General features: G+C 63.3%; 88 protein-coding genes, 3 tRNA genes and 1 pseudogene. 47 read left to right on the plus strand and 45 right to left on the minus strand.

Annotated features, from left to right (window positions below; translation table 11 throughout):
• On the plus strand, positions 1-671 hold a 671-nt coding region (locus QZZ02_RS04195), incomplete at its 5' end, for a metal-dependent hydrolase (RefSeq protein WP_291842598.1).
• Positions 672-752: 81 nt separating this feature from the next.
• On the opposite strand, the gene QZZ02_RS04200 is transcribed toward QZZ02_RS04195, so the two are convergent.
• Together QZZ02_RS04200 and QZZ02_RS04205 are read right to left on the minus strand one after the other, a co-directional pair.
• A tRNA-Asp gene (locus QZZ02_RS04200) sits at positions 753-829 on the minus strand.
• 109 nt (positions 830-938) lie between these two features.
• On the minus strand, positions 939-2225 hold the full coding sequence (locus QZZ02_RS04205) for an adenosylmethionine--8-amino-7-oxononanoate transaminase (RefSeq protein ID WP_291842599.1): 1287 nt from the start codon (positions 2223-2225) through the stop codon (positions 939-941).
• Positions 2226-2268: 43 nt separating this feature from the next.
• Here QZZ02_RS04205 and bioF point away from each other — a divergent pair, with 43 nt between their 5' ends.
• The gene (bioF, locus tag QZZ02_RS04210) at positions 2269-3447 is read left to right on the plus strand and encodes an 8-amino-7-oxononanoate synthase (RefSeq protein WP_291842600.1); all 1179 of its coding nucleotides are present in this window, start codon (positions 2269-2271) and stop codon (positions 3445-3447) included.
• On the plus strand, positions 3447-4112 hold the full coding sequence (bioD, locus tag QZZ02_RS04215) for a dethiobiotin synthase (protein WP_291842601.1): 666 nt from the start codon (positions 3447-3449) through the stop codon (positions 4110-4112). Before bioF ends, bioD begins: the two co-directional genes overlap by 1 nt.
• Positions 4113-4131: 19 nt before the next feature.
• Here the strand turns inward: bioD and QZZ02_RS04220 are convergent.
• The 8 genes from QZZ02_RS04220 to QZZ02_RS04255 all read right to left on the minus strand — a co-directional run bounded on the left by QZZ02_RS04220 (position 4132) and on the right by QZZ02_RS04255 (position 13121).
• Positions 4132-4207, minus strand: a tRNA-Val gene (locus tag QZZ02_RS04220).
• A gap of 70 nt (positions 4208-4277) precedes the next feature.
• On the minus strand, positions 4278-4919 hold the full coding sequence (locus tag QZZ02_RS04225) for a TetR/AcrR family transcriptional regulator (RefSeq protein WP_291842603.1): 642 nt from the start codon (positions 4917-4919) through the stop codon (positions 4278-4280).
• 107 nt (positions 4920-5026) lie between these two features.
• A complete protein-coding gene (pheA, locus tag QZZ02_RS04230) occupies positions 5027-6181 on the minus strand; it encodes a prephenate dehydratase (RefSeq protein ID WP_291842604.1) in 1155 nt (384 codons plus the stop codon).
• Positions 6182-6460: 279 nt separating this feature from the next.
• The gene (gene lon, locus QZZ02_RS04235) at positions 6461-8866 is read right to left on the minus strand and encodes an endopeptidase La (protein ID WP_291842605.1); all 2406 of its coding nucleotides are present in this window, start codon (positions 8864-8866) and stop codon (positions 6461-6463) included.
• 146 nt (positions 8867-9012) lie between these two features.
• Entirely contained in the window at positions 9013-10284 is a 1272-nt protein-coding gene (gene clpX / locus QZZ02_RS04240) for an ATP-dependent Clp protease ATP-binding subunit ClpX (RefSeq protein WP_291842606.1), read from the minus strand.
• Positions 10285-10446: 162 nt separating this feature from the next.
• Positions 10447-11082: an ATP-dependent Clp protease proteolytic subunit gene (locus QZZ02_RS04245; protein WP_291842607.1), complete on the minus strand. Its 636-nt coding sequence runs from the start codon at positions 11080-11082 to the stop codon at positions 10447-10449.
• Positions 11083-11271: 189 nt separating this feature from the next.
• Positions 11272-12819, minus strand: coding sequence for a trigger factor (gene tig, locus QZZ02_RS04250; protein WP_291842608.1), 1548 nt, complete (start codon positions 12817-12819; stop codon positions 11272-11274).
• A 217-nt stretch (positions 12820-13036) separates the two neighbouring features.
• Positions 13037-13121 (minus strand) — tRNA-Leu (locus tag QZZ02_RS04255).
• Positions 13122-13273: 152 nt separating this feature from the next.
• On the opposite strand from QZZ02_RS04255, the gene QZZ02_RS04260 reads away from it, so the two are divergent.
• Together QZZ02_RS04260 and QZZ02_RS04265 are read left to right on the plus strand one after the other, a co-directional pair.
• The gene (locus tag QZZ02_RS04260; RefSeq protein WP_291842609.1) at positions 13274-14500 is read left to right on the plus strand and encodes a hypothetical protein; all 1227 of its coding nucleotides are present in this window, start codon (positions 13274-13276) and stop codon (positions 14498-14500) included.
• Positions 14501-14532: 32 nt separating this feature from the next.
• Complete coding sequence (locus QZZ02_RS04265) at positions 14533-15159, plus strand: methyltransferase domain-containing protein (protein ID WP_291842611.1); 627 nt, start codon at positions 14533-14535, stop codon at positions 15157-15159.
• Here QZZ02_RS04265 and QZZ02_RS04270 read toward each other — a convergent pair.
• The 4 genes from QZZ02_RS04270 to QZZ02_RS04285 all read right to left on the minus strand — a co-directional run bounded on the left by QZZ02_RS04270 (position 15156) and on the right by QZZ02_RS04285 (position 21148).
• Entirely contained in the window at positions 15156-16589 is a 1434-nt protein-coding gene (locus QZZ02_RS04270) for an MATE family efflux transporter (protein WP_291842613.1), read from the minus strand. The genes QZZ02_RS04265 and QZZ02_RS04270 overlap by 4 nt on opposite strands.
• A gap of 97 nt (positions 16590-16686) precedes the next feature.
• Positions 16687-17196 (minus strand): hypothetical protein, encoded by a 510-nt coding sequence (locus QZZ02_RS04275; protein WP_291842614.1) that lies wholly within the window; start codon positions 17194-17196, stop codon positions 16687-16689.
• Between the two features lie 92 nt (positions 17197-17288).
• A complete protein-coding gene (locus tag QZZ02_RS04280; RefSeq protein WP_291842615.1) occupies positions 17289-19565 on the minus strand; it encodes an NADP-dependent malic enzyme in 2277 nt (758 codons plus the stop codon).
• 71 nt (positions 19566-19636) lie between these two features.
• Complete coding sequence (locus tag QZZ02_RS04285) at positions 19637-21148, minus strand: NAD(P)H-hydrate dehydratase (protein WP_291842616.1); 1512 nt, start codon at positions 21146-21148, stop codon at positions 19637-19639.
• 130 nt (positions 21149-21278) lie between these two features.
• Between QZZ02_RS04285 and QZZ02_RS04290 the strand changes: the two genes are divergently transcribed.
• The 5 genes from QZZ02_RS04290 to QZZ02_RS04310 all read left to right on the plus strand — a co-directional run bounded on the left by QZZ02_RS04290 (position 21279) and on the right by QZZ02_RS04310 (position 31343).
• Positions 21279-21617, plus strand: a complete 339-nt coding sequence (locus tag QZZ02_RS04290) for a P-II family nitrogen regulator (protein WP_291842617.1) — start codon at positions 21279-21281, stop codon at positions 21615-21617.
• A gap of 35 nt (positions 21618-21652) precedes the next feature.
• Positions 21653-23056, plus strand: coding sequence for a type I glutamate--ammonia ligase (gene glnA, locus QZZ02_RS04295; protein ID WP_291842618.1), 1404 nt, complete (start codon positions 21653-21655; stop codon positions 23054-23056).
• 169 nt (positions 23057-23225) lie between these two features.
• On the plus strand, positions 23226-26405 hold the full coding sequence (locus tag QZZ02_RS04300) for an autotransporter outer membrane beta-barrel domain-containing protein (protein WP_291842619.1): 3180 nt from the start codon (positions 23226-23228) through the stop codon (positions 26403-26405).
• A gap of 173 nt (positions 26406-26578) precedes the next feature.
• Positions 26579-28597: a DNA topoisomerase IV subunit B gene (parE, locus tag QZZ02_RS04305; RefSeq protein WP_291842621.1), complete on the plus strand. Its 2019-nt coding sequence runs from the start codon at positions 26579-26581 to the stop codon at positions 28595-28597.
• A 145-nt stretch (positions 28598-28742) separates the two neighbouring features.
• Complete coding sequence (locus tag QZZ02_RS04310) at positions 28743-31343, plus strand: M14 family zinc carboxypeptidase (protein WP_291842622.1); 2601 nt, start codon at positions 28743-28745, stop codon at positions 31341-31343.
• Between the two features lie 55 nt (positions 31344-31398).
• On the opposite strand, the gene QZZ02_RS04315 is transcribed toward QZZ02_RS04310, so the two are convergent.
• Entirely contained in the window at positions 31399-32223 is an 825-nt protein-coding gene (locus tag QZZ02_RS04315) for a hypothetical protein (RefSeq protein ID WP_291842623.1), read from the minus strand.
• Between the two features lie 264 nt (positions 32224-32487).
• Between QZZ02_RS04315 and QZZ02_RS04320 the strand changes: the two genes are divergently transcribed.
• From QZZ02_RS04320 to QZZ02_RS04335, 4 genes are all read left to right on the plus strand, one after another.
• Positions 32488-33915, plus strand: a complete 1428-nt coding sequence (locus tag QZZ02_RS04320; protein ID WP_291842624.1) for an amidohydrolase — start codon at positions 32488-32490, stop codon at positions 33913-33915.
• Positions 33915-35186: an amidohydrolase family protein gene (locus QZZ02_RS04325; protein WP_291842625.1), complete on the plus strand. Its 1272-nt coding sequence runs from the start codon at positions 33915-33917 to the stop codon at positions 35184-35186. Before QZZ02_RS04320 ends, QZZ02_RS04325 begins: the two co-directional genes overlap by 1 nt.
• 136 nt (positions 35187-35322) lie before the next feature.
• The gene (locus QZZ02_RS04330; protein ID WP_291842626.1) at positions 35323-36864 is read left to right on the plus strand and encodes a DEAD/DEAH box helicase; all 1542 of its coding nucleotides are present in this window, start codon (positions 35323-35325) and stop codon (positions 36862-36864) included.
• 214 nt (positions 36865-37078) lie between these two features.
• Positions 37079-38071 carry a GGDEF domain-containing protein gene (locus tag QZZ02_RS04335; RefSeq protein ID WP_291842627.1) on the plus strand — a complete coding sequence of 331 codons (993 nt, stop codon included), beginning with the start codon at positions 37079-37081 and terminating at the stop codon, positions 38069-38071.
• Between the two features lie 58 nt (positions 38072-38129).
• Here QZZ02_RS04335 and QZZ02_RS04340 read toward each other — a convergent pair whose 3' ends face one another.
• The 11 genes from QZZ02_RS04340 to QZZ02_RS04390 all read right to left on the minus strand — a co-directional run bounded on the left by QZZ02_RS04340 (position 38130) and on the right by QZZ02_RS04390 (position 47134).
• A complete protein-coding gene (locus QZZ02_RS04340) occupies positions 38130-38720 on the minus strand; it encodes a glutathione S-transferase N-terminal domain-containing protein (RefSeq protein ID WP_291842629.1) in 591 nt (196 codons plus the stop codon).
• Between the two features lie 5 nt (positions 38721-38725).
• Positions 38726-39085, minus strand: a complete 360-nt coding sequence (locus QZZ02_RS04345; RefSeq protein WP_366511497.1) for an iron-sulfur cluster assembly accessory protein — start codon at positions 39083-39085, stop codon at positions 38726-38728.
• A gap of 9 nt (positions 39086-39094) precedes the next feature.
• Entirely contained in the window at positions 39095-39538 is a 444-nt protein-coding gene (locus tag QZZ02_RS04350; RefSeq protein WP_291842630.1) for an SUF system Fe-S cluster assembly protein, read from the minus strand.
• A gap of 8 nt (positions 39539-39546) precedes the next feature.
• Positions 39547-40788 (minus strand): cysteine desulfurase, encoded by a 1242-nt coding sequence (locus QZZ02_RS04355; RefSeq protein WP_291842631.1) that lies wholly within the window; start codon positions 40786-40788, stop codon positions 39547-39549.
• Entirely contained in the window at positions 40785-41813 is a 1029-nt protein-coding gene (locus QZZ02_RS04360; protein ID WP_291842632.1) for a SufD family Fe-S cluster assembly protein, read from the minus strand. The genes QZZ02_RS04355 and QZZ02_RS04360 overlap by 4 nt, the downstream gene beginning before the upstream one ends.
• Positions 41814-41816: 3 nt before the next feature.
• Entirely contained in the window at positions 41817-42581 is a 765-nt protein-coding gene (gene sufC / locus QZZ02_RS04365) for a Fe-S cluster assembly ATPase SufC (RefSeq protein WP_291842633.1), read from the minus strand.
• 37 nt (positions 42582-42618) lie between these two features.
• A complete protein-coding gene (locus QZZ02_RS04370; protein WP_291842634.1) occupies positions 42619-43299 on the minus strand; it encodes a hypothetical protein in 681 nt (226 codons plus the stop codon).
• A complete protein-coding gene (locus QZZ02_RS04375) occupies positions 43296-43790 on the minus strand; it encodes a cupin domain-containing protein (protein ID WP_291842635.1) in 495 nt (164 codons plus the stop codon). The genes QZZ02_RS04370 and QZZ02_RS04375 overlap by 4 nt, the downstream gene beginning before the upstream one ends.
• Positions 43791-43998: 208 nt before the next feature.
• Positions 43999-45474, minus strand: coding sequence for a Fe-S cluster assembly protein SufB (gene sufB / locus QZZ02_RS04380; protein ID WP_291842636.1), 1476 nt, complete (start codon positions 45472-45474; stop codon positions 43999-44001).
• A 17-nt stretch (positions 45475-45491) separates the two neighbouring features.
• Positions 45492-46640, minus strand: a complete 1149-nt coding sequence (locus QZZ02_RS04385) for a cysteine desulfurase family protein (protein ID WP_291842637.1) — start codon at positions 46638-46640, stop codon at positions 45492-45494.
• Between the two features lie 5 nt (positions 46641-46645).
• Positions 46646-47134: an Rrf2 family transcriptional regulator gene (locus QZZ02_RS04390; protein WP_291842638.1), complete on the minus strand. Its 489-nt coding sequence runs from the start codon at positions 47132-47134 to the stop codon at positions 46646-46648.
• A gap of 209 nt (positions 47135-47343) precedes the next feature.
• Here QZZ02_RS04390 and QZZ02_RS04395 point away from each other — a divergent pair, with 209 nt between their 5' ends.
• The gene (locus QZZ02_RS04395) at positions 47344-48027 is read left to right on the plus strand and encodes an alpha/beta hydrolase (RefSeq protein WP_291842639.1); all 684 of its coding nucleotides are present in this window, start codon (positions 47344-47346) and stop codon (positions 48025-48027) included.
• 78 nt (positions 48028-48105) lie between these two features.
• Here the strand turns inward: QZZ02_RS04395 and QZZ02_RS04400 are convergent, their stop codons facing one another.
• Positions 48106-49209, minus strand: a complete 1104-nt coding sequence (locus QZZ02_RS04400; protein WP_291842641.1) for an anhydro-N-acetylmuramic acid kinase — start codon at positions 49207-49209, stop codon at positions 48106-48108.
• Positions 49210-49272: 63 nt separating this feature from the next.
• Between QZZ02_RS04400 and tyrS the strand changes: the two genes are divergently transcribed.
• Positions 49273-50520, plus strand: coding sequence for a tyrosine--tRNA ligase (gene tyrS / locus QZZ02_RS04405; protein WP_291842642.1), 1248 nt, complete (start codon positions 49273-49275; stop codon positions 50518-50520).
• A gap of 14 nt (positions 50521-50534) precedes the next feature.
• On the opposite strand, the gene QZZ02_RS04410 is transcribed toward tyrS, so the two are convergent.
• A complete protein-coding gene (locus QZZ02_RS04410) occupies positions 50535-54020 on the minus strand; it encodes an AsmA-like C-terminal region-containing protein (protein WP_291842643.1) in 3486 nt (1161 codons plus the stop codon).
• A gap of 103 nt (positions 54021-54123) precedes the next feature.
• Here QZZ02_RS04410 and QZZ02_RS04415 point away from each other — a divergent pair, with 103 nt between their 5' ends.
• From QZZ02_RS04415 to QZZ02_RS04445, 7 genes are all read left to right on the plus strand, one after another.
• Positions 54124-54594, plus strand: a complete 471-nt coding sequence (locus QZZ02_RS04415; RefSeq protein ID WP_291842644.1) for a peroxiredoxin — start codon at positions 54124-54126, stop codon at positions 54592-54594.
• Positions 54587-55402, plus strand: coding sequence for a ferritin-like domain-containing protein (locus QZZ02_RS04420; protein WP_291842645.1), 816 nt, complete (start codon positions 54587-54589; stop codon positions 55400-55402). The genes QZZ02_RS04415 and QZZ02_RS04420 overlap by 8 nt, the downstream gene beginning before the upstream one ends.
• A 101-nt stretch (positions 55403-55503) precedes the next feature.
• Entirely contained in the window at positions 55504-56745 is a 1242-nt protein-coding gene (locus QZZ02_RS04425; protein WP_291842646.1) for a M23 family metallopeptidase, read from the plus strand.
• Between the two features lie 58 nt (positions 56746-56803).
• Positions 56804-57283 carry a polymer-forming cytoskeletal protein gene (locus QZZ02_RS04430; RefSeq protein WP_291842647.1) on the plus strand — a complete coding sequence of 160 codons (480 nt, stop codon included), beginning with the start codon at positions 56804-56806 and terminating at the stop codon, positions 57281-57283.
• A 226-nt stretch (positions 57284-57509) separates the two neighbouring features.
• Positions 57510-58727 (plus strand): acyltransferase family protein, encoded by a 1218-nt coding sequence (locus QZZ02_RS04435; RefSeq protein WP_291842648.1) that lies wholly within the window; start codon positions 57510-57512, stop codon positions 58725-58727.
• A 60-nt stretch (positions 58728-58787) separates the two neighbouring features.
• A complete protein-coding gene (locus tag QZZ02_RS04440) occupies positions 58788-59408 on the plus strand; it encodes a hypothetical protein (RefSeq protein ID WP_291842650.1) in 621 nt (206 codons plus the stop codon).
• A 10-nt stretch (positions 59409-59418) separates the two neighbouring features.
• A complete protein-coding gene (locus QZZ02_RS04445) occupies positions 59419-59742 on the plus strand; it encodes a transcriptional regulator (protein ID WP_291842651.1) in 324 nt (107 codons plus the stop codon).
• Here the strand turns inward: QZZ02_RS04445 and prfB are convergent.
• From prfB to QZZ02_RS04460, 3 genes are all read right to left on the minus strand, one after another.
• A protein-coding gene (gene prfB / locus QZZ02_RS04450) for a peptide chain release factor 2 (RefSeq protein ID WP_291842652.1) occupies positions 59739-60867 on the minus strand; the annotation gives its coding sequence in 2 pieces (ribosomal slippage) (positions 59739-60797 and positions 60799-60867; 1128 coding nt in all). The two genes, QZZ02_RS04445 and prfB, sit on opposite strands and share 4 nt — an antisense overlap.
• A gap of 103 nt (positions 60868-60970) precedes the next feature.
• Positions 60971-63472 (minus strand): penicillin-binding protein 1A, encoded by a 2502-nt coding sequence (locus QZZ02_RS04455; RefSeq protein WP_291842653.1) that lies wholly within the window; start codon positions 63470-63472, stop codon positions 60971-60973.
• A 108-nt stretch (positions 63473-63580) separates the two neighbouring features.
• Positions 63581-64771 (minus strand): N-acetylmuramoyl-L-alanine amidase, encoded by a 1191-nt coding sequence (locus QZZ02_RS04460; RefSeq protein ID WP_291842654.1) that lies wholly within the window; start codon positions 64769-64771, stop codon positions 63581-63583.
• A 496-nt stretch (positions 64772-65267) separates the two neighbouring features.
• Between QZZ02_RS04460 and QZZ02_RS04465 the strand changes: the two genes are divergently transcribed.
• The 5 genes from QZZ02_RS04465 to QZZ02_RS04485 all read left to right on the plus strand — a co-directional run bounded on the left by QZZ02_RS04465 (position 65268) and on the right by QZZ02_RS04485 (position 71628).
• Positions 65268-67967 carry a ribonuclease E/G gene (locus tag QZZ02_RS04465; RefSeq protein WP_291842655.1) on the plus strand — a complete coding sequence of 900 codons (2700 nt, stop codon included), beginning with the start codon at positions 65268-65270 and terminating at the stop codon, positions 67965-67967.
• Between the two features lie 109 nt (positions 67968-68076).
• Positions 68077-69438 (plus strand): M48 family metalloprotease, encoded by a 1362-nt coding sequence (locus QZZ02_RS04470; RefSeq protein WP_291842656.1) that lies wholly within the window; start codon positions 68077-68079, stop codon positions 69436-69438.
• Positions 69439-69448: 10 nt separating this feature from the next.
• Positions 69449-70630 carry a GNAT family N-acetyltransferase gene (locus QZZ02_RS04475; protein WP_291842657.1) on the plus strand — a complete coding sequence of 394 codons (1182 nt, stop codon included), beginning with the start codon at positions 69449-69451 and terminating at the stop codon, positions 70628-70630.
• Complete coding sequence (locus QZZ02_RS04480; RefSeq protein ID WP_291842659.1) at positions 70627-71118, plus strand: hypothetical protein; 492 nt, start codon at positions 70627-70629, stop codon at positions 71116-71118. Before QZZ02_RS04475 ends, QZZ02_RS04480 begins: the two co-directional genes overlap by 4 nt.
• Positions 71119-71190: 72 nt before the next feature.
• Positions 71191-71628 (plus strand): HIT family protein, encoded by a 438-nt coding sequence (locus tag QZZ02_RS04485; protein ID WP_291842660.1) that lies wholly within the window; start codon positions 71191-71193, stop codon positions 71626-71628.
• Between the two features lie 24 nt (positions 71629-71652).
• Here QZZ02_RS04485 and QZZ02_RS04490 read toward each other — a convergent pair whose 3' ends face one another.
• The gene (locus QZZ02_RS04490) at positions 71653-72066 is read right to left on the minus strand and encodes a hypothetical protein (RefSeq protein WP_291842661.1); all 414 of its coding nucleotides are present in this window, start codon (positions 72064-72066) and stop codon (positions 71653-71655) included.
• A 100-nt stretch (positions 72067-72166) separates the two neighbouring features.
• Complete coding sequence (gene recQ, locus QZZ02_RS04495) at positions 72167-73969, minus strand: DNA helicase RecQ (RefSeq protein WP_291842663.1); 1803 nt, start codon at positions 73967-73969, stop codon at positions 72167-72169.
• Between the two features lie 145 nt (positions 73970-74114).
• Between recQ and QZZ02_RS04500 the strand changes: the two genes are divergently transcribed.
• Entirely contained in the window at positions 74115-74555 is a 441-nt protein-coding gene (locus QZZ02_RS04500) for a helix-turn-helix transcriptional regulator (protein ID WP_291842664.1), read from the plus strand.
• 177 nt (positions 74556-74732) lie between these two features.
• Here QZZ02_RS04500 and QZZ02_RS04505 read toward each other — a convergent pair whose 3' ends face one another.
• Positions 74733-75485: a hypothetical protein gene (locus QZZ02_RS04505; protein WP_291842665.1), complete on the minus strand. Its 753-nt coding sequence runs from the start codon at positions 75483-75485 to the stop codon at positions 74733-74735.
• 56 nt (positions 75486-75541) lie between these two features.
• Between QZZ02_RS04505 and QZZ02_RS04510 the strand changes: the two genes are divergently transcribed.
• Complete coding sequence (locus QZZ02_RS04510; RefSeq protein WP_291842666.1) at positions 75542-76534, plus strand: helix-turn-helix domain-containing protein; 993 nt, start codon at positions 75542-75544, stop codon at positions 76532-76534.
• Here QZZ02_RS04510 and QZZ02_RS04515 read toward each other — a convergent pair.
• Positions 76531-77358, minus strand: a complete 828-nt coding sequence (locus tag QZZ02_RS04515) for a DUF2306 domain-containing protein (RefSeq protein ID WP_291842668.1) — start codon at positions 77356-77358, stop codon at positions 76531-76533. The two genes, QZZ02_RS04510 and QZZ02_RS04515, sit on opposite strands and share 4 nt — an antisense overlap.
• Before the next feature lie 202 nt (positions 77359-77560).
• On the opposite strand from QZZ02_RS04515, the gene QZZ02_RS04520 reads away from it, so the two are divergent.
• Positions 77561-78721, plus strand: a complete 1161-nt coding sequence (locus QZZ02_RS04520; RefSeq protein ID WP_291842669.1) for an AraC family transcriptional regulator — start codon at positions 77561-77563, stop codon at positions 78719-78721.
• Positions 78722-78798: 77 nt separating this feature from the next.
• Here the strand turns inward: QZZ02_RS04520 and clpA are convergent, their stop codons facing one another.
• The 3 genes from clpA to phaP form a co-directional block, all read right to left on the minus strand.
• The gene (gene clpA / locus QZZ02_RS04525) at positions 78799-81108 is read right to left on the minus strand and encodes an ATP-dependent Clp protease ATP-binding subunit ClpA (protein ID WP_291842670.1); all 2310 of its coding nucleotides are present in this window, start codon (positions 81106-81108) and stop codon (positions 78799-78801) included.
• A gap of 4 nt (positions 81109-81112) precedes the next feature.
• Positions 81113-81442, minus strand: a complete 330-nt coding sequence (gene clpS / locus QZZ02_RS04530; protein ID WP_291842671.1) for an ATP-dependent Clp protease adapter ClpS — start codon at positions 81440-81442, stop codon at positions 81113-81115.
• A gap of 443 nt (positions 81443-81885) precedes the next feature.
• Positions 81886-82302: a TIGR01841 family phasin gene (gene phaP, locus QZZ02_RS04535; protein WP_291842673.1), complete on the minus strand. Its 417-nt coding sequence runs from the start codon at positions 82300-82302 to the stop codon at positions 81886-81888.
• Here phaP and QZZ02_RS04540 point away from each other — a divergent pair.
• The 7 genes from QZZ02_RS04540 (at position 82301) to rpmG (ending at position 91273) form a co-directional block, all read left to right on the plus strand.
• The gene (locus QZZ02_RS04540; RefSeq protein WP_291842674.1) at positions 82301-82732 is read left to right on the plus strand and encodes a hypothetical protein; all 432 of its coding nucleotides are present in this window, start codon (positions 82301-82303) and stop codon (positions 82730-82732) included. The two genes, phaP and QZZ02_RS04540, sit on opposite strands and share 2 nt — an antisense overlap.
• 35 nt (positions 82733-82767) lie before the next feature.
• Positions 82768-84072 carry a D-alanyl-D-alanine carboxypeptidase gene (locus QZZ02_RS04545; RefSeq protein WP_291842675.1) on the plus strand — a complete coding sequence of 435 codons (1305 nt, stop codon included), beginning with the start codon at positions 82768-82770 and terminating at the stop codon, positions 84070-84072.
• A 159-nt stretch (positions 84073-84231) separates the two neighbouring features.
• The gene (gene topA / locus QZZ02_RS04550; RefSeq protein ID WP_291842677.1) at positions 84232-86847 is read left to right on the plus strand and encodes a type I DNA topoisomerase; all 2616 of its coding nucleotides are present in this window, start codon (positions 84232-84234) and stop codon (positions 86845-86847) included.
• Between the two features lie 5 nt (positions 86848-86852).
• Positions 86853-89117 carry a ribonuclease R gene (gene rnr / locus QZZ02_RS04555; protein ID WP_291842678.1) on the plus strand — a complete coding sequence of 755 codons (2265 nt, stop codon included), beginning with the start codon at positions 86853-86855 and terminating at the stop codon, positions 89115-89117.
• Positions 89114-89794, plus strand: a complete 681-nt coding sequence (locus QZZ02_RS04560; protein ID WP_291842679.1) for an NUDIX domain-containing protein — start codon at positions 89114-89116, stop codon at positions 89792-89794. Before rnr ends, QZZ02_RS04560 begins: the two co-directional genes overlap by 4 nt.
• A gap of 42 nt (positions 89795-89836) precedes the next feature.
• Positions 89837-91015 (plus strand): MFS transporter, encoded by a 1179-nt coding sequence (locus QZZ02_RS04565; protein ID WP_291842680.1) that lies wholly within the window; start codon positions 89837-89839, stop codon positions 91013-91015.
• A 90-nt stretch (positions 91016-91105) separates the two neighbouring features.
• The gene (rpmG, locus tag QZZ02_RS04570; protein WP_011643217.1) at positions 91106-91273 is read left to right on the plus strand and encodes a 50S ribosomal protein L33; all 168 of its coding nucleotides are present in this window, start codon (positions 91106-91108) and stop codon (positions 91271-91273) included.
• 48 nt (positions 91274-91321) lie between these two features.
• Here the strand turns inward: rpmG and QZZ02_RS04575 are convergent, their stop codons facing one another.
• The gene (locus QZZ02_RS04575) at positions 91322-92686 is read right to left on the minus strand and encodes a PleD family two-component system response regulator (RefSeq protein WP_291842681.1); all 1365 of its coding nucleotides are present in this window, start codon (positions 92684-92686) and stop codon (positions 91322-91324) included.
• Between the two features lie 12 nt (positions 92687-92698).
• Positions 92699-93076, minus strand: coding sequence for a response regulator (locus QZZ02_RS04580; protein ID WP_121210403.1), 378 nt, complete (start codon positions 93074-93076; stop codon positions 92699-92701).
• 180 nt (positions 93077-93256) lie between these two features.
• Here QZZ02_RS04580 and QZZ02_RS04585 point away from each other — a divergent pair, with 180 nt between their 5' ends.
• Together QZZ02_RS04585 and QZZ02_RS04590 are read left to right on the plus strand one after the other, a co-directional pair.
• Positions 93257-94168, plus strand: a complete 912-nt coding sequence (locus QZZ02_RS04585; RefSeq protein WP_291842682.1) for an ROK family protein — start codon at positions 93257-93259, stop codon at positions 94166-94168.
• Complete coding sequence (locus QZZ02_RS04590; RefSeq protein ID WP_291842683.1) at positions 94165-95454, plus strand: DNA polymerase IV; 1290 nt, start codon at positions 94165-94167, stop codon at positions 95452-95454. Before QZZ02_RS04585 ends, QZZ02_RS04590 begins: the two co-directional genes overlap by 4 nt.
• Here QZZ02_RS04590 and QZZ02_RS04595 read toward each other — a convergent pair.
• Positions 95414-96292 carry an alpha/beta fold hydrolase gene (locus tag QZZ02_RS04595; RefSeq protein WP_291842685.1) on the minus strand — a complete coding sequence of 293 codons (879 nt, stop codon included), beginning with the start codon at positions 96290-96292 and terminating at the stop codon, positions 95414-95416. The two genes, QZZ02_RS04590 and QZZ02_RS04595, sit on opposite strands and share 41 nt — an antisense overlap.
• A gap of 105 nt (positions 96293-96397) precedes the next feature.
• On the opposite strand from QZZ02_RS04595, the gene QZZ02_RS04600 reads away from it, so the two are divergent.
• Both QZZ02_RS04600 and QZZ02_RS04605 read left to right on the plus strand, forming a co-directional pair.
• Entirely contained in the window at positions 96398-96859 is a 462-nt protein-coding gene (locus QZZ02_RS04600) for a RidA family protein (protein ID WP_291842686.1), read from the plus strand.
• Between the two features lie 231 nt (positions 96860-97090).
• Entirely contained in the window at positions 97091-97834 is a 744-nt protein-coding gene (locus QZZ02_RS04605; protein ID WP_291842687.1) for a thioredoxin domain-containing protein, read from the plus strand.
• On the opposite strand, the gene QZZ02_RS04610 is transcribed toward QZZ02_RS04605, so the two are convergent.
• Both QZZ02_RS04610 and thiS read right to left on the minus strand, forming a co-directional pair.
• Complete coding sequence (locus QZZ02_RS04610; protein WP_291842688.1) at positions 97831-98634, minus strand: thiazole synthase; 804 nt, start codon at positions 98632-98634, stop codon at positions 97831-97833. The two genes, QZZ02_RS04605 and QZZ02_RS04610, sit on opposite strands and share 4 nt — an antisense overlap.
• Before the next feature lies 1 nt (position 98635).
• Entirely contained in the window at positions 98636-98836 is a 201-nt protein-coding gene (gene thiS / locus QZZ02_RS04615) for a sulfur carrier protein ThiS (protein ID WP_366511498.1), read from the minus strand.
• Between the two features lie 76 nt (positions 98837-98912).
• On the opposite strand from thiS, the gene aroQ reads away from it, so the two are divergent.
• The 4 genes from aroQ to aat are packed head-to-tail and all read left to right on the plus strand — an operon-like array spanning position 98913 to position 101914.
• Positions 98913-99353, plus strand: a complete 441-nt coding sequence (aroQ, locus tag QZZ02_RS04620) for a type II 3-dehydroquinate dehydratase (RefSeq protein ID WP_291842690.1) — start codon at positions 98913-98915, stop codon at positions 99351-99353.
• Between the two features lie 21 nt (positions 99354-99374).
• Positions 99375-99860, plus strand: a complete 486-nt coding sequence (gene accB / locus QZZ02_RS04625; RefSeq protein WP_291842691.1) for an acetyl-CoA carboxylase biotin carboxyl carrier protein — start codon at positions 99375-99377, stop codon at positions 99858-99860.
• Between the two features lie 25 nt (positions 99861-99885).
• Entirely contained in the window at positions 99886-101232 is a 1347-nt protein-coding gene (gene accC, locus QZZ02_RS04630) for an acetyl-CoA carboxylase biotin carboxylase subunit (protein ID WP_291842692.1), read from the plus strand.
• A gap of 31 nt (positions 101233-101263) precedes the next feature.
• On the plus strand, positions 101264-101914 hold the full coding sequence (aat, locus tag QZZ02_RS04635; protein WP_291842693.1) for a leucyl/phenylalanyl-tRNA--protein transferase: 651 nt from the start codon (positions 101264-101266) through the stop codon (positions 101912-101914).
• Here aat and QZZ02_RS04640 read toward each other — a convergent pair.
• Together QZZ02_RS04640 and QZZ02_RS04645 are read right to left on the minus strand one after the other, a co-directional pair.
• Complete coding sequence (locus QZZ02_RS04640) at positions 101881-102369, minus strand: DUF2155 domain-containing protein (RefSeq protein ID WP_291842694.1); 489 nt, start codon at positions 102367-102369, stop codon at positions 101881-101883. The two genes, aat and QZZ02_RS04640, sit on opposite strands and share 34 nt — an antisense overlap.
• Before the next feature lie 42 nt (positions 102370-102411).
• A complete protein-coding gene (locus tag QZZ02_RS04645) occupies positions 102412-102828 on the minus strand; it encodes an NADH:ubiquinone oxidoreductase subunit NDUFA12 (RefSeq protein ID WP_291842695.1) in 417 nt (138 codons plus the stop codon).
• Between the two features lie 154 nt (positions 102829-102982).
• On the opposite strand from QZZ02_RS04645, the pseudogene QZZ02_RS04650 reads away from it, so the two are divergent.
• Positions 102983-105922, plus strand: a pseudogene (locus QZZ02_RS04650) (hypothetical protein); the annotation flags it as partial.

Consider the following 105922-nt stretch of genomic DNA (forward strand, 5'->3'; position numbering starts at 1 on the left):
TCCAGAAGGATGTTCCACCGGAACTGGCCTCCCAGATCAAGGACTTCGCGCGTCAGGAAGCCTTCCATACCCGTGAACACAACGCCTTCAACCAGCGCGTCATCGAGGACGGCTATGATGTCAGCCACGCCCTCAAGACGGTCGAGGAAAGCCTGGCCCTGGCCCGCCAAGGCCATCCTGTCGCACAGCTGAGCATTACGGTCTCGCTTGAGCACTTCACCGCCATCTTTGCCCATCTCGCCTTGAAGGATGCGACGCTCTACGCCGAGACAGATCGCGAATCGCAACGCATGTGGCTGTGGCACGCGATCGAGGAGATTGAGCACAAGAGTGTCGCGTTCGACACCTATGCCCATGTCATGCGCGAGGTGAAGCCGATCAAACGCTGGGGAATTCGCTGTGCGGTCTTTGCCCGGGTGTCGCGCGATTTCATTTTCAAGCGCTGGCGCGAGAGCCTTGCCCTTCTGGCCCAGGACGGGATCACGGGACTTCGCGCCCGCGCCGGTCTTGCCTGGTATCTGTGGGGGCGTCCGGGGATATTGCGCCGTGTCCTGCCGGCCTGGCTGGCCTATTTCCAGCCCGGCTTTCACCCCTGGCAGGTCGATGACCGCAACCTGATCGCCGACACCGAAGCGCGCCTCGACCTCGCCGAGCCGGTCGCTGCCGAATAGGCACACCGCTATCCCGAGCCAAAACGCAAACGGCCGCCCCGAAGGGCGGCCGTTTTGTTTGCGCAATTTCCGCTGGGGAAATGGCGCGAGTGACGGGACTCGAACCCGCGACCTCCGGCGTGACAGGCCGGCGCTCTAACCAACTGAGCTACACCCGCATGAGGCGTCTCGCCGAAGCGAGGTGCGTTGTTTATGGGCAGAGCGCGGTGCGGTCAAGCGGGTTTCAGCACGCTTTGCTGACCGAATGCAGCGCCCTGCCCGGCCCGGTCAGAAATGCCGCCGGGCCCAGCCTGCAGTAACCCGCAGCATTGTGCGGATCAGGTGTTCCAGATCCTCGGCACTGATCACATAGGGCGGCATGAGATAGATGATATTGTTGAAGGGGCGGACCCAGATCCCCGCCTCGACGAAGGCTGCCTTCAGGATGTCCAGCTCGGGCAGGCTTTGCATCTCGATGACGCCAATGGCGCCCTGCCAGCGCACATCGACCACGCCGGGCAGTACACGCGCCTCCGGCAACAGGGCGGCAAACATGGATTCGATTGCATGCACCTGGGCCAGACGGGGTTCCCGTTCGAACAGGTCGAGCGAGGCATTGGCGGCGGCACAGGCAGCCGGATTGCCCATATAGGTCGGTCCGTGCATCAGCGCCTTGCCGGCGTCCTCGTCCCAGAATGTCTCGAACAGGCGGGTGGAGGTGATCGTTGCTGCCAGCGGCAGGGTCCCGCCGGTCAGCGCCTTGGACACGGTCATCATGTCAGGCGAGACCCCGGCCTTGTCGGCGGCAAACATTGTCCCGAGACGGCCGAAGCCGGTCATGATCTCATCAAAGATTAAAGGCAGCCCGTGGCGGTCACACAGGTCACGCAGGGCCTGCAAGGTAGTGGCGTCGTGAAAACGCATGCCGCCGGCGCCCTGTACCAGGGGTTCGACAATCACACCGGCGAGCCTGTCAGCCTGTTCCGCCATGACGACGGACAGGCTGTCGAGTCGCTCGGCATCGGTGGGCAGGTCAGCAATCACCTGGCGGGCGATCGCGCCGGCGAACAGGTGGTGCATGCCCTCTTCGGGATCACAGACTGACATGGTGGCCAGTGTGTCGCCATGATAGCCGCCACGAAAGGCGAGGAATTTCGTGCGTCCGCGCTGACCGCGATTGATGAAGGACTGAACGGCGATCTTCATCGCGATCTCGACCGAGACCGAACCCGATTCGCAAAAGAAGACGTGGTTCAAATCCCCGGGCGCCAGCGCCGCCAGCCGGCGGGCCAGCCGCTCCGCCGGGTCATGCGTCAGCCCCCCCAGCATGACGTGGGGCACCGCATCGAGCTGGCGTTTGACGGCGTCGATGATGTGCGGATGGCGATAGCCATGACACACCGTCCACCAGGACGAGACCCCGTCAATCAGGGTCCGTCCATCGGCCAGTTCCAGCCGCACCCCGTTCGCGCCAATAACCGGAAGCGCCGGCGGTGTCGTTTTCATCTGCGCATAGGGGCGCCAGAGGGCGTGTTCGGCGGGGCTGAAGCCCCTCTTGTCTGCATCAAGCGTCATGTGGAGGCTTTAGCAGGCTATAATTCTGTGCGACAGGCTTAGCATGACTTCCGCCGGCACATCCCTGCAGCACTTCGCCAGTCGCAAGCTGGCCGGGCTAGACCGTCTCAACCTGCGTCGGCATACGCGCGCGACCGAGCCGGTCGGCGGTGCCATCGTCGCGCGCGACGGTCGGCGGCTCATCAATGCCTGCTCGAATGATTATCTCGGCCTGAGCCAGGATGCGACGGTCATCGCCGCGGCCGCCGCCGCGACCCGCCAGTATGGTGCCGGAGCCGGCGCCTCGCGGCTGGTGACCGGTGGCCACCCTTTCTTGTTTGAACTGGAACGACGACTGGCAGCCTTCAAGGGGACTGAGGATTGCCTCTTGTTCGGGTCCGGCTATCTCGCCAATCTCGCCATAACACCGGCCCTCCTCGGGGCCGGCGATCTGGTCCTCGTCGATGCTCTGGCGCATGCCTGTCTTCATGCCGGGGCTCGCCTGTCGGGGGCCCGGGTTGAGACCTTTGGGCATAACGACATGGCGGATCTCGACACCCGGCTGACCGCGCTTCGCGGCGCGCATCGCCATGCAATGATCCTTACCGATGGGGTCTTCTCGATGGATGGCGATCTCGCCCCCCTGCCCGCGCTTCTCGCGCTGGCCGATGCCCATGACGCCTGGACGCTGGTGGATGATGCCCATGGCATCGGCGTGATCGGTGACGGCCATGGCACGACGCATTGCTTCAGCCCTCCGGCCATCCCGCCGCTCCAGATGGGGACCCTCTCGAAAGCGTTGGGGAGTTATGGCGGTTACCTGTGTGCTTCCCGGGCTGTCTGCGATCTGTTGCGCTCCCGCGCCAGACCGCTGGTCTTCACAACGGCACTGCCACCGTCCTGCGCCGCGGCGGCGCTTGCTTCGCTCGACCGGATAGAGTGCGACGCAGCCCTGCGCGAGCGCCCCATGGCCCTGGCCCGCCGCTTCTGCCGCCATCTCGGCCTGGCCGAACCGAGTTCACCGATTGTCCCGGTGCTGATGGGCAGCGAGCAGGCCGCCCTTTCGGCATCCGCCGAACTTGAAGCCGCGGGTTTCCTCGTGACAGCCATCCGGCCTCCGACCGTGCCGCGTGGCACCTCGCGCCTGCGTATCACCTTCAATGCGGCCCATGACGAGGCCGATATCGACCGGCTCGCACAAGCCCTTGCCGATATCCTGCAAACAACCCAAGCTGCCGAGTAATGCGACCACTCTTCTTCACCGGCACCGGCACCGATATTGGCAAGACCCATGTCTTGTGCGCCCTCATCCGTTCCTGGCGGGATCAGGGCCGCGCCCTGCGTGTCCTCAAGCCGGTCATTTCCGGCTTTGACCCATCCGCTCTCAACGAGACCGACACGATCCGGCTGATGCGCGCCAATGGCGATGCGCTGACCGGCGAAGGCGTCCAGGCGGTGTCGCCCTGGCGCTTCAGGGCCCCGGTCTCGCCGGACCAGGCCGCCCGCAAGGAACGGCGAGAACTCGTCATGGACCAGATCGTAACCTGGTGTCTCGACCACATCTCCCGCGACATGCCGACCGTGATCGAGGGTGCGGGAGGGGTGATGTCACCGATTGCGACTGACGGGCTCAATCTCGACCTGATTCGCGAACTCGATGCCCATCCTGTGCTGGTCGCCGGCAGTTATCTCGGAACGATTACGCATACGCTGACGGCTTTGCGCGTTCTGGATGGCCGATGCACGGTCATTGTCAACTACCACCCGGTCAGCGAGACGCCCGTGGCGGAAACGGCGCGCAGCATTGCCCGCTTCGCGCCGCGCGCCGATGTCCGGATTTTCGACCCGGCAAACCCGGCGCCGCTGCTGGACCTCTTTGAACGCGCGAGCGAGACCCTGCTCGACTAGGGTCGGCATTGGAGGGATATGGTGGGCGGTGAGGGGCTCGAACCCCCGACCCTCTCGGTGTAAACGAGATGCTCTCCCAGCTGAGCTAACCGCCCGGATACCGGTGCCCGATGACGGGCAAGGAGGCGCTTGTAATGCCTTCGCGGCAGTCAGCGCAAGCCCGCCTCAACGATGCGCTGCAGCATCCCGGATGAACGCGCCGACAATCATCTCGATCTGGGTCATCGCTGTCGCGACCGGATCGTCATAGCGCGCATTGGGCAGAACGATGAGCACGATCCCGTGCACAGCGGCCCAGATCGCCCGCGCAGCCGTCTCGCGCGCGGCCGGTTCGGCAAAACCGGGTGCCGGCTCCAGAACATCGGTGATGATATGGAAGAGCTGGTCCTCGTGCTGCGTGTAATAGCGCGGCGCTTCGCCTGTATTGCGACGATTGAAGGTCAGCAGCGCCCGCCAGCGCGCATCATTGTTGATGATGAAATCGATATAGGCGCGGGCCAGCACCATAAGGCGCCCGTGCACATCTGCAGCATCCAGACCGGCCGCCGCGAGAGCGTCATGGTGATGCAGTGCCACATCGCGATAGGTCAGGACATTGAGCTCTCGAATGAGGTCATCAATATCGCCGAACAGCTTGTAGATCGACCCGACACTCAGACCGGCGCGCGCCGCGATCGTGCGTGCTTTCATGCCCTTGAGGCCCTGCTCGGCCAGCAACGCACCTGCCGCAACAAGCGCCTCATTGCGCGCCTCCGGAGCCAGCGCCGGGCGACCGCGTGGCCGGGTCTGATCGTGAATGTCTGTCATGCGACCCTGATACTCCGGACCGGGCAGCCGAACAACGTTCATTTTCTCGCTTCCGGCCCTGCTGGCGGGTGGCCGGAAAGGCGTTCACCCTTCGGCTGCTCCGCGCCTCACTCGGCGACGGAAACCTTGTCGATCGCGTCCATCGCATAGCAACCCAGCAGCTTGATCTCCCGCGTGTGCTCCTCAAGCACAGCCATGGAATCCTTGATCTTCCGGTCTTCCAAATGCCCCTCGACATCCATGATGAACATCTCTTCCCAGGGATTGCCGGCAATCGGGCGGGATTCGAGCTTCACCAGATTGACACCATTGTCGCGGAAGCCCAGCAGCGCATCGACCAGCGAGCCCGGCGTGTCGCGCGTGGTGAACATCAGCGAGGTCTTGCACTCCACTTCACGGGTCGGGAGCTTGGACGCGCGACCGATCACGATGAAACGGGTGATGTTCTGCTCATGGTCACCGACATTGCGCTCCAGGATATCCATGCCGAACAGGCGCGCCGCGTCTTCGCCGGCGACCGCGACAGCGGTGTCGTCATCCTCAAGCAGGCGCTCGAGCGCGCGCGTTGTGGACGCCGCCATATGCGTTTCCAGCTCGGGATGGGAGGCGATATAGCGGCGGCATTGCGCCAGCGCCTGGGGATGTCCGAAAACCCGCCGGATGCGCCCCTGCCCGCTCGCCCGACCCACAAGGCAGTGATCCACCCGCAACAGGAATTCCCCGATGATCTGGGTGTGGGAGTTGATCAGGATGTCATAGACCTCGTTGATCGAACCGGTCGTGGTGTTCTCGATCGGGATCACGCCGTAATCCACTTCGGCATTCTCGACGGCCCGGAAGATCGACACAAAGTCGCGCTTGGGTGACGGGATGACGGTCGCATTGTTGCGCTGGAAGACCTTCTGGGCCGCGATATGACTGTAACTGCCCGGCCCGCCGAGATAGGCGACGCTGGCCTCGTTGAGCTCGTCATTGCGCATGGAATCAAAATTCTCGCGCTGGCGCCGGATCGAGCTTTCGAACAGGGCATGGAAGACGGTCTCGACGAGTTCGCTGGACAGCCCTTTCTCGGAGCCCTGCTGCACTGCGGCGCGAAGGACCTCGCGCTCACGCTCGCGGTCCCTGACGGGACTTCCGGTCCTGACCTTGGCCTTGAGGATTTCCTCGACCAGATCCGAGCGCCGGGCAATGGCTGCGATCAATTGCTGGTCGATCTCGCTGATGGCGCTGCGGATCTCGTCCCGCGTCATTTCCGTTGTCATGCTCGTCATCCCTCTGGGCAAAAGAAAAGGGCCTCCCCGTGGGGGAGGCCCTGGTCACACTGCGCTGTCGCACATGCTAGCCGGCCACCGCCCCCATAAGGGTCGCGTTGGTAAAATAGGCTGCAAAGGCGTGGGCCGCGTTGTTCATGGGACGACAGTGGCTGCAGGTGCGTGCACGGTCAATCCGAATTCTGCGCCAAATCCCGCAGTTTCTGCACAAAAATGGCCGGAGACATCGCCTCCGGCCAAGATTGTTTCAAATGAAACGATTTCAGTCGCCTAGTGCGCAATCGGTTGACCGGACGGATCACCGCCCTGCTGGGCCGCCATCGCGGCCAGCGCTGCCTCGTCGGCCTCGGTCCATTCCACCGGCTCGACCGGCTCGACCAAGGCGCGCATCAGGACCTCGTCCGCGGTTTCAACCGGGATGATCTCCATCCCTTCTTTGACATTGTCCGGGATCTCGGCGAGATCCTTTTCATTGTCCTTGGGGATGAGGACCGTCTTCACACCGCCGCGCAGGGCTGCGAGGAGTTTCTCCTTGAGACCACCGATTGGCAGGACACGGCCACGCAGGGTGATCTCGCCAGTCATGGCGATATCCTTGCGCACCGGGATGCCGGTGAGCACGGAGACGATGGCGGTCATCATGCCGACACCGGCCGACGGACCATCCTTCGGCGTGGCGCCCTCAGGCATGTGGACGTGGATATCGGCAGCCCGGAAGATGGTCGGCTTGATGCCGAGCGACGGCGCGCGTGACTGCACGAAGGAATTCGCTGCAGAGATCGATTCCTTCATGACATCGCGCAAATTGCCCGTGACCATCATCTTGCCGCGCCCCGGCATGCGGACGGCTTCAATGGTCAGCAGATCGCCGCCAACCTCGGTCCAGGCCAGACCGGTGACAATGCCGATCTGGTCGTGATCCTCGGTTTCACCGAAACGATACTTCCGGACACCGGCGAACTCACCGAGATTGTCCGGCGTGATCGTGATCGAGCTGGCCGTACCGCGCTCGATACGCACCACGGACTTGCGGGCGAGATTGGCAATCTCACGCTCGAGACTACGCACACCCGCTTCACGCGTGTAATAGCGGATAAGGTCACGCAGCCCCGCCTCGGTCAGCGTCCATTCGCTGTCCGTGAGGGCGTGATTCTTCATCTGCTTTGGAATGAGATGGCGCTTGGCGATCTCGACCTTCTCGTCTTCCGTATAGCCGGCAATGCGGATGATCTCCATCCGGTCCAGAAGCGGCTGTGGCAGGTTGAGCGTATTGGCCGTGGTCACGAACATGATATCGGACAGGTCATAATCGACCTCCAGATAATGATCGTTGAAATTGGCGTTCTGTTCGGGATCGAGCACTTCAAGCAGGGCCGAGGCCGGGTCGCCGCGATAATCGGCACCGAGCTTGTCGATCTCGTCGAGCAGGAAGAGCGGGTTGGACGAGTTGACCTTCTTCATCGACTGGATGATGCGGCCCGGCATGGAACCGATATAGGTCCGACGGTGACCACGGATCTCGGCCTCGTCACGCACACCACCAAGCGACATGCGCACGAAGTCGCGACCGGTCGCCTTGGCGATCGAACGCCCCAGTGAGGTCTTGCCGACGCCGGGCGGCCCGACGAGGCACAGGATCGGGCCCTTGAGCTTCTTGGTACGGGCCTGCACGGCGAGGTGTTCAAGAATGCGTTCCTTGACCTTTTCGAGGCCATAATGGTCCGTTTCCAGCACGTTTTCAGCACGTTCCAGATCATTCTTCAGACGCTTGCGCTTGCCCCACGGGACCGAGAGGATCCAGTCGAGATAATTGCGCACGACGGTCGCCTCGGCCGACATCGGGCTCATATTGCGCAGCTTCTTGAACTCGGCATCGGCCTTGGCGCGGGCTTCCTTGGAAAGCTTGGCCTCGGACAGTTTTTCCTCGAGTTCGGCCAGCTCCTCGCGACTGTCGTCGGTTTCGCCGAGTTCGCGCTGGATCGCCTTCATCTGCTCGTTGAGATAATATTCGCGCTGGGTCTTCTCCATCTGGCGCTTCACGCGCGAGCGGATCTTCTTCTCGACCTGCAAAACACCGATCTCGCCTTCCATCATGCCGAGGATGCGCTCGAGACGGCGCGTGACATCGGGCTCCTCGAGCAGGGACTGCTTTTCCTCGATCTTGACGGCCAGGTGCGCCGCGATGGAATCGGACAGCTTGCCCGGCTCGCGGATTTGCGACAGCGAGGCCAGGGCCTCCGGCGGAACTTTCTTGTTCAGCTTGACGTAATCGTCGAACTTCGCCGAGACCGTACGCATCAGCGCTTCCAGCTCGGAGACGTCGCCGGGATCTTCATCGATGGTCGTGCACTCGGCCTCGTAAAAATCGGTACGGTCCGTATAGCCGCCGATTTCGACGCGAACGCCGCCCTCGACCAGCACCTTGACGGTACCGTCCGGCAGTTTCAGCAATTGCAGGACAGACGCGATCACGCCGGTTGTGTGGATGGCGGACGCGTTCGGCTCGTCATCAGACGCGGTGCGCTGGGTGGCCAGCAGGATTTGTTTGTCAGCCTTCATTACCTCTTCCAGCGCCCTGACCGATTTCTCGCGCCCGACAAAGAGCGGCACAATCATGTGCGGGAAAACGACGATGTCGCGCAGGGGAAGTAGTGGAAGTGTCTTCGTGGTGGACATGCTTGCTCCATTCGCGCTCAACCGGAGGAGCGCGTGCAGACCTTGATACAGATCGTGACTCTATTCGGAACGACCGGATGCCAGTGTCTTGCACGGCCTCCGGGGTTCCATCTTACCTCAAGAGGTGGCGATGCGACCTGAAAAGGTCAAGCGCCCTCCCGCTTGTCGTCCTTGCGCTCGGCATAAATCGACAGCGGTTTCGCATTGCCTTCAACGACTTCGCCGTTAACCACAATCTCTTCGACGCCTTCCATGCCTGGCAGATCGAACATGGTTTCCAGAAGGATGCCTTCCATGATCGACCGCAGGCCGCGGGCACCGGTCTTGCGGGCAATGGCCCGGTTGGCAATGCCTTTGAGCGCGTCCTCGGTAAAGGTCAGGCCAACGCCTTCCATCTCGAACAGGCGCTGATACTGCTTGACGAGCGCGTTCTTTGGCTCGGTCAGGATCTGCACCAGGGCGCCGATATCGAGGTCTTCCAGAGTCGCGATAACGGGCAGACGGCCGACGAATTCCGGGATCAGGCCGAAGCGCAGCAGATCGTCCGGTTCCACTTCGCGCAGGATCTCGCCGGTACGACGGGCATCAGGTTCACGCACATCGGCACCGAAGCCGATCGAGGAGCCCTGCCCGCGCTGCGAGATGACCTTGTCGAGGCCGGCAAAGGCGCCACCGACGACGAAGAGGATATTGGTCGTGTCAACCTGCAGGAATTCCTGCTGCGGATGCTTGCGGCCACCCTGCGGCGGCACGGACGCGACCGTGCCTTCCATGATTTTCAAAAGCGCCTGCTGGACGCCCTCGCCCGACACATCGCGGGTAATAGAAGGATTGTCCGACTTGCGCGAAATCTTGTCGATTTCGTCGATATAGACGATGCCGCGCTGGGCCCGCTCGACATTGTAGTCAGCGGCCTGCAGCAGTTTGAGGACGATGTTCTCGACATCCTCGCCGACATAGCCCGCCTCGGTCAGCGTCGTCGCGTCGGCCATGGTGAAAGGCACATCCAGGATGCGGGCAAGCGTCTGGGCGAGCAGCGTCTTGCCGCAACCGGTCGGACCGATCAGCAGGATGTTCGACTTGGCCAGCTCCACATCGGAATTCTGCGAAGCGTGGTTGAGGCGCTTGTAATGATTGTGCACGGCCACGGCGAGCACGCGCTTGGCATGCGCCTGGCCGATCACATAATCATTGAGAACGTTGAAGATTTCCTGCGGCGACGGCACGCCTTCCTTGGACTTCACCAGCGAGGACTTGTTTTCCTCGCGAATGATATCCATGCAGAGCTCGACGCATTCATCACAGATGAACACCGTGGGTCCGGCGATCAGTTTGCGAACCTCGTGCTGACTCTTCCCGCAAAAAGAGCAGTAGAGTGTGTTCTTCGACTCGCTGTCTCCGCCCGTCGTCTTACTCATGACCGCTCCATTTCAACCCGCAGGCATCGCGATGATACCCGCTTTCGCTTACGACCTCGTGCAAAATCAAGGCCGAACTTTAGCGAAAGGTTTCTGCCGCTGCGTATTCGATCACATGGATGCAGTTCCGATCAAGCATCATGCCTGCATCCCGGTCGCTCGCTAGCTGTCAGAACCTTCCTTTCCGTCTTCTGCGCGGCGCTCGATAACCTTGTCGATCAGGCCAAATTCCAGACCTTCTTCCGCCGACATGAAGTTGTCTCGATCGAGCGCGGATTCAATCTCCTCATATGTGCGACCGGTATGGTGCACATAGATTTCATTCAGGCGACGCTTGATCTTCTGGATATCGGCCGCGTGACGCTCGATGTCCGAGGCCTGGCCACGGAATCCACCGGAAGGCTGGTGCACCATGATACGCGCATTCGGCGCGGCAAAGCGCATGTCCTTCTCGCCTGCCGTCAGCAGCAGCGAGCCCATCGAGGCCGCCATGCCGAGGCACATCGTGGACACGGGCGAGCGGATATACTGCATCGTGTCGTAGATGCCGAGACCGGCCGACACCACGCCGCCCGGCGAGTTGATGTACATCGAAATCTCTTTCTTCGGGTTCTCGGACTCGAGGAAGAGAAGCTGGGCGATGACCAGACTCGCCATGTGATCCTCGATCGGACCGGTGACGAAGATGATGCGCTCCTTCAGGAGGCGCGAATAGATGTCGAAAGAGCGCTCGCCGCGGCTTGTCTGCTCGACGACGATCGGAACCAGATTCATCATTACATCCTGGGGATCATTCATATCGCGCTCCTTGGGGTGACGGCACCGGGATCGGGCCGATTCTCATCAGACGGGATAGTCGGACTATCGCGGGCGTCGAAGTCGTAGGCAAGGCGCACGCTGCAGCGACATCTGCCAAATCGTGCCGAAACGAAAAGCGCCGACGCTTGAAAAGCGCCGGCGCTGTATCATCGCGAAACGCGTGAGTGGTTACGCGTCTTTCTTGGCAGCAGACTTCTTGGCCGGTGCCTTCTTCTTGGCAGCCGGTTTCTTGGCAGCCGCCTCGTCCTTGTCGGCAGACTTCTTGGCCGGGGCCTTCTTTTTCGCGGCCGGCTTGTCGTCAGACTTGGCAGCGGCGTCCTTCTTGGCCGGAGTCTTCTTCTTGGCAGCCGGCTTCTTGGCGGGCTTGGCCGGAGCCTCGTCCTCGTCTGCGTATAGCGCGTCCTTGGCGACGGTAATCTCGGTCACATCAGCCAGCTCGAGGATGTAGTCGACGACCTTCTCCTCGTAGATCGGTGCGCGCATCTGGGCGACGGCATTCGGGTTCTTCTGATAGAACTCGACGACCTGACGCTCTTGGCCCGGATACTTGACCGCCTCCTGGTTGATGGCGCGGGACAATTCTTCCTGGGTCACGTCGATATTGTTGCGGCGACCGATCTCGGCCAGCACCAGTCCCAGGCGCACACGGCGCTCGGCGATCTCGCGATACTCGGACTTGAGCTCGTCTTCCGACTTGTTCTTGTCTTCTTCCTCGAGATGATCGTGCTCGATGGCGTGCGCTACTTCGCGCCAGATATTCTCGAACTCGGCTTCCACCATCTTCGGCGGCAAGTCGAACTTGTGCTCGGCATCCAGCTTGTCGAGCAGGTCGCGCTTGACCTTCATGCGCGACTGCTGGGCGTGCTCACCGGAGAACCGCTTCTTGAGAGCGTCCTTCAGGCTGTCGAGGCTTTCCAGACCGAGGCGCTTGGCCAGCTCGTCATCGACCTTGGCATCCTGCGGGGTTTCGAGGCCCTTAACGGTTACATCGAACGTCGCGGCTTTGCCGGCCAGCTGCGCGGCCTGATAATCTTCCGGGAAGGTCACGTTGAGCACACGCTCTTCGCCGACGGTGGCGCCAAGCAGCTGCTCCTCGAAGCCCGGGATGAAAGCGCCGTCGCCGATGGCGACGCGCGCGTCCTCGGCGGAACCGCCGTCGAACACTTCGCCGTCGAGCTTGCCGACGAAATCGATGACGACCACATCGCCGTCTTCCGCCTTGGCCTTCTTGCCGCCCTTCTTGGCGGCAAATTCGCGGCTCTCATCGGCCAGGCGCTGCAGCGCCTCGTCGATTTCGGCGTCCTCGACCTCCGCGACCGGACGGGTCACCGAGAGCTTGGACGGATCGGCCGGCTCGAAGTCAGGCATGACTTCCAGGGCGATCTCGAACACGAAGTCGGCCTTGCCGCCGAGCACGTCCTTGGCTTCGCTGGTCACCGAGATATCCGGCTGCGAGGCCGGACGCAGCTTCTTCTCGTCGAGCGTTTTCTGCGTGGTTTCCGGAACCAGCTCATTGAGCAGGTCACCCATGATGCTTTCGCCGAACATCTTGCGGATGTGGCTGGTCGGCACCTTGCCCGGGCGGAAGCCCTTCAGGCGGACTTCAGGACGGATCTCTTCGATCTTCGCAGCCAGGCGAGCTTGCAGGTCGTCAGCCGGGATGACGATCTCGTAAGTGCGGCTCAAGCCTTCGGTGGCTTTCTCGATGACGTTCATGGGTTAGCCTTAGATGTTCAAACAGACGGGCGGTCAAAAACCGCGTGCAAAATCGAGCGCGCGTTATGTCACGCGGATTCGGCGTAGGCAACGCTGCGCAGCGGTTCAGCCGCACAGGACAGCAGAGCTGAACAGCAAGCCGCACGTATCAAGCCCTTCCACGCGCGACCGGGCGGCCGTCTCCATGGCCCGCCACCCGAAGCCTCAGCGCAAAGGGTGGTGCGGATGGAGGGACTCGAACCCCCACGCCTCTCGGCACCAGAACCTAAATCTGGCGCGTCTACCAGTTCCGCCACATCCGCAGGCCGGGCGCGCGTTATGGCGCGGCTTTTCAGGTCAGGCAAGACCGACCTTCAATCCGGCGCACACCGCGATGCCTCGACCGCGTTGCAGTCAATCGGGCCTTAAGCATTGAGAGGCAGACTGCCACCCGACTTTCCGGACGTGGGAATAGATGACGGCTGATCTCAAGACATTCATCAAGCGGGCGATGGCGCGCGGCGAACGCATTGATGTCGGGCAGTTCCGCCTGGTCAATCTGACTGCTGTGCGCGAGAAAGCCGGCGAACACTGGCCGAGCACGAAGAAGAAAGTGTTCGCTGCCGGTACCCAGTTTCTTGCCAAACGCCTGGCCGACGAGGATGCGGTCATCCCCTGCGAGGAAGGCTTCCTGGTCCTTTTCGCCAGGCCACCTGACGACCCCGCGGCCTTTCTGTCTGCCCTCGGTGAGGCGCTGATGGCTTTTTTTCTCGGCTCCCCGGAGAGCGCCGAAATCGGCGTTGAGAGCGAGGCGAGCCGGGTCGCTGCCGACGAGATCACGCAACTGGCAACCGCCAGCGCCGCTCCCACGCCGATCCACATCAAAACGCCCGAAGCCAAGCCCGCCGAGCCATCCCGCCTGCCTCGAACTCGCCCTGTCTCCGAGTATCAGGACGAAGATGTGCTGGCGCATTACCGGCCGCTCTGGGATGCCCACAAGCAGGTGATCGCGATCAACGCAGCGCTCGCCAAGGTCGTGGTTGGCGGCCGGGCGCTGGAAGGGCGACGCGCGATTGCCACAGGCATGTCAAAGGTCAGCCAGTTCGATCTGGACACGTGCGCTCTGGACGCTGCCATCAGCATGATGACGGCCCTCGCCCGCAAGCAAAAACGCATCACGCTGCGCATCGCGCTGCATGCCAGCAGCTGGTCAGATCGTGAGCACAGATCGGCCTTGAGTGCCCGTATCGAGAGCCTCCCCGAACCTGCCCGCAAATCGCTTCTGGTGCGCATTGACGGGCTGACTGACCAGCCGCAGGCCCAGGCTGCGGCGCTGGCCGAACTCGGTCAGCTCGGTGTCGGGCTGATGGCGGAAATACCCTTCGGGGAAACTGGGCTGGACGCGTTTTCCGCCTGCCCGATCAGTCTTTTTGCCTGCGCCTCGCCCGCGCCCTCCAATGCCAATTCCGAGGGTCTGATGGACCATGACGCCCGGGCGCTGAACCAGATGGTCAGGTCCGCCGCGGCACACAAGGCCGCGACCTATTTGCATGATGTGCGGGACTTGCTGGTTCTCAAAGCCGCGATGGCCAGCGGCGTCCGCTTCTTCTCCGGCCAGAGCGTTGTGCCCGACCGGCCTGCGCCGGCACCCGGTCAGGCGATTAGCATGGTTGACCTCTACCGGATGCACAAGGTCGCCTAGACGCGCAGGCAACGGCTGTTGATAGTGCCTCAATGAACCAGAATGAAGACCGTTCCGCCCTCGATTGGGAAGCCCGCTTCCGCAACAATGATACGCCCTGGGAGCGACCAGGCGTTCACCCGGCAGCCCGGAACTGGCTGGAAAGCGGCACCTTGGCACCCGGACATTCCGTCATCATCCCCGGCTGTGGCCGCTGTCCGGAAGTGGCGGCCTTCGCGCGAGCAGGTCTGAATGTGACGGCAGCAGATCTGTCGGGTACCGCGATTGCGTGGCAGAAAGCCAAGCTCCAAAAGGAAGACCTTTCCTGCGAGTATCTCGAAGGCGACATCCTCGGATCGGGCGACCGGCGCTGGCAGCCCGACGAGCCAGCCGACCGTGTGTATGACCAGACCTTCCTGTGCGCAATCCATCCGCGCCTGCGCGAGCGTTACGCCGATGCCCTTGCCAATCTGTGGCTGAAGCCGGGCGGACAATTGCTTGCCCTTTTCATGCAGAAGAATGAGCGCGGCGGACCACCCTTTGGCTGCCCACTCGATGCGATGCGCGAGCTGTTCAGCGACAGACTCTGGATCTGGCCGGACCCGGGCAATATCGAGGCCTGGCCGCACCCGAGTCTGAACGGCAAACCGGAACTCTCCGCTGTCCTGACCCGCCGCTAGGGCGTCTCCTGGGCGGTGGCCGGATCACCAAGCGGCATGCGGCGTTTGCGTTGCCTGCCATGCTTCGCCGTCATGGGCGCACGCGTGAGCACGAAGAGCGCCGTCGCCAGGCCCGCGACAATATTGGCGAATGCAACGCCCCAGATCACGCCGGCCGGCGCCCCCAGCCAGTAGCCACCAATGATGACCGCCGGGATCATCATGCCAAGCGCCCGCGAAGCCGTGATCACCATGCCGTGAGCCGGGCGGCCGAGCCCGTTGAATCCGGCCGAAGCCGCAATCGTGATGCCATAGCCGGCAATGGTCAGCGGCACGATTCGCCAGTAGGCGATTGCCGTTGACTGACCAGCCTCGCTGGGCAGGAAGGCCGTCGCCAGCCAGGGGGCCGCGACCCACAGAATGGCCGCGATGGCCAGGCTCCAACCAATGCAGAAGAGGAAGCTTGAACGAAAGGCTTCGCGGACCCGGTCGAGCCGGTCGGCGCCGCCATTCTGGCCGGTCACCGCGCCGATACAGGCAGAGAGCGCAAAAAGCGGAACAATGGCGAAGGCCTCGATCCGGCCTGCCACGCCAAGACCGCCCACCGCAGCATCACCGAAACGCGCCATCGCAAGCCCCGACATCGCAACCGTCATGGCCAGCGGATTGAACACGTTGGACAGGCAGGCGGGCGCTCCGACGCGGGCAACATCAAGCCAGTGATGCCACACTTCGCCCAAGTCTTCCGGTTTGAAATCAATCAACTTTTCCTTGACCACCAGATACCAGCCCACCATCAGGAAGGTGACCGTATTGGCTGCGACGGTCGCCAGCGCGGCGCCGGACACGCCCCAGCCCAGACCGGGGAAGAGTCCAAAGACATCGTCGAGGATGAAAATCGGGTCGAGGATCAGATTCACGAAGGCCGCAGCGATCATCATCAGGCTCGGGACGACCGCATTGCCCAGCGCGCGCAGGATATTGCTGGCGACCATGGGTCCGACGATCAGCACAATGCCGGCAAACCAGACCGTCATGTAGTCGACCACATGCGGCAGCATGGTCTCGCTGGCACCTAGCCCACGAAAGATCGGCTCCACGAAAATCACGCCCAGCAGGGACACGCTGCCGACCGACAGGAGCGCCAGGGTCATGGCATCGGTCGAAATGCGGGCGATCGTGGAGGTACCGTCCTTGCGCCCGGCGGCGCGTGAGACCGCAGAGACCGCGCCGGCACCGAGACCGATGGAGACGCTCATCACCAGCATGGTGACGGGGAAACTCATCTGGACCGCCGCCTGCTGGGCGGTTCCGAGCGTGCCGACCCAGTAGGTGTCGACAATCCCCACCAGCATCATGGCCAGAATGCCGAAACTCATCGGCATGATCATGCGCAGGATATGCCCGAAGACCGGGCCTTCCGTCATGTCACGTGCTGCCCGTCCGGCCATGCGCGTCCCCTCTTCACTCGCAGACGAGCATAGATAGGTATCGTGTCACGTGTCTGCAGCGTGTGGCTGTCAATTCACTGTGACTTGCGGTGAAGACCTACTGCGTTCGGGTCAGCGTCACCCGGTCGGCTGTCACGTCCGGCATGGCACAGCCGGTAATTTCCTCGCCGACTTCGGGGATTTCCATGCCGGGACATGTCATGTTCCCGGACGCCCGCGCATCTTCCATGCGCTCTACGCCCCCCATGACTTCGTCGCGCCATTTCGGATAAGGAAAATCATAGCTGAAACTCAGATCGGCCTGCGAGGTCTGGGCGCCATCCAGTCCCGTCACCGCGAATTGTGAGGAACACGTGTCAAATTCCAGTGGGGGCTCCAAACTTGAAGACGACATCGATATGCACCCGTTTTCTTCAAAGACGAGTTCTATCGTCGCATTCAGTCCGTAGGCTCCAATTTGGTCGTGCACGTCCAGCGTCCAGTGCTGGCCGGCCAGCGGATACCCCTCGCCCTGGGCCATCGCAGGTGCCTCAACAGCGCAGACCCCGATCAACGCCACGACCGCCGCCACAGGCGCCACTTGCGCATTTCTGAACAAATTCGACATTCCAACCCCCACTCAAATCCTGAACAAGGTCAGGAAACTTAAAGCGCAGGTCTTAAAAAGCCGTGCGGGCTGGAAGCGGTATTCAATGAATTTCAGCCTGTTACCCGATTGAGATCATAAGCGGCAATGCCGGCCAGGTTGACGATATCCGTAACATTGGCGCCCAAGCGCGCGATCTGGACCGGCTTTTCCAGCCCCACAAGCATCGGGCCGATCACCGTCGCCCCGCCCGCTGCCTTGAGCAGGCGGACCGCGATCGAGGCCGAGTGGATGGCCGGCATGATCAGGACATTGGCCGGCTGGGTCAGGCGCGAGAACGGGTAGAGCTTGTGATGATCCGGATCGAGCGCGACATCGGCCGCGAGTTCGCCCTCATACTCGAAGTCCACTCCCTGCGTGTCGAGGATTTCGACCGCCTGCTGGATCTTGGTGGTCCGCTCGCCGGGCGGATTGCCGAAGCTGGAATAGGACAGGAAGGCCACATGCGGCGTCATGCCGAAACGGCGCGCCGCATTGGCTGTTACGACGGCGATCTCGGCGAGCGCCTCGGCGTCCGGGAATTCGGTAACCGACGTATCCCCGATCACGAGGCTGCGGCCGCGCGTCACCGCGATCGTCACGCCGACCGGCCGGCTGCCTTCAATCGGGTCTAGGACCAGCTCGACTTCATTCATGACCACGTTGGAGTGTCGCGTCACCCCGGTGACCATGCCGTCGGCATGACCCATTTTCAGCATGCAGGCGGAGAAGACATTTCGGTCGTTGTTCACACGACGCTGAACGTCGCGGCGCAGATAGCCCTGCCGTTGCAGGCGCTCGTAGAGATAATCGGAGTAGTCGGCATTATGCTCGGAGAGGCGCGCATTGCACACTTCCAGCGTGCCAGCCGGAATGCCCAATTCCTTCATATTGGCAGCCACGACATCCTCACGCGCGACCAGCACCGCCTTGCCCAGACCCTGGGTCTGGAAAGCGTGCGCGGCGCGAATGACGGCGGGCTCCTCCCCCTCGGCGAAGACGATGGTTTTCTGCTGGGCTCGGATCGACGCCGTGATGCGCTGCTGAACGGCGGCCGTCGGATCAAGACGACGGGCGAGCACCTGCTTGTAGGCCTCAAAATCCTCAAGTGGGCGGCGCGCCACACCGCTGTCGATCGCGGCCTGCGCCACGAATGGAGGCACCCAGGCGATCAGTCGCGGATCAAAGGGCGTCGGGATGATGTAGTCAGGTCCGTATTGCAGCCGCTCGACCTGGTAGGCCTGCGCCACTTCATCGGGCACATCCTCCCGGGCCAGGGCTGCCAGAGCGCGCGCCGCGGCGATTTTCATCTCTTCATTGATGGTGCGGGCGCGAACATCCAGGGCGCCCCGGAAAATGTAGGGGAAACCAAGGACATTATTGACCTGGTTGGGATAGTCCGACCGTCCGGTCGCCATGATCACATCGTCGCGGACTTCCTTGACCTCTTCCGGCGTGATTTCCGGCGTCGGATTGGCCATGGCGAAAATGATCGGATTGGGCGCCAGCGAGGCGACGATTTCCTTGGTGAACACCCCGGCAGCCGACAGGCCGAGCAGCACATCGGCCCCCTTGGCGGCATCCGCCAGCGTGCGCTTGTCGGTCTTGATGGCGTGCTTGTTCAGGCGGTCATGGCCACCCGGGCGCCCCTCATAGACCACGCCGTCGATATCGACGACGATCGTGTTCTTCGACTTCACGCCCATCGACTCGATGAGTTCGAGGACGGTCAGCCCCGCCGCGCCGGCGCCGCACAGCACGACTTTGAGATCTTCCATCTTGCGACCGGTCAGGTCGCAGGCATTGATCAGGCCGGCCGCAGCAATGATCGCCGTGCCATGCTGGTCATCATGGAAAACCGGGATGTTGAGCTGTTCGCGCAAACGCGTTTCGATCTCGAAACATTCCGGAGACTTGATGTCTTCCAGGTTGATCCCGCCGAACGTGTCGCCAAATCCGCGCACGCAATCGATGAATTTGTCCGGATCCGTGTAGTCGACCTCGATGTCCACCGCATCGATATCGGCAAAACGCTTGAACAGGACCGCCTTGCCTTCCATCACGGGCTTGGACGCTGCCGGTCCAAGGTTTCCAAGACCGAGAATGGCTGTCCCATTGGAAACCACGGCAACCATATTCCCCTTGGAGGTATAGTCGTAGACCGTATCCGGATCATCCGCGATCGCCCGGACTGGCGCGGCGACGCCAGGGCTGTAGGCCAGTGCCAGATCGCGTTGCGTTGCCATCGGCTTGGTCGGTGTCACGGCGAGTTTGCCGGGCGTCGGCTTCATGTGAAAGGCGAGCGCATCCGCATCGAGTTGCTTGTCGCCGCGATAGGTTGATTCAGACATGGTTCACCCCGGGGAAAGGTCGAAGCCCGAACCTGCACCGGTCCGCGACAAGTGCCAAGCCCCGCAAACGCTTAGCTTCCATGCGCGAGCAGATGACTCAGTGCCGCCTCACGACAGTGGCGGCCGGCCAGCGCCTGCAGCACTGCAGGCAAGGCCTCCGTCAGGTCCTCTGCGATCAGGCCTGCACCAAGCAACCGACCGGCGTCACCGTGCAGCCAGGCCGCGCCGGCCGCCGCGTCATGCGGCACCTGTCCGGAAGCGAGACCGGAAGCGATGATTCCGGTCAGCACGTCGCCGCTGCCCGCGGTCGCGAGCCAGGGGCTCGCATGACCGTTGATCCGCGGCGTCAGGCGCGGCGTGGCGACGACGGTCGCAGGCCCTTTCAAAAGCACGGTACAACCAGCCTTTTCAGCAGCGTCGATGGTCCGATCAAGCTTGTTGGCACCGGACCGGCCAGCGCCGAACACGCGATCAAACTCGCCCTGGTGCGGCGTCAGGACACAGGCCGGATGCAGTGCGTCGAACAGGGCGTCGGGACAGGCAGCGAAACTGGTCAGGGCATCCGCGTCGAGCACGAGCGGAATGCCGACCGTGAGCGCCGACAAGACCGCCTCGCGGGTCGCCGGTCCGACGCCCATGGCCGGGCCGAGAACGGCAGCCTGCACCCTCAATTCCGTGAGAAGGCGAGCCGTGTGGTCGCCACCTTCCCACCGGGCCAGCATCTCGGATGTCAAATGGGACCCGTTGACCAGTGACGCCGAGGGCGGCGAGCACACGGTGACCAGTCCGGCACCGGCCCGCAAGGAAGCCCGGGCCGCCAGGCGGGCGGCACCGGTCGCGCTGGCGCCACCGGAGAAGACCGCGACGCGGCCGCGTTGATGCTTGTGCACCATGCCATCAGGAAGGCGTGCTCCGGGCCAATCCGGAGGCGCATTTTCAAGTGCTATCGGCGTGATGGCGTCCTGCCAGCCCGTCGGGATCCCGATATCGGCACAGACGATCTCACCACACATTTGCGCGAATGGTTCGATGATGTGAGCCAGCTTGCGGGCGTGAAAGGTCACCGTAAGCGCCGCTTTCAGCGCCGGCCCGTTGATCGGGCCGGCATCGCCCGGCACGCCGCTGGGCAGGTCAATGGCCACGACCGGCGCTGATCGCGCATTCACCTGTTCGATCAAGCGCCCGGCCTCACCACTTATCGGTCTCGACAATCCCGCTCCAAAAAGCGCGTCGACAAAGAGTTCCCCGCAGAAATTTTCTGTCTCTGCCGCGCGTTCAGCCTCGCCACCCCAGACACCCAGCGCCCAGGCGGCGTCCCCGGTGAGGCGGCGCGGCTCGCCAACCAGGACCACTCGGACAGGCCAACCCGATTTTCGCAGGGAGGCGGCGGCGATCAGCCCGTCGCCACCATTATTGCCGGGCCCGGCCAGCACCAGCGTCGGACGTGGCGCCCAACGGGCCCGAATCGCGGCTGCGACGGCCTCGCCGGCCTTGTTCATAAGGCGCTGAGAGCTCACGCCGTTTTCGACGGCAAAGCGGTCGCACCGGGCACAGTCTGCCGTAGCAAGGATATCAGTCAGCATTGACGCACCATTGTGAAGCAGCCCTGCCCGTTATTGAGGCATAAAGTGGGACCGCTGCGAACGAGTCCCGTTTCTGTCTTGTCACCCCGCAGCCCGCGTCTAGCGTCGCGGCGAGATCATGGAGTCCGTGATGAAAAAAATCGAAGCCATCATAAAACCCTTCAAGCTCGATGACGTGAAGGAGGCCCTGCAGGAGATCGGTGTGCAAGGCCTGACTGTTATCGAAGCCAAGGGGTTTGGTCGGCAAAAGGGGCATACCGAACTCTACCGCGGCGCTGAATACGTCGTCGACTTCCTGCCCAAGATCAAGATTGAACTCGTTCTTCCCGCCGACCGTGTGGAAGCGGCAGTCGAAGCCATCCAGGCAGCGGCCCAGACCGGCCGTATCGGTGACGGCAAGATTTTCGTGAGCCCGATTGAAAGTGTCATTCGCATCCGGACCGGCGAGACCGGCCGCGATGCGCTTTAAACAACCCACCTGATCAGTAATCCGGAGCCTGGCCCATGTCAGACGCAATTCTCAAAAAGCTCAAAGACGAAGACATCAAGTATGTCGATCTGCGCTTTACCGACCCGCGCGGCAAGCTGCAGCACGTCACGTTCGACCGCGCGGAAGTCAATGAGGACTTCTTTGAGGACGGGGTCATGTTCGACGGCTCCTCGATTGCCGGCTGGAAGGCGATCAACGAGTCAGACATGGTTCTCAAGCCGGACCCCAGCTACTGCGTCGTTGATCCGTTCTACCAGCAGCCGACGGCGGTGATCCTGGCGGACATCCTCGAGCCGGGCACGGGCGAAGCCTACAACCGCGACCCGAGGACGACGGCGAAGAAGGCCGAAGCCTTCCTGAAGTCCTCCGGCATTGGCGACACGGCCTATTTCGGACCTGAAGCCGAATTCTTCGTGTTCGACGATGTCCGCTACTCCACGAGCCAGCACGACACCGGCTACAAGCTCGACAGCGAAGAAATGCCTCACAATACGGGCACGAAGTTCGAGGGCGGCAATATGGGTCACCGTCCGGGTCCGAAGGGCGGCTATTTCCCGGTCAACCCGGTCGACAGCGGCCAGGACATGCGCACCGAAATGCTGACCGTGCTCGAGGAGCTCGGCCTGCAGCCGGAAAAGCATCACCACGAAGTGGCTCCGGCCCAGCACGAACTCGGCATGAAATTCTCGTCACTGACGACGATGGCCGACCGCATGCAGCTGTATAAGTACACTGTGCACATGGTCGCCCACGCCTATGGAAAGACGGCGACCTTCATGCCCAAGCCGGTCTGGAACGACAATGGCACCGGCATGCACGTCCACCAGTCGATCTGGAAGGACGGCAAGCCGATGTTTGCCGGCGACCGCTACGCCGACCTGTCAGAGACCTGCCTCCACTATATCGGCGGCATCATCAAGCACGCCCGCGCGATCAATGCCTTCGCCAACGCGTCGACGAACTCATACAAGCGGCTGGTTCCGGGCTTTGAAGCGCCGGTCCTGCTGGCCTATTCGGCCCGCAACCGCTCTGCTTCGATCCGAATCCCGTGGGTCGGCTCGCCGAATGCCAAACGTCTCGAGACCCGCTTCCCGGATCCGGCCGGCAATCCTTACCTCACCTTCGCCGCCCTCCTGATGGCCGGCCTCGACGGCATCGAGAACCGCATCGATCCAGGCGATCCGATGGACAAGGACCTTTACGACCTGCCGCCGGAAGAACTCAAGGACATCCCGACGGTCTGCCGCTCGCTCCGCGAAGCGCTGGAATCGCTGGACGCTGACCGCGCCTTCCTCAAGAAGGGCGGGGTGATGGATGACGACCAGATCGACGCCTATATCGACCTCAAGATGGAAGAAGTGCTGCGCTACGAAATGCACCCGCACCCCGTCGAGTTCGACATGTATTACTCCTGCTAATTCAAGGGGTTTCGACCGATTTGTGGTCAAGCGTGGCGGCCGGGCCTTTGCCCGGCCGCTTTCTTTTGCGCCCAGCGCACCTGACACGGTCGACGAGCGCCCGGGCTTTCGCTACAAATCGTGTCTCATTCGACCCAACCATGTTGGGGAAGTCCTGTCAGGAGTTCGTATGCGTCGCCGTTTCTTGTTCGCCAGCGCCCTTGTATCGCTGACCGTTACAGCTCCTGCCGCCTTTGCAGACCGTGATATCACCGACGAAATCACGACGCCCGTCGCCACTTCGACCGCCGGTGATGGCGGCGTCGCCGACAATATTGTGATCAGCGCCAGTGGCCGCGTCACCGTTTCGCCTGGCTCCACGGCGGTAACGATGGACAGCGACCACTCGATCACAAATAACGGCTCGATCCTGATCGACGGAGACGGTGATGACGGCGTCGGCATCCATATCGTTGGAGGCTCGACCGGCACCCTCACCCATAACGGCTCAATCCAGGTAGTACCCGAAACCCGGGCCACAGACACGGATGATCCGGTCGACGGCCGCGTCAATGGTCCAAACGCCTACGGGTCGAACCGAGTCGCCATCCTGGTCGACGGCGCCGCAGTTTTCACCGGCGACATCATTACGGCATCCAGCAGCGGCATTACCGTTGTCGGCAATGACAGCGCGGGCCTGCGGATCCTGACCGGCATCGACGGCAATCTTGCTCTCAATGGCCTGATCCGACTGACCGGCGATAATGGCCAGTCGGTCGATGTCAGCGGCGATGTTTCCGGCGATGTCCGGGTGAACGGGACAATCAGCGCGGTCGGCGTCGGGAGCCAGGGCGTGGCCCTGTCGAGCGACGTGGGTGGTGCTGTGCGCATCGGCGCGAGCATCACGACCACCTCCTACCGGTTCGCGGGACATCCCAGCGACGAGCTTCTGCCGCTGCTCAACACTGATGACACCGCGATGAGCGGATCGGGCCTGGTCGTGAACGGCTCGGTCGCCGGTGGTGTGTATATCGCCGGACAGAGCGAAACCTTTCCCAACGAAGTCGCCGGCTCTGTCTCCGTGCGGACGACCGCGCCCGCCACACATATATTTGCCGACGCAAATTCCGGCGACATCGTGCTCGGCGAAATCGTCCTGGAAGCGGTCGAGGATGATCCCGACACGGCTGATGTCGACGAGAGCATTCCGGCCCAGCATCTTGGCTATGCCTTCGTCAATCGCGGAACAATCAACGCCCAGGGCGATCTCGACGGCGTCGACTCATTCGGTATGCGTGTCGAAGGCCTGGACGGCAATACGGTCACGTTCGAAGGCGGGATCGAGAACGCCAACCGCCTGAATGTCACGGCCTACGAAGCGACAGGCACTGGTGTCTTCATCGGCAATGGCGCGATTGTCCCGACATTCGCCAATTCCGGCGTGCTGATTGTCGGCGTGAATGGCGTCGGCGGAACCGGGCGCGGCGTGTTCATCGATACCGGGGCGAATGTTCCCAGCTTCATCAATACCGGTACGCTGAACGTCAACGGCGTTTCGGGTGGCAGCGCCTACTCGCTCATCGACCTTTCCGGCACTCTGACGTCGGTCGAGAATACCGGACTTATCCGCACGACCTACTCCGCACCGCCCACGGGAACAGATCCGGTCGCGTATGAAACCGTGGCCATCGACCTGAGCGCCGGCACGCTGGACTCGATCGTGCGCCAATACCTGCACGCTGACGCACCAGACGGTGCCGTCGTGAGCATCATCGGCGATATCCGCTTCGGTTCCGGCGCCGACCAGTTCCAGGTCGAAACCGGCACGGTTTCCGGCGATGTGAATTTCGGCGACGGAGCCGACCAGCTCGTCATGTCCGGCAATTCAGTCGTCGCAGGCGTCGTCTCCGACAGTGACGGGCTGCTCGACATCGAGATTGACAATGCCGAGCTGCAACTGGCCGCTGAAACAAACCTCTCATTCACGACGGCGAGATTCGGCGACGGATCGGTGCTGCGCTTCCAGATTGACGACGAGACCAGCACGGCTGCCAGCATTCACGGCAGCGGCACCGTCACCTTCGAATCCGGATCCCGCGTGTCGGCTACCCTGTCAAACCTTATCGGCGAAGGCGCGACCTTCGTGGTCCTGACGGCGGACGAACTCGTCATCGAGGAAACGCTGGCTTCGCTGCAGGATACCGACGCACCGTGGCTGTATGAATCCAATCTCGAATTTGATCCGAATGACGACAATGCGCTCGTCCTGACCTTGCGTCGGCGCACTGCCGAAGAACTGGGCATGAACGCCAACCAGGGCGCAGCCTATGCTGCCGCGCTGGAAGGGTGGCAGGGCAATGAGGAATTGGGCCAGGCGATCGCCTCGCTGATGACCCAGGACGAGTTCTTCTCTGCCTACGACCAGCTGTTGCCGGAGTATTCCGCCAGCGCGATTCAGTTCGCACTCGCGGCCAATGACAGCGCCGTTGGCGCGCTCTCCAACCGGCTGGAAGCCGTGCGGCGCAGCCCGGAGGAAACAGGTGGCCTGTGGGTGCAGGAATTCGGTTATTTCGCGGACCGGGCCGGCAGCGCTTTCGGACCGGGATATCGCGGTCACGGGATCGGGCTCGCGGCCGGTTTTGATCGCCCATTCGGCCCCTTCTACGCGCTTGGCGTGAATATCGTCGGTGCTGCGAGCGAAGTCTCTGAAGTCGATGGCGTTGATGAGCCGATGAGCGCGATCACAGCGCAGGTCGGCACCTATGCCGGTGCCCACACCGACATGTTCGACGTCGATCTCTATGCTGCGGTTGGCTATGACACGTTCGAGCATAACCGTCGGGTCCTGATCGGTGCTTTCGACGCTGCGCCGAGCGCCGACTGGACCGGCTGGCACGCGTCAGGCTCCGCCCGCATTGCACGCGACATCGCGGTCACGGAACGCTGGTATGTCCGGCCGGCCTTCTCCGTTGACTACCTGCGCCTGAGCGAAAGCGCCTATGTCGAAACCGGCGGCGGCGTGGGCGTCGACCTGTCGGTTGGCGATCGTGAAACAACAAGTTTCTCGGGAACCGGCCTCCTGACCCTCGGCGCCCGCTTTGAAGGAACCGATAGTTGGTGGTCTCCGACGGCTCGGGTCGGCTTCCGCAACGAGTTTGCCGATTCGGATGCGGAAACGACCGCAAGCTTTGCCGATTTCGACGACACATTTACGCTGCGCTCGCAAGCCATGCCGGGTACTGGCGCCATCTTCGGCTTCGGGATCGCTGCCGGATCCGGCTACTCGACCTTCTCCTTTGACTACGACGCCGACGTTCGCGAGGACTTCATTCGCCACACGGCGCGTCTGGTCATGCGCATGGTCTTCTAGCGAAGCGAGCCTGCTTCGCCTCGAACCCACGGCCCGGCTGTCTCTCAGTCGGGCCGTTTTTCTTGTGGATCATCAGGAAAACACCTTGTCGCGTACTGCTCAGACAGGCTGTCGGCATCCGATTCGCTGCGTAGAATTTCCCTCCCATCCGCCGACTCGTGCAAAGTGAAGACATGTCGAACCAGAGCTCCGATTCCGACCTGTTTTCCGGCGCGCCAGCGCCCACACCCTCCACGGCGCCGGCGCCGGGCTATTCCGCCGCACATATCGAGGTTCTCGAAGGCCTTGAAGCCGTCCGCCGCCGTCCCGGCATGTATATCGGCGGCACTGATGAGCGCGCCTATCACCACCTGTTCGCTGAAATCCTCGACAACTCGATGGATGAGGCGGTGGCAGGCTGGGCTGATCGCATCGAGGTCGCCGTCGACGAAGATGGCTATATCACCGTGACCGATAATGGCCGCGGCATTCCGGTGGACCCGCACCCGAAATATCCCGACAAATCGGCGCTGGAGGTCGTGCTGACCGTGCTGCACGCCGGCGGCAAGTTTTCCGACAGCGCCTACAAGACGTCCGGCGGGCTGCACGGCGTCGGTATCTCCGTCGTCAACGCCCTGTCAGAAGTGCTCGAGGTCGAGGTGGCGCGCGAGAAAACACTGTGGAGCCAATCCTATTCGCGCGGCTTGCCGCTCGGCCCCCTGGTCAAGGTCGGCCCGGCGCCCAACCGCCGTGGCACCAAACTCCGCTTCCTGCCGGACACCCAGATTTTCGGCGACAAGATGTCGGTCAAACCGGCCCGCATCTACGCCATGGCCCGCTCGAAGGCCTTCCTGCGCCGTGGTGTGAAAATCCAGTGGCGCTGCGCACCGAGTCTCGTTGAAGGCACGGATACGCCGGCCGATGACATTCTGTGCTTCCCGGGCGGCCTGGCCGACCGAATGGCGGAAATGGCGAACAAGCGCGCCGTGGTCACAGCGGAGGCCTTTGTCGGCCGGGTCGAGCGTGAGGACGGTGGCGGCGGAGTCGAATGGGCGGTCACCTGGTCGGCAAACGGCTATGGCGGCGATGCTGACGGTTTTTGCCAGTCCTACTGCAACACGGTCCCGACGCCGCAGGGGGGAACCCATGAGCAGGGCCTGCGCGGCGCCCTGTCCAAGGGCCTTCGCGCCTATGCCGAACACACCCACGCGAAGAAGGCGGCCCATATCACGGCCGAAGACGTGATGGGCGGTGCCGGCGCCCTGGTCTCGGTCTTCATCGGAGACCCGGAATTCCAGGGCCAGACCAAGGAACGCCTCGCCACGCCGGAAGCGACCCGCCTGGTTGAAACCGCGGTACGCGACCAGTTTGATCACTGGCTGGCCGCCTCGCCCAAGGAAGCCGCCAAGCTGGTTGAGTTCGCGATCGAACGCGCCGACGACCGGATGCGCCGCCGCAAGGAAAAAAACGTCAAGCGCCAGACCGCTTCGCGAAGGCTTCGCCTGCCGGGCAAGCTGGCCGATTGTTCGCGCGCCGATGCTGACGGTACAGAGCTTTTCCTGGTCGAGGGCGATTCGGCCGGAGGCTCCGCCAAACAGGCCCGGTCGCGCCAGACCCAGGCCATCCTGCCCTTGCGCGGCAAGATCCTGAATGTCGCCTCGGCAACCGCCGACAAGATCTCGGCCAATCAGGAAATCAGTGACCTTCTGCTCGCGCTCGGTTGCCAGACCGGCAGCCGGTTCAAGCTTGAAGATCTTCGCTATGAGCGCGTCGTCATCATGACCGACGCCGATGTCGATGGCGCCCACATTGCGGCGCTGCTGATCACCTTCTTCTATCGCTCCATGCCTGAACTGATCCATTCGGGGCGCCTGTTCCTGGCCCAGCCGCCGCTTTATCGCCTGACCCAGGGAACCCGCACGCTTTATGCGCGCGACGATGCCCACCGCGAACAACTGATCCGTGACGAATTCAAGGCCAGCGGCAAGATCGATATCGGGCGTTTCAAGGGTCTCGGCGAGATGACACCGAGTCAGCTCAAGCAGACCACCATGGATCCTGCTGTGCGAACCCTCGCCCGCGTCGTGATCGACGAGAATGATCTGCCGACGCTGGAAGCGCTCGTCGAAACGCTGATGGGCAAGAAGCCGGAAGCGCGCTTCAAGTTTATCCAGGACAATGCCAGCTTCGTGACGGAAGAGCTGGACCTTTAAAACCCCCAAAGCCTGTTGTGACGTCCGGGCCGCGGTCGCATTGCGGCACGAGTTGCGTGCCGGCACTGTCCGGCCAGTGGACAAGTGCGCCCGGCGCGCTAGCCTCTCGTGAAAGCCGTAACCGGAATCACGAGGGGACACTCCAATGACCGACCACAGAGCAATCCGGCATGCCTTCGCAGGAGGCCTGATCCTCGCCGCCGGCCTCGCCAGCCCTGCCATGGCTGAGCCGATCGAATTCTATCAGGTCGAGGGTATCGCCTATGATGACAGCGTTCCGGCACCGGAAGACATGATCGGATGGGGGGTTGGCGAGCGGCCGGTCCGGCACGAGCAAATGGTCGCCTATCTGACCGAGATCGCGAACGGCTCCGACCGCATTTCCGTCGAGACGATCGGCTACACCCATGAACGCCGGCCGATCTTGTTCTTCGTAGTGACCTCGCCGGACAACCATGCCCGCATCGATGATATCCGTGCCAGCCACCTCGCCTCGCTGCAGCCTGGTGCCCCGGCCCATGACGGCCCCGCCATCCTCTGGCTGAACTACGGCGTTCACGGGGCTGAATCAGCCGGCATGGACGCCTCCATGCCGACGCTCTACCACCTCGCCGCTGCGCAGGGTCCGCAGATCGAGGCAATGCTGGACAACAGCGTCATCCTGATCACCGCCATCTTTAATCCGGACGGCCATTCGCGGCGGGTCAACCATGTCGAGACCTTCGGCGGTGACGTCGCCAGGACCGACCCGGCGCACGAACAGCACAATCTGTGGACCACAGCGCGAACCAATCACTACTGGTTCGACCTCAACAGGCAGTGGCTGCTGCAAACCCAGCCGGAATCCCAAGCCTGGCTTGAGCAATGGCATGAATGGAAGCCGCAGGTTTCCGCCGATTTCCACGAGATGGGTACGGAAAGCACCTTTTATTTTCATCCCGGCGAACCGCTGCGCCGCAATCCGCTGATCCCGGAGCGGGCACGCGATCTCACCCTCGGCATTGCCCAGCACCACATCGATTTCCTCGACAGCGAGGCGCGCCTCTACACATCCGAGGAAGGATTTGACAATTTCTATGTCGGCAAGGGGTCGACCTATCCGCAGGTCAATGGCTCGCTCGGGATACTGTTCGAAATCGGCGCTGCGCGCGGGGGTCTGATCGAGGCCGAACGCGGCCTGGTCAGCCATGGTGATAATGTCCGCACCCATTTCCGCACCTCGCTGACGACGATTGAAGGCGGCATTGCAGGGCATGACGAGATCGCGGCCTATCAACGCGAATTCTTCGCGAACGCGCTCGCGGCCGCCGGTCGCGACCGCGATCGTGGCTTCGTGTTCACGGCAGACGGCGACCCGGCCCGTGCCAACATGTTTGTCGACCTGCTCAACCGGCATGATATCCGGGTCAACCAACTGGCTCGCGATGTACGCAGCAATGGCCGCACCTACCGCGCCGGCGAAAGCTATGTCGTCGAGTTGAACCAGCCGCAATACACGATGATCCGTTCAATGTTCGACCGTGTCACCACGTTCGAGGAGAACATCTTCTACGACGTGTCCGGTTGGACTTTGCCGCTCGCCTATGACCTCGAATACGCGGCGCTGGGTCGCGACTGGTCTGCCGACCTGGTCGGCAGCGAAACCGGCCCTGCGGACCTCGCGCAGCCGGCGCCGCCAAGCTCGAATTACGGCTATGTCCTGCGCTGGTCGGATTATAATGCGCCGCGCGGACTCTACCGACTCCTCGACGCCGACATCCGTGTGCGAGTAGCGACCGAACCGGCAACGATTGCGACGCACCACGGTGCGACCGCGTTCGGCCCCGGGGCTGTCTTTGTGCCGCTGGTCGGCCAGGATTCTGACCGCGAAACCATCCACCAGCTGGTCTCCGCCATCGCCCGAGAAGACGGGGTTGCCGTGCACGCAGTCATGTCGGGCTCGACGGCGGGCGGGTCGCCGGACCTCGGAGACGGCAATGCTTTCAGGTCGGTACGCCGACCGGAGGTCCTCGTCCTGTTTGATGACGGGCTGGCCAGCTATGATGCTGGCGAAGTCTGGCACCAGCTCGATCACCGCATGCACGTGCCGGTGACCTTGCGGCGCAAGGATGATCTCGGTGGCCTTGACTGGTCGCGCTATACCCATCTTGTGATTGTGGGGGGTGGCAATACAGACCTGTCGGCCCGCTCGGCCGAACGGGTCGGCCAGTGGATCCGAGAGGATGGCGGCGTTCTGGTAACGATGCGCCAGGCATCACGCATGGCCCAGTCGACCTTCTTCAATCTCGAGGCCGATGAAGAGGATGAGACGGACAGCGAAACGCCGGACCGTCGCAACTACGCCGAGATGGGCGTCGATGATGCCGAACATGTGATTGGCGGGGCAATCTTCGATACCGATCTGGATCCGTCCCACCCGATCGGATTTGGCTATGGCGATCGTGATCTGCCGGTCCATCGCAATACCAGCTTCACGCTGCAGCGCCCCGAGCATGATCCGTTCGCGGTCGTGGCGGAATACACTGAGACGCCTCTCCTGTCGGGTTACGCCTCGCAGCGCCGCCAGGACGAGATCGCCGGAACCCCCGCCATCATCGCCCAGCGTCTGGGTCGGGGCACGGTCGTGATGTTTGCGGACAACCCGACCTTCCGGGCGACATTCCGCGGCACCGAGCGCGCCTTCATGAACGCAATCTTCTTCGGCTCGCTCATCGACCGCCCGTCCGGCGACTACGAGGAGGAATAGGGATCACCCGGCGCCCGCTTGCGACCGGCGCCGGGTCACTGCCTTCAGCGCAGGCTCACTCGGGTTGGGGCTGCGCGGGACCGGGATGGCGAGACACGTTGTTGAGCGCCGCAGACCAGACATTGGGCCGGATATCGCACTGCATGTTGTTCTGTCCGATATCATAGGGACCGTCATAGGTCGGACAGAGGCATTGCGTCATCCCGTTCTCGTCGGCATCTCCGCAGGGCGCCGTCATGCAGCCCGCATAACGCGTCCCCGTCTCTTCGCAGGCGGTTGAGCCAAAGTCATAGACCTGGCTGTAATCCAGCGAGAAGGTCGAAATCAGCGTTGCCTCCGGGAGGTAGGGATAGAGGGTCTGTCCCTCGCGTGTGGCCATGTCGCCGAGATAGCTGCACACCGGCGCAAACTGGCAATAGGCTTCCTGTGCGATATGCGGATCGTCCATGTCGCAACGCCCGGTCAACAGGCTGGCCATGTTCAGGCAGCCGGAACCATCTTCCAGGCAAATCTCGATGGTCGCATCGCGAACCACCGGATTGAGGATCGATCCGATCTCGACATAATTATAGGTGGTGCCATGCGCCTGCTGCGGTTCGGTGATCGCATAGCAGGTACAATCCGCATTGGCGGTCGCGCCATCCCGACCGTCGCCGGGCACGCATGGCAGATGGGGGCCCGTGCCACCATCGCCTGTCGGAGACCCGTTGTCCGGCCCGGAGTAATAGCAAAGGGCGTAAGGATTTCCGGTACAGGCGAGGAAATTCGACATCGATTCAAACGCATCCGCACGCGGCGGCTCGTCCTGAGCCTGTGCTGCGACGCCCGAAAGGAGAAGCGCGGCGAGAACGCTGATCAGCTTGAGAACAGGCTTCATCATTGGCTTCGGCCTCCAACGTGGATGAAATTCGGATCGCATTGCCTTGATCCGCCCGTCACAGGATATAACCTGAAATTGCACCCAGTGGAAAGATAACCAATAGTCCGCGAGGCCACACTCAAAGATTTTCGAAGCATCTCACTGAAAATCCACAAATCTTTGTGAGACCTCGCCCGACAGGGTTTGACGGCGGCGCCGTGAAGGCGTTCAATCCGGGTCTCTCGGTCGGCCCGGTCAGGCCGGACACAAAGTGGGGAATAGACAATGACACTCAAGGCATGGATGCCAGCGCTCGCGGCGACCGCCGCAATCGGCCTGGCAGCGTGCAGCGCCGGAAGCGGATCGGACGATTCGGGCGCTGTTTCTGCTGATACGGACACTGTCCGGCACAGTCTCGATCCGTATCCGTCAACCTATACGCCGCGTCCCAGCGGTGTCACCCTGATCCAGGGCGCAACGGTCCTTGATGGCATCGGTGGCGAGATCGAAAATGGCGATGTTCTGATCGAGAACGGTCGCATCTCGGCCGTCGGAACCGGTCTGGAAGCCCCAGAAGGCGCCACCGTGATTGACGCCACCGGCCGCTATGTCACGCCCGGCGTGATCGACATTCACTCCCATCTCGGTGCCTACCCCTCCCCCAGTGTCGACGCGCACAGCGACGGCAATGAAGCGACCCAGCCGGTCACGGCGGAGGTCTGGGTCGAACACAGTGTCTGGCCGCAGGATCCCGGCTTCGACGCAGCCCTCGCGGGTGGCGTCACAACGCTCCACGTCCTGCCCGGCTCGGCCAATCTGTTCGGCGGACGCGGTGTGACATTGCGCAATGTGTCCGGCCGTACCGTGCAGGATATGAAGTTCCCCGACGCGCCCTACACCCTGAAAATGGCATGCGGCGAAAACCCGTCGCGCGTCTACGGCAATCGCGGCCAGTCCCCGGCCACCGATATGGGCAACATGGCGGGCTACCGCGCCGCCTGGATCCGGGCCTCGGACTATCGCGACAGCTGGCATGATTACTGGGAAGCCGCCGAGAACGGCGAAGAAGCCGACGCGCCGACCCGTGATCTTGAGCTTGAGACATTGATGGGTGTGCTGGACGGCGAAATCCTGATCCAGATGCATTGCTATCGTGCCGACCAGATGGCCCAGGTGATGGATATGTCGGAAGAGTTCGGCTACCAGGTCACGACCTTCCACCACGCCGTCGAAGCCTACAAGATCCCCGACCTTCTGGCCGAAAACGGCGCTTGCGCGGCCGTCTGGGCTGATTGGGGTGGCTTCAAGATGGAAGCCTATGACGCGGTTCGCGAGAACCTCGCCATGACCCATGCCAACGGCGCCTGCGCGATGATCCACTCCGACAGCGACATGGGCATCCAGCGTCTCAACCAGGAAGTTGCCAAGGCACTTGGTGATGGTCGTCGGGCGGGTCTCGAGATTTCCGATGGCGAAGCCTGGGCCTGGCTGTCCTCAAACCCGGCGCAGGCGCTGGGAATCGCCGACCAGACCGGCAGCCTTCAGCCCGGTCTTCGGGCCGATGTCGTACTGTGGTCCGGCAATCCATACTCCACCTATACCCGGGCCGATCAGGTCTGGATTGACGGGGCCATGAGCTTTGATCGCCGCGATGAGGACGAACAACCCGTTCGCGACTTCATGCTCGGCCAGCCCGGCGAGGGAGACGACTGATGAGAACCCTTATTCCCGCACTCGCGCTGGCCCTGGCCAGTGCCGCTCCCGGCCTGGCGCAGAGCTATGCCGTTACCAATGGCCGTGTCGTCACCAATACCGATCAGGGGATCATCCCGAACGGAACGGTGCTGGTGCGTGACGGCAGTATCGTTGCCGTCGGCACGGATGTGACCATTCCGGTCGGCACCGAGGTCATCGACGCCGAGGGCGGCTGGATTACGCCCGGCCTGTTTGCACCCTTCACCCAGATCGGCCTTATCGAGGTCGCACTGGAAGGCTCGACCACCGATGCCGGCGCGAGCGATTCGCCATATTCGGTCGCACTGGATGTCAGCGACGGCTTCAACCCTGCCGGCACCCATATCGCCGCGACCCGCATGCGCGGGGTTACCCGGGCGGCAATCTATCCATCGACCGGCCACAACATTTTTGGCGGTCAGGGCGGGCTGGTGGACACCAGCGGCGATCCCGACTCAGTCTTCGAAAGCGGCAGTTTCGTGTTCGCTGACCTCAGCCAGTCAGGCGCCGCCACCGCGGGTGGCTCGCGCCCGGCAGCCTGGGCCTATCTGGAAGCGGCCTTCAATGATGCCCGCGGCTATCCGGGCCGCTTCTCGGCCGATCATGAAGGCGATGCGCTCAACCGCTATGACGCACAGGCGCTCTTGCCGGTTGTTCGTGGCCGGGTACCGCTGGTGCTGAATATCGACCGCGCGGCCGACCTTCGCCGGGCGATCCGTTTCCAGGCCGACAATGCACCCGTCCAGCTCATTATCGGGGGCGGAGCTGAAGCCTGGCTGGTCGCCGATGAGCTGGCCGCTGCGGGTATTCCGGTGATGCTTGATCCGCTGCGCAACCTGCCGGCCTCGTTCGACGAAATCGCCGCCACCCTGCACGGCGCCCAGCGCCTGCATGAGGCCGGTGTGACCATTGCCTACACAACGCAGACCTCGGACGGCTATTATAATGCCCGCCTGATCACGCAGCATGCCGGCAATGCGGTCACGAATGGCGTGGCCTGGGACCAGGCCTTCCGCTCCATCACCCTCACTCCGGCGGAAATCTATGGCATGGGGGATCGCTACGGCGCCCTGGCCACAGGTTATGCCGGAGACGTTGTGGTGTGGGATGGTGACCCGCTGGAGGTCATGAGTTCGCCGGTCGCGGTGCTGATTGACGGTGAAGCCACCGAGATGGATTCACGTCAAACGCGCCTGCGGGACCGTTACATCAATATCACGGACGAGACGCCATTCGCCTATCGGCGATAGTCGATCAGCCTTGTTGCGTTGACTTGCAGCCGGGCACCCGTATTTTGCGCTCACGAAGCGGCCGCGCCACAACGGCGCGGCCGTACCGTTTGCAGGTCAAACAACGCACCGTTTACCGATCAACCAAAAGGACGCCATGACGTTCGCAGAACTGGGTCTGAGCCCGAAACTACTCGAAGCCATCGAAAAAGCTGGCTACAGCGAACCGACCCCGATCCAGGCTGGCGCGATTCCGCCAGCGCTTGCGGGGCGCGATGTACTCGGCATTGCCCAGACCGGTACCGGCAAGACTGCATCCTTCACCCTGCCCCTGATCGAGCGCCTGTCGCGCGGCCGCGCCAAGGCGCGCATGCCGCGCTCGCTGATCATCGCGCCGACCCGTGAACTGGCGGCCCAGTGTGCCGAGAACTTCGAGACCTATTCCGAGGGGCAGCGCCTCTCGATGGCCTTGCTGATCGGTGGCGTGGCTTTTGGTCCGCAGGAGGAAATCCTCAACAAGGGCGCAGACGTCCTGATCGCGACGCCCGGCCGCCTGCTCGACCATTTCGGGCGCGGCAAGCTTTTGATGACCGGCGTGCAAATGCTGGTCGTCGACGAAGCCGACCGCATGCTGGACATGGGCTTCATTCCTGATCTGGAAAAAATCTTCTCCCTCGTCCCGCCACCGCCGCGCCGCCAGACCCTGTTCTTCTCGGCCACGATGCCCAAGGAGATCCAGAGCCTGGTCGACCGTTTCCTGCGCGACCCGGAGCGCGTCGAAGTTTCGCGGCCGGCCCAGACCGGCGCCAACATCACCCAGCTGATGGTCCGACTCACCGACAATTCCGCCAAGGCCAAGCGAGTCGCCCTGCGCGTCGCCATGGCCCGCGAAGGCGTCCGCAACGGCATCATCTTCTCGAACCGCAAGCGGGACGTCGATGTCGTCGCGCGCTCGCTGCAGCGTCACGGCTTTTCAGCCGCGCCCATCCATGGCGATCTCGACCAATCGGCGCGCACCGCGACGCTGGCCGACTTCAAGGCCGGCACTTTGCGCTTCCTCGTGGCGTCCGACGTGGCGGCCCGCGGGCTCGACATTCCCGATGTCAGCCATGTTTTCAATTACGACATGCCGCATCACGCCGACGACTATGTCCACCGTATTGGCCGGACCGGGCGGGCCGGCAAGATGGGTGAATCCATCACGATTTTTGCGCCGGGTGATGAGAAGTCACTGGCAGCCGTCGTGAAGCTTATCAAGCAGGACATTCCCGAGCTCGTCCTCGATGATCTCGACAGCGCCCTCGCCGAGGTCGGCATCGGGTCGTCCGGTGGGCGTTCTGCGTCAAGCCGCAGCAGTTCCCGCGGCAAGTCCGAGAGTTCGGGGCGGGCGCGCCGACCGCGGTCCAGCAAATCCGAGTCTGAATCGCCTCGCGCGGCGGAGGTCCAACCGGCACCCGTCGCAGAAGCGGTCGAAGATGTCACGCCCGTCACGACCGCCGCTCCGGCCGAGGAAAAGCAGCCGGTCGCCGAACGCGAGAACCGTCCGCCGCGTGCCAGGCGTGAGCGGGAACGTGAAAGCGATGACAATCGTCGCTCGTCGCGCAAGTCGGGGCAGACGCGTGAGCGTGGGGCCGACCATGATCGTTCCGTTATTGGTTTTGGCGATCATGTTCCCAGCTTCATGAACGCCGACCGCTAGACATGATCCGGGGTCGCTGAAACCGGCTATCCGGCTCGGCGGCCCCTTTGCTCATACGCTATGAGCAATTTTTACGACTTCTTTCCCTTTGCGCACTAGTTTCATCCTTAACCGCAGGGCGAATCCATTCGCCTCCGCAGGAAAGGACTTTCTGGTGAACGGTCGACTGCTCGGAAAAGAAGGACGTGAGTTCGCGCTTAAAGCGTTGGACCTCATGGATCAATTTGGCATCGCGCCCACACCGGAGAACTATGCGGTCTGGATCTGCTTTGCCAGCGACACCAATGCCGAGCTATGCGAAACGCTCCGCGGACATGTCGAGGCTGGCGAGACTTTCTCCGACAGTCTGAACGCCGAACTCTTCGAACAATATTTCCAGTGGAAAGCCATCCAGGATGCGATCCTGGAGAGCGGCGGCGTGATGTGCCGCGAACTCGGCGCGGTACAGGAAACCCTGGAAGCGGCCGAACGCGATACGGTCGCCTATGGCAAGGCCCTTGAAGGTGCCAGCCATGAGCTGATCGCCAGCCCGGACGCCCAGGGCATGAAGCGGCTCGTCGAAGGTCTTGTATCTGCCACGGCTCGCATGCAGCGCCGCAGCCAAGCCCTGGAAGACCGGCTGCAGGCCACTTCGAATGAAGTCACCCAGCTGCGCTCGCACCTCGAAAAGGTTCGCGAGGAAGCGATGACCGATGCGCTGACCGGGATCGCCAACCGCAAGCGCTTTGATGAAAGCCTGCGTCGCGCCCGCCGGGATTCGGAGACCAAGAAGCAGCCGCTCAGCCTGATCCTTTGTGATATTGATTTCTTCAAGCGTTTCAATGACACGTGGGGCCACCAGACCGGGGACCAGATCATCCGCTTCGTGGCCGGCTGCCTGACACGTCATGCCGGCGAAGGCCATCTTGTGGCCCGCTATGGCGGCGAGGAATTCGGTATTGTGATGCCGAACACGCCACCGAATATCGCCGAACAGGTCGCCGAGAAGATACGCAAGACGGTCGAATCCAAGAAGCTCCTGCGCAAGTCCACCAATGAGGACCTTGGCAATATCACCGTCTCGCTGGGCATTGCGACCTATCAGGAAGGCGAGTCGATCGAGGATCTCATCGAGCGTTCCGACTCGAACCTCTACCGTTCCAAGACCGAAGGTCGCAATCGCACCACCGTCGATGACGGACGCACAAGCTCGCGCAACGCAGCCTGACACGCGTCAAGTTGAGTTTTGATCGGACAGGCCGCCCATGCCGGGCGGCCTTTTCATATCAGGCGTGAGCGGGCGGCGGGGTTGCCATGAAGCTGGGCCGGGAATTCCAGGCCTCCAACAGGCTTTTCAGATTCGGGCGGCCAGCACGCCACTGGCTCTCGGGATAGCGGAAATCCATATACGACAGAGCCACCGCCATGGTCAGCGGCCCCTGCCCTAGCGGGCTGTCCAGCTTGCCAACGGCTATTTCCAGCTCGTCGATTGCCCGCATGATACCGCGCTCGCGGCGGCTGATCCAGAAATCGGACTGGATGCCTTCATCGCGCACCATCTCGACCCGTCGCGCAACGGTGAGATCGAGCAATCCATTTCCCAGGGCTTCCAGACGCCGGTCATTCCAGTCACGCGGCCAGGGCTCACCGGCCCGCTCGCACAGAAAATCCGCGATCAGCGCACTCTCGGTGAAGGCCTGGCCATCATCGAGCACGAGACAGGGCACGCGGCCGAGCGGGTTTGCGCTCAGCAATTCGGCGTCGTCATCAAACGGGTGGGACTCAACCTCATCAACCTGATCGGCCAGACCCAGCTCGCGCACCAGGACGCGGCATTTGCGGGAATAGGGCGAGGTTGTCGAGATGATGAGCTTCATACCGGTCAGATCTCCTTCACAGGAACGATCGTCACGCTTTCGCCACAGCCACAGGCATCCGTCTGATTGGGGTTGTTGAACACGAATTTCGCATGGAGCGGCGTGATTTCATAGTCGATCTGGGTGCCGAGCAGAAACAGCAGCGCCTTGGACTCCAGCACGATCTCGACGCCATGGTCCTCGACCCGCTCGTCAAGCGGACCAGGTGCCTCGACATAGGCCATCTCGTATTCCATGCCGGCACAGCCGCCATTCTTGACGCCGACGCGCAGGAAACCGGCGCCGCGCTGCGCCATCAGGGATTTGACCCGCTCGGCAGCAGTCTCGGTCAGTGACACAGCCTTGGGACGTTCACGCACAGCCAAACCGGCCTCCTAGAACATGTTCAGCGCAAGACGCGCTTCATCGGACATCCGGTCGGGCGTCCAGGGCGGCTCGAAGGTCAGGTCGACCAGCGCCTTGTCGACCCCGTCCACCTTCTCGACTGCTTCCTGGACCCAGCCGGGCATTTCACCCGCCACCGGGCAGCCCGGCGCGGTCAGCGACATCTGGACCTTCAAGGTGCGATCATCTTCCAGATCGACCTTGTAGATCAGGCCCAGCTCATAGATATCCACCGGGATTTCCGGATCATAGACCGTCTTGAGCGCTTCCACGACGGCATCGGTGATACGCGCCAGCTCATCGGCCGGGATTGCACCGGTCCCGTCAGCCGGCTTGCTGTCTGTGGCCACGGCTTCACTGCGCGCCGGTTCACTGGGCGACAGTTCACTGGGCGCAGACAGGTCGATCACATCGCGGTCGGTTCTATCGGTCATGGTCATCCCTAGATGAGGAAGTCGCGGGCCTTTTTCAATGCGTCGACAAACGCATCGGCCTCTTCGATCGTGTTGTAGATGGCAAAACTGGCACGGGCCGTCGAACCGACTCCCATGCGCCGCATCAAGGGCTGGGCACAATGGTGACCGGCTCGCACGGCAACGCCGTACTTGTCGAGGATCTGGGCCACATCATGCGGATGGGCACCGTCCAGCGTGAAGGAGATGATCGCGCCCTTGTCCTGGGCAGTTCCCACAATGCGCAGACCGTCGATTTCCGCCAGACCGTTCATCGCCCGGTCCATCAGGGCACGCTCATGCTCAAGCACTGCCATGCGGTCATGCCGCTCGAGCCAGCGGATGGCAGCGCCCAGGCCAATCGCATCGGCAATCGCCGGCGTGCCGGCTTCAAACTTGTGCGGAACATCCGCAAAGGTGACCCGGTCCTCGAAGACATCGGCGATCATCTCGCCGCCGCCCATATAGGGCGGCAGGCGCTCGAGCCAGTCGCCCTTGGCATAAAGCGCGCCTATGCCGGACGGGCCATAAAGCTTGTGCCCCGTAAAGACAAAGAAGTCGCAATCAAGCGCCCGGACATCGACCGGCAGGTGAACCGCCGACTGCGATCCATCGAGCAAAACCGGGACACCGGCCGCGCGCGCGATTTCGACGATGCGCGCGGCGTCATTCACCGTGCCCAGCACGTTGGACATGTGTGTGATCGCGATCAGTCTCGTCTTCTCGTTAACCATCCCTGCCAGCTGTGGATAATCCAGCTCGCCGGTCTCGGTGACCGGCGCCCATCGGAGATTTAGACCCTTTGAATCAGCGAGAAGGCGCCAGGGCACAATATTGGAGTGGTGCTCCATCTGGGAGATGATGATCTCGTCGCCTGCCGCCAGAAGCTGGCCGAAACTGTGGGCCACAAGGTTGATGGCCTCGGTCGAACCGCGGGTAAAGACAATCTCTTCGGTGCGCTCGGCATTGAGAAAGCGCCGCACATCCTCGCGCGACATCTCGAATGCTTCGGTGGTCTCGTTGGCAAGCGTGTGCAGGCCGCGATGCACATTGGCGTAAGAGGCCCGATAGACGCCAGCAACGCTCTCGATCACGAATTCCGGCTTCTGGGCCGAGGCCGCATTGTCGAGATAGCGCAGCGGATAGCCATTGATCTCGCGCTGCAGGATCGGAAATTCGGCCCGGATCGCGTTGATATTCAGGGGGGCTTTTATGGTCGTCTGGACCGTCATGATATGGCCTCCAATCGCCCGCGAAGCGTCGCTTTCAAGATGTCGCGCAGGGCCTCGTCACGGACGCGGTCGAGCGGCTCGGCCAGATAGCTCTCGATCAGGAGAGCGCGAGCCTTGGCTTCCGGCAGGCCGCGCTGGCGCATGTAGAAGAGCGCGGTCTCATCCAGCGTGCCAAGCGCATTGCCATGCGCGCACTGGACATCATCGGCATAGATTTCCAGCTCCGGCTTGGCATCGATCTCAGCCTTCTCGCCCAGCATCAGCGCGCGGTGGGTCATCCGCGCATCGGTCTGCTGCGCCAGGCGATCGACGATAAATTTGCCCTGGAAGACACCATGCCCGCCCGAGGCCACCGCGCCCTTCACGAGCTGTTTGGTGATGCCGCCCGGGCCGGTGTGATGAACCAGATTGGTGCTGTCGGCATGGCAACCGGCCGCCAGGATATAGGCACCGCCCATATCCACCGTCGCGCCCTCACCCGGATGAAGCACATGGGTTTCATTGCGCGAGAGGCGCGCGCCCGTATCGATCATGGTCTGATTGAGTGTGGCGCCGGCCGCCAGCTCGATCTCTGCCGAACCGACAAAGACCGCCCGGGCGTCATGGTCTGCAATCACGATGCGATCGAGGCGGGCCCCGGCTTCGATGCGGATCAGCAGGTGCCAATTGCCCAACGCGCCGGCCTCGCCATGCAGGCGTTCAACCAGGGTCACGGCCGTGCCGGCGGGAATGACCAGCTCGGCATTTGCGGCACTGGCGCCCGCTGACGCGGTGACAGTGAGGTCGATCCGGCTGCCATCGCAGACTGTTTCCAGCCCCGTCAGGCCCGCAATCTCGATCCGGCCCGGACCGCTGACATCATTGGCCGCGCGGCGAAGGTCGGACCATTTCCATTGCTCATGGCGCCGCGTGGGCAGGCCGTCGCGCCGGGTCGCCTCGCGCAATCGCGCCTGCCAGCCGGTCGCGCCATCGAGCGCGTCGATCAGGGCCTGTTCCGCCGGGGTATGAGTGAGAATTGCGGTCATGCCTCAGGCCGCCTCGCCGAGATATTTGTCATAGCCCTCGGCCTCGAGCTCGCGGGCGAGTTCCGGTCCACCGGACTTCACGATGCGGCCATTGGCCATGACATGGACGACGTCCGGCGTAATGTGGTCGAGCAGGCGCTGATAATGCGTGATGACCAGCATGCCGCGATCCGGCGCCCGAAGCGCGTTGACGCCGTCGGACACGATCTTCAGCGCATCGATATCAAGACCGCTGTCGGTCTCGTCGAGGATGAGGAATTTCGGTTCCAGGACAAGCGCCTGGAGGATTTCCATCCGCTTCTTCTCACCGCCGGAAAAACCGACATTGACCGGGCGCTTGAGCATGTCCATCGACACATTGAGCTGTTTAGCCTTCTCGCGGATCAGCTTCATGAACTCCGGCGCTGAAACCTCTTCCTCGCCGCGCGTGGCGCGCTGGGCGTTGAGCGCTTCCTTGAGGAAGGTGATGGTCGGAACGCCCGGTATTTCAACGGGATACTGGAAGGACAGATAGAGCCCCAGTGCGGCGCGTTCTTCCGGTGACAGCTCGGCCAGGTCCTCGCCGGAAAACTCCATCGTGCCACCGGTGACCTCATAGCCATCGCGGCCGGTCAGGACGTAGGACAGGGTCGATTTGCCCGAGCCGTTCGGGCCCATGATGGCATGCACCTCGCCCGCCGGCACCTCGAGCGAAAGACCTTTCAGGATCGGCTTTTCTGTCCCGTCCTGGGTTTCGACTTTGCACTGGAGGTCTTGGATTTTCAGCATGATCTCTCTCATTATCCTGTCGAACCGGCCGGGCCGGTTATTGTGCGTATTCGGCTTCGCATGCGGTGATGATGGCGCTGGCATCGAGCCCGCGGGCCACGATCCCGGAGGCGTCGGTGAGGGTGCAGCGCCCGGCGGCGGCGTCGATCCGCATCTCGTAGATGTGGACGAAGCCATCGGCATCAAGCAGCTGCGCAGTTTCGTGATAGGTCGCCGCATTCTCGCGGGTCATGGTGACCACCAGGCCGTCACGGAGTTCGATTGCGTCGACACCGAAGCCGCCCAGCTCGCCGGACGGGTAGTAGAGCCCGTCCTCATCCGCCTGCCAGACATAGTAATAGGTATTCACATTGCCGGTGATGTAGGGGATGAAGAGCTCGGGTGAGCCATCGGCATTGATGTCGCGCAGGGCCGGAGCCGAAATGACGCTCTCAATGGTCAGCGGATCGGAGGCATCGAGCAGTTCGCCGGTCATCGGGTCATGCTGGGCAAAAGTCAGAACCGACTCCCAATCCCCTGTTTCATAGGTGAAATTCAACAGAATTTCGCCGGGCATCAGGGCGCAATCTACGGTCCCGGCATAGCCGATTTCCAGCGTGTCACACCAGGGCATGCCGTCTTCGGCATGGGTGAAATCCTGGGCCGATGCCGACGCGCTCAGCGCCAGCGCTGCGAGGATTGCTCCCGGCATCATGCTGTGTTTCATCCTGGTCATCATGCTTCCCCCTCCCAGTAATCCACCGGTTCGGCGGCAAAGGCGCGATGCCGGAAGGCCGGCTCGTCACCATCACCCTCGGACCAGCGCACGGCGCCGACCTTGTTCGAATCCGGATATTCAACGACATCGACCGGCTGCATTGTCGAGACGCAGATATATTTGAGATCGCCCGAGCCGGTATTGATCAGCTGGTGCGCAACCTCACGCCCACCTGTCGGGGCGGCCAGGATATGTCCGGCGCGCACGGCGTGGCGTTCCTCGCCAAAGCGGTAAGTGCCCTCACCGTCGAGGATAATGATCGCTTCCTCGATGGCGTGGTGATTGTGATAGGGGAACGCCGTCTTATTCGGCGGAACGATGGTCAGGCAACAGCCCAGCTGTTCCAGCCCGATCAGCGGCCCGAGGCGCGCCAGATCGGCCGAGAAGGTCTCGCCATGGCCCATATGTTCCAGGGCGACATCGTCGATATGGGTGACGGGGGTGCGGGTCACAGGTAGGCCTCAGTTGACTGACTATTCGCTCGCAGAGCTCGCAAAAAGTCACCTGCGAACATCGCGAGAAACAGGATCGGAAAGAAAACGAGCGGCCAGATCATCGCTCCCAGAAATCCGTCGCGACCTACGGCTACCAAGACGCCAACCGCGGTCGACAGCAATGCCGCACAGACACACGCAAAAAACTGAAAAACAACTTTGCCCATCACCCCACACTCCCCTCAAGCGAGACCTTGAGCAGCGCCTGCGCTTCCACCGCGAACTCCATCGGCAATTGCTGCAGGACGTCCCGAACGAAACCATTGACCAGCAGCGCCGTGGCCGCCTCTTCGCTGAGACCGCGCTGGCGGGCATAGAAGAGCTGGTCTTCGGACAGCTTGGTCGTGGTGGCCTCGTGTTCGAGCACCGCCTTGGGCGTCTTGCACTCGACATAGGGCACGGTGTGGGCGCCGCACTGATCACCGATCAGCAGGCTGTCACACTGGGTAAAATTGCGCGCACCTTCGGCCTTGGCATGCACCGAGACGAGACCCCGATAGGTCTGGTCGGAGCGCCCGGCGGAAATGCCCTTGGAGATGATGCGGCTGGTCGACCCCTTGCCCAGATGGATCATCTTGGTGCCGGTATCGGCCTGCTGCCGGCCATTGGTCACCGCAATCGAGTAGAACTCGCCACGGGAATTTTCACCGCGCAGGACGCAGGACGGATATTTCCAGGTAATGGCGGACCCGGTCTCGACCTGGGTCCAGGAGATCTTGGAGTTCTTGCCGCGGCAATCACCGCGCTTGGTGACGAAGTTATAGACACCGCCCTTGCCGTTCTCGTCGCCCGGCCACCAGTTCTGGACCGTGGAATACTTGATCTCGGCATCGTCCAGCGCGACCAGCTCGACCACGGCAGCGTGGAGCTGGTTCTCGTCGCGCATCGGCGCCGTGCAGCCCTCCAGATAGGACACATAGGCACCCTTGTCGGCGATGATCAGCGTCCGCTCGAACTGGCCGGTGCCCTGCGCATTCATCCGGAAATAGGTCGAGAGCTCCATCGGGCAGCGCACGCCCGGCGGGACATAGACAAAGGAGCCGTCCGAGAAGACGGCGGTGTTGAGCGTCGCAAAGAAATTGTCCGACGCCGGCACGACCGAGCCGAGATATTTCCTCACCAGCTCGGGATGTTCGCGCAGGGCTTCGGAGATCGAGCAGAAGATCACCCCCGCCTTGGCGAGTTCAGCCTTGAAGGTGGTGACCACCGAGACACTGTCGAAGACGGCATCAACGGCGACCCGGTTTTCCGAGCCCTTTACGCCCAAGAGGACTTCCTGCTCCCTCAGCGAAATGCCCAGCTTGGCGAAATCGGCAAGAATTTCCTCGGGGACATCGTCAATGCTGTCATACTTCGCGCCGGCCTTGGGCTCGGCGTAGTAGTGAATGTCCTGATAGTCGATCTTGGGATAGTCGACCTTGGCCCATTCCGGTTCCTTCATCGCCATGAAGCGTTCCAGGGCCTCCAGACGCCATTTCAGCATCCAGTCCGGCTCGCCCTTCTTGGCGGAGATGAGACGCACGGTATCGGCGTTCAACCCCTTGGGAGCGAGGTCCTGCTCGATATTCGTCGTGAAGCCGTACTTGTACTTGTCGGCTTCAAGATTGCGAACGTCTTCAATGGTTTCCTTGACCGCAGCCATAATATCCTACCGCCTCTTCAGGCACTTGCTTTGAGTGTCGGGGAAATACGCGCCAGAGCCGCCGACCAGGCGACAACGAAGGCGTCTGCATCATCCGGTTTGGAATTCCAACCCAGGCTTACACGCACAAAACCCTGTGACGCCGCCTCGGCGAGGCCGAGCGCCGTACCGATCTTCGAGCCTTTCGACGTGCCCGAAGAACAGGCCGAGCCGGCGCTGATCGCAAAGCCGGCCAGGTCGAGCGCCATGACCTGGGTCGCCCCGGGCCAGCCCGGCTGGCTGAGACCCAGCGTATTGGGCAGACGCGGCGCACCCGCCCCGATCTCGATCAGGTCCGGCGAGACCGCTTTCAGGGCCGCCGCCATGTGATCGCGGTGATCGGCCAGCGCGGCAAAATCATCAAGCGAGCCGACCGCCTCGTCCAGCGCCGTCGCCAGACCGACAATACCGGCGACATTGAGCGTGCCGGCGCGGCGCCCCTTCTCCTGGCCGCCGCCATGATGATGGCGGGCCATCGGCGCATCGCAGCTGGCCAGAAGCGCGCCCACGCCTTGCGGACCGCCGAACTTGTGGGCCGAGATCGTCAGGTAGTCACAGCCCAGACCCGCAAAATCGACATCGATCTTTCCGGCAGCCTGGATGGCATCGACGACGCTCAAGCCCCCGGCAACACGGATCAGCGGCGTCGCCTCGGCAACCGGCTGGAGGGTGCCGATTTCGTTGCTCGCCAGCATCATCGCGAGCAACGGCTTGCCGTCGGCCTCGTTCCAGCGCGACAGGCGTTCGGCAAGCCAGTCGATCTCGACCACGCCCATCGCGTTGACGGGCCACACCTCGACCGGCAACCCGCTGGCCAGGGCCGTGGCGGCGACCGCCTCGTGTTCGATTGCCGTGACAATGATCCGCCCGATCCCGCCGCCACTGATTGCGGCGTGCAGGGCCAGGTTGAGGGCTTCGGTGCCGCCGGAGGTGAAGACGATGTCTTCGGGCCGGGCGCACAGCGCCTTGCCGACCTGGCGACGGGCAGTCTCGACACGCGCCAGCGCCGCCTGCCCGTCGGCATGAACCGAGGACGGGTTTCCGACACGGGTCATCATGTCGGTCATGGCCGACACGACACCCGGCCGGACCGACGTGGTCGCGTTATGATCGAGATAGATGCGCATGGATTTTATTCCGCAGCGTGGATTTCAGTGGCGGTTGCTTGTCTTCCGGGCCGTTCGAGCCGCCCGGTCGCGCCGGAGGCCGACCCGAAGAGGCGACGTTCGAGCACGTCTTCCAGGGTCACCGAGGACAGGTAGAGATAGATGTGCCGACCGAGCTCGTCCCACAGGTCATGGGTGATGCAGCGGCGACCATCGCTGAGGCAGCCCTTGGCCTCCGAACAGCGTGTCGCACGCAGCGGCTCATCGACCGCGAGAATGATGTCGGAGATGCGGATCTGGTTGGCTAGGCGACTCAACTTGTAGCCACCACCGGGACCGCGCACGGATGAGACGATATCGGCCCGGCGCAGCTTGGCGAACAATTGCTCAAGGTAGGACAGAGAAATGGACTGGCGCGAGGCGATATCGCTCAGCGTGACCGGACCGGTCTCGGCGGCATCAGCCAGGTCGGCCATGGCCATCACGGCATAGCGCCCTTTTGTGCTCAGCTTCATGCGTTTACCTCCTTAAACACTCGCATCCGGCAGGCCGATCATGCTAAGACCCGCCTTTCCGGAGGGGGGCCGACCTCGTTGCGAGGGACGCACGTCCAATATCCGAGTGAATTAGTCAAGAATATGGGCGCGCTCTTGCGCACTTGCAACGGGCGATTTGCCGCATATTCACCAGACGCAGACTTAAAGAGCCAAAAAGGCGAGACTGAATGCCTGATGTGATCATTCCCGGCCCGGCCGGCCGGCTCGAAGGGCGCTACAGCCCGAGCGAAGACCCGACCGCTCCGATTGCGCTGATCCTGCACGCCCATCCGCTTGGCGGCGGGCATATGGAAAACCCCTCTGTGGACATGATGTATGACGTGTTCCGCAAACGCGGTTTCGCCACCTTGCGGTTCAATTTCCGCGGTGTCGGACGGTCGCAGGGCAGCTATGACCAGGGCCTCGGCGAACTGTCCGACGCGGCCACCGTTCTGGACTGGGTCCAGGGCTATAACCAAGGCGCGCGCTTTTGCTGGGTCGCCGGACATTCCTTCGGTGCCTGGGTCGGCATGCAGCTGTTGATGCGCCGTCCGGAGATCGCCGGCTTCATCTCTGTCGCCCCGCCAACCAACATGTATGACTTCACCTTCCTGGCGCCCTGCCCGGCCTCCGGCATCATCGTGCACGGTTCAGCCGACAAGATCGTGCCGCCGGAAGATGTCGAGCGTGTGATGTCCAAGGTTCGGGTCCAGAAGGGAATCGAGATCACGACCGAGGTCGTGCCGGACGCCAATCACCTCTTCTCCGACCATCTCGACGTGCTTGAAAAGCATATCGAGACCTATCTCGATGCGCGCCTGCCGCTGGTCGAGAAAGAGCGTTCGGAACGCACGATTACCGGCAAGCGCTGATCTGTCGCGCTCTGCCAAGTCGACAAAAGCCCCGGCCAAGGCGGTCGGGGCTTTTTCTTGCCCGGTCGAGACCGCGTTTCAGGGGTCGGAGCGCCGGCCGCCGCACACCGGTTCACGGGCGCCCGTCGTCGAAGGCAGGCTGGTCGGCAGGCCGGCATCGACGCGCGCGGCCAGCCAGGCGAAAGCCTCGGCCTCCAGCAGATCACCGCGCCAGCCAACGGCTTCAACCGGCTCCGGCACAACGCCACAATGATCACCAAGGGCTGCCATCAAGCTCGGATTGTGGCGCCCGCCGCCGGTCACCAGCAAGCGTTCGGGGCGTCCCAGCGCGGCCATCGCATCGGCAACGGTCCGGGCCGTGAAGGCGGTGAGGGTCGCCGCTCCAGCCTCAGCTTCGAGACCAAGCACCGGATCGAGCGTGAAATCCCAACGATCGAGTGATTTGGGCGGTTTGAGTGCAAAAAACGGATGCGCCATCAGCGCGTCGAGCACGCGGTCATCAACCTGTCCGCCCGCAGCAAGCCTGCCGCCATCATCATAGGACTGGCCGATCATGCGCTGGCACCAGGCATCGATCAGCCCGTTGGCCGGACCGGTATCGAAGGCGATCGGGTCGGCATCCGCTGCCAGCCAGGTGACATTCGCCACGCCACCCAGATTGAGAACCGCCAGCGGTCGCTCCAGACCGGACTGGCGGGCCAGCGCGTCATGATAGAGCGTCGCCAGCGGCGCGCCCTGCCCCCCCTTCTCCATGTCCTCTGACCGGAAATCATGGATCACCGGAATGCCGGTGGCCCGGGCCAGGGCCTTGCCGTCGCCGATTTGCAGGGTGAGTCCGTTCACGCCGGATCTCGGAGCCCGATGCAGCACGGTCTGACCGTGAAAGCCGATCAAATCTATATCCGCCGCAGCCAGTCCGGCCGCGTCGAGCACGCGTTGAACGGCCAGGGTGTGGCGCAGGGTAAGAACCCGCTCGGCGGCTTCATATTGCGGCATGGGACCGGAAAACCCCCAGACCAGCGAGCGATCGACGGCGTCCTGCAGGACGGCCCGGTCGCTGTCGGAATAGGCCTGGGTCTCACCGGGTCCGAAGCGGGCGATGCGCTCGCCATCGGTCTCGATCAGCGCCGCATCGATTCCGTCGAGCGAAGTCCCGCTCATCAAACCGATGATCCGTTTCATGCAAGCCCCCTCTTTTCCCCGCGCGCGTGTCGACCTAGAAGCATCATATCAGGAGACATCTTCATGAGTGATTACAAGTCCCAGCTGGTCCGCGACCTCGTTGAGCGCGGCTACCTCAACCAGGCCACTGACATTGACGGTCTCGACAAGGCCGCCAGCGAAGGCGTGGTAACGGGCTATATCGGCTTTGATGCGACGGCGACCAGCCTGCATGTCGGCTCACTCGTGCAGATCATGATGTTGCGCCGCATGCAGCAGGCCGGACACAAGCCGATCATCCTCATGGGCGGCGGCACGACCAAGATCGGCGACCCGTCGGGCAAGGACAAGACCCGCTCAATGCTGAGCGATGACGCGATCGACGCCAATATCGACGGCATCCTGCAGGCTTTCCGTCCGCTGGTGCAGATCGGTGACGGTCCGACCGATGCGGTGCTCGTCAACAATGACGAGTGGCTGTCGGAATTCGGCTATCTGGAATTCCTGCGCAAATTCGGGCCGCACTTCACCATCAACCGGATGATGACCTTCGACTCGGTCAAGCTCAGGCTCGAGCGCGAACAGCCGCTGACCTTCCTGGAATTCAACTACATGCTGCTGCAGGCGGTCGATTTCCTCGAACTGAACCGGCGCTATGGCTGCACGCTGCAGCTCGGCGGCGGCGACCAGTGGGGCAATATCATCAATGGCGTCGAGCTGTGCCGCCGGGTCGACCAGAAAGAGGTCTACGGCTTCACCACGCCGCTGATCACGACGGCGTCGGGCGCCAAGATGGGCAAGACCGCCGACGGTGCGGTCTGGCTCAATGCCGAGATGCTGAGCGCTTATGAATACTGGCAATTCTGGCGCAATACCGAAGACGCCGATGTCGGCCGCTTCCTGCGCCTCTTCACCGATTTGGAGCTCGACGAGATCGCCCGGCTGGAAGCCCTGCAGGGGGCCGAGATCAACGACGCCAAGGTCCGCCTCGCCAATGAGGCGACCACGCTGCTGCACGGCGTCGAAGCGGCGCGTTCAGCCGAAGAAACCGCCCGTCAGACCTTCGCGCAGGGCGGTGCGGGTGCTGCACTCCCGACGGTGGAATTTGAGGGTCTGGCTGGCGGCGATGTCCTGCTCACCAGCCTCTTCATCGCAGCCGATCTGGCCGCCTCGAACGGTGAAATGCGTCGCCATATCAAGGCCGGCGCCGCCAAGGTCAATGACCAGCCCCTGACCGATCCGTTTGCCAAGGCCAGCGCATCGGACCTGGTCGACGGCGCCATCAAGCTGTCAATCGGCAAGAAGCGTCACGCCCTCGCCAGGCCGGCCTGAGCCAAGCAACCCGCTCAATTGCCGTCAGGATCCGGCCCGACGGGGTCGGGCTCCGGGTCGGGGCCGGAGTCCGGCCCCGTTTCCGGCATGGTTTCAGGATCGGACGGGATTGTTGCCGCGTCGTCCTCACGGGCGCGATCGCGCGCGGCCCGTTCCGCAGCCGTGCCTTCAAACATGCGGCGGAATACACCGGGTGCGAGGGCCGAGAGCGGATTCGCGAAAACGGTGAGACTGTCGAACGGTCCTTCGACCGAATAGGTGATGCCGATGACGCCTTCACCAGGTCGGGAAACCAGTACCTCGCCAATAACGGGAAGTCCCCCAAACAGGGAATTGATCACGTAGGAGGGGGCCAGATTGCCATCGATGGCGGCATGGCTGTCGGCAAAGTCGATCGTGCCGGCACCGGTCACTCCGAGGGCGCTGCCGCGGGCGCGGCCATCGCCAATGGTCAACAGCCCGTCCTCATAGGCGATGTCGGCATCCACCGCGTCGAAACTGATTCCTTCGCCATTGAGCAGGGCACCAAGCCCCTGGAAGGAGCCCGCCGCCAGGATGCGCGCCAGGACCGGGACACGCACGAGGGTCAGATCGCGCACTTCAACCCGCGCCGTCAGCGGCCCGTCGGTTCCCAGCGGGGGTGCGCTTCCAAGCACCGAGACCTGCCCTCCGCGGGCATATCCTTCAATCCCGATCAGGGCCGAGATGCGCTCCAGCGATTGCGCCTCGATCCGGAAATCCCGCTGCCCACCCGCCTCGCTGGCGCCGAAAGAGGCCTGGAACGGTCCGTCCGTGGCATTGCCCGACAGGGAGACGGCACGGATTCCGGCCGCCTCGCTGCGCCAGATGAGATTGAACTGATCGAGCACGCTGCTCTCGGACAGGATGAGGCGTCCGACATCGACCTGCATCGACAGCGGCAGCGTGATCCCGCCCTCGCCGCCGGCTGATGTGATATAGGGGACGACACTGCTGATATCGGCATATTGTCCAGCCAGCCTGACGCGCAGCGGCTCGCCCGGCGTCAGGGCAGGCGTGACCTGGCCGGACAGATCCATCAGCCCGTCCACGAACAGGCGCTCGACCGTAACGTCTTCGAGCCCGCCCGTCGGACCGATCAGCGCCGCTGCCTCCAGGCCAGCCCCGTCCGCCGCAATCTGGATATTGCCAACATCAAAACCACCGTCCGCGCGGCGGGCAAGATTGAGTGACGCCCGGCCTGGCGCGCCGGCCTCCTTCGTCCACAGACCGCCGGGCGCTTCAATCAGAGCGTCCAGCAGGTCGGCTTCGATCGAGACGGACCGGAAATCGAGCCCGTCCGACACGGCCTCGGCCGCGATCCGGATCGAGCCGTCGAAGAAACGACGGGCCGGCATGTTGAAACGGTCCAGCGTGCGGGCATTGATCACGGTCTCCAGACCGATGCGCGTCGAGGGCGCATCATCGGACAGGCCGAAACTCTCGCGCCAGTCGATGCGGACCGGCGCGCCGAACAGGCTGGCATCCCCACGCGCCTGCAGCCCGTCCTGGCTGGCATTGATCTCGACCTCGCCCTCGCTCAGCGCATAGTCAGTGCCGGGAACATCAAGCGACGCATTCGAGAAGCGACCGGTAATGAAGAACGGAATGTCCTCGGGATCGACCTCGGTCAGCATGGCGCGGTGGATTTCGAACCGCATCTCGCCCTCGCCGCCGATCAGGGCCGGATCGAGGCCGTAATCGGACACCAGGAAAAGCGGGTCCTCATCGATCAGGGCGAGAATGTCGGACGCCCGACCGCGCGCCAGACCGCCATAGCGCGCCACGGCGCCCTTGGGATTGAGGCGCGGCAGATCAACAAAGCCCTCGCTGATCTCCAGATCGCCGATACGGCCGCTTTCCATGCGCACTTCAAAGGAATTGCCGCGCAGCGTCGCTGAGCCCCGCCCTTCGGTGATCGGCGTCATCGTCGTGATGTAGCGGACATGCGCATTCTCGAAATCGAAGCTGAGGCGCATGCGGTCATTGTCGAGCTGTCCCTCGGCAATGGCCGAGGCCGGCAGGTCGAGAAAGAAGCGGGCATTGTAGAAACGGCCGCCCAGAATGCCTTCACTGACCCAGTCCCGACCGCCATCTGCCATTTCGACCGGCCAATAGGCGAGCACGGTCTGCGGTTCGACATCACCGAGGATCGGCCCGTCGAGCTGCAGGTTTGGCAACCAGCTGCCATCAGGGCGTTGTTCCAGCTGCAGCCCACCGCTCAGCTCAGCCCGGATCGTATCAATTTCCAGATCGAGCCGGTCGAGTATGACGGCAAACTCGTCGAGGCGAATCTCGCCCGACGCGGCCAGGCTCTCCCATTCCGGCGCGCGCTCGAATACCGGTCCGATATCGACGAAGCCCTCACCGATTGCGAGGTTGAAGCGGGCGCGCGATGGCAGCGCGCCGTCATATCCGCCGATCTCGGTCAGACGGCCTTCGATCGAGGCTGCGAACAGGTCCGAGCGCACACGGCCGGAATGCAGGGTCAGCTCCTGCTGGACCGGATCAAAACTGGCGTACAGATTGGCGCCTTCAAATGCGTGCATCGCACCATCGACGAGGATCCGGCCAGCTCCGACGTCCAGTTGCAGCGAGGCGGTGCGGATACCATTGTCCCGCGTCGCATCAACAACGAGATTGAGATCGATCGGCGCATCGAGCGCCCTGAGCGCCGCCATCGGCCCCGTATCGGGCAGGATGCCGGCAGGCGACAAGCCCTGGAAGCGGGCTTCCAGCAACAGGCTCTCAAGATTGCTGCCGGCCCGCAAACGCAAGTAAACCGGCGCGAAGCCGGACGGCGTGGCGAGCCGCCCATTGATCTCGGTCAGGATGCGGGCGTCATCACGGTCGATGATCACGCCGGCCGAATCAACAAACCAGGCGAGGCCGACCACATCGTCCACGACCCGAACGGCGGCGTTGGATACATTGACCCGCCGCAAGCGTCCCAGCTGGGTCGGCGCATCCGGTCCGGACAGGATCTCGAACAGGGAAGCACTGTCATCCCCCCCGCGGGCGGGTTGCCGGGCGGTTGCCGCGACGCGCTCGACCCCGCCCAGGCCGGCACCGACCGCACCATCGGCACGCCGGACAATCGACACCGACCCCCCGTCAATGGTCAGCTCGACCGGCTCGATCCGGCCAAAGATCAGCGCGTCCGCTGCAAGCCCGGCCTCTATCCGTGGCGCCCGCGTCACGATCTCGCCGGACGATTCGGCAACCGTCACATCAGTGGCGACCAGAACAATGGTGCGCGAGGATGGCTCGAACCGGGCCTGCAGCGCGCCAAGCGCCACCAACTCGCCCTCAAACGCGCTGGCCAGCATGGCCTGGGCGTCTTCGCGCAGGAATTCCAGTTCTACCGGTCCGGACGACAGCCGCCACAGGACGAATCCGATCGCGAAAATCGTCAGCGCCAGCAATGCCGCCACGGCTTCCAGCAGGTAGATCAGCGTCCATTTGACGGATTTGCGCAGCATTCAGACCGGCCTTCCCGCAGTCCGACCACTGGACGTGGCGGCCCGGAACCGCACATTACACGGAGAACACGGCCGTGCAGGCGAAACCAGACAGGGGAATGACATGAGTGAACTCAAAACCGGCGACCTTGCTCCGACTTTCAAACTGCCCGCGGATGGCGGTGACGAGATCGACCTTGCAGACCTGCGCGGCCAGATCGTCGTCCTTTACATGTACCCCAAGGACGACACGCCGGGCTGTACCACAGCGGCGCTCGATTTCACGGCGGCAAGCGCGGCTTTTTCCGATGCCGGTGCAGTCGTCATCGGCCTGTCCAAGGATAGCGTCAAAAGGCATGACAATTTCAAGGCCAAACATGATCTGCAGGTGCGTCTCGTTTCGGATCCGGACGGTGAGACCATTGAGGCCTATGGTTCCTGGGTGCTCAAGAAGCTCTATGGGCGCGAATACATGGGCATTGACCGCTCTACTTTCCTGATCGATCGCGAAGGGCGCCTTGCACGCATCTGGCACAAGGTGAAGGTGAAGGGGCATGTCGACGAAGTGCTCAGCGCCGTGCGCGACCTTGGCTGATCAATCCGACATCCTGGCTCTGGCTCGGAGCGTGCTCGCAACCGCGGTGCCCGAGGCCAAGGCCGACCGGGCCCGCGCAGTCGCGGCGCTCTGGCGCAACGGCGATGCCCTGTTGCCGACCAGCGGCGAAGCGCCGGCCGACCGGCCCGCCCGCCCGGACCGGCCCGTGCTTGTCGCCCCCGCTGATGTCCCGCGCCGCCGCCTCAACAGTTCCGCCGGGCGGGTCGCGCTGCTGCACGCTGTGGCCCACATCGAGTTCAATGCCATCGACCTGGCCTTCGACATGGTCGCCCGCTATGCGCTGGACCCCGCATTGTCCGACGAGGTCCGGCGGGATTTCGTGGATGACTGGGTCGGGGTCGGTGATGATGAAGCCCGGCATTTCCGCCTGATCACCGGCCGGCTTGCAGAGCTCGGTGCGGCCTATGGCGATTTTCCGGCCCATAGCGGGCTCTGGGACGCGGCCCTGGCGACCGGCGATTCGCTCCCCGCCCGCCTTGCCGTCGCGCCGCTGGTGCTTGAGGCGCGCGGACTGGATGTCACCCCCGGCATGATCAACCGGCTCGCTTCTGCCGGGGATGCCGACAGTGCCGACTGCCTGCGCACCATCTACACAGAAGAAATCGCACATGTCGCCGCCGGCGCCCGCTGGTTTCGCCATGTCGCGGCACGGGCCGGCCGGGATCCGGTGACCTGGTTTCAAACCCTTGTACGCAAACACTTTAGCAGTGGCCTGAAACCGCCCTTCAATACTGAAGCCCGGTTGCGCGCCGACCTGCCGCCGGAATTTTACCAAGCCCTAACCTAGCCCGGCGCATCTCTTGCATCGGGCTTGTTGATATTCGGGCTGATTTTGTGTCACATGCACGCCTTGGGGCCCGGGGCAATCGGAACAGAGCGGCGTACTGCATGTTCACACGAGTAAAAGACGCTGTTTGGGGAACGGCTCAACGCTGGTTTCCGGACCGGCAGATCTACCATCGCTCCGATGGTCAGGTTCGCTATTTTGCGATCTCCACAACCGTCCAGATCTCTGCCCTGCTTGGCGCGACCGTGCTGGCCGGCTGGCTGTGCTTCTCGACCGTCTCCGTTGCCTTCCATGGTCAGGCCATGGCTGCCAAGGAAGACGAGATCGAGCGCGAACGTCTCGAATCACACCGCCTGGTCGCGGAAGCCCGCGCCACGGAAGCCACCGCCATCTCGCTGATGGAATCACGGATGGAGGAATTCGACCGCACCGCCTACGAATTCCAGATGCGCCACGAAACACTGCGCCAGCTGGTCGAATTTGCCGAACAGCTGACCGGCCAGGAGATGGAGCCATCTCCCTCCCTCGCCGATGGCCGTGTCCTCATGGCGGCGACGCCGGCTGATCCGACACCGCGTGAAGCGCGCGACCCGCTGATTGCGATCGCGGCCACTGTCTCGGGTGAACCCGAGGACCAGATCAGTTACCTCATGGGTGAACAGGACAGCGTCCTCGCCCAGGCCGAGGATGCCACCGAGGCCCGCCTGCAAAACCTCCGCGCCGTCCTGCGCCTGACCGGGCTCGACCTGGAGACGGTGATTGCCGACAATCGCGACAGCACCGAAACCGGCGGCCCCTTCATCCCGCTTTCAGAGTCGGGCGCCTTCGCATCGTCATCGGTCAATCTCGACCAGGCTTTCTCGAGCCGGATCGCCCGCATTGCCTCGCGCCTGCTGGAAGTCGAGGAACTCGAGGATTTTGTCGAGGCCGGTCCGCTGGGCGAGCCGGTCGGCGATACCTATCGCCAGACCAGTGATTTCGGCGTGCGGATCGACCCATTCAATGGTCGTCCGACCTCACACCGCGGAATGGACTTCGCCGCCTACCGTCGCGCACCGATCCAGGCCACCGGGCCGGGCCGGGTCATTTACGCAGGCTGGCGGGGCGGCTATGGTCGCTGTGTGGAGATTGACCATGGTTACGGCTTCGTGACGCGCTATGGTCATCTGCACGAAATCGACGTGCGACGTGGTGATACGGTCGAACGCGGTCAGCGTATCGGGGGGATGGGGTCCACGGGACGCAGTACAGCCACGCACCTGCACTATGAAATCTGGTATAACGGATCGGCAATCGATCCTGAGCGTTTATTGAGAGCTGGCCAATATGTTCAACAAGGGTAACAAAGACTCTTCGTCTCCCGAGACCGGTGCGTTCAGCGCCCCCCCGAAAAGGACCGCCATGAAATCGAAAGCCCCTTCCATTCTTTCCGGTGACCTCGTTCTAACCGGTACGATCGTCTCCGACGGTGAAATCCAGCTGGATGGCACGGTTGAGGGCGATGTGCGTGCGGGCTCGCTGATCATTGGTGAAGACGCAACCGTGTCCGGAGAAGTCCAGGCCGAAACCGTCGTCATCCGTGGCCGCGTCACCGGCAGCGTGCGCGCCCGTCAGGTGCAGCTGGCTTCGACCGCCCGCATCGAGGGTGACATCGTCCACGCGGCCCTGTCAGTCGAGAGCGGCGCGTTCTTCGACGGCCATTGCCGTCACTCCTCCGATCCGCTCAAGGACAGCGCAAGCACGTCCAAGCCGGCCGCCAAGGACAATGGCATCAAGTCGGAACCGGCTGCCAGGGCTGACGGCAAACCGCCGGCACCGGCCAAGGAGCAGGACCCGCTCGGTTCGCTCGAGCCGCCGGTCGCGAGCAAGTCGGGCTTCTAGCGGACCTCAGCACTGATCATGAGAACCGGCGCTTCAATCGAGCGCCGGTTTTTTTGTGTCTGCCGTCGGGACCCGCCCCCCCCGGTTCAACGCAAAATCGACTTTTTACAAAGCCTTGCCTCATTGCTTTGTCGCAGAACCCACCAAACATGACCGAGCAACAGACAAGTTTGATTTATAAACCTGTCTATGATAGATGATCGGCAACATTCAATTGGAGCCCTTCATGTCCTTCACCCCTTCCCCCCGAATCCATGCGCTCGATGCGGTTCGCGCGCTCGCCCTCTTTCTGGGCGTGGTGTTGCACGCCTGCATGTCCTTCATCCCCGGAATTCCGATCTGGATTGTCCAGGACAGCCAGGCCGAGGCCGCTTTCAGCCTTGGGTTTTTTGTTCCGCACATCTTCCGGATGGTCCTGTTCTTCATGATCGCCGGCTACTTCGCCCGGATGGCACTTGGCAGGCGCGGCATTCTCGGTCTTGCCCTCGACCGCGCCAAACGGATCGCCTTGCCGCTGGTCTCCCTCTGGATGCCGATTTTTGCCCTGATCGTGACTGTCGTGATCTGGGGTGCCATCAAGGCCAATGGTGGCGAGGCTCCGCAGCAGGAAACGCCGCCGCTGACCGCGCAGAACTTCCCGCTCACCCATCTTTGGTTCCTCTACATGCTGGTGATTTTCTATGCCGTTGCCCTGCCGATGACAGCCCTGGTCCGCCTGATCGACCGCTCAGACCTGAGTGGCCGCATGATTGATGCCGTCACCGGCCTGCTGGCCCGGACCCCGCTGGGCACACTCCTGCTGGCCGCACCGCTGGCGGCCTGGTTCATCACGACGCCGATGTGGATGAGCTGGTTCGGCATTCCAACCCCGGATACCGGCCTTTTCCCCAATACCGGCGCGCTGATCGCCTATGGCACCGCCTTCGCCGCCGGATGGGCCGCCCATCGCCGCAGCGACCTCGTCCTGACGGCGTGGAAACGCGCCTGGCATTTCAATCTCGTCATCGCCATCGGGCTTACGGCATGGCTTGTGATGACGCTCGGCGTGACGCCGAACTTCATGCCGGTCGGCCCGGGCATGGACCGGCTGCCGGTCGCGGCTGCCTACACGCTGGCAATCTGGACCTGGACGTTTGGCCTGACCGGCGCGGCCCTGGTGGTCTTCTCTCGCGAGAACAAGGTCTGGCGCTATCTGGCGGACGCCTCCTACTGGGTCTATCTGATGCACCTTCCGCTGGTGATGGCGTTGCAGGTCGCCCTGTCCGACATTGCACTTCCGGGACTGCTCAAACTGCCCCTGATCCTGGCCATCAGCTTTGCCCTGCTGCTCGGCACCTATCAGCTGATTGTCCGCCACACCTGGCTCGGCGGTTGGCTGAACGGACGGCGGGCCGACAAGAACCGCTCAGAAAGCGCGCGCATCCCGGCTGATGCTTCCGCGTGAATCAAGACATAGTTCCGGCGCGCCCGCTTTGAGCGCGCCGGAAACCGTCCGAGGATGCCCATGACCGATGATCTCGCCACAGCCCGAGCCGATCTCGCTTTCCTGCGCACGCTTGCTGAAGGTGACCCGCGCCCCTCGGCGGGTGCCGGCCTGTTGCTGATGTCGGCCGGACTCCTTTACGGGCTGGAAACGCTCATCCACTGGGTCGGTATCAGCGGCCTGGTTGCCTTGCCGAGCTGGGTCCATCTGTCCGCCGCGATTGGCGCGACCGGCGGCTTCGTGCTCGCGCTTGTCATCATACTCTGGATGGATCGCAGGCAGCCGACAGGAACAGCAGCAAGAAAGGCCTATGAAACCGCGTTCCAGGCGGCCGGACTGGCCAATCTCGCCATGGTTTTCGTTTTCGGCTTCAATGCTTTCAAAACCCAGGACTTCACGCTCTGGTTCTATTACGTCCCGGTCGTCTTCGCCCTCCAGGGCGCGGCCTGGTTTGTGGCGAGTCGGGTGCAGAAACGCTTGTGGTACGGCCTGGTGGCGCTCGGCTGGTATCTGGCCGCGGCGGCGCTCGGCCTCACCATGCGAGACCCTGCCCTGTTCAATCTGGTCGCATCGCTCGCCCTGCTGGGACTGATGGCGGTGCCAGGCTTTGTGCTGTGGCGGTTGTCCCGCGCGGCCGACTGACCGGCTCGCGATGAACACGCCCCCGATCGGCCAGATCGACGAGATAATCCATGGACGCCTCAGGCTGGGCGTCATGACCTATCTCGCCCAGGCTGAAGCCGCCGACTTCAATGAACTCAAGGCCGCGCTGGAGGCGACCCAGGGCAATCTTTCCGTTCACCTGCGCAAGCTTGAAGACGCCGGCTACGTCACGATCGAAAAAAGTTTCCTCGATCGCAAACCTTTGACGCGGGTCAGGATAACCAAGTCCGGACGGGCTGCCTTCAGCCGCTATGTCGAAGCCATGGCGAACCTGCTCGGGCAATTGGGCGGAACCGACGAGGCGGGTGGCTAGGCCTCTTCATCCTCGCCGCCGACACGGGCCGCCAGGGCCGCAGCCATGAACGCGTCGAGATCGCCATCCAGCACGCCACCGGTATTGGACGTCTCCACGTTGGTGCGCAGGTCCTTGACCATCTGGTAGGGCTGAAGGACGTAGGAGCGGATCTGGTGGCCCCAGCCGATTTCGCTCTTGCTGTCAGCCTCGGCCTGGGCCGCGGCTTCACGGCGCTGGAGCTCGATCTCGTAGACGCGGGCACGCAGCATGTCCCAGGCCTGTGACCGGTTCTTGTGCTGCGAGCGATCATTCTGGCACTGCACGACAACCGCCTTTTCCTCGCCGGGCATGTCGTAGGTCAGGCGGACAGCTGAATCGGTCTTGTTGATGTGCTGGCCGCCGGCGCCGGAGGCGCGATAGGTGTCGGTGCGCACTTTCGAGACATCGATATCGACCTCGATCGCGTCATCAATCTGCGGATAGACGCCCACCGAGGAGAAGCTGGTATGACGCCGGGCGCTGGAATCGAACGGCGAGATCCGCACCAGCCGGTGGACGCCCGCCTCGGTCTTCAGCCAGCCATAGGCGTTTTCGCCCTTGACCAGGATGGTGGTCGACTTGAGGCCCGCCTCTTCGCCGGCCTGCTCTTCCATCGTCTCGACCTTGTAGCCGTGCGCATTGGCCCAGCGCGAATACATGCGCGCCAGCATGGCGGCCCAGTCCTGGCTTTCCGTGCCACCGGCACCGGAATGGATTTCCACGAAAGCGTCATTGCCGTCCGCCTCGCCCGACAGCAGCGTCTCCAGCTGGGCGCGGCGCATGCGCTCACCGAGATTGCCAAGGCCGGCGACAGCCTCCTCGATCATGTCGGCATCGTCTTCCATCTCGGCCAGCTCGATGATTTCGAGACTGTCGGCAAGTTCTTGCTCGGCCTCGATCACGGTCCTGATCGCGGCTTCAAGCCGGTTGCGCTCACGCATCAGGACCTGCGCCTGCTGGGGCTGGTTCCAGAAGTCAGGCGCCTCGGACTTTGCATTCAGCTCGTCGAGCCGCTTCTGGGCAGTATCCCAGTCAAAGACGCCTCCTCAGCAGGCCAACTGCCTGCTGGATTTCGTCGGACAGGGTCTGGATGTCAGCACGCATGGGCGTTCAATCCTGCGATTCTCAAAACCGGTTGGTCACAAGGGGATAATCAGCCCGCACAAGTCATTCAAGTCACGCAGTGCAGGCCGACGAGGCGAAGCGGTCAGTAAAGCCCGCCGAGCTCCTCGTCCGGCTCCTCGTCTTCCTCGTCCTGCTCGTCGAGCAGGAAGGCCAGCGGATCATCACTGACCGAGTTGCGGGCAAAGCTGAGGCCGCTTTCCTCCTCGTCCGTCTGGCGCGACGGCTCGGTGCCCGGACGAAAAGCTTCCAGGATCACGCCGGACTGACCCAGCACGCCCGGCTCACCGTCGAGGCGGTTGATCGGTACGAGGCGCACACCCGGCGGAACGCGGAACGGTGCGACGGGATATCCCTCGAGGGCGACTTCCAGGAAATCGCGCGCGATCGGCGCCGCGACACGGCCCCCGGCCTCACCGGAGCCGAGTTGGTAGGGGGTGTCGAAGCCGACATAGATACCGACAACCAGGTCGGGACCAAACCCCATGAACCAGGCGTCGCGGAAATCATTGGTGGTGCCGGTCTTGCCACCCAGCGTCCAGGGCAGCGAGCGCAGCGCCGTACCCGTACCGCGCTGGACAGCCCCTTCGAGCATGTGAACCACCTGATAGGCGGTCACCGGATCAACGACTTCCTCGCGAGTTTCCGGGAAGAGCGGCTCAAGCACGTCCGCGCGGTTCCAGTCTTCCGAATCACAAGTGTCGCAGGGCAGGACTTCGTGCGCAAAGATCGTGGCGCCGGTACGGTCCTGGACCCGGTCAATAATGGTTGGCTCGACGCGGCGACCGCCATTGACCATGGTCGCATAGGCCGAGACAAGGCGATAAAGCGTCGTCTCCCCGGCCCCGAGCGACATCGCCAGCACCGGCTCCATCTCGTCATAAATCCCGAACCGGGTGCCATAATCGACGATCGGCGCCATGCCCATTTCCTGCGCGAGGCGGACCGTCATCACATTGCGCGACAATTCCAGGCCAAGCCGCAGGGTCGACATGCCGTAATAGCGTTCCGAATAGTTCGACGGCATGTAGAAGCGCTCGTCGGGGCCCCCGGAGGCGATGAAAGGTGCATCGAGGATCAGGCTGGCGGGCGTGTAGCCATTATCCAGCGCCGAGGCATAGACGAAGGGCTTGAACGCCGAGCCGGGCTGACGCCGGGCCTGGGTGGCGCGGTTGAACTGGCTGTGCTGGAAGGAATACCCCCCAACCATGGCCAGGACACGACCCGTGTGGGGATCCATCGCCATAATGCCACCATTGATGGCCGGAACCTGGCGCAGCCCATACTGACCCTCGTCAAATCCTTCCTCGTCAGCCAGGCTTTCCACCAGGATGACATCACCTGCGGTGAGAACGTCGGACGGACGACTGACGACCGGTCCGATCTCGCCGTCCGGAAGGTTTTCGCGCGCCCATTCCAGCGCCGACATCGGGATCGCGCCTTCCTCACCATTCAGCAAGCCTATGCGTGCCGCGCCGGTTGTCGTCTCCAGAACCACGGCCTGCAGCCAACCATCATCGAGATCACGCGGAATTTCGGCATCGGCCAGACGTTCGGCCCAGCCCTCGCCGAGTTCAATCGTCGACAGGGCGCCGCGATAGCCATGTCGGCGGTCATAGTCTTCCAGACCATTGCGAAGCGCGTCCCGCGCTGCCAGCTGCATGCGCGTGTCCAGGGTGGTGCGGATCGACAGACCGCCGTCATAAAGCTCGTCCTCGCCATAGAGCGAGAAGACTTCCCGACGGACATTCTCGACGAAATACTCGGCGGCCGTATAGGTGGCGCCGGACAGACGATCGACGGTTTCCAGCGGACGCGCCATGGCCTCGCGGGCCGCCGCCTCGGTCACATAGCCATTCTCGGCCATGCGCGAGAGCACCCAGTTGCGGCGCTCGATGGCCGCGTCGTGATGGCGATCGGGATGATAATTCGCCGGACCTTTCGGCAGGGCTGCCAGGTAGGCGATTTCGTGCAGCTCAAGCTCGTCGAGCGAGCGGCCAAAATAGTTCAGCGCCGCAGCGGCGACCCCGTAGGCGCGATTGCCGAGATAGATCTCGTTGAGATAGAGCTCGAGAATCTGGTCCTTGGTGAAGGCGCGTTCGATACGACGCGACAGCACCATCTCGCGCACCTTGCGCTCGAGCCGCTGCTCGCTGGACAGCAGGAAATTCTTGGCGACCTGCTGGGTGATCGTCGAAGCGCCTTCCAGGCGCCGCCCCTGCAGGACATTGCTGATATTGGACAGACCCGCGCGGATGATGCCCCGGAAATCCAGCCCGCCATGCTCGTAGAAGTTCTTGTCTTCCGCCGAAATGAAGGCATGAACGACATTTTGCGGAATATTGGCGATCGGCACGAAGACGCGGTGCTCGCGGGCATATTCGGCGATCAGAAGCCCGTCGCCGGCATGCACGCGGCTCATGATCGGCGGCTCATACTCGGCCAGCTGCTGGTAGTCCGGCAGATCGTCGGTGACCCGCACGACATAGATGGCGACCGTAATGAAGCCGATGACAGCCAGCACGGCGGCCGCGATGCCACCCCAGAGGGCCAGACGCAAGACGTTACGCAAGGTAATGAGTTTCATTCTGCCCTCTGGCTGCCATCCGACCGCTCGACCGCTTGGTCAGGCTTGCCGTTCCAGCACGACTCCGAGGCGGCATTATGACCGCGCTTGGCTTGGGATTAAAGGGAGTCAGCGTGCCGGAAGTGCAATCGTGTCCCGGTCCGCGAAGATTTCATCACCCCGATTGGCGAAGTAGTCGTCGATGCCATTGACGATCGCACCCATCTGGCGACGCCGGAAGCTCGCCGAGGTCAGATTGGCCTCGTCGGTACGATTGGTCAGGAAACCCATTTCAACAAGGACGGCCGGGACGCGCGAATCGAGCAGCACGAACAGGTTGGCCTGCCGATGCGGATTGGCCAGAAGCGGCCCCTCGGACGAGAGATGTTCGAGCAGGACTTCGGCAAAGGCCGAGGACTGGTTGCGCTTCTCGCGCAGCTCCAGCTCGACCAGGATATTGTTCACATCGACCTGGGAGGTGTGATTGGCCCCCTCCCTTGCCCGCGCACGGGCGCGGTTCTCGGCCCGGTCATTGAGCGTATAGACAGCGGCGCCGCGGACATCGGAATTCTGCGACGAATCCGAATGCAGCGAGATGAAAAGGTCGGCGCGTGCCTCGGCCATGACACCGACGCGCTGTTCCCAGGACGGGTAGACATCGCGGTCCCGGGTCAGGAGAACTTCATAATGACCGGTCGCCTCAAGCTGCCGGCGCAGTTCGCGGGCCGCCTCCAGCGCCACATCTGCCTCATGCGTGCCATGAATGCCGAGCGATCCAGGATCGCGCCCACCATGGCCTGGATCAACGACAATCACACGCCGTTCGCGTTGCGGCGGTACATAGACCGCCTCGACCCGCTCGGCGATCAGCGAATCGAGGGAGTCAGCACGGGTATGATTGAAGCCGGACGCCGTCTGGAAACTGCCTTCGCTGGAGCGCTCCATGTCAATCACCAGGCGGTGATTGCCGCCGGGTGTCGCCGGATCGAGGGCGAACTGGTTGACGATGATGGCAGGGTGTTCGAGTTCGAACACCACGCGCGAGCTGGACACCGAATTGTCGAAGAAACGGAAGGCATCGACCAGGCCGTAGCCGACACCCTCACCGGAAGCCAGATTGGCGACCGACCAGCGCGCTTGCGGCAGATCGACAACAAGCCGGTCCGACAGTCCGTCAAGCGTGAAGGCACGGAATTCCGCCGCCTCTGATGTCTCTATCACAACGCGTGTCGTCTCGACATCGACGCCAAAGCGCACATTCCGGACTTCCTGGTCCGCAACCGCGACCCCGGACACCGCCAGAACCGGCAACAACGCCATGAAAAACTGTTGAACCCGCATCATCACACCATCGCACACGCCGTGATTCTGTCCACGGCTTTTGCGTAAGCCTAGGGCACACAGCTTGACGTTTCGTTGATGGGGATACGGTTTTTTCCGACCCGTATCTCCCACCGCGCGAAAGCCTTTTCTTCCGCATTCGAATGTTGCATGTTGCCAAGGCCTTGGCGACGCACCACCGGAAATGCCGGTCGAGTGCGGCCGCGAGGCGCGAAGCGGCTGGGCTCCAACTGCCTGCCAACACGCTAATCGTCGCCCCGGTCCAACCGAAACACAGCCGGGGCCCCGACCGCCGCGTCCTCCCGAAATGGAGCGGGACGCTAATGGTAACTGCCGATGCGCGGGGAGCGCCTGATGCCTAGAGCACTGAAAACAGGCCGCACCCCGTCCATCTCGCCCCCGCCGCGACTTTCGACACTTTCCCGCCTTTTGGCGGCGAGCCGTCGAACGTGCGCGCGCGCAGGAGACGACTTTAATGTCCAAGAAAATGCTGATCGATGCAGGTCATCCAGAAGAGACCCGCGTCGTCGTACTCGACGGTTCGAAAGTTGAGGATTTTGACTTCGAAGCGGCCGCCCGCCGCCCCATCCGCGGAAATATCTACCTCGCCAAGGTAACGCGGGTCGAACCCTCCTTGCAGGCAGCCTTTGTGGAGTATGGCGGCAATCGCCACGGCTTCCTCGCCTTCAACGAGATCCATCCGGACTACTACCAGATCCCCTATGAGGACCGCATGGCCCTCGCCGAGGAGGAAGCCTCCGCGGCTGACGAGGACGAGGACGAGGCGGATGACGCCAAGGCCGAGACCGATCCGGAATCGCAAGCCGCGTCCGAGGATGCTGACGGTGACGGTGATGCCGAGGCGCCGGAAACCATTGGCGATGACAGCGAAGAAGACGATATCAGCGACCAGCAGGCCGCGCGCCGCCGTCGCCAGATGTTCCGCAAGTACAAGATCCAGGAAGTCATCAAGCGCCGGCAGATCCTGTTGGTCCAGGTGGCCAAGGAGGAGCGCGGCAACAAGGGCGCGGCCCTGACAACCTACCTGTCACTGGCCGGTCGCTATTGCGTGCTGATGCCGAATACGCCGCGCGGCGGCGGTATCTCCCGCAAGATCTCCAATGCATCGGATCGCAAGCGCCTGAAATCCGTCGTCTCCGAACTGGAACTCCCCAAGGGTGTCGGCCTGATCATTCGCACGGCCGGCGCGTCCCGGACCAAGGTCGAGATCAAGCGCGATGCCGACTATCTGCTCCGCCTTTGGACGAATATCCGCGAACTCACGCTGAATTCCGTGGCGCCGGCGCTGATCTATGAGGAAGGCAATCTGGTAAAGCGCGTCATTCGCGATCTCTACGACAAGGAGATCGACGGCGTGCTGGTGGAAGGCGAAGAGGCCTACAAGGAGGCGAAAGCCTTCATGAAAATGCTCATGCCGAGCCACGCCAAGAAGGTGCAGCACTACAAGGAAACCGTGCCGCTCTTCCTGCGCCATCAGTGTGAAGCGCAGCTTGAAGCGATCTATTCGCCGGTCGCACCGCTCAAGTCCGGCGGCTATCTGGTTATCAACCCGACCGAGGCCCTGGTCTCGATCGATGTGAACTCCGGCAAGTCCACCCGCGAACGCAATATCGAGGCGACGGCGCTGAAGACCAATCTGGAAGCCGCCGCTGAAGCGGCGCGCCAGATGCGTCTGCGCGACCTTGCCGGCCTGATCGTCATCGACTTCATCGACATGGACGAGAGCCGCAATAACCGCGCTGTCGAGAAGAAGATGAAGGACATGCTGAAGCGCGACCGCGCCCGCCTCCAGGTGGGACGCATCTCGCAATTCGGCCTGATGGAAATCTCGCGCCAGCGCCGCCGCTCGAGCCTTTTGGAAGGATCCACGACGACCTGCCCGACCTGCAAGGGCACCGGTCATTTGCGTTCGACCGAGTCGAGCGCGCTGGTTGCCCTGCGCGGTCTGGAGAAGGAAGGCACACGCGGACGCGCCAAGCGTATCCGAATTTCGGTGCCGACCTCGGTTGCCATCTACCTGCTCAATGACAAACGCGATCACCTGTTGATGATCGAGCAGCGTTTCTCGATGAGCATCTCGGTCGCCGCGGATGACAGCATCCTGGCCCCCGAATTCGCCATTGAGGCGCTTGAGACGCGCGAGCCGGGCGAAGAATTGACGATCGCTCCGCTGTCCGTCGAATCGATCGAGGAAATCGAAATTCCCGAAATTCCGGACGAGGAAGACGCGGAGATTGAAGACGAAAGCCGCGAAGCGGCCGGTGGCCGTCGTCGCCGTCGTCGCCGTCGTCGCAAACCGTCTTCGGACGATACCGCGGCCGCGATGGAAGTCGTCAATGTGGAAAGCGATGACAGCGAGGCCGAGGACGGCAGCAGCGAAGGCGAAAGCCCGCGTGATGCGGCCGGGGAAGATGGCGACGACCAGCCACGCCGCCGCCGCCGTCGTGGTCGCCGCGGTGGCCGTGGCCGTCGCCGCACCGAGGACGAGGTCAATGCCGACGAAGCGAGCAATGACGCCGGCAGCGCCACCGAAGCCCCGGAACCGGACAGCGACGCTGCGGTGACGGCGGACGGCGACACGCCTGACAGCACGACCGAGGCGGAGCCCGCAGCGGCGGACGAAAAGCCCAAGCGCCGGCGCACCTCGCGTCGGAAACCGGCGGCAGCCGAGAGCGAGCCAACCGCTGAAACGGCTGAACCGGACGAGGCGGCCGCGCAAGCCGACGCGGTTCCGGCAAGCGATGGAAGTGCCGAGGAAGCGCCGAAAAAGCGCACTCGCCGGCCGCGCAAGAAGGCAGCCGAGACGGTTGCTGATACGGTTGCTGAAACACCCGTGACCGAGCCCGCCGCCGAGACCGTTGCCGAACCGGCTCCGGAAGAGGCTCCGGAAGAGGCGCCCAGGCCCAAGCGTCGTACGCGTCGCAAGAAAGCCGATGAGGCTCCGGTTGAAGCGGCCGAGCCGGTCGCCGAGCCCGCCGAGCCAGCCGAGGCTGAAACCGCTGCAGACGCCGCAGCGGACGCGACGGAAACCGAGGCCGGGTCCCGTGACACCGAAGCCGCGCCGGAAGCGGCCGAAACCGCCAAGCCGGCTGACGACAATGGCAAGTCCAAACGTCGTGGCTGGTGGAACCGGACCGGCATTTTCGGGAACTGACCAAGACGAGGGTTGCCCGGCCGGCCCGGGCAACCCATCTTGGTACTGGTGGCGTCATGGGGTGACGTTGCGATCTTGGGCCGAGCGGGGGCCGATCAGTGGAGGCAGGATGTCCATCCTGAAAACCGTCGCCGCAGCCTGCGTTCTAGCTGTCGCCACACAAGCGTCCAGCCTGGGTCAGTCCTTGATCCGGGACACGGAAATCGAGCACATGCTGCGCGATTACTCCGACCCCATCCTGGAAGCCGCCGGCCTGCAACCGGCTGATGTCGACCTCTATATCGTTGCCGATCCCACGCTCAACGCCTTCGTGACCGGCGGCCAGAATATCTTCCTGCACACCGGCATCATCCTCGAATCGGAGACGCCCAATCAGCTCAAGGGCGTGATCGCCCATGAGGCGGGCCATATTTCCGGCGCCCATCTTGCCCGGGTCGGCGACGGAATAAGTGCCGCGCAGGCGCCGATGTTCGTCAGCCTCGGGCTCGGCGTGCTGGCCGCCCTGGCAGGTGAAGGCGGCGCTGCAGGGGCCCTTCTGGCATCGTCGCAGCAATTCGGCGCCCTCTCCTTCATGACCTATAGCCGCGCCCAGGAAGCGTCGGCCGACCAGGCCGGGCTGCAATTCCTCGAAGCCAGCGGCCAGTCGGCCACGGGCCTCGTGGAGTTCTTCGAACGCTTCCGCTACCAGGAAGTGATGTCGAACGCCCGCCGCTTCCCGTATTTCCGCTCGCACCCGCTGTCGTCAGAGCGGATATCCAACTTGCGCGGTGGCGCGGCCGAGTCGCCCTACTACGAAACACTCGACAGCCCCGAGGAAATGGCCCGGCTTGCGCGCATCCAGGGCAAGATCTACGGCTTCCTTGCGGAACCGGAATTTGTCTTCTACCGCTATCCGGAAAGTGACCACTCGCTGCCGGCCCGCTACGCCCGCGCCGTGGCCTACTATCATGACGCCCGTCTCGACCGCGCCTTGGCAGAAATCCTCAGCCTGCTGGAAGAAGAGCCGGACAATCCGTATTTCCACGAGCTGCACGGCCAGATGCTGTTCGAAAGCGGGCATGCCGAAGAGGCTATCGCGCCTCACAGGCACTCGGTCGAGCTCGAGCCAACCGCGCCCCTGCTGCGGGTCAATCTCGCCATCGCCATGATCGCGGCTGACAATCCGGACTATCTGGACGAGGCCGCACAGCATTTGCGGGTCGCGCTGGATATGGAGCCTGACAATGGCTTCGCCTGGTATCAGCTCTCGATCGTTCACGAGCGCAATGGCGACACCGCCCTCGCCCAGCTCGCCATCGCGGAACAATCCTATGCCGCCGGGAATCGCCAGCGCGCACATCAGTTTGCGTCACGGGCCCGAACGTCGCTGGAAATCGGGACGCCGGCCTGGGTGCGGGCGACCGAGATCGAATCCGTCTCGGTGCCAACTGAGGCGGAGCTCCGCCAGGCGCGCCGCCAGCGCCTCAACTGACGGCGGGCTGATGGCGCCTCCACCGGCGGATGATGGCGACCAGGCACAGGCTGTCACCGTGCAGCCGATCGACAGCCTGTCGGATGTGACACGCGAGGCGTGGGACCGTCTGGCAAACCCGCCGGGCGCCGAATACGATCCTTTCCTGAGCTGGGACTTTCTCGAAGCACTCGAGGCGAGCGGTTGTGCCAGCGCGGAGACCGGCTGGGCACCCCGTCACCTGCTGGCGCGGGATGCAAACGGACAGCTGGTCGGTGCCCTGCCCCTCTATGTCAAATCGCACTCGATGGGCGAATATGTTTTCGACCACGCCTGGGCAGACGCCTATGAGCGCGCTGGCGGCCAGTATTACCCCAAACTCCTGACGGCGGTTCCCTTTTCTCCGGTCACCGGCCGACGCATGCTCGGCGAAAGCCGGGCGATGCGGCAGGCGCTGGCCCGCGCGGCCTGCGATCTGGCCGAGCGGTGGGGCGTCTCGGGATGGCATGTGAATTTCCCGGGAGAGACGGAAGCGGCCGAGCTTGAGGCCAGCGGCCTCCTGCCGCGCCTTGACCGGCAATTCATCTGGACCAATCGCGGCTATGGCAGCTATGACGATTTTCTCGCGGACCTGTCCTCGCGCAAGCGCAAGGCCCTGCGCAAAGAGCGCGCGGCAGCACAGGACGGCATCGAGATCGAGCACCTGACCGGTGATCAGCTGCGCCCGGAACACTGGGATGTCTTTTACGCCTGCTACCAGGAGACCGGTTCGCGCAAATGGGGCTATCCCTATCTCAATCGGGCCTTCTTCGACCTCTTGCACCAGCGCCTCGCAGACCGGGTCCTGCTGGTCATGGCCAAACAGGACGGGCGCTATATCGCCGCCGCGCTCAACCTGATCGGCTCGCACGCGCTCTACGGCCGCTATTGGGGCAAGCTGGCCGAGCATCCCTACCTGCATTTCGAGCTGTGCTATCATCAGGCCATCGATGCTGCGATTGCACGCGGTCTCGGTCGCGTGGAAGCGGGCGCCCAGGGCGACCACAAGCTGGCCCGCGGTTATCGCCCCCACGCCGTCCACTCGGCCCATTTCATCACCAATGAAGGCTTTCGGGACGCCGTCGCCCGGTATCTTGACCAGGAGCGCGCTGGCGTCACGATGGAGATCAGGCTGCAAGATGCCGACAGCCCGTTTCGCAAGGATCTCGATTGAAACGCCGGCTTCCCGACTACTCGTCCTGGCAGAATGAAGCGGCCGTGGTCGCCTGTACGCTGCGCGCGGCCGGAATCCCGGCGACCGTTGCCGACTGGCATTTCATCTCGGTCAAGCCGGCCTTGGAGTTCGGGTATAACCGGCCACGCGTCCTGATTCCGCCCGCCTGCAGGGATGAAGCAATCGCTTACCTGAATGCCCTCGAACCGATATCGAGCGAACCGCTCTACCCCTGCCCTGACTGCGGCCGCGAAACCCGCCGGATCCGGCGCATACTGGCCATGCTGGTGATTACCTGGCTCGGCAGTTTCCATCCGTTTTTCTTGCGCCGGCGCCGTTGCGGACACTGCCGCAAGACATTCAGGCCCGACCCACCCGCGTCATTCACCGCCGAAGAACTCGGATACGAGGCAGAACAACCCGGCCTTCTGGCAAGGCTCAAGCGGTTGCGGCAAGCGGGTCTGTATCGGCAAGATGCCGAGGCCTGACAGCCTGCGCTGGACGCCGGTCACCCGCATACGCTAGGCAAGGCAGACCCCTGCTGTCTGCGGAGAGACACAATGAGCCTCGACGGCCAATACGATCCCGACAATATCTTTGCGAAAATCCTGCGCGGCGAACTGCCCTGCGTGAAGGTCTATGAGGACGAGCACGTGCTGTCGTTCATGGATATCTTTCCGCAGGCGCCGGGGCATGTGCTGGTGGTACCGCGTGAACCGGCCCGCAATGCGCTTGAGATGACCGACGGTGCCCTGCAGGCCGCGATCGTCCGGGTCAAGCGGATCGCCAGGGCCGTCAAGGCAGCCCTGGCACCGGACGGGATCGTGCTGACCCAGTTCAACGGCGCACCGGCCGGGCAGACTGTCTTCCATGTCCATTTCCACATCATTCCGCGACAGGACGGCGTCCCGCTCGGCGCGCATGGCGGCGGTCAAGCCGACATGGACGTGTTGCAGGATCAGGCGACCCGCATTGCGGCAGCGATTGAAACTCCCTGACCGCGATCGCGCGTCACGATCCGTTCAGCGCAGCCGGCCTTCGAAGGTCAGGAAAACGAGCAGCGCAATGATGGCGCCTTGCAGGGTGAAGGAGAACAGTGCCCAGGCATCGGCATTGACCATGTTTGAAAACAGGTTGTTGCTGCCCATGATCACCCAGTCGGCACGATCGAGCACGAAGGACAGGATGAAGGCCGGCAAGGCCCAGCGCTGGCCACGCAAGACCAGGACCAGCGTCACCACATTCATGATGACGTGGGAAAAGAAGAAGACTTCCTGCGTTACCGTCAGGCTCTGCACAAAGGCTGACGCCAGGACCGGATCAGGCCACAGCCCGATACGGGCCGAGATATCGTTGATAGCCCAATAGGCGCCATAGGCCACCTGGACCGACAGCAGGCCGACTAGAATGTGGAATGGCGTATCGCGGCGCGTCATATGTATCCCAATGCAAGCGGGCCGGGCGCCCGCGCGCCGGTGAGCTCGTGATCCATGAAGCATGGCATGAGTCACCCGATGGCTATAGTGCGACAGGTATTCAGGTCAGCGTTGCCAAAAGCGCCAGGAAAGGCCCGCCAAACGTCTCCAGCTTCTTGGGTCCGACGCCGTTGACCGCTGCCATATCGTCGAGCGAACGCGGCCTGAGATGCGCCATGTCGATCAGTGTCGCGTCAGAGAACACGACATAGGCGGGCACATTGCGCTCGGCTGCCAGTTCGCGACGCAATGCCTTGAGCGCCGCCAGCACATCGCCATCAACACCTGCCGCCGCAGCCTCGATGGCTTTCCTGGGGCGTTTGGACGCGGCCGGCTTGGCGGTGATTTCCCGGATCTCCACGGTCTGCCCGCCCTTGAGCACGGCGCGCGCATCAGCGGTGAGTTTGAGCGCACCGAACCCCTGGATATCGATCTCCAACAGACCTGACGCCACGCACTGCCGGGTCAGCCCCTGCCAAAAGGGTTTCGGCCGATCAGCGCCTATCCCGTAGGTGGGCAGGCTGTCATGGCCACGCGCCCGGATCTTTTCCGTGTCCGCGCCTCGCAGGACATCGATGACATGAGCTGTGCCAAAACTCTCACCGGTCCGCACGATTGCCGAGAACAGCATCTGGGCCTCGCGGGTGCCGTCAATCAGGGTTGGCGGATCCAGGCAGAGATCGCAATTGCCGCATGGCTTGCCGCCGCTCTCACCGAAATAGGCGAGCAGGGACAGCCGACGGCAGCGGGTTGCCTCGCAATAGGCCAGAAGGCTGTCGAGGCGCTTGTGCTCGCGGCGGCGATGTCCGTCATCCTCGCCATCCTGGTCGATGAATTGCCGCCGCATCCGGGCGTCGGCGAGGCCATAGAGCATCATCGCCTCGGCGGGCTGGCCGTCTCGGCCCGCGCGGCCGATTTCCTGATAGTAAGCCTCCATCGAGCCGGGCATGTGGAGGTGAAAGACATAGCGAATGTCAGGCTTGTCGATACCCATGCCGAACGCGATCGTGGCCACCATGACCACCGCCTCCTCCGCCATGAAGCGTTCCTGGTTTTCGCGCCGCACCTCGGGTGCCAGGCCAGCATGATAGGGCAAGGCGTGATACCCCTGCTCCCGCAGCAGGGCGGACACCTCCTCCGTTGATTTGCGCGACAGGCAGTAAACAATCCCGGACACGCCACGACGCGAGTCGAGAAAGTCCAGCAATTGAGCTTTCCAGCCTCCCTTGGGCGAAACCGAAAGGGTCAGGTTGGGACGGTCAAACCCGTGCACGACAATCTCGCCGCCGGTGCCGAACAGCCTCGCCGCAATATCGGCCCGGGTCGCTTCATCAGCGGTCGCCGTGAAGGCCGCCAGCCGGGCGTCGGGAAAACGGTCGCGCAGATGGCAGAGTTCCTCGTATTCCGGTCGGAAACTCGCCCCCCATTTCGAGATGCAGTGCGCCTCATCGACGACAAACATGGCTGGCTTCACTGCCTCCAGCGCAGCCAGCATGCGGCCGGTCATCAGGCGTTCTGGCGACAGGTAGAGCAGGCGAATCTCGCCGGACTGGACGCGGCGCCAATCGTCGACATTGTCGCCCCTGTCACGTCCGGAATGGATCGCGGCTGCCTTGACGCCATTGGTCTGAAGCGCCGCCACCTGGTCATCCATCAGGGCCGTCAGCGGTGATATGACAACAGTCAGCCCGTCCAGGATCAAAGCTGGCACCTGATAGCAGATCGACTTGCCGGCCCCGGTCGGCATGACGCACAGGGTCGGTCGGCCTGCAAGGATGTGATCAACGATGTCGGCCTGTCCGGGCCGAAAACCGGGAAAGCCGAAAGTAGCGCGGAGGACAGCATCAGGGCTGGGCTGCGACATGATTTTCTCGGTCCCGCTTGCGTTACCCTGTTCTGGGCGACTTCGGACGTCGCATCAATCATTCTGTCGCAGCGTTGATGCCCCATTCCGGCCGGGTGTCACCCTGGTGACGTGTCGGGACATGCGGTAATCGCCTATACAGTCGATGGCACACGAATGGAGCGGTACTGGAATAAGCCTGAAGGCCCTTCGTCATGACAAAGGCTGGTCGCAAGCGGAACTGGCGCAGATCAGCGATCTCAGCGTGCGCACGATCCAGCGCCTGGAACAGGGGCGCCCGGCCAGCCTCGAAGCGGTCAAGGCCCTGGCCGCTGCATTCGGGACAAGCGCTCAAGCAATCCAGGCCAGGCTCGGGCCAAGAGGCCCCGAAACACGCCAACCGGCGCAGGGCCACGCCTTTGCGGCCCTGGCCTGGCATCTTGCCGGCTATCTCGCGACCCTTATCGCGCTTGTGGCCCTGGTCTGGCGCTTCGATGCCGACCCACGCATCGCGACCGGCCTCGGCATGCTGGGGGCCGCCGCCCTCTTCCTTCATCTCGCGGCCCACCTGCATTATTCACCCCGACGCCGCAGCCGCGGCCGCTAGCTCATGGCCGTTGCGATGCGGGGTCAGTGAAGGCGCGCGCGCCAATGCTGACACGATCATGGCGCCTGTCCGCCCGGTCGAGCCCGGTCAGCGGTGCCGTCGCCAGAAACCAGACCCGGCCGCCGGCAGGCCGTCGAGCACACCATCGGGCAGTGATTGAGGTGATGCCGCGGGCCGCTACTCCGTGAACATGGGGGCGTTGGCGATCAGGCGATCAAACCGGAACGTCTTGATGAGGAAATGGATGCGGCACCCTGGCCGGGCCCTCGCCTCGGCCTGAAGGACCGGCGTGATCGACGTCTTGAGCTGCAAGCGTGGATACCGGTCGCAAACCGCACCGATCTGGTCAGCATGCACCACGTCCAGCCCGAGCCCGGCCACATCGCCACCTGCCCCGGCGCGAAGCAGCTCGGCTTCCCGGCCATGGCGAGCCTCGATTTCGATATTGAGGTGAAGCGTGATGGCCTGGGCCATCAGGCGAGCCCGCGAACCGGACCAGTCATGCTTTGCGGCCAAGGCCTCGGCCATGCGGGCACCGGGAAGGGTGAAACAGCGCTCAGCTCGCCCTGCCAGCGAATGACGCTCGGTCAGCCCGAGATCGTGCAGCATCAAACCGGTGAAAAGCACCTCATGGTCAACCGGTTCCCGACCATCATCGAGCAATCTCGCCCAGAACCAGGCCCGCATGCAGTGATTGAACAGCCAGGGCTCGCTGGCGTCTTCACAGACCGCCATCGCCTCACGCGCAATGGCGCTGTCGGGCGGCAGGATGTCATCGACCTCGACATGGCGCAGCCGAACATTGTCACGCAGGCGCGATCGGGTCGCGGCCCGGGCGCGCACGCCCTGACCGATCAGCCGCAGCCGGTCAACAAGACCGAGCTTGCCATGCGTCTTTTCCATCCAGTCGAGAGTACCGGTCCGGGCCATGCTGTAGCGCTCCTGTCAGCTGACCGGGGACCGTAGAGATGTTGCGGCTGTCTTAAATGACAATAAACGACTATATCTCGCCAATGCCCCAAACCCGCAACATCCATTTTGTGACCTTTCCCGGCGCCGAACTCCTTGACCTTGCCGGCCCGGCCGCCGTGTTCACGGCCGCCAACCAGCTGACCGGAAATGCCCTTTACAGCGTTGACGTTGTTGCGCTGTCGAACGGCGCAATCCCGCATGGCGGAGGCCTCGCTCTCACGGCCCGATCACTGGCGGATCTGACACTCGGACCGGACGACACACTGCTGGTCGCCGGTGGCTATGAAAGCGGGCTTCGCGCGGCCCTCAAGGACACCCGCCTGCTTGCTGCCCTGAACCGCGCGGCGAAGCCGTGCGGACGGATCGGATCTGTATGCAGCGGCACCTTCCTGCTGGCCCAGGCCCGTGTCATCACCCATCAGCGCGTCGCGACACACTGGCGAGGCTGCAACGAACTCGCCGAACGATTTCCGGACCTCACGGTTGATCCCGAAGCGCTCTATGTGCGTGACGACAGGTTCTGGACGTCCGCCGGTGTTGCCACCGGCATTGATCTGGCCCTCGCCATGCTTCAGGCCGATCATGGTCGTTCGCTGAAAACCCGTGTTGCGCGTGAACTTGTCGTCTATGCGCACCGGCCGGGACACCAGTCCCAGTTCTCTGATGTCCTCGATGCCCAGGCCCGCACGGATGACCGCTATCGCGACCTGATCGACTGGATCCTGCAGCGGCTCGACCAACCCTTGAAGATCGCCGACCTGGCCGCCCGTTGCGGCCAGACCGAACGCACATTCCACCGCCGTTTCAGTGCGGAAACCGGCATGCCGCCTTCACGATTTGTCGAGAGCCTGCGCATGAAATACGGCCGTGACCTTTTGGAAGCCGGTACGCCGGTCAAACAGGTTGCCGGCCGGTGCGGATTCCGCTCTGAATCCGCGTTCCGGACGGCTTTCCGGCAGCAATTCGGCGTCTCACCGGGACAGCATGCACGCATGCAGGCAGGCTAGATCAGGATATTGGGTGACCACATCATCATCCAGGCGCCGAACAGGCCCAGTGCTGTCACCACGGCGCCCGATGTAATGACGCTGGCAAGAACGAGCTTGAAGGGCATGGACCGGCTGTCCCGGGCCTTCTGATAGAGTTCCAGCAAGACAAGCGGGATCAGGAAGGCCAGATAAGGCATCACGATGTCGGTCGGTCCGTTCATCGACCGGCTCATACCGGCGCCACCGCTGGCAATCGCCCACGCCATGTAGCCGACGCGGAGAAACCAGACACCATTGACCACCAGGAACAGCCGCATGGCCCAGCGTCGATGCAGGTCGATCCGGCGGGCCATGGCGTGGCGGAGCGTGAAGGCGGCCGTGACAAGTATCAGGAGACCGTCAGTCGTGGTGCCCAGCGCCGCCCAGTCATTCATGCGGGTTCCACGAACCCAGATGAGGATGATTCCACCCACGGCAAGGAAGACCGCCACTGCCAAGTAGGCGCGGCCGGTCCAGCGATGAAAGGCGGGGTATCGGCGGCGGATGACGGGCAGCAATTGCAGGACGCCGGCGACACTGACGAAGGCGGCGAGCAGGACATGCGAGATGAAGCCGAGATTGCCAAGCCAGTCGCCCTGGACATAACCATTGATCAGGCCGACCTCGTTCCAGCGCTCATACTGACCGGATGCCGTGCGCGGAATATAGGCGCCCAGAATGTAATAGGTGAACATCCACTGGCCGGCAGCGGCGATGGTGAACCACAGGACACCGCTCGCCTGGAGCAGGCTCTGCGGTGTGACGCGTCGGCGCCGGGGCGGCGTGGCGACGGTATCGGACATGATCTTGCCTTTCATTCTGGTCGCGAAGAGGCCGCGAACAGACGCGACCAGTGCCCAAACGCCATGCGCGGACGTCAGCGTCTCGCCGATTTGGAAATCGGTCAGAGAATAATGGCCGGGATCGCAGAGGTTTGATGCCGGTCGGAAATGTGCGACACAGGGCTTAGCGCACGGGGCGCCCAAATTCAGGAGGTGCGGTCCGATGCTGGAAATCGCGGGCGCCATCAAACTGGTCACATGCGCTGCGGCGATCGTCTCGATCCTGGCCGTCCTGACCGTGCGTCAACGCAGCGGCCTCCTGATTGCCTGGGCGATATTCTGTGCCGGTCTCGCCGCCGTGATGATCCGCGACGTCTTTCCCGATTATACCGGCCCGTTCGCCGCTGTTCTCGCGATCACCGGATGCGCGAGCTGCAGCTGTTTCTGGCTTGTAGCACGCGGCATCTTCCGCGCTGATATCGGCTTCGGCCTGCCGCAGGCGGTTCTCATCGGCGGCATCTTCGCGCCGTCGGTGATCAATCAGTCGCTGATCTTCATCGCCGCCGAGCGCATTATCGGTGACGCCGGGCTGACGGGCCTCATCGCCGCCACGAGCAGCTTCCAGACCATGCTGAGCTCAACCGTTCTGGTTCTCGCCTTCTGGGAGGGCTTGCGTGGCTGGACGAAACGCCAGTCGCTTCCCGAGCGGCGCCTGCGCATCGGATTTCTCGCCAGCTATGGCACCTGCGTATCAGTCTGCGTCATGTTGCTCGATCACGGCCATACAACGCGCTTCGACGCCGGTACAATTGCGCTCGCCCAGGCTTTCTGCGGCCTGTCGATCTTTGTCGCTGCCGGGCTGGCCGTGATCTGGCGCCAAAGTCACCCCTTGCCGGTCGCTGGCGACGACGGTTCAGCCAAGACGGCACGGACCACGACAGCACGGACCACGACAGCAAGGACCGCGGGCGGCAGTGCGCCGAGCGCGGAGGAACAGGCCCTGGGACAATGGGTGCGCAAACGTGTCGAGGCGGACCGGCTTTTCCTCGACCCGGATCTCAAGGTTGCCACCCTCGCCCGTCGCCTGCGCGAACCCGACTATCGGGTCAGCCGTGCGATTACCAACGGGCTCGGCGAGCGAAATTTCAACCGCTTCATCAATCGCTACCGGATCGTTCACGCGGCGGCGCTGCTGCACGACCCTTTGCAGTCCTCCGCCAGCATTCTCGATATTGCGCTGGAAAGCGGCTTTGCCTCGATCGGCCCGTTCAACCGGGCGTTCAAGGAACAAACCGGCCTGACCCCACGCGCTTTCAGGCAGCAAGGCCCCGCACCGGACACCGGCCGGGAGATCGCAACTGCCGAGGGCGCTGCGACGTCCTGAGTCCAGCCGTCGATCCCCCCTGAACGCAAAAACGGCGCCCCTCAAGGCGCCGTTTTCAGTTCGACAGGAGGGGAGGATCAGACCTCTTCCTTCTTGTCCTTTCTCTTGGCATTGCGCGGCAGGAGCCGGTCGCCCGGCGTGATGTGGAAATCGAGCCGGTTGCTGTCGGCCTCGTCCACATCGACCTTGACGAGGCCCCCCTTCTTGAGCTCGCCGAAAAGGATCTGGTCGGCCAGGGGCTTCTTGATGTGCTCCTGAATGACGCGAGCCAGGGGACGGGCGCCAAAGCGGCTGTCATACCCGCGCTCGGCCAGCCAGGCCGTGGCATCCGGCGTGAGCTCGAAGGTCACACCGCGATCAATGAGCTGGGCTTCCAGCTGCAGCACAAATTTCTCGACGACGCGACCGATCGATTCCGGCGACAGCGGCGCGAAGGGAATGACCGCGTCGAGACGGTTGCGGAACTCCGGCGTGAACAGACGTTCGACCGCTTTGTCCGCCTCGTCCGTTTTCTTGCCGCGACCAAAGCCGATCGATTCCTTCTGCGCGTCGGATGCGCCCGCATTCGTCGTCATCACCAGGATGACATTGCGGAAGTCGACCTTCTTGCCATTGCTGTCGGTCAGCGTGCCATTGTCCATCACCTGCAGGAGGATGTTGAACAGGTCCGGATGCGCCTTCTCGATTTCATCGAGCAGCAGCACGGAATGGGGATGCTGATCGACGCCATCGGTCAAGAGTCCCCCCTGGTCAAAACCGACATAACCCGGAGGCGCGCCGATCAGGCGGGAGACGGCATGCCGCTCCATGTATTCCGACATGTCGAAGCGCTGCAGCTCGACGCCGAGCGTATCGGCCAGCTGCTTGGTGACCTCGGTCTTGCCGACACCCGTGGGGCCGGAGAAGAGGTAGCAGCCGATCGGCTTGTTCGGCTCGCGCAGACCGGCTCTCGACAGCTTGATGGCGGTGGCCAGCTGGTCGATGGCCTCATCCTGACCAAACACGGTGTGCTTGAGATCATTCTCGAGATTGCGCAGCGATTGCTCATCGTCTTTCGAGACGGTTTTCGGCGGGATGCGGGCCATGGTGGCGACGACGCCCTCGACCTCTTTCACACCGATTGTCTTCTTGCGCTTGGACACAGGCTGCAGCCGCATCTGGGCCCCGGCCTCGTCGATCACATCAATCGCCTTGTCCGGCAGTTTGCGGTCGCCGATGTAGCGCGAGGACAGCTCGACTGCCGCTTTCAGCGCGTCATTTGTGAAGCGGACATCGTGGAAGTCCTCGAAATAGGTTTTCAGGCCTTGCAGGATCTTGATGGCATCCGGCACGGACGGCTCGGCGACATCAATCTTCTGGAAGCGCCGGACCAGCGCCCGGTCCTTCTCGAAATGCTGGCGGTATTCCTTGTAGGTGGTCGAGCCCATGCAGCGCAGGCTGCCCGACTGGAGCGCCGGCTTCAGCAGGTTGGACGCGTCCATGGCACCGCCCGAAGTCGCGCCGGCCCCGATGACGGTGTGGATCTCGTCGATGAAGAGGACGGCATTGTCCTTCTCCTCGAGCTCCTTGACGACCTGCTTCACGCGCTCCTCGAAATCACCGCGATAGCGGGTTCCGGCGAGCAGCGAGCCCATGTCAAGCGAATAGATGGTGGCGCCGGCAAGCACGTCGGGAACCTGGTCCTCGATGATCTTGCGGGCGATACCCTCGGCGATGGCGGTCTTGCCAACGCCCGGATCGCCGACCAGCAGCGGGTTGTTCTTGCGCCGACGACACAGGACCTGGACGCAGCGTTCGACTTCCGCGTCACGGCCGATCAGCGGGTCAACGCCGCCCTTCCGGGCCTTTTCATTGAGGTTGACCGTATAGGCGGTGAGCGCATCACCATCCTTTTGCGGCTCCTCGGCCGGTTCAGCACCACGCACGGCGCGTTCTTCCGTCACGCCCGGCTTGCGACCAATGCCGTGCGAGATGAAATTAACCGCGTCATACCGGGTCATGTCACGCTCGGCGAGGAAGTAGGCCGCGTGGCTTTCGCGCTCGGCAAACAGGGCCACCAGGACATTCGCCCCGGTCACTTCTTCGCGGCCGGCGTTCTGGACGTGAATCACGGCGCGCTGGATGACACGCTGGAACCCTGCAGTCGGCTTGGCGTCCTCGTCATCATCGACGACGAGTTCGGTCAGCTCATTGTCCACGTATTCGGTCAGGGTCGCTCGAAGTTCATCGAGATCGACGTCGCAGGCTTTCATCACTGCCGCGCCGTCCTGGTCGTCCACGAGAGCAAGAAGGAGATGCTCCAGGGTAGCAAATTCATGCCCACGCTCATTGGCGTATCCCAGAGCGCGGTGCAGGCTGTCTTCCAAGTCTGAAGAGAATGAAGGCACCACTCTATTCCTTTTCCATTGTGCACTGCAGCGGGTGTTGGGCCCGCCGTGCGGCGTCCATGACCTGGGCTACCTTTGTTTCGGCAACCTCATACGTATACACGCCGCACATTCCGACACCGTTCTGATGTACATGCAGCATGATTCGCGCTGCATCCTCGGGCGACTTCCGGAAAATGCGGACGAGAATCTCGACCACGAATTCCATCGGCGTGTAGTCATCATTGAGTAGCAAAACACGGTAAAGCGAAGGTTTCTTGGTTGCCGGCCGGGTCTTCGTAGCGAGGCCAGTTTCCTCTTCTACGCCCGTATCTTCATGTTTTCGTTCGGTCATATTTTAAACGTGCTCGAATATTACTTCGCTACTCATCGGGACAGATAGGAATCCGCACCGGACTTGGAAAGAGACGGTCCGCAGCACCGCCAGGACACAAGAATAACACGCCCGGAAATTTCTTGCTTCCCGTTTCGCCGCGATCAGCCTAAAAAGGCGCTCCCTGATGACATCGGGGATCCGCCGGAACCATCCCGCAATCACACGGGCCCGGTCGGGGAGGACACCAGCGTTTCGTCCAGCAGCCGGAAAACCGGCGCCGAAACGCACCGGACCGAAGGATGACTGCATCCAAGGTCCCAAGACGGCCAAAAGGCCACACCGCCTCTGCGAGGCGACGCCGACAAAAAAAGGGCCCGGTGACAAATCACCGGGCCCAGTCGGGGAGGAAAATTCAAATTTCGTCAGCTCGCAGTGCCGGTCACAGTGCCGGCAAGCTGGGCTCAGCGCTGCGCCTGTGCGAGTTCCATGGCGGCCGCGACGCGATCGTTCAGCGGCTTCACCGAATTCTTGAGCAGGTCGGAGAACAGCTCGGAAGTCTTGTTGACCTCGGCGAGGTAGTTTTCCATGGCCGACTTGGTGAACTCGGACTGGATCTCGAAGATCTCCTGGACCGATTTGGCCGACGCGAACTTCTTGGTCGCGGCAACACTGTCTTCCATGGCCGACTTGGCATAGGTCACGGCGTTGGTGTTGGCGGTCTCGAAACCCTTCCCGGCCAGCGTCGCGGAGGCGATCATGGCTTCGACGGTTTCTTTCTGGAAATTGCTGGCTTCGGTGACGGATTTCATCGTCTTCTCGAAACCTTCCTTGAGCGCTTCATTGCTCGCGGCGGTCATGCTCTCAATGGTATCATTCATGGCAAAGCTCTTTGCGGTGCGGGCAGCGGGATTGGCTTTGGGGGCCGGCTTGGCTGCCTTGGGGGCTGGTTTGGACGGCGCAGACTTCACTCTCGCCGCAGACTTTTTCGGCGCGCCCTTCTTGGCTTTCGCCGGTTTGGCGGATGTCGCCTTTACCGGTTTGGCCGGGCTCGCCTTGGCAGTCGTCTTCACCGGCGCCACAGTCGGCGACACAATACGGGGTGCGCTCGGGGCGTTTGCTTTGACAGCAGCGGCTTGCGGTTCGGTGGAGGTTTTATCGACGTCGCTCATCACGGGTCACTGTCTGGTTGCTACACTTGCTGCAAATGCTCTTCGCAGTCGCAATATAAATACGCACCGCACCGGCTCGGGTCAAGCAAAATATGGTGCACTGCACAAAAATTATCGCGTCACCGCGTGCACGCCTTAACCCGCTGGCAATGAGCACAGGGCAGGCTGGCTTCCATGATCATGTCAGCCCGCCTCTTCGTCGTGACAGTCGCGCTTGCCATTACAGGCCTGTCAGCGCCTGCTCATGCGAACAATTCGCGCTACGCCGCCTTCGTCGTCGACGAAAATACCGGCGTCGTGCTCCATTCCCGGCGCTCGGATGCGGAGCGTTACCCGGCCTCGCTGACCAAAATGATGACGCTCTACATGCTGTTCGAGGCGCTCGAGGCCGGTGAAATCGGGCTCAATGACCCGATCCGCGTCTCGGCAAACGCATCGAATGCCAGCCCGTCCCGGCTCGGCCTGAGCGCGGGTGACACCATCTCAGCCGAGAATGCGATCCGCGCCCTCGTGGTCAAAAGCGCCAATGATGTGGCTGTCGCCGTCGGCGAGCGCCTCGGTGGCGGAGAAAGCCGTTTCGGCGCTTTGATGACAACGCGCGCTGCCGAGCTCGGCCTGACCAATACGACCTTCCGCAACGCTTCCGGCCTGCCCAATTCGCGCCAGACCACGACGGCGCGCGACATGGCCCGGCTGGCGATCGCGCTGCACCGTGATTTCCCGCAGTATTTCGACTATTTCAACGAAGAGAGCTTCACCTGGAATGGTCGCACCTATCACAATCACAATTCGCTGGTCGGTCGGGTGCGCGGCGTGGATGGCCTCAAGACCGGCTATATCCGCGCCTCAGGCTTCAATGTCGTCGTCTCAGCCGAGCGCGGCGACCATCGCCTGATCACGGTGATCATGGGCGGTCCGAGCGCTGCGGCCCGGGACGCGCATGCCGAGGAATTGATCGAGGCGGCCTTTGCGACCCTCGAGCAACGTCAGGACACCCGGCTTTTCGCCGCCCTCTCCTCACCCCGTATCAATCCGGTGCGCCAGCAGGACCTGATCGCGCGTGACGTGGCCGCGCTGCATCTGAGCGAACCGACCGAAATGGGCTCCGCCAATCCGCCGCCTGCCCTGCAGGTTGTACTGGCTGACGAGGACGAGATGCGTGTCGAACCGCTGGCGCCGGCCCGCCTTGACACGCCGTCGCGCTTGCCCCGGACCGAGCCCAGCCTGATCCGAGGCGCGTGGTCGATCCAGGTCGGGGCCTACAATACCGCAGACGCCGCCCATGAGCGGCTTGCCGAAGTGGCGATTTTCTCCGGCGCACTCGACACGGCCCAACCGGCCGCCCGCGCTGTCACGGTCAGCGGTGACCGCCTGTGGCGCGCCCGCTTTGAATCCCTGACCGAGCACGAGGCCCGCCTCGCCTGCCGGGAGCTCAGCGCCCGCGACCATCCTTGCTTTGCTGTCGCTCCGGGCCGATAAGTCCGGTCTTTGACGGTCTGGCCCGGCTGACTTCCGGCGCCCATGTGTGCGTCGCACTGGAATCCTCCGGTCGGTTGACACAACCTTTCCGCTCGAACACTTTCGCGCGCCTTGGCCGCTGCCCGGCGGTCCCTGCCACATGTCTGGAACCAAGCACCGATGAATGTCGTCGTCGTAGAATCCCCGGCCAAAGCCAAAACCATCAACAAGTATCTCGGGTCGGACTACACGGTTCTGGCGAGTTTCGGACACGTGCGGGATCTCCCCGCCAAGGACGGTTCGGTGAAACCGGACGAAGACTTCTCGATGGCATGGGAGATCGACACGGCCTCCGCCAAACGCGTCAAGGCGATCGCCGACGCGGTGCGAGAGTCCGACCGCCTGATCCTGGCCACTGACCCGGATCGCGAAGGCGAAGCGATTTCCTGGCACCTGCTGGAAGCGCTCCAGAAGCGCCGCGTCCTCAAGGACGTCGTCATCCAGCGGGTTGCCTTCAACGCCATCACCAAGCCGGCCATCCTGGAAGCGATGGCGCATCCGCGCGCTGTCGACATGGAGCTGGTCAACGCCTATCTGGCCCGCCGCGCGCTCGACTATCTGGTCGGCTTCACCCTGTCGCCGGTCCTGTGGCGCAAGCTGCCGGGTTCCCGTTCGGCAGGCCGGGTCCAGTCGGTGGCCCTCCGTCTGATCTGCGACCGCGAGCTGGACATCGAGAAATTCCGCTCCGAGGAATACTGGACAGTGGACGCCGAGGTAACAGCCAAGTCGGATCCTTTCCGCGCCAAGCTGGTGACCCTGGATGGCAAGAAGCTGCAGAAGATGTCGATCAAGGATCGCGCCAGCGCCAATGCCGCTGTCGAGGCGATCAAGGCGGCCGAGCTATCGATCACCGGCGTCGATGCAAAGCCCGCCAAGCGCAACCCGCCGCCGCCCTTCACGACGTCGACGTTGCAGCAGGAGGCGGCGCGCAAGCTCGGCTTCTCCGCCACGCGGACCATGCAGACGGCACAAAAACTCTATGAGGGTGTGACGCTGGGCGGCGAAACCACCGGTCTCATAACCTATATGCGGACCGACGGTGTCTCCATGGTGTCCGAGGCGATCAGCCAGGCCCGCGACGTGATCGGCAAGGAGCACGGCTCGCTCTATGTGCCGTCCACCCCTCGAATGTATGCCACCAAGGCCAAAAACGCCCAGGAAGCGCACGAGGCTATCCGCCCGACCAGCTTCTCGCGCCTGCCGGAAAAGCTCTCGCTCGATCCGGACATGGCGCGCCTCTACCAGCTGATCTGGCGCCGCGCCGTGGCCAGCCAGATGGAAAGCGCCCGCTTTGAGCGGACCACGGTCGACATCGCCTCCACGGACGGCAGGACAGCCCTGCGTGCGGTTGGCACGGTCCAGCTCTTCGACGGTTTCCTCGCCCTCTACCAGGAAGGCCGGGATGATGAAGAGGATGAGGGCGAAAGCCGTCTGCCCAAGCTGAGCCAGGGCGCGGCCGCGACCGTTGGCAAGACCCATGCCGACCAGCACTTCACCCAGCCGCCGCCGCGCTTCACCGAAGCCTCGCTGGTCAAGCGGATGGAAGAGCTCGGCATCGGTCGCCCGTCGACCTATGCCTCGACCCTGCAGGTGCTGCGCGACCGCGACTATGTGCAGATGGACAAGAACCGCTTCCATCCGCTCGACAAGGGCCGCGTCGTCATTGCCTTTCTCGAGAATTTCTTCGCCCGCTACGTTGAATATGATTTCACGGCGGCGCTGGAGACCCAGCTCGACAAGGTCTCGGCCGGCGAACTCGACTGGAAGCAGCTACTGCGCGATTTCTGGACCGATTTCCGGGCCGCCGTGGACGAGATCGGCGAGCTCCGCATCACCAACGTTCTGGACGCACTCAACGAAGCGCTTGCGCCGCACATCTTCCCGGACAAGGAAGACGGCACCGATCCGCGCCTGTGTCCCTCCTGCGGCGAAGGCACACTCAGCCTGCGGCTTGGCAAGTTTGGCGCCTTCCTGGGCTGTTCGAACCATCCTGACTGTTCCTTCACCCGCCAGATGAGCCCTCCGGGCGAGGACGATGTCCAGGGCGACCGGGTGATCTGCGTCCACCCCGAGACCGGCAAGGATGTCGAGCTCAAGAATGGCCGTTTCGGCTGGTATCTGCAGATGCAGCTCGAGGGCGAGGACAAGCCCAGGCGCTCGTCCATACCCAAGGGCTGGGACGCCGCCACACTGACCGAGGAGCAGGCGATCAAGCTGATCGATCTGCCGCGCACGGTCGGCGAACATCCCGATGACGGCCAGCCAATCACGGCCAATATCGGTCGCTACGGCCCCTATGTTCATCACGACAAGACCTATGCCAACATCCCCTCGGTCGAGGACGTTTTCGAAATCGGCGTCAATCGGGCCGTATCGGTGATTGCCGACAAGCGCGCCAGCGGTGGCCGACGCGGCGGCACGGCCTCGGCGCTCAAGGAATTGGGCGAGCATGACGGCAAGCCGGTCCGCATCATGTCCGGCCGCTACGGCCCGTATGTGAAATACGAGAAGGTCAACGCCACCCTGCCCAAGGATACCGATCCGGAAACTGTGACACTCGAACAGGCAATGGAATGGGTCGAGGCCAAGGCGGCCAAGGGAGGCAAGAAGAAGGCGCCGGCCAAGAAGACGGCGCCCAAGAAGACTGCCGCAAAGAAGAAGCCTGCGGCCAAGAAACCCGCAGCGAAGAAGACCGCCGCGAAGAAGACGGCCGCCAGCACAGCCAAGGCGGAGTAGACCCGATGGCCGGCAAGACAGAGTTTGATGCCGGCCTTACCCGCGAGGCGGTCGTCGAGGCCGTCCGCGCCGGCGGTGGTGAATACGGCAAACGCGAGCTGGCACGCGAACTGGCCCTGAAGGGCAGCGACGCCAAGCGCGCCCTCAAGGACGCCCTGCTCGCCCTGACCGAAGACGGCACGATTACCCGCTCCAACGGCAAGACCTATGCCCTGCCGGGCGCCCTGCCCGCGGTCACCGTGGTGCAGCTGATCGGTCGCGACAATGATGGCGAGCTTCTCGCCGAACCGGTGCGCCCGGATCGTTCAGCGCCGCTGATCAGGCTTGCGCCCGGTGAAGGCGCGGGTGGCAAGGGCACGCCGGCCATCGGCATTGGCGACAAGGCCCTCGTCCGTCTCGCCTTGCAGGAAGACGGCAGCTATGAAGCCCGACTGATCAAGAAGCTCGGCCAGAGCGCCCACAAGCTGCTCTGCGTACTGCACAAGCCGCAATCCGGCCCCTTCCGCCTGCAGCCCGTCGACCGCCGCACACGCCATGAACTCGTGCCCGCCAAGGGCGAGGCCGAGAAAGCCCGCGATGGCGATCTCGTCCTGTGCCAGATCGCCAAGGAGCGGCGTCACGGGCTGAAGACGGCCGAGATCATCGAAGTCGTGGGCGATGCCAACTCACCAGGCGCCGGCAGTCTGATCGCGCTCTATTCGCACGGCGTGCCGCAGGGTTTTGCCGAAGCGGAACAGCGCGAGGCCGACGAGGCGCCGCTGGCCACTCAGGCCCGGCGCGAAGACCTCCGGCCCCTGCCCCTCATCACCATCGACCCGGATGATGCCAAGGACCATGACGATGCGATCTGGGCGGAGGCTGACACGGATCCGAAAAACCCCGACGGCTGGCAGGTCATCGTCGCCATTGCCGATGTCGCCGCCTATGTAACGCCCGGCGGCGCACTCGACCGCGGTGCCTTCAAGCGCGGCAATTCGGTCTATCTGCCCGACCGTGTCGTGCCGATGCTGCCCGAACGCCTGTCCAATGACCTGTGCTCGCTGCGCGAGAAGGAAGACCGGCCCTGCCTGGCAGTGCGCATGGTCTTCGACAAGGCGGGCAATAAACGCTCGCACCGTTTCCTGCGCGGCTGGATGCGGTCGGCGGCCAAACTCTCCTACACCCAGGCCCAGGCGGCCATTGACGGGCAGGATGGCGGTCCCGCCAATGCGCTGCTGGAAAGCGTGCTGAAACCGCTCTGGGGCGCCTATTTCGCCTGCCGCGAGGCGCGCGATCGCCGCGAGCCGCTGGACATCGATGCCCCGGAACGGCGAGTCCGCGTCGGCGCCGACGGCAAGGTGCTCGCCATCGAAACCCGCCAGCGCTTCGACGCGCACAAACTGGTCGAGGAGTTCATGATCCAGGCCAATGTCTGCGCCGCGGAAAGCCTGGAGGAAAAACACGTCCCGCTGATCTACCGGGTTCACGAACCGCCTTCGCGCGAAAAGATCGACGCGCTCGCGGATTTCCTCCCAACGGTCGGGCTGAAATGGACGCGCGGCGACAAGGTCGCGACCGGGCGTTTCAACCAGCTGTTGAAACAGGCCAAGACTTCCGAGCACTACGAAACAATCAATGAGGTGGTCCTGCGCAGCCAGTCGCAGGCGGTTTATGACACGCAGAACCAGGGCCATTTCGGCCTCAACCTGCAACGTTACGCCCATTTCACCTCACCGATCCGGCGCTATGCCGACCTCACCGTCCATCGTGCCCTGATCCGCGCCCTCAAGCTGGGCAATGACGGGCAGTCCGATGAGGAACGCAGCCGCCTCTCCACAATTGCGGAGGACATCACCCATTCCGAGCGCCGCGCCATGGCGGCCGAGCGTGATGCGGTGGATCGCTTCGTCGCGGCTTACCTGGCCGACAAGGTCGGGGCCGAATTCGACGGCCGGATCACCGGCGTGACGCGTTTTGGCTGTTTCGTGCGCCTGACCGAGACCGGCGCTGACGGGCTGGTCCCGATCTCGCGGCTCGGCGAGGAGCGCTTCGAACATGATGAGCGCGCGCATGCCCTGGTCGGCCAGCAGACCGGCTCGCGCTTCCGCCTTGGTATGCCGGTGCGGGTCCGAATCGACGAGGCCACTCCGGTCACCGGCGGTCTCCTGCTGGACATGTTGACCGAGCCGGAAAAGGGCGATCGTCCCAATCGCCGCAATCGCGGCCGCACCGGCGGCCCGCCCAATGGCAAGCGATCCGGCCGGCCCTGGAAGAAGGGGCGCCGCCGGTGAGTGACGAGCGGCATCGAAGAGACCTCAAGCCGATACGCCCCCGCCTGGCGGCCTCGCTGATCCTGACCCGCCGTGACGGCGAGCGGGTCGATGTCCTGATGGGCCGCCGCTCCGCCAAGCATGTCTTCATGCCCAACAAATACGTCTTCCCGGGCGGCCGTGTAGACCGGGCGGACAGCACGGCGCCGCTTGCCCGCGACCTCGATGACCGGGTGCTCGACCTGATGTCCCGCGCGCTCGCTCCGCGCCGGGCCCGCGCGGCCGCAGCAGCGGCCATCCGCGAAACCGCCGAGGAAACCGGTCTTTTGATCGCCCGTGAGGCCTCCTTCGCGAACCGCCACGCCAATTGGACGCCCTTCCGGCGGGCCGGCGCAGCACCGGACCTCGCCTCGCTCAAGCTCATCACCCGCGCCATCACGCCTCCCGGCCGCACACGCCGCTTCGATACCTGGTTCTTCACCACCGACGCCTCCGCCCTGCTCGACGACCGCGCGCCCAAGCCGAGCAGCGAGCTGGAGGATGTTCAATGGGTGCCCCTGGCCGAGTCCCGCGCCCTCGACCTGCCCATGGTCACCCATTTTGTGCTGGATGAATTGAAGCGCGTCCTGCCACCTGGTCCGGAGCATCCGCGCTGCATGCGGGCGGTGCGCGGCAGAATGGTTGTCGAACCACTGTAGGCAGGCAAGACGAGCCGCGCCGGCGGCGCTATAGCTCGCTACATGACCAATCCGCTGACCGATCCCCGTCTTGCCAACAACCGCTCGCTGATCGCGGCGATCTGTTGTGCGGCTGTTTGCGGGACCGTGTTCGGCCTCTCCATGCCGCTGATCTCGCTGCGCCTGGAAGGCATGACGTCGTCAGGCCTGATCATTGGCCTCAACGGCGCGGCGGCCGCGCTGTCAACGCTGGTGATGGCGCCGATCGTACCGCGCCTTCTCTCGCTCGTGCCGGGCCGGGTGCTGATCGTCGTCAGCCTGGTTCTCGCAGCCAGCCTGCACGCACTCTTCCCGATCTTCGAGACTGTTCCCGCCTGGTTCGTGCTGCGCTTTGTCATGGGTTGTTTCATGACCGTAACCTTCGTGATCTCGGAAACCTGGATCAACCAGATCGCAACGCCGCTGCGCCGGGCTACGATCCTTGGGGTTTATGGCACGGTCCTGTCAGGCGGTTTCGGCGTCGGCGCCTTCCTGTTCGGGCAATTGGGAACCGCCGGCAATGCCGGTTTCTATGCCGGAGCCCTGATCTTTCTTGCCGGGGCGCTGCCGATCATCCTGTTGCAGGGACCGGCCGCACAGGCGCCGGGCAAGGACGAAGCCTCGCCCAAGGCGATTCTGGGCGCCGCCCGGCTGGCACCGGCCGCAATTGGCGCCGCCCTGGCGTTCGGTGCACTGGAAACCGTCCTGTTCTCGCTGGCCCCGGTCTACGGCGACCGGCTGGCGTTGAGTGATGGCGGCATCGCCATGGTCGCGATGGCCGCGGCGGCAGGCGCCCTTGTCTTCCAGATACCGCTCGGCTGGCTGGCCGACCGGACCGATCGACGCGAGGCGCTGAAATGGATCGCCACCACGGCCGCCCTGACCCCGCTCGCGATCTGGGCGGTGGGCGACTATCTGCCCGGCATGATGGTGCTCTTTTTCATCCAGGCCGGTGTTGCCAGCGGGCTCTACACGGTTGGCCTCGCCCTGGTCGGCGAACGCTTCAGCGGCGGCGCAATCGCGGCCGCCAATGCCGCCTTCATCTTCGGCTATGGCACCGGCTCCCTGTTCGGACCGCCAGCATCCGGCGTGGCCATGGACGGGCTGGGGCCGCACGGGCTGATGATCGTCATGGCGGTGATCGCCGCCATCTATGCAGCGCTGGTCTGGGCGCGTGCATCACAAACGGATGCAGACAGTTGACAGCGGCGCTGCCGTGCGTATGTTCGCGCGCTCTCGCGTCGGCATGGGGCCGAATGCGCGCACACTCAAAGCACCAGGACATTTAGAGCCATGGCGAAGCCGACAACCATCAAGATCCGCCTGAACTCCACGGCTGGTACGGGTTACTTCTACGTGACGAAGAAGAATGCGCGCACCATGACCGAGAAGCTCGTGCTGAAAAAGTACGACCCGGTCGCTCGCAAGCACGTCGATTTCAAGGAAGCGAAAATCAAGTAAGACGGGTTTCCCGTCCGAACGGTTTTCCCGCTCGACCAACAAGTTTTGTCAGGCCGCGGCGTTGTCCGCGGCCTGAACTTGATTCCGGCCCGCATTCTTGGCCGCGTACAGCGCATCGTCCGCGCGGCGAACAAGGCTGTCGAGGGCTTCGCCGCGGCGAGCCTGGGCGACACCGATACTGACCGTCACCGGCACGCTTGAGCCGTCGTTGAGCCGGAAACCGCTCTCGGCGACCGCTGAGCGCAGGCGTTCCGCTGCGATCCGGGCCTCGGCCAGGCCGGCCCCCGGCATCACCACGACAAATTCCTCACCGCCATATCGGGCCGCCAGATCAAGCGCCCGCAAGCCCTGCAGGAGCCGGGCAGCAAAGTCGCGCAGCACGGTATCGCCAGCCTCATGCCCATGGCTGTCATTGATCCGCTTGAAGTGGTCGATATCAGCCAGCAGCAGAGAGACGGGGGCGCCGCCATTGCTGGCGCTGTCCATCGCCTGGCGCAGGCGCGACGAGATGTAGCGACGGTTGTGCAGGCCGGTCAGCGGGTCCGTCACGGCCAGCTCCATGCCCTCATCGAGGTGCGAGCGCAGCCGGTCAGCATAACGTTTGCGACGCAGCTGGGTCCGCGCGCGGGCGGCCAGTTCGCCGGCATCCACCGGTCTGTGAATGATGTCATTGACGCCCAGGTCGAGTGCGCGAACCGCGTGCTGGATGTCGTCAGGCCGGACAACCGCGAGGATCGGCAATTGCCGGGTCGCGGCATCGGAACGGACGCGGGCGCACAGGCGCAGGCCGTCATAATCAGGCGCGGTCAGGTCTACGATCAGCAGATCCGCGCTGTCCCGCGCCGCAGCAATCGCGGCGGCAGGTTCATGGATATGGCGGACATCGGCCTGGGCCGGCATGGCTGCCGCATACCGGGTCGTCGCGCGCGGATCTGTGCTAACGATGACGACCCGCGCGGATGCATCAACATCATCGTGCACATCGCCGCCCAAGCCTGACATGGCCGAGTTCGATTCGCGGTAACGCAGCTCGTCCAGCACCGCCTTGAGCCGCAGCAGACTGCGCACACGGGCGAACATGGTGACATCGTCAATCGGCTTGGTGAGGAAATCATCGGCGCCGGCCTCGAGTCCGCGAATCCGGTCTTCGCGCTGTTCCAGAGCGGTGACCATGACCACCGGAATATGACGCGTGGACGGATCGTCCTTGATCCGGGAGCAGGTTTCATAACCGTCCATCAACGGCATCATCACATCGAGAAGAATGAGATCAGGCTGTTCGGCCCTGGCGGCCGCGATCGCCTCTTCGCCATTGGTCGCGGTACACACGTCAAAGTACTCGGCCTGGAGACGCGCTTCCAGCAGCCGCACATTGGCGGCCAGATCATCTACCACGAGAATACGCGCACTCATCGACGACCACCCCTAGTCGAGAAACTGACGAACCGTCTCGATGAAGGTCGCAACCGTGATCGGCTTGGAAAGATAGGCTTCGCAACCGCCTTCGCGAATGCGTTCCTCATCACCCTTCATGGCAAAGGCCGTGACAGCCACCACCGGAATTGCGGCGAGGCTGTCATCGTCCTTGAGCCATTTGGTGACCTCAAGGCCGGACACCTCCGGCAGCTGGATATCCATGAGAATCAGGTCCGGCGTGTGTTCACGCGCCATCTCGAGCGCCTTGAAGCCGTCCTTGGTCTGCAGGGTCTCATAGCCATGAGCCTCCAGCAGATCGTTGAACAGCTTCATGTTCAGCTCGTTGTCTTCGACAATCAGGACCTTTTTGGGCATGACCTGCAGCATGTCGGTGACGCGCTTCCCGTTGTTTGCACGCGTTTTATCGTGCTTGTTGAACCCCGCCTGCACTTAACCCGACTTTCCTTAACCAACCATGAGTCACGGGCCACTTTCCGGGCGTTTCGGAACAAGATAAGAACAAAAAAGGCCGAAAAAAGTATACGCCAGTTGGCAGAGGACGACAGGATGAATCGAATCGGCATCGACCTCGGCGGGACAAAGATCGAAGCCCGGCTTTTTTCGGGCGACGGACGCGAGCTGGCCCGGCAGCGCCTCGCCACGCCGCGTGACTATGATGGCACGCTCGGCACGCTCCGCGAACTGGTCGTCCAACTTGAAGCAACCCATGGTCCGGCGCGGGTCGGCATCGCCCATCCCGGCTCGATCAGCCCGGCCAGTGGCCTGATGCGGAACGCCAATTCCGTCTGGCTCAATGGCCGACCCTTCCGGGATGACCTGTCAGCCGCGCTCGGCCGCATTGTGCGCAGCGCCAATGATGCCAATTGCTTTGCCCTCTCCGAGGCGCGCGACGGTGCCGGGCGGGAAGGCCGGGTCATCTTCGGCGTCATCCTGGGTACTGGCGTCGGCGGTGGCGTGGTGGTTCATGGCCGGCTTCTGGACGGTGCCCAGGGGATTGCCGGGGAATGGGGTCACAACCCCCTGCCCTGGCCGGGCCCCGATGAACGGGACCCGCCGCCCTGCTGGTGCGGCAAGACCGGCTGTCTGGAAACCTGGCTGTCCGGCCCCGGACTGGCGGCAGACCACGCCCGGCGCCATGGCGGAACACTGACGGCGAATGCCATCTTCGAAGCGGCGGCAGCCGGCGATGCGGCGGCAACGGGCAGTGTCGCCCGGCATGCTGATCGGCTGGCCCGCGGACTGGCGACCGTCGCCAACATTCTCGATCCCGACGTGATTGTGCTCGGTGGCGGCGTGTCGAACGCCGCCGGCCTTTGCCAGCGAGTCACTGCGGCCCTGCCCGACTGGTTGTTTTCGGATGTCTGTCGCACGCGGGTCGTGCGCCATCAACATGGCGACGCCTCCGGGGTGCGCGGCGCAGCCTGGCTCTGGCCGGCCGATGAAAGTGGCGGGCCATGAGCGATCCGGGCTATTGCCGGGCCTGTCTCACGCTGCTTCCCGGGCGCGCTGAGGCTTGCCCGGCCTGTGGCAGCCATCGCCTGCTGCGGCATGCCGAGCTGAACACGCTGTCGATCGCCCACATCGATTGCGACGCCTTCTTTGCGGCAATCGAGAAGCGCGACAATCCCGCGCTGGAAGACAGGCCGGTCATCATTGGCGGTCAGCAGCGCGGCGTTGTCTCGACCTGTTGTTATGTTGCACGGCTTTATGGCGTGCATTCGGCCATGCCGATGTTCAAGGCCCTCAAGGCCTGCCCGGACGCCGTGGTGATACGTCCCGAGCACGGCAAGTACGCGCGTGAAGGCCATCGCATCCGCGACATGATGAAAGACATCACTCCGCTGGTGGAGCCGCTCTCGATCGACGAGGCCTTTCTCGACCTCACCGGCACCTCGCGCCTGCATGGTTCACCGCCAGCCCTCACCCTGCTGCGGCTGCAACGGCGGATCGAGGAGACGGTCGGCATCACGGTTTCGGTCGGCCTGTCCTTCAACAAGTTTCTTGCCAAGACGGCCTCCGATCTCGACAAGCCCAACGGGTTCGCGGTGATCGGCGAAGCGGAGGCGCTGGACTTCCTGGCGCCGCGCCCGGTGCGGTCGATCTATGGCGTAGGCCCGGCCTTCGCCGCCAGGCTGGAGCGCGACGGAATCCGCACGCTGGCTGATATCCGGCGCCAGGGCGACAAGCGCATGGCCGATCGCTATGGCGATATGGGCTATCATCTCTCGCGCCTGTCGCGTGGCGAGGACCGGCGCAAGGTGTCACCCGAGCGTGAACGCAAGAGCGTGTCCTCGGAAACCACCTTCAACGCCGATCTTGATGATCGCGAGACTCTGGAAAAACACCTCTGGCGGCTGAGTGTGAAGGTCGCCGACCAGATGAAGGCCAAGGGCGTATCCGGCCAGGTGATAACGCTGAAGCTCAAGACATCGGATTTTCGCTCACGTACCCGACGGCGCACGCTCAACGAAGCGAGCCAGCTTGCCGACACACTGTTCCGGGTCGGCCAGCAATTGCTCGCACCGGAGATCGACGGCACCCGCTTCCGGCTGATTGGCATCGGCTTTTCCGGACTGCGCGACGCGGTTGGCGATGCCGGCGACCTGCTCGACCCGCAAGCCATCCGCCGTGCCACCGCCGAACGGGCCATGGACAGGGCACGCGAGAAATTCGGTTGCGATGCGGTGATGAAAGGCCGCGGCCTCAGCTCGAAGCTGAAGCCGAAACCTGATCAAACCAGTTGAAGACCAGCGGCCAGAAGCCGGCCGCGTCCCGCTTGAAGGCACCATGATGGTCGACCCGCTGTGCGCCGATCTCGGCCGGGTCCAGGCGAACATGTTCCGACGGTGCGTTGGGATAGAGCTTCAACAGATCCTCGGCCGAACGCCTGGCGCACAACCGGTCATCCGTGAAGGTCCAGGAGCGGATCGGCGCCGTTATCGCGTCGAAATGGTGCGGCGTCAGCTGATCGAGATAAGCGCCGAAATAATCCGGTTTCGAGGCCCATTGCCGCCATTGCAGGAAGATATCGCGCGGCAGGGCTGTCCCGCCCCAGATGCCGCCGGCCGGTATATGTCCGGTGAAGGCGAGGCAGGCCGGTCCGTAGAGGAGCCAGAAGAACAGGGCCGACGGGCGATAGCTCAGTTCGTGGGCGCCCCAATACCCCGTCCCGACCGTGATGAAGGCGTGCGCCTTGATGCGGTCCGCATTGTCGGCAAACCCGGCGAGGTGCCCGCCGACCGAGTGACCGATTGCGAAGCGCGGGCCGCCCGGCACGAGCGCGGCGACACGGTCCAACGCAGCCGAATAGTCCAGTCGCCCCCAATCCACGATGTCGGCCTTGAAGCCGCGCATCTGTTTCGGCGCCGATCCGCCGATGCCGCGATAATCATAGATCAGGCAGGCATAGCCCCGCTCGGCGCCGGCCAGGGCAAGGCGACGGTACAGGCCCTTGGGGAAACCGGTCCCCGACGAGATCAGGACCGCGCCGTGCGGATTGTCCGGCGTGATGATCCGGCCCGACAATGAATAGCCGTCGCGCGCCTCGAATCGGATCTCGTCTTCATGGATCAGGGTCATCATGCCTGCACCATGCCGGATGACGCGCGCGTCAAGTCAAGCATACAGATTGCATGGGGCCGATACGCCGCTAATCTCCCGCCGCAACGTCACAGACTGGAGCCTGACATGTCCGCCATCGACACCCGCCTCGCCGAGCTTGGAATCACCCTGCCGGAACCGGTCGCACCGGTCGCCAATTATGTGCCCTTCGTGCAGAGCGGCAGCCAGGTCTTCATTTCCGGCCAGATCTCGATCGGCGCGGACGGGCTGGTCACGGGCACGCTGGGCAGCAATATGGACGTCGCCGCCGGCCAGGCCGCAGCGCGCTTTTGCGCGATCAATCTCATCGCGCAGCTGAAGGTCGCCTGCGGCGGCGACCTCTCGCGCATGAAACGCGTTGTGAAACTGGGCGGCTTTGTCGCTGCCGTGCCGGGCTTTACCGATATCCCGCTGGTGATCAATGGCTGTTCCGACCTGATGGTCGAGGTGTTCGGCGATGCCGGCCGCCATGCCCGCTCGGCCGTGTCCTGCCCGGTCCTGCCGCTGGGCGCAGCGGTTGAGGTCGATGGCGTGTTCGAAATCGCCTGACGCGCCTGCCATCAGCCTGCGGGAGCGGCCGCGACGTCAGCCGTGGACAGGGACAGGCGGGCCAGAAAACTGGCAAGCGGCGACATCGGCAGTGCAGAATCAAGCCGGCGCGACGATGCAAGGCCTCGAACCGGTCGACCGTCTTCACCCCACGCGAAATTTACAGACCCCGGCCTCGCCCTGTCTGCCGGGCTGGGCTAGACAGGGTCCAAACACCGGAGGGTCACCCCAATGCATCGCTTGTTCGCCATTCTAGCGGCCTCGGTCGCGCTTCTCGGCTGCCAACAGCCCGCCGCCTCCGCGCAGCTGAGCGAAACCGACCGCGACGATGTGCGAGAGATCGTCCGGGATTACATCCTGGAGCATCCGGAGATCATCGAGGAAGCCCTGATCGAACTGCAGCGGCGGGCCCGCGCACGGGAAATGCAGTCGGTCTATGAGGCCGTCGCCGCGAACAGCGATGCGATCTTCAACGACGACCGCGATCCACGCCTCGGCAGCGACAGCGCCGAAGTCGTGATCGTGGAATTCATGGACTATAAATGTTCCTATTGTCGCGTCGCCGCCGCCTGGGTGGAAGGGGTCCGCGAGGAATATGGCGACCGCGTCCAGATCGTGTTCAAGGAATATCCGATCCTCGGCGATGACTCGGTCGAGGCGGCGGTCGCCGCTCTCGCGGCGCTGCGCCAGGGTGAAGAGGTCTATGCCGCCTTCCACCTTGCGATGGTGCGCTCGTCCGGCCCGCTTCCATCCGACCGGATCGACCAGCTGGCGACCGTGTCCGGCGTCGATGTGGCCCGCATGCGGACCGACATGGAAGACCCGGCCATCATGGCCCACATCAACCAGGTCCGGTCTCTCGGCCGCGCCCTCAATGTCACGGGCACGCCCTTCTTCATCGTCGATGGCACCGTGATCCCGGGAGCCAATGAGATGGCGCTGGACGAGGCCCTGGCGGCTGCCCTGCGGGGCTAGATCAGGCCTGACAGCGGGCTCGACGGATCGGCGTATCGCTTTTTCGGCATACGACCGGCGAGATAGCTCTCACGACCGGCAATGACCGCATGGCGCATCGCACGCGCCATGCGGACAGGGTCCTTCGCCTCGGCGATGGCGGTGTTCATCAGGACACCGTCACAGCCCAGCTCCATTGCCACGGTGGCGTCGGAGGCGGTGCCGACGCCGGCATCGACGATGACCGGCACCTTGGTCTGTTCGATGATGAGGCGGATATTGACGGGGTTCTGAATGCCCAGCCCGGAACCGATCGGGGCGCCCAGCGGCATGATGGCGCAACAGCCGATCTCTTCCAGCTTCTTCGCGTAAACCGGGTCATCCGAGCAATAGACCATGACGTCGAACCCGTCCTTGATCAGCAATTCGGCGGCGCGCAGCGTCTCGGCCATGTCGGGATAGAGATGCTTGGGGTCGGACAGGACTTCCAGCTTGACCAGGTTCCAGCCACCGGCCTCACGGGCCAGGCGCAGCGTGCGTACGGCATCCTCGCCGGTGAAACAGCCGGCCGTGTTGGGCAGGAAGGTGTAGTCGTCCGGCGAAATGAAATCGACCAGGCGCGGCTCGTCCGGATTGGACAGGTTCACGCGCCGGATCGCGACGGTGATCATCTCGGCGCCGGAGGCTTCAAGTGCCTGTGCATTCTGGGCATAGGTCTTGTACTTGCCGGTGCCGATGATCAGGCGCGAGTTGAAGGGACGACCGGCCACGACCAGCGGCTTGTCCTCGTACGGGGCATTCACTGTCTGGGCGTCATCCATCTCATCCACCTCCAACAAACGCGACAATCTCGATCCGGTCGCCATCGGCGAGCACGGTCTGGTCATATTGCGAGCGCGGCACAATGGCCAGATTGCGTTCGACAGCGATCTTGCGACCATCGAGGCCCAACAGCCCGACGAGATCGCTCACACTGGTATCGGGGTCGACCTTGCGGCCGTCACCATTGACTGTCAGCTGCAGCATGGTCTTCGCTGGCCTTTCCGTGAGTCCCTCGTTAGACCCGTGGTAAATCCCGTTACGGATGCAAAGCAAGGCCATGATCCAACCGATTCACATTCTCAATGGTCCCAACCTCAACCTCCTGGGCACGCGCGAGCCGGAAATCTACGGCGCGCTGAGCCTGGCGGAGATTGAACAGGCCTGCGCTGGACATGCCCGTGACTTGGGGTATGGCATCGTCTTTCGCCAGTCCAATCATGAGGGCGAGCTCATTGACTGGCTACATGACGCAAACGTCAATGCGAGTGCAGTTGTTTTCAATCCGGCTGCATTCACACATACATCGGTCGCTTTGCATGACGCGGTTCGCGCTATAGAACCTCCCGTCATCGAAGTTCACTTGAGTCAGACTGCAGCACGCGAAGCATTCCGGCACCATTCCTATATCGCCCTTGCGGCCCGCGGATCGATCACCGGTCTGGGACTGCAAAGCTACCTGCTGGGCATCAACGCTGCCGTCTCCAGTATCGGCAACTGACGGAACCAAAGGCCTTTCATCATGAGTTCTGATTCCCGACCCCGCTCCCCGATCAGCGCGAAACTTGTCCGCGAACTGGCGGACATTCTTCGTGAGACCGACCTTTCGGAAATCGAGGTCGAGCGTGGCGACCTGCGCCTCAAGATCGCCCGTCAGATTACTGCAGCCCCGGTGGTCCACACCGTCGCGGCTTCGGCCCCGGCTGTTGCGGCAGCGCCAGCCGCCGTGCCCGCTTCGGCAGCACCCGCCGCAGCCTCCGGCCCGGCGGACGATGCGAATGCCGTGAAGTCTCCGATGGTCGGCACCGCCTACCTCAAGCCGAATCCGGATGCGGTGAATTTCGTGAAGATCGGTGACCAGGTGAAGACCGGCGATACCGTCCTGCTCATCGAGGCCATGAAGACCTTCAATCCGATCACGGCCGAGAAGTCCGGTACGATCACCGATATTCTCGTCGAAGACGGCCAGCCGGTCGAATACGGCGAACCGCTCTTCGTCCTGTCCTGACGCGACCAGCAAGGCGAGCGACGACATGTTCGACAAGATACTGATCGCCAATCGCGGCGAAATTGCCCTTCGCGTCCACCGCGCCTGCCGCGAGATGGGAATCCGCACGGTTGCCGTGCATTCCGAAGCCGACGCCAATGCCATGCATGTGCGCCTCGCGGACGAGAGCGTGTGCATCGGCCCGCCGCCGGCCAACAAGTCCTATCTCAATATTCCCGCGATCATCACCGCTGCCGAAGTGACCGGCGCCCAGGCGATCCATCCGGGCTATGGCTTCCTGTCGGAAAATGCGCGCTTCGCCGAGATTGTCGAGGCCCATGGCCTTGCATTCATCGGCCCGACCGCCGCGCATATCCGCATGATGGGCGACAAGATCACTGCCAAGCAGGCCGTCATGGATGCCGGAATCCCGGTGGTTCCGGGCTCGGAAGGCGGTGTGAAGGATTACGAGGCCGCCAAGCCGATTGCCGAAGAGATCGGCTATCCGGTGCTGATCAAGGCCGCATCCGGCGGCGGCGGCCGCGGCATGAAGGTCGCCGAGACAGCCGACAGGCTGAAGGAAGCGATGGAAACCGCGTCCGCCGAGGCGCTCGCTGCCTTCGGTGACGGCACGGTGTATATCGAGAAATACCTCGGCCGCCCGCGCCATATCGAGATCCAGATCCTCGCCGACACGCACGGCAATGTGGTCCATCTGGGCGAGCGCGACTGCTCGCTGCAGCGCCGCCACCAGAAAATCCTCGAAGAGGCACCCTCGCCGGCCCTCAATGACGATGATCGCAAGAAAATCGGTGACGTCGTCCGCCGCGCCATCGAGGCGATCGGCTATCGCGGCGTCGGCACAATCGAATTCCTTTGGGAAAACGGCGAGTTCTACTTTATCGAGATGAATACCCGTCTGCAGGTCGAGCATCCCGTCACCGAGATGATCACCGGCATCGACCTGGTGCGCGAACAAATCCGTGTTGCCGACGGTCAGCCGCTCGACATCAAGCAGAGCGATGTGACGTTTGAAGGCTGGGCCATCGAGTGCCGGATCAATGCCGAAAATGCGCGCACCTTCGCGCCCTCGCCGGGCACGGTCACCGACTTCCACGCACCGGGAGGTCTGGGCGTCCGCCTCGATTCCGCCCTTTACGCCGGCTATGCCATTCCGCCCTATTATGACAGCCTGATCGGCAAGCTGATCGTGCATGGACGCACGCGTCACGAGGCGCTTCTGCGCCTACGCCGGTCGCTCGAGGAAATGGTTGTCGGCGGTGTGGAGACCACGATCCCGATCTTTCTTGAACTGCTTGAGGAACCGGATTTCGTGAGTGGCAATTACCACATCCGCTGGCTTGAGGACTGGTTGGCAAGCCGGGCGACTTGATCGGCCCGGACAGCCGGGTTGAGGAGTGATCATGCGCGGCTTCGGTGCCGAGGAATTGCTCAACTGCTACGCCCGCGGTGTCTTCCCGATGGCCGAGGGCCGGGACGACCCGCGCATCTACCTCCTCGACCCGGACGAGCGCGGAATCATCCCGCTGGATGGGTTTCACGTTTCACGCAGCCTGAAGAAGACCGTTCGCCAGAACGCGTTCCAGATCACCGTGGATCATGCCTTTGCAGCGGTCGTCGCCGGCTGTGCCACGCCGGCGGCGGGCCGCGAGGAAACCTGGATCAATGACGGGATCATCCGGCTCTATTCCGACCTGCATGCCGCCGGCTATGCCCATTCGGTGGAATGCTGGTCCGGCGGCGATCTGGTCGGCGGCCTGTACGGCGTCTCGCTGGGCGCGGCCTTTTTCGGCGAGAGCATGTTCTCGCGCCGTCGCGACGCCTCAAAGGTCGCCCTGGTGCATCTGATCGCGCGCTTGCGGGCCGGAGGCTACAGCCTGCTCGACACGCAATTCACCACCGAGCATCTGGAGAGTTTTGGTGCGCAGACAATCTCGCGCAGTGACTATCGCGAAAGACTTGGCGATGCGCTGATTTTCGAGGCGGACTTCAAGGCCCTGCCCGACGAGATTTCCGGCGCTCAGGCCCTGCAGTCGATCACCCAGACGTCATAAACGGGATGTTCGAGCGGGTTCTGGGCCGGCCGCGAGGCAAACATCCAGCCGGAAAAAATCTGCTCGCCATCAACATCGACACCGAACCCGTCCGTGCGCCGGTCATTGATCTGCAGGAAGGCATAGGTTTCAGGCGTCTCTTCCGGCGGGCGCTTGCGGCAATACTGCGCCGTGATCGACAAGGCGCCGAACTCGACCGTGTCACCGATCGCGATCTCGAAATCGCGAGTGCGGGCGGTCACCTTGTCGAGGCCACGAAGCACGACAGTGGTGCCGGGCTGCGAAGACAAGGGCCCGCGCTCGGGCATGGCGTCCGGATCATCGCGGCGCAACAGGTTGGAGGCATCCTGGGCGGATGGCGCAACCGGCTGGTCGCCATCCGGGCGCTCATCCTGGGCCAACAGGGGTGCGGCAAGCGCGAGCGAGACAATCGAGGCGAATACACAGGTTTTCATGACGCATACCCTGTCGCGGGATTGTGACGCGGTAAAGGCGGATTATGCCTCGTCCGGGGACCAGGCTTCGTAATCACCGGTGGTCGCCTGGCGGCGGTCACGCGTCGCGAGCGAACCGGTCGGACGATAGGCGTGCACCGTGCCGGTGAGATTGGGATGGTGATCCTTCTCCCAGGGCTGTCGCATCAGCGGGGTCTCGCTCGGGAGCTCGTCGAACGTGTGGTGCAGCCAGCCATGCCAGTCGGACGGCACGCGCGAGGCGTCGGCATAACCCTTGTAAATCACCCAGCGACGCTTCTGACCCTGGCCATCGGGACCGGTGACACCCGATTCCTCGAAATAGCGATTGCCGTACTCGTCCGAGCCAACCTGTTTGGCGCCGCGCATGCGCAGCGTCAGGAAGGTTCCCGGGGTGGCATCTTTCCACCACACGAAGATTTTTGAAATCAGTCCGAACATTGTCAGCGGCTCCGAGTCGGTCGAGGCAGGCTTGGCCTATATGCCCCTGTCGGGCAGCCGGGTCCAGTGTTGAACGCGGCGGGTTTCAGGACAGCGGGACGACGCGGTAGACTCTGCATGAGCCCGAACGATTCGGGCCGGGAGGGAATTCAGCATGCAGGTCTTCGGTCGCCTAGCCGATTTCATCGCCGAGACAGCGCCCGCCGGCGGACCCGAGACACGCCAGCTGGCCTCTCCAGACCGCGACGCGGACGATCTGCCCAGCGCCGCGCGCGAGCTCGTCACACCGGCCGGCTGGAGCCTGTCGGCAGCCCAGGCCCTCGCAGACCTCCTGGACACGCCGCGCCCGGTCAACACGGCGCCGTGCAAGGATGCCAAGACCTTCGGGACACTCTGCCCGGCATCGGCCACCGATGAGGAACGGGCCCTCGAGCCGGACTTCGCGGCCGTCGCCCGCCGCCTGTCCGGCGCGATGGCCTGGTCGGCCGCGCGACAGGGTGGATTTGAGTGCGATAGCGATGCCGAGCGGCTTGCCGGCGAGCTCGCCGCCAGCCTGACCGGCCGTCTCGTCATAGCCGACGCCAACCTGATCCGCGAAGGCGGGGTCGACTGGGCCTATGGTGACCCGGTCGCCACCGCTGCCGCCGCAACGCCGCCGCTGACCATCCGCGTCAATTCGCGCCAGGCGCCGGGCCAGTTGCGGCGTGTCGCCGAATCCGCCTTGCGCGCCTCGGTGCTGGATGTCGGTGCCCGGGTGACGCGCGACCGGCTTGAGGCGATCGGCGAAGCTGTGCGTCGCTGTTCCGGCGATATCGAGGATTGCTTTGATCCGCGCCGGAATGCCGCCCTCGCCCGGGCCATGCGGCGGGCTCTCAAGGACGGCGTCCCCGAGGAGGCGGTCGAGCGGGCCCTGGCCCTCGCCCGGCAGGGCACCGATGACGACGCCCTGTCGGTCCTCATCCCGGACAGTGTCGAGACCCGACCGGCCGTGGTGCATATCCCGGCCGCCTTCACTGCCGCGGTCAGTCAGGATGAGACCTGGACCTTCGAACAGGATGGTGGCGAGGTCCGGGCCCGCGACCTGCGCACCGGGATTGCCCGGACCGTTTGGAGTTTTGGCACGCCCTCCCTTGCCTTCCACGCCAGCCCCGACGAGACCGGACCGGCCCTGTGGATCAACCTGCCCGCCTTCCTCGACCGCAATGACGGTTTCCAGGCCGAGCTGTTCTGCGATGCACTGCGCTATTGGGCGATCGCGCTGACGCTCAGCGCACCCAAGGGCGCCAGCTCTGCCGGATCGCTGGTGTTGACCGGCGTTGGAGCGCTTTTGATGTCAAGCGGCCTCGCATATGGCAGCGAGTCCGCCCGCGCGACGAGCGCCGCCATTGCCCATCTGGCGACCCGCACATTGCGCGATGTTGCCATGGAAACAGGCGCGGCGGCGCCCGGCCTTGGTGAAATGCCTGAGCTGGAAGACCTGCCGGCGACCTTTGCGCTGGTGGCCGAGCAGCTTCGCGCAGCGCCCGCCCCCTTCCTGCCCAAGGCCGCGCTGGCCCGTCCCGGCCCAACCCTGTCCTGCCGCGAGCCCGAAGCGCACATCGCCGCGCTGCTGGATGCGGACAGCGTCGGTGCGATGCCCGTGGTATCGGCGATCACCAGTGATGCCGACATGACCGGTGGCCAGCGGCTCCGCGATTGTGCCCGCGCCGGACTTCTGGCGCTCGGCTGCAGCGTCACCGACGTCGAACGCGCCGAGGATCATGCGGCCGGCCATGGCAGCCTGCGCGGTGCCCCCGGCATTTCGCTGGAAGACCTGATGGCGCGTGGTGTGCCCGTCGACGCGCTCGAACGCCTCGAGGATTCGATTGCCGAAGGCGCCTCGGTACGGCACGCCCTCAATCGCTGGACTCTGGGCGACCGGACCTGCCGCGACGCGCTCGGCCTTGGCAGTGATGTGATCGAGCGCAATGGCAATTCCCTGTGTCATGCCATCGGCTATGACGAGGATGATATCCGCGCCGCCGACGCCCACGCACACGGCACGGGCGATCTCGCGGGCGCGCCGGATCTGCCGGCCAAGGCACGGCGCCTCTTTGGCACGCCCTCGCACCAGGACTGCATGCTCATGGCGGCCGCCATCGAGGCCCAGACCGGTGGCTGCTGCCAGACCGGGATCGCGCTGGATGGCGATGCTGCAATTGATGATGTCGCCGCACTGATCGATCTGGGCGGCGAACTCGGCCTGCGCGCCCTGTCGATCCGGCGCACGGCATCGGGCCTGTTCGACCTCCTGCCCGCCATCGATTTCGACAAGGGTGACTACGCCGCCGAAGCGCCACCAACCGAGCGCATTATCGAACGGACCGTGGAGCGCGTCGTCGAGAAACCCGCTGCCCGCCGCAAGCTTCCGGACCGCCGCAAGGGCTATATCCAGAAAGCCACCGTTGGCGGTCACAAGGTGTATCTCCACACCGGCGAATTCGATGATGGCGAGCTCGGCGAGATATTCATCGACATGCACAAGGAAGGCGCGGCTTTCCGTTCCTTGATGAACAACTTCGCAATAGCGATCTCGATTGGCCTGCAATACGGCGTGCCGCTGGAGGAATTTGTCGACGCCTTCGTCTACACACGTTTCGAACCGGCAGGTGCGGTGCAGGGCAATGATTCCATCCAGCACGCGACCTCGATCCTCGATTATCTCTTCCGCGAGTTGGGTGTTTCCTATCTGGGCCGCGATGACCTCGCCGAATTGCCCGCCGACAAGGCAGATCCAGGTGGTCTCGGACGGGGCGTACAGGAAGAAAAGCTGGCTCAGGAAGATGCGGCGAAGTTTATCTCGCGCGGCTTCTCGCGCGGCCAGGTTCCCGACAATATCCTGATGTTCGCCAATGCGCCCAAGCGTGCGGCCAGCGGTGACGGCCCGGACAGTCAGTCCGGTCATTACGAGATCGAGGACCAGCGCTCCTCAAGCAGCCGGTCGACCTCGCGCGACATCTCCGTCTACAGCGGCGCGCCCTGCCCCGAGTGCGGCCATTTCACGGTCGTCATGGATGATGACGGCGGCCAGAAATGCGATGCCTGCAACTGGTCC

The organism is Maricaulis sp. (assembly GCF_015665295.1).
Lineage (GTDB): Bacteria > Pseudomonadota > Alphaproteobacteria > Caulobacterales > Maricaulaceae > Maricaulis.

Excerpts from the sequence above, each read along its gene's own strand:
- QZZ02_RS04205 (WP_291842599.1), bottom strand. The coding sequence starts at position 2,225 with ATGACGCTTGATGCAGACAAGAGGGGCTTCAGCCCCGCCGAACACGCC.
- bioF (WP_291842600.1), top strand. The coding sequence starts at position 2,269 with ATGACTTCCGCCGGCACATCCCTGCAGCACTTCGCCAGTCGCAAGCTG.
- bioD (WP_291842601.1), top strand. The coding sequence starts at position 3,447 with ATGCGACCACTCTTCTTCACCGGCACCGGCACCGATATTGGCAAGACC.
- QZZ02_RS04225 (WP_291842603.1), bottom strand. The coding sequence starts at position 4,919 with ATGACAGACATTCACGATCAGACCCGGCCACGCGGTCGCCCGGCGCTG.
- pheA (WP_291842604.1), bottom strand. The coding sequence starts at position 6,181 with ATGACAACGGAAATGACGCGGGACGAGATCCGCAGCGCCATCAGCGAG.
- lon (WP_291842605.1), bottom strand. The coding sequence starts at position 8,866 with ATGTCCACCACGAAGACACTTCCACTACTTCCCCTGCGCGACATCGTC.
- clpX (WP_291842606.1), bottom strand. The coding sequence starts at position 10,284 with ATGAGTAAGACGACGGGCGGAGACAGCGAGTCGAAGAACACACTCTAC.
- QZZ02_RS04245 (WP_291842607.1), bottom strand. The coding sequence starts at position 11,082 with ATGAATGATCCCCAGGATGTAATGATGAATCTGGTTCCGATCGTCGTC.
- tig (WP_291842608.1), bottom strand. The coding sequence starts at position 12,819 with ATGAACGTCATCGAGAAAGCCACCGAAGGCTTGAGCCGCACTTACGAG.
- QZZ02_RS04260 (WP_291842609.1), top strand. The coding sequence starts at position 13,274 with ATGACGGCTGATCTCAAGACATTCATCAAGCGGGCGATGGCGCGCGGC.
- QZZ02_RS04265 (WP_291842611.1), top strand. The coding sequence starts at position 14,533 with ATGAACCAGAATGAAGACCGTTCCGCCCTCGATTGGGAAGCCCGCTTC.
- QZZ02_RS04270 (WP_291842613.1), bottom strand. The coding sequence starts at position 16,589 with ATGGCCGGACGGGCAGCACGTGACATGACGGAAGGCCCGGTCTTCGGG.
- QZZ02_RS04275 (WP_291842614.1), bottom strand. The coding sequence starts at position 17,196 with ATGTCGAATTTGTTCAGAAATGCGCAAGTGGCGCCTGTGGCGGCGGTC.
- QZZ02_RS04280 (WP_291842615.1), bottom strand. The coding sequence starts at position 19,565 with ATGTCTGAATCAACCTATCGCGGCGACAAGCAACTCGATGCGGATGCG.
- QZZ02_RS04285 (WP_291842616.1), bottom strand. The coding sequence starts at position 21,148 with ATGCTGACTGATATCCTTGCTACGGCAGACTGTGCCCGGTGCGACCGC.
- QZZ02_RS04290 (WP_291842617.1), top strand. The coding sequence starts at position 21,279 with ATGAAAAAAATCGAAGCCATCATAAAACCCTTCAAGCTCGATGACGTG.
- glnA (WP_291842618.1), top strand. The coding sequence starts at position 21,653 with ATGTCAGACGCAATTCTCAAAAAGCTCAAAGACGAAGACATCAAGTAT.
- QZZ02_RS04300 (WP_291842619.1), top strand. The coding sequence starts at position 23,226 with ATGCGTCGCCGTTTCTTGTTCGCCAGCGCCCTTGTATCGCTGACCGTT.
- parE (WP_291842621.1), top strand. The coding sequence starts at position 26,579 with ATGTCGAACCAGAGCTCCGATTCCGACCTGTTTTCCGGCGCGCCAGCG.
- QZZ02_RS04310 (WP_291842622.1), top strand. The coding sequence starts at position 28,743 with ATGACCGACCACAGAGCAATCCGGCATGCCTTCGCAGGAGGCCTGATC.
- QZZ02_RS04315 (WP_291842623.1), bottom strand. The coding sequence starts at position 32,223 with ATGATGAAGCCTGTTCTCAAGCTGATCAGCGTTCTCGCCGCGCTTCTC.
- QZZ02_RS04320 (WP_291842624.1), top strand. The coding sequence starts at position 32,488 with ATGACACTCAAGGCATGGATGCCAGCGCTCGCGGCGACCGCCGCAATC.
- QZZ02_RS04325 (WP_291842625.1), top strand. The coding sequence starts at position 33,915 with ATGAGAACCCTTATTCCCGCACTCGCGCTGGCCCTGGCCAGTGCCGCT.
- QZZ02_RS04330 (WP_291842626.1), top strand. The coding sequence starts at position 35,323 with ATGACGTTCGCAGAACTGGGTCTGAGCCCGAAACTACTCGAAGCCATC.
- QZZ02_RS04335 (WP_291842627.1), top strand. The coding sequence starts at position 37,079 with ATGGATCAATTTGGCATCGCGCCCACACCGGAGAACTATGCGGTCTGG.
- QZZ02_RS04340 (WP_291842629.1), bottom strand. The coding sequence starts at position 38,720 with ATGAAGCTCATCATCTCGACAACCTCGCCCTATTCCCGCAAATGCCGC.
- QZZ02_RS04350 (WP_291842630.1), bottom strand. The coding sequence starts at position 39,538 with ATGACCGATAGAACCGACCGCGATGTGATCGACCTGTCTGCGCCCAGT.
- QZZ02_RS04355 (WP_291842631.1), bottom strand. The coding sequence starts at position 40,788 with ATGACGGTCCAGACGACCATAAAAGCCCCCCTGAATATCAACGCGATC.
- QZZ02_RS04360 (WP_291842632.1), bottom strand. The coding sequence starts at position 41,813 with ATGACCGCAATTCTCACTCATACCCCGGCGGAACAGGCCCTGATCGAC.
- sufC (WP_291842633.1), bottom strand. The coding sequence starts at position 42,581 with ATGCTGAAAATCCAAGACCTCCAGTGCAAAGTCGAAACCCAGGACGGG.
- QZZ02_RS04370 (WP_291842634.1), bottom strand. The coding sequence starts at position 43,299 with ATGATGACCAGGATGAAACACAGCATGATGCCGGGAGCAATCCTCGCA.
- sufB (WP_291842636.1), bottom strand. The coding sequence starts at position 45,474 with ATGGCTGCGGTCAAGGAAACCATTGAAGACGTTCGCAATCTTGAAGCC.
- QZZ02_RS04385 (WP_291842637.1), bottom strand. The coding sequence starts at position 46,640 with ATGCGCATCTATCTCGATCATAACGCGACCACGTCGGTCCGGCCGGGT.
- QZZ02_RS04390 (WP_291842638.1), bottom strand. The coding sequence starts at position 47,134 with ATGAAGCTGAGCACAAAAGGGCGCTATGCCGTGATGGCCATGGCCGAC.
- QZZ02_RS04395 (WP_291842639.1), top strand. The coding sequence starts at position 47,344 with ATGCCTGATGTGATCATTCCCGGCCCGGCCGGCCGGCTCGAAGGGCGC.
- QZZ02_RS04400 (WP_291842641.1), bottom strand. The coding sequence starts at position 49,209 with ATGAAACGGATCATCGGTTTGATGAGCGGGACTTCGCTCGACGGAATC.
- tyrS (WP_291842642.1), top strand. The coding sequence starts at position 49,273 with ATGAGTGATTACAAGTCCCAGCTGGTCCGCGACCTCGTTGAGCGCGGC.
- QZZ02_RS04410 (WP_291842643.1), bottom strand. The coding sequence starts at position 54,020 with ATGCTGCGCAAATCCGTCAAATGGACGCTGATCTACCTGCTGGAAGCC.
- QZZ02_RS04415 (WP_291842644.1), top strand. The coding sequence starts at position 54,124 with ATGAGTGAACTCAAAACCGGCGACCTTGCTCCGACTTTCAAACTGCCC.
- QZZ02_RS04425 (WP_291842646.1), top strand. The coding sequence starts at position 55,504 with ATGTTCACACGAGTAAAAGACGCTGTTTGGGGAACGGCTCAACGCTGG.
- QZZ02_RS04430 (WP_291842647.1), top strand. The coding sequence starts at position 56,804 with ATGAAATCGAAAGCCCCTTCCATTCTTTCCGGTGACCTCGTTCTAACC.
- QZZ02_RS04435 (WP_291842648.1), top strand. The coding sequence starts at position 57,510 with ATGTCCTTCACCCCTTCCCCCCGAATCCATGCGCTCGATGCGGTTCGC.
- QZZ02_RS04440 (WP_291842650.1), top strand. The coding sequence starts at position 58,788 with ATGACCGATGATCTCGCCACAGCCCGAGCCGATCTCGCTTTCCTGCGC.
- QZZ02_RS04445 (WP_291842651.1), top strand. The coding sequence starts at position 59,419 with ATGAACACGCCCCCGATCGGCCAGATCGACGAGATAATCCATGGACGC.
- QZZ02_RS04455 (WP_291842653.1), bottom strand. The coding sequence starts at position 63,472 with ATGAAACTCATTACCTTGCGTAACGTCTTGCGTCTGGCCCTCTGGGGT.
- QZZ02_RS04460 (WP_291842654.1), bottom strand. The coding sequence starts at position 64,771 with ATGGCGTTGTTGCCGGTTCTGGCGGTGTCCGGGGTCGCGGTTGCGGAC.
- QZZ02_RS04465 (WP_291842655.1), top strand. The coding sequence starts at position 65,268 with ATGTCCAAGAAAATGCTGATCGATGCAGGTCATCCAGAAGAGACCCGC.
- QZZ02_RS04470 (WP_291842656.1), top strand. The coding sequence starts at position 68,077 with ATGTCCATCCTGAAAACCGTCGCCGCAGCCTGCGTTCTAGCTGTCGCC.
- QZZ02_RS04475 (WP_291842657.1), top strand. The coding sequence starts at position 69,449 with ATGGCGCCTCCACCGGCGGATGATGGCGACCAGGCACAGGCTGTCACC.
- QZZ02_RS04485 (WP_291842660.1), top strand. The coding sequence starts at position 71,191 with ATGAGCCTCGACGGCCAATACGATCCCGACAATATCTTTGCGAAAATC.
- QZZ02_RS04490 (WP_291842661.1), bottom strand. The coding sequence starts at position 72,066 with ATGACGCGCCGCGATACGCCATTCCACATTCTAGTCGGCCTGCTGTCG.
- recQ (WP_291842663.1), bottom strand. The coding sequence starts at position 73,969 with ATGTCGCAGCCCAGCCCTGATGCTGTCCTCCGCGCTACTTTCGGCTTT.
- QZZ02_RS04500 (WP_291842664.1), top strand. The coding sequence starts at position 74,115 with ATGGCACACGAATGGAGCGGTACTGGAATAAGCCTGAAGGCCCTTCGT.
- QZZ02_RS04505 (WP_291842665.1), bottom strand. The coding sequence starts at position 75,485 with ATGGCCCGGACCGGTACTCTCGACTGGATGGAAAAGACGCATGGCAAG.
- QZZ02_RS04510 (WP_291842666.1), top strand. The coding sequence starts at position 75,542 with ATGACAATAAACGACTATATCTCGCCAATGCCCCAAACCCGCAACATC.
- QZZ02_RS04515 (WP_291842668.1), bottom strand. The coding sequence starts at position 77,358 with ATGTCCGATACCGTCGCCACGCCGCCCCGGCGCCGACGCGTCACACCG.
- QZZ02_RS04520 (WP_291842669.1), top strand. The coding sequence starts at position 77,561 with ATGCTGGAAATCGCGGGCGCCATCAAACTGGTCACATGCGCTGCGGCG.
- clpS (WP_291842671.1), bottom strand. The coding sequence starts at position 81,442 with ATGACCGAACGAAAACATGAAGATACGGGCGTAGAAGAGGAAACTGGC.
- QZZ02_RS04540 (WP_291842674.1), top strand. The coding sequence starts at position 82,301 with ATGGCAAAGCTCTTTGCGGTGCGGGCAGCGGGATTGGCTTTGGGGGCC.
- phaP (WP_291842673.1), bottom strand. The coding sequence starts at position 82,302 with ATGAATGATACCATTGAGAGCATGACCGCCGCGAGCAATGAAGCGCTC.
- QZZ02_RS04545 (WP_291842675.1), top strand. The coding sequence starts at position 82,768 with ATGATCATGTCAGCCCGCCTCTTCGTCGTGACAGTCGCGCTTGCCATT.
- topA (WP_291842677.1), top strand. The coding sequence starts at position 84,232 with ATGAATGTCGTCGTCGTAGAATCCCCGGCCAAAGCCAAAACCATCAAC.
- rnr (WP_291842678.1), top strand. The coding sequence starts at position 86,853 with ATGGCCGGCAAGACAGAGTTTGATGCCGGCCTTACCCGCGAGGCGGTC.
- QZZ02_RS04565 (WP_291842680.1), top strand. The coding sequence starts at position 89,837 with ATGACCAATCCGCTGACCGATCCCCGTCTTGCCAACAACCGCTCGCTG.
- rpmG (WP_011643217.1), top strand. The coding sequence starts at position 91,106 with ATGGCGAAGCCGACAACCATCAAGATCCGCCTGAACTCCACGGCTGGT.
- QZZ02_RS04575 (WP_291842681.1), bottom strand. The coding sequence starts at position 92,686 with ATGAGTGCGCGTATTCTCGTGGTAGATGATCTGGCCGCCAATGTGCGG.
- QZZ02_RS04580 (WP_121210403.1), bottom strand. The coding sequence starts at position 93,076 with ATGCTGCAGGTCATGCCCAAAAAGGTCCTGATTGTCGAAGACAACGAG.
- QZZ02_RS04585 (WP_291842682.1), top strand. The coding sequence starts at position 93,257 with ATGAATCGAATCGGCATCGACCTCGGCGGGACAAAGATCGAAGCCCGG.
- QZZ02_RS04590 (WP_291842683.1), top strand. The coding sequence starts at position 94,165 with ATGAGCGATCCGGGCTATTGCCGGGCCTGTCTCACGCTGCTTCCCGGG.
- QZZ02_RS04595 (WP_291842685.1), bottom strand. The coding sequence starts at position 96,292 with ATGATGACCCTGATCCATGAAGACGAGATCCGATTCGAGGCGCGCGAC.
- QZZ02_RS04600 (WP_291842686.1), top strand. The coding sequence starts at position 96,398 with ATGTCCGCCATCGACACCCGCCTCGCCGAGCTTGGAATCACCCTGCCG.
- QZZ02_RS04605 (WP_291842687.1), top strand. The coding sequence starts at position 97,091 with ATGCATCGCTTGTTCGCCATTCTAGCGGCCTCGGTCGCGCTTCTCGGC.
- QZZ02_RS04610 (WP_291842688.1), bottom strand. The coding sequence starts at position 98,634 with ATGGATGACGCCCAGACAGTGAATGCCCCGTACGAGGACAAGCCGCTG.
- aroQ (WP_291842690.1), top strand. The coding sequence starts at position 98,913 with ATGATCCAACCGATTCACATTCTCAATGGTCCCAACCTCAACCTCCTG.
- accB (WP_291842691.1), top strand. The coding sequence starts at position 99,375 with ATGAGTTCTGATTCCCGACCCCGCTCCCCGATCAGCGCGAAACTTGTC.
- accC (WP_291842692.1), top strand. The coding sequence starts at position 99,886 with ATGTTCGACAAGATACTGATCGCCAATCGCGGCGAAATTGCCCTTCGC.
- aat (WP_291842693.1), top strand. The coding sequence starts at position 101,264 with ATGCGCGGCTTCGGTGCCGAGGAATTGCTCAACTGCTACGCCCGCGGT.
- QZZ02_RS04640 (WP_291842694.1), bottom strand. The coding sequence starts at position 102,369 with ATGAAAACCTGTGTATTCGCCTCGATTGTCTCGCTCGCGCTTGCCGCA.
- QZZ02_RS04645 (WP_291842695.1), bottom strand. The coding sequence starts at position 102,828 with ATGTTCGGACTGATTTCAAAAATCTTCGTGTGGTGGAAAGATGCCACC.